At 69.6% G+C, this 110,253-nt stretch carries 112 protein-coding genes; 38 read left to right on the forward strand and 74 right to left on the reverse strand.

Translation table 11 applies throughout. The features are described 5' to 3' along the window. The first annotated feature begins 131 nt into the window (after positions 1-131). A complete protein-coding gene (locus ACWEOI_RS31795; protein ID WP_357096115.1) occupies positions 132-626 on the forward strand; it encodes a carboxymuconolactone decarboxylase family protein in 495 nt (164 codons plus the stop codon). Positions 627-692: 66 nt separating this feature from the next. Beyond that, a complete protein-coding gene (locus ACWEOI_RS31800) occupies positions 693-914 on the forward strand; it encodes a hypothetical protein (protein ID WP_433671887.1) in 222 nt (73 codons plus the stop codon). Positions 915-943: 29 nt separating this feature from the next. Here the strand turns inward: ACWEOI_RS31800 and ACWEOI_RS31805 are convergent, their stop codons facing one another. After that, positions 944-1,141, reverse strand: coding sequence for a DUF397 domain-containing protein (locus ACWEOI_RS31805; RefSeq protein ID WP_357096120.1), 198 nt, complete (start codon positions 1,139-1,141; stop codon positions 944-946). Further along, a complete protein-coding gene (locus ACWEOI_RS31810) occupies positions 1,138-2,019 on the reverse strand; it encodes a Scr1 family TA system antitoxin-like transcriptional regulator (RefSeq protein WP_433671886.1) in 882 nt (293 codons plus the stop codon). Before ACWEOI_RS31810 ends, ACWEOI_RS31805 begins: the two co-directional genes overlap by 4 nt. 370 nt (positions 2,020-2,389) lie before the next feature. Between ACWEOI_RS31810 and ACWEOI_RS31815 the strand changes: the two genes are divergently transcribed. After that, positions 2,390-2,578, forward strand: a complete 189-nt coding sequence (locus tag ACWEOI_RS31815) for a hypothetical protein (RefSeq protein WP_433671885.1) — start codon at positions 2,390-2,392, stop codon at positions 2,576-2,578. Here ACWEOI_RS31815 and ACWEOI_RS31820 read toward each other — a convergent pair. The 3 genes from ACWEOI_RS31820 to ACWEOI_RS31830 form a co-directional block, all read right to left on the reverse strand. Continuing rightward, positions 2,575-4,521, reverse strand: coding sequence for a protein kinase domain-containing protein (locus ACWEOI_RS31820; RefSeq protein ID WP_452361994.1), 1,947 nt, complete (start codon positions 4,519-4,521; stop codon positions 2,575-2,577). The genes ACWEOI_RS31815 and ACWEOI_RS31820 overlap by 4 nt on opposite strands. 68 nt (positions 4,522-4,589) lie before the next feature. After that, positions 4,590-5,249, reverse strand: coding sequence for a response regulator transcription factor (locus ACWEOI_RS31825; protein WP_357096127.1), 660 nt, complete (start codon positions 5,247-5,249; stop codon positions 4,590-4,592). 96 nt (positions 5,250-5,345) lie between these two features. Beyond that, positions 5,346-6,542, reverse strand: coding sequence for a sensor histidine kinase (locus ACWEOI_RS31830; RefSeq protein WP_452361995.1), 1,197 nt, complete (start codon positions 6,540-6,542; stop codon positions 5,346-5,348). Between the two features lie 166 nt (positions 6,543-6,708). On the opposite strand from ACWEOI_RS31830, the gene ACWEOI_RS31835 reads away from it, so the two are divergent. Together ACWEOI_RS31835 and ACWEOI_RS31840 are read left to right on the forward strand one after the other, a co-directional pair. After that, a complete protein-coding gene (locus ACWEOI_RS31835; protein WP_452361996.1) occupies positions 6,709-7,494 on the forward strand; it encodes a hypothetical protein in 786 nt (261 codons plus the stop codon). 203 nt (positions 7,495-7,697) lie between these two features. Beyond that, on the forward strand, positions 7,698-8,990 hold the full coding sequence (locus tag ACWEOI_RS31840) for an alpha/beta-hydrolase family protein (RefSeq protein WP_452361997.1): 1,293 nt from the start codon (positions 7,698-7,700) through the stop codon (positions 8,988-8,990). On the opposite strand, the gene ACWEOI_RS31845 is transcribed toward ACWEOI_RS31840, so the two are convergent. The 3 genes from ACWEOI_RS31845 to gatC form a co-directional block, all read right to left on the reverse strand. After that, positions 8,951-10,942 (reverse strand): ADP-ribosylglycohydrolase family protein, encoded by a 1,992-nt coding sequence (locus ACWEOI_RS31845; protein WP_452361998.1) that lies wholly within the window; start codon positions 10,940-10,942, stop codon positions 8,951-8,953. The two genes, ACWEOI_RS31840 and ACWEOI_RS31845, sit on opposite strands and share 40 nt — an antisense overlap. A gap of 230 nt (positions 10,943-11,172) precedes the next feature. Continuing rightward, entirely contained in the window at positions 11,173-12,642 is a 1,470-nt protein-coding gene (gene gatA / locus ACWEOI_RS31850) for an Asp-tRNA(Asn)/Glu-tRNA(Gln) amidotransferase subunit GatA (protein ID WP_433671879.1), read from the reverse strand. Continuing rightward, complete coding sequence (gatC, locus tag ACWEOI_RS31855) at positions 12,639-12,938, reverse strand: Asp-tRNA(Asn)/Glu-tRNA(Gln) amidotransferase subunit GatC (protein WP_357096144.1); 300 nt, start codon at positions 12,936-12,938, stop codon at positions 12,639-12,641. Before gatC ends, gatA begins: the two co-directional genes overlap by 4 nt. 245 nt (positions 12,939-13,183) lie before the next feature. Between gatC and ACWEOI_RS31860 the strand changes: the two genes are divergently transcribed. The 3 genes from ACWEOI_RS31860 to ACWEOI_RS31870 all read left to right on the forward strand — a co-directional run bounded on the left by ACWEOI_RS31860 (position 13,184) and on the right by ACWEOI_RS31870 (position 15,031). Next, positions 13,184-13,834, forward strand: a complete 651-nt coding sequence (locus ACWEOI_RS31860) for an ACT domain-containing protein (RefSeq protein WP_357096145.1) — start codon at positions 13,184-13,186, stop codon at positions 13,832-13,834. Positions 13,835-14,045: 211 nt separating this feature from the next. After that, a complete protein-coding gene (locus ACWEOI_RS31865; protein WP_452361999.1) occupies positions 14,046-14,465 on the forward strand; it encodes a hypothetical protein in 420 nt (139 codons plus the stop codon). Positions 14,466-14,491: 26 nt separating this feature from the next. Continuing rightward, complete coding sequence (locus ACWEOI_RS31870) at positions 14,492-15,031, forward strand: hypothetical protein (RefSeq protein WP_452362000.1); 540 nt, start codon at positions 14,492-14,494, stop codon at positions 15,029-15,031. Positions 15,032-15,059: 28 nt separating this feature from the next. Here ACWEOI_RS31870 and ACWEOI_RS31875 read toward each other — a convergent pair whose 3' ends face one another. Together ACWEOI_RS31875 and ligA are read right to left on the reverse strand one after the other, a co-directional pair. After that, complete coding sequence (locus ACWEOI_RS31875; protein ID WP_433673277.1) at positions 15,060-15,575, reverse strand: GNAT family N-acetyltransferase; 516 nt, start codon at positions 15,573-15,575, stop codon at positions 15,060-15,062. Between the two features lie 116 nt (positions 15,576-15,691). Further along, on the reverse strand, positions 15,692-17,749 hold the full coding sequence (gene ligA / locus ACWEOI_RS31880) for an NAD-dependent DNA ligase LigA (protein WP_452362045.1): 2,058 nt from the start codon (positions 17,747-17,749) through the stop codon (positions 15,692-15,694). Positions 17,750-18,017: 268 nt separating this feature from the next. On the opposite strand from ligA, the gene ACWEOI_RS31885 reads away from it, so the two are divergent. Both ACWEOI_RS31885 and ACWEOI_RS31890 read left to right on the forward strand, forming a co-directional pair. Beyond that, a complete protein-coding gene (locus tag ACWEOI_RS31885) occupies positions 18,018-19,259 on the forward strand; it encodes an AAA family ATPase (protein WP_379101584.1) in 1,242 nt (413 codons plus the stop codon). A gap of 43 nt (positions 19,260-19,302) precedes the next feature. Beyond that, positions 19,303-19,695, forward strand: coding sequence for a hypothetical protein (locus tag ACWEOI_RS31890; protein ID WP_433671876.1), 393 nt, complete (start codon positions 19,303-19,305; stop codon positions 19,693-19,695). A gap of 21 nt (positions 19,696-19,716) precedes the next feature. Here ACWEOI_RS31890 and ACWEOI_RS31895 read toward each other — a convergent pair whose 3' ends face one another. Further along, complete coding sequence (locus tag ACWEOI_RS31895; RefSeq protein ID WP_452362001.1) at positions 19,717-20,565, reverse strand: SAM-dependent methyltransferase; 849 nt, start codon at positions 20,563-20,565, stop codon at positions 19,717-19,719. Between the two features lie 109 nt (positions 20,566-20,674). On the opposite strand from ACWEOI_RS31895, the gene ACWEOI_RS31900 reads away from it, so the two are divergent. Next, positions 20,675-21,229, forward strand: coding sequence for a TetR family transcriptional regulator (locus tag ACWEOI_RS31900; RefSeq protein WP_433671874.1), 555 nt, complete (start codon positions 20,675-20,677; stop codon positions 21,227-21,229). A gap of 3 nt (positions 21,230-21,232) precedes the next feature. Here the strand turns inward: ACWEOI_RS31900 and ACWEOI_RS31905 are convergent, their stop codons facing one another. From ACWEOI_RS31905 to ACWEOI_RS31945, 9 genes are all read right to left on the reverse strand, one after another. Continuing rightward, a complete protein-coding gene (locus tag ACWEOI_RS31905) occupies positions 21,233-22,276 on the reverse strand; it encodes a methionine synthase (protein WP_433671873.1) in 1,044 nt (347 codons plus the stop codon). After that, on the reverse strand, positions 22,263-22,742 hold the full coding sequence (locus ACWEOI_RS31910; RefSeq protein ID WP_379278152.1) for a hypothetical protein: 480 nt from the start codon (positions 22,740-22,742) through the stop codon (positions 22,263-22,265). The genes ACWEOI_RS31905 and ACWEOI_RS31910 overlap by 14 nt, the downstream gene beginning before the upstream one ends. Then, positions 22,739-23,860: a tRNA 2-thiouridine(34) synthase MnmA gene (gene mnmA, locus ACWEOI_RS31915; protein ID WP_452362002.1), complete on the reverse strand. Its 1,122-nt coding sequence runs from the start codon at positions 23,858-23,860 to the stop codon at positions 22,739-22,741. The genes ACWEOI_RS31910 and mnmA overlap by 4 nt, the downstream gene beginning before the upstream one ends. Next, positions 23,861-25,081: an aminotransferase class V-fold PLP-dependent enzyme gene (locus ACWEOI_RS31920; protein WP_433671870.1), complete on the reverse strand. Its 1,221-nt coding sequence runs from the start codon at positions 25,079-25,081 to the stop codon at positions 23,861-23,863. A gap of 60 nt (positions 25,082-25,141) precedes the next feature. Then, positions 25,142-25,426: a hypothetical protein gene (locus ACWEOI_RS31925; protein WP_452362003.1), complete on the reverse strand. Its 285-nt coding sequence runs from the start codon at positions 25,424-25,426 to the stop codon at positions 25,142-25,144. A gap of 79 nt (positions 25,427-25,505) precedes the next feature. Then, on the reverse strand, positions 25,506-27,194 hold the full coding sequence (locus ACWEOI_RS31930) for a methyltransferase (protein WP_452362004.1): 1,689 nt from the start codon (positions 27,192-27,194) through the stop codon (positions 25,506-25,508). Positions 27,195-27,267: 73 nt separating this feature from the next. Then, entirely contained in the window at positions 27,268-28,458 is a 1,191-nt protein-coding gene (locus ACWEOI_RS31935; protein WP_452362005.1) for an FAD-dependent monooxygenase, read from the reverse strand. A gap of 233 nt (positions 28,459-28,691) precedes the next feature. Next, complete coding sequence (locus ACWEOI_RS31940) at positions 28,692-30,650, reverse strand: DUF5615 family PIN-like protein (RefSeq protein ID WP_452362006.1); 1,959 nt, start codon at positions 30,648-30,650, stop codon at positions 28,692-28,694. Between the two features lie 122 nt (positions 30,651-30,772). Then, on the reverse strand, positions 30,773-31,288 hold the full coding sequence (locus ACWEOI_RS31945) for a DUF6907 domain-containing protein (RefSeq protein WP_433671864.1): 516 nt from the start codon (positions 31,286-31,288) through the stop codon (positions 30,773-30,775). A 360-nt stretch (positions 31,289-31,648) separates the two neighbouring features. On the opposite strand from ACWEOI_RS31945, the gene ACWEOI_RS31950 reads away from it, so the two are divergent. Together ACWEOI_RS31950 and ACWEOI_RS31955 are read left to right on the forward strand one after the other, a co-directional pair. Then, positions 31,649-32,776, forward strand: coding sequence for a phosphotransferase family protein (locus tag ACWEOI_RS31950; protein ID WP_452362007.1), 1,128 nt, complete (start codon positions 31,649-31,651; stop codon positions 32,774-32,776). Between the two features lie 87 nt (positions 32,777-32,863). Continuing rightward, a complete protein-coding gene (locus ACWEOI_RS31955; protein WP_433671862.1) occupies positions 32,864-33,904 on the forward strand; it encodes an NAD(P)-dependent alcohol dehydrogenase in 1,041 nt (346 codons plus the stop codon). A gap of 12 nt (positions 33,905-33,916) precedes the next feature. Here ACWEOI_RS31955 and ACWEOI_RS31960 read toward each other — a convergent pair whose 3' ends face one another. From ACWEOI_RS31960 to ACWEOI_RS32010, 11 genes are all read right to left on the reverse strand, one after another. Then, on the reverse strand, positions 33,917-34,540 hold the full coding sequence (locus ACWEOI_RS31960; protein WP_452362008.1) for a VOC family protein: 624 nt from the start codon (positions 34,538-34,540) through the stop codon (positions 33,917-33,919). A gap of 87 nt (positions 34,541-34,627) precedes the next feature. Continuing rightward, positions 34,628-35,242 carry a class F sortase gene (locus ACWEOI_RS31965; RefSeq protein ID WP_452362009.1) on the reverse strand — a complete coding sequence of 205 codons (615 nt, stop codon included), beginning with the start codon at positions 35,240-35,242 and terminating at the stop codon, positions 34,628-34,630. A gap of 20 nt (positions 35,243-35,262) precedes the next feature. After that, entirely contained in the window at positions 35,263-36,237 is a 975-nt protein-coding gene (locus tag ACWEOI_RS31970; protein ID WP_433671859.1) for a hypothetical protein, read from the reverse strand. 200 nt (positions 36,238-36,437) lie between these two features. Next, complete coding sequence (locus tag ACWEOI_RS31975; protein WP_452362010.1) at positions 36,438-37,376, reverse strand: lysophospholipid acyltransferase family protein; 939 nt, start codon at positions 37,374-37,376, stop codon at positions 36,438-36,440. A gap of 9 nt (positions 37,377-37,385) precedes the next feature. Beyond that, positions 37,386-38,234: a GNAT family N-acetyltransferase gene (locus ACWEOI_RS31980; protein ID WP_452362011.1), complete on the reverse strand. Its 849-nt coding sequence runs from the start codon at positions 38,232-38,234 to the stop codon at positions 37,386-37,388. Positions 38,235-38,521: 287 nt separating this feature from the next. Next, positions 38,522-39,628 (reverse strand): S-adenosylmethionine:tRNA ribosyltransferase-isomerase, encoded by a 1,107-nt coding sequence (locus tag ACWEOI_RS31985; protein ID WP_452362012.1) that lies wholly within the window; start codon positions 39,626-39,628, stop codon positions 38,522-38,524. Further along, positions 39,625-40,314 (reverse strand): SDR family NAD(P)-dependent oxidoreductase, encoded by a 690-nt coding sequence (locus tag ACWEOI_RS31990; protein WP_452362013.1) that lies wholly within the window; start codon positions 40,312-40,314, stop codon positions 39,625-39,627. The genes ACWEOI_RS31985 and ACWEOI_RS31990 overlap by 4 nt, the downstream gene beginning before the upstream one ends. 129 nt (positions 40,315-40,443) lie before the next feature. After that, positions 40,444-41,205, reverse strand: a complete 762-nt coding sequence (locus ACWEOI_RS31995) for an ABC transporter permease (RefSeq protein ID WP_379101552.1) — start codon at positions 41,203-41,205, stop codon at positions 40,444-40,446. Continuing rightward, positions 41,202-42,224 (reverse strand): ABC transporter ATP-binding protein, encoded by a 1,023-nt coding sequence (locus tag ACWEOI_RS32000; RefSeq protein ID WP_452362014.1) that lies wholly within the window; start codon positions 42,222-42,224, stop codon positions 41,202-41,204. The genes ACWEOI_RS31995 and ACWEOI_RS32000 overlap by 4 nt, the downstream gene beginning before the upstream one ends. A gap of 77 nt (positions 42,225-42,301) precedes the next feature. Continuing rightward, positions 42,302-42,919, reverse strand: a complete 618-nt coding sequence (locus ACWEOI_RS32005; RefSeq protein ID WP_433671853.1) for a helix-turn-helix transcriptional regulator — start codon at positions 42,917-42,919, stop codon at positions 42,302-42,304. 78 nt (positions 42,920-42,997) lie between these two features. Further along, positions 42,998-44,293, reverse strand: coding sequence for an FAD-dependent oxidoreductase (locus ACWEOI_RS32010; RefSeq protein ID WP_433671852.1), 1,296 nt, complete (start codon positions 44,291-44,293; stop codon positions 42,998-43,000). Between the two features lie 112 nt (positions 44,294-44,405). Between ACWEOI_RS32010 and ACWEOI_RS32015 the strand changes: the two genes are divergently transcribed. Further along, a complete protein-coding gene (locus tag ACWEOI_RS32015) occupies positions 44,406-45,266 on the forward strand; it encodes a LysR family transcriptional regulator (protein WP_433671851.1) in 861 nt (286 codons plus the stop codon). Positions 45,267-45,355: 89 nt separating this feature from the next. Here ACWEOI_RS32015 and ACWEOI_RS32020 read toward each other — a convergent pair whose 3' ends face one another. From ACWEOI_RS32020 to ACWEOI_RS32045, 6 genes are all read right to left on the reverse strand, one after another. Further along, entirely contained in the window at positions 45,356-46,297 is a 942-nt protein-coding gene (locus ACWEOI_RS32020; RefSeq protein WP_452362015.1) for an aminoglycoside phosphotransferase family protein, read from the reverse strand. A 175-nt stretch (positions 46,298-46,472) separates the two neighbouring features. After that, on the reverse strand, positions 46,473-46,724 hold the full coding sequence (locus ACWEOI_RS32025; protein WP_379474723.1) for a hypothetical protein: 252 nt from the start codon (positions 46,722-46,724) through the stop codon (positions 46,473-46,475). A 151-nt stretch (positions 46,725-46,875) separates the two neighbouring features. After that, positions 46,876-47,337 carry a hypothetical protein gene (locus ACWEOI_RS32030; RefSeq protein WP_452362016.1) on the reverse strand — a complete coding sequence of 154 codons (462 nt, stop codon included), beginning with the start codon at positions 47,335-47,337 and terminating at the stop codon, positions 46,876-46,878. A 9-nt stretch (positions 47,338-47,346) separates the two neighbouring features. Then, entirely contained in the window at positions 47,347-47,589 is a 243-nt protein-coding gene (locus ACWEOI_RS32035; RefSeq protein WP_433671847.1) for a hypothetical protein, read from the reverse strand. Between the two features lie 226 nt (positions 47,590-47,815). Further along, entirely contained in the window at positions 47,816-48,775 is a 960-nt protein-coding gene (locus ACWEOI_RS32040) for an FAD-binding protein (protein ID WP_433671846.1), read from the reverse strand. Between the two features lie 38 nt (positions 48,776-48,813). Beyond that, entirely contained in the window at positions 48,814-49,599 is a 786-nt protein-coding gene (locus ACWEOI_RS32045; protein WP_357096241.1) for an electron transfer flavoprotein subunit beta/FixA family protein, read from the reverse strand. A 190-nt stretch (positions 49,600-49,789) separates the two neighbouring features. Between ACWEOI_RS32045 and ACWEOI_RS32050 the strand changes: the two genes are divergently transcribed. The 3 genes from ACWEOI_RS32050 to ACWEOI_RS32060 are packed head-to-tail and all read left to right on the forward strand — an operon-like array spanning position 49,790 to position 53,381. Next, on the forward strand, positions 49,790-50,572 hold the full coding sequence (locus ACWEOI_RS32050) for a methyltransferase domain-containing protein (RefSeq protein WP_433671845.1): 783 nt from the start codon (positions 49,790-49,792) through the stop codon (positions 50,570-50,572). After that, positions 50,569-52,122, forward strand: a complete 1,554-nt coding sequence (locus tag ACWEOI_RS32055) for a glycoside hydrolase family 57 protein (RefSeq protein WP_357279412.1) — start codon at positions 50,569-50,571, stop codon at positions 52,120-52,122. The genes ACWEOI_RS32050 and ACWEOI_RS32055 overlap by 4 nt, the downstream gene beginning before the upstream one ends. Beyond that, on the forward strand, positions 52,119-53,381 hold the full coding sequence (locus ACWEOI_RS32060; RefSeq protein WP_433671843.1) for a glycosyltransferase: 1,263 nt from the start codon (positions 52,119-52,121) through the stop codon (positions 53,379-53,381). Before ACWEOI_RS32055 ends, ACWEOI_RS32060 begins: the two co-directional genes overlap by 4 nt. A gap of 85 nt (positions 53,382-53,466) precedes the next feature. Here ACWEOI_RS32060 and ACWEOI_RS32065 read toward each other — a convergent pair whose 3' ends face one another. The 3 genes from ACWEOI_RS32065 to ACWEOI_RS32075 are packed head-to-tail and all read right to left on the reverse strand — an operon-like array spanning position 53,467 to position 55,251. Next, positions 53,467-53,901 carry a cupin gene (locus ACWEOI_RS32065; protein ID WP_433671842.1) on the reverse strand — a complete coding sequence of 145 codons (435 nt, stop codon included), beginning with the start codon at positions 53,899-53,901 and terminating at the stop codon, positions 53,467-53,469. Positions 53,902-53,940: 39 nt separating this feature from the next. Beyond that, a complete protein-coding gene (locus tag ACWEOI_RS32070) occupies positions 53,941-54,474 on the reverse strand; it encodes a DUF1697 domain-containing protein (protein ID WP_452362017.1) in 534 nt (177 codons plus the stop codon). 30 nt (positions 54,475-54,504) lie between these two features. After that, positions 54,505-55,251 (reverse strand): acyltransferase, encoded by a 747-nt coding sequence (locus tag ACWEOI_RS32075; protein WP_433671840.1) that lies wholly within the window; start codon positions 55,249-55,251, stop codon positions 54,505-54,507. Between the two features lie 162 nt (positions 55,252-55,413). On the opposite strand from ACWEOI_RS32075, the gene ACWEOI_RS32080 reads away from it, so the two are divergent. After that, positions 55,414-56,754 carry an outer membrane protein assembly factor BamB family protein gene (locus tag ACWEOI_RS32080; RefSeq protein ID WP_452362018.1) on the forward strand — a complete coding sequence of 447 codons (1,341 nt, stop codon included), beginning with the start codon at positions 55,414-55,416 and terminating at the stop codon, positions 56,752-56,754. On the opposite strand, the gene ACWEOI_RS32085 is transcribed toward ACWEOI_RS32080, so the two are convergent. After that, positions 56,735-57,226 (reverse strand): MarR family winged helix-turn-helix transcriptional regulator, encoded by a 492-nt coding sequence (locus tag ACWEOI_RS32085; protein ID WP_452362019.1) that lies wholly within the window; start codon positions 57,224-57,226, stop codon positions 56,735-56,737. The two genes, ACWEOI_RS32080 and ACWEOI_RS32085, sit on opposite strands and share 20 nt — an antisense overlap. A gap of 38 nt (positions 57,227-57,264) precedes the next feature. Here ACWEOI_RS32085 and ACWEOI_RS32090 point away from each other — a divergent pair, with 38 nt between their 5' ends. Further along, the gene (locus ACWEOI_RS32090) at positions 57,265-57,744 is read left to right on the forward strand and encodes a MarR family winged helix-turn-helix transcriptional regulator (protein WP_452362020.1); all 480 of its coding nucleotides are present in this window, start codon (positions 57,265-57,267) and stop codon (positions 57,742-57,744) included. A gap of 3 nt (positions 57,745-57,747) precedes the next feature. Here ACWEOI_RS32090 and ACWEOI_RS32095 read toward each other — a convergent pair whose 3' ends face one another. Further along, positions 57,748-58,182 carry a MarR family winged helix-turn-helix transcriptional regulator gene (locus tag ACWEOI_RS32095; RefSeq protein WP_357279973.1) on the reverse strand — a complete coding sequence of 145 codons (435 nt, stop codon included), beginning with the start codon at positions 58,180-58,182 and terminating at the stop codon, positions 57,748-57,750. A 119-nt stretch (positions 58,183-58,301) separates the two neighbouring features. Here ACWEOI_RS32095 and ACWEOI_RS32100 point away from each other — a divergent pair, with 119 nt between their 5' ends. Next, positions 58,302-58,700 (forward strand): TIGR03618 family F420-dependent PPOX class oxidoreductase, encoded by a 399-nt coding sequence (locus tag ACWEOI_RS32100; protein ID WP_433671836.1) that lies wholly within the window; start codon positions 58,302-58,304, stop codon positions 58,698-58,700. Between the two features lie 3 nt (positions 58,701-58,703). Here ACWEOI_RS32100 and ACWEOI_RS32105 read toward each other — a convergent pair whose 3' ends face one another. The 3 genes from ACWEOI_RS32105 to ACWEOI_RS32115 are packed head-to-tail and all read right to left on the reverse strand — an operon-like array spanning position 58,704 to position 61,676. Continuing rightward, positions 58,704-59,864, reverse strand: coding sequence for a THUMP-like domain-containing protein (locus ACWEOI_RS32105; protein WP_452362021.1), 1,161 nt, complete (start codon positions 59,862-59,864; stop codon positions 58,704-58,706). 19 nt (positions 59,865-59,883) lie between these two features. Next, positions 59,884-60,861, reverse strand: a complete 978-nt coding sequence (locus ACWEOI_RS32110) for a class I SAM-dependent methyltransferase (protein WP_357096273.1) — start codon at positions 60,859-60,861, stop codon at positions 59,884-59,886. 35 nt (positions 60,862-60,896) lie between these two features. After that, entirely contained in the window at positions 60,897-61,676 is a 780-nt protein-coding gene (locus ACWEOI_RS32115) for an enoyl-CoA hydratase-related protein (RefSeq protein WP_452362022.1), read from the reverse strand. A gap of 75 nt (positions 61,677-61,751) precedes the next feature. Here ACWEOI_RS32115 and ACWEOI_RS32120 point away from each other — a divergent pair, with 75 nt between their 5' ends. Further along, the gene (locus tag ACWEOI_RS32120) at positions 61,752-62,030 is read left to right on the forward strand and encodes a hypothetical protein (RefSeq protein ID WP_452362023.1); all 279 of its coding nucleotides are present in this window, start codon (positions 61,752-61,754) and stop codon (positions 62,028-62,030) included. 9 nt (positions 62,031-62,039) lie between these two features. On the opposite strand, the gene ACWEOI_RS32125 is transcribed toward ACWEOI_RS32120, so the two are convergent. The 9 genes from ACWEOI_RS32125 to ctaD all read right to left on the reverse strand — a co-directional run bounded on the left by ACWEOI_RS32125 (position 62,040) and on the right by ctaD (position 70,346). Next, positions 62,040-62,813, reverse strand: coding sequence for an NUDIX hydrolase (locus ACWEOI_RS32125; RefSeq protein ID WP_452362046.1), 774 nt, complete (start codon positions 62,811-62,813; stop codon positions 62,040-62,042). A gap of 116 nt (positions 62,814-62,929) precedes the next feature. Beyond that, entirely contained in the window at positions 62,930-63,427 is a 498-nt protein-coding gene (locus ACWEOI_RS32130) for a MoaF-related domain-containing protein (RefSeq protein WP_452362024.1), read from the reverse strand. A 93-nt stretch (positions 63,428-63,520) separates the two neighbouring features. Then, positions 63,521-64,354, reverse strand: coding sequence for an ABC transporter ATP-binding protein (locus ACWEOI_RS32135; RefSeq protein WP_357096283.1), 834 nt, complete (start codon positions 64,352-64,354; stop codon positions 63,521-63,523). Positions 64,355-64,379: 25 nt separating this feature from the next. Next, a complete protein-coding gene (locus ACWEOI_RS32140; protein WP_379276983.1) occupies positions 64,380-64,601 on the reverse strand; it encodes a hypothetical protein in 222 nt (73 codons plus the stop codon). Between the two features lie 147 nt (positions 64,602-64,748). Continuing rightward, the gene (locus tag ACWEOI_RS32145) at positions 64,749-65,492 is read right to left on the reverse strand and encodes an aminoacyl-tRNA hydrolase (protein WP_452362025.1); all 744 of its coding nucleotides are present in this window, start codon (positions 65,490-65,492) and stop codon (positions 64,749-64,751) included. 21 nt (positions 65,493-65,513) lie between these two features. Next, a complete protein-coding gene (locus ACWEOI_RS32150) occupies positions 65,514-65,987 on the reverse strand; it encodes a protease inhibitor I42 family protein (protein ID WP_452362026.1) in 474 nt (157 codons plus the stop codon). A 99-nt stretch (positions 65,988-66,086) separates the two neighbouring features. Further along, positions 66,087-67,316, reverse strand: coding sequence for a phosphoserine phosphatase SerB (gene serB, locus ACWEOI_RS32155; RefSeq protein WP_357096294.1), 1,230 nt, complete (start codon positions 67,314-67,316; stop codon positions 66,087-66,089). Between the two features lie 139 nt (positions 67,317-67,455). Beyond that, a complete protein-coding gene (locus ACWEOI_RS32160; protein ID WP_452362027.1) occupies positions 67,456-68,499 on the reverse strand; it encodes an NAD(P)H-dependent flavin oxidoreductase in 1,044 nt (347 codons plus the stop codon). A 110-nt stretch (positions 68,500-68,609) separates the two neighbouring features. Further along, positions 68,610-70,346 (reverse strand): aa3-type cytochrome oxidase subunit I, encoded by a 1,737-nt coding sequence (ctaD, locus tag ACWEOI_RS32165; RefSeq protein WP_357096299.1) that lies wholly within the window; start codon positions 70,344-70,346, stop codon positions 68,610-68,612. A 281-nt stretch (positions 70,347-70,627) separates the two neighbouring features. Here ctaD and ACWEOI_RS32170 point away from each other — a divergent pair, with 281 nt between their 5' ends. Continuing rightward, positions 70,628-71,671: an ABC transporter substrate-binding protein gene (locus ACWEOI_RS32170; RefSeq protein WP_452362028.1), complete on the forward strand. Its 1,044-nt coding sequence runs from the start codon at positions 70,628-70,630 to the stop codon at positions 71,669-71,671. Positions 71,672-71,928: 257 nt separating this feature from the next. Here ACWEOI_RS32170 and nrdF read toward each other — a convergent pair whose 3' ends face one another. Next, entirely contained in the window at positions 71,929-72,891 is a 963-nt protein-coding gene (gene nrdF, locus ACWEOI_RS32175) for a class 1b ribonucleoside-diphosphate reductase subunit beta (protein WP_379101492.1), read from the reverse strand. 244 nt (positions 72,892-73,135) lie between these two features. Continuing rightward, positions 73,136-74,524 carry a magnesium transporter gene (gene mgtE, locus ACWEOI_RS32180; RefSeq protein WP_433671828.1) on the reverse strand — a complete coding sequence of 463 codons (1,389 nt, stop codon included), beginning with the start codon at positions 74,522-74,524 and terminating at the stop codon, positions 73,136-73,138. A 356-nt stretch (positions 74,525-74,880) separates the two neighbouring features. Between mgtE and ACWEOI_RS32185 the strand changes: the two genes are divergently transcribed. The 3 genes from ACWEOI_RS32185 to ACWEOI_RS32195 all read left to right on the forward strand — a co-directional run bounded on the left by ACWEOI_RS32185 (position 74,881) and on the right by ACWEOI_RS32195 (position 78,454). Beyond that, positions 74,881-75,549 carry a winged helix-turn-helix domain-containing protein gene (locus tag ACWEOI_RS32185; RefSeq protein ID WP_433671827.1) on the forward strand — a complete coding sequence of 223 codons (669 nt, stop codon included), beginning with the start codon at positions 74,881-74,883 and terminating at the stop codon, positions 75,547-75,549. After that, positions 75,546-76,850 carry a sensor histidine kinase gene (locus tag ACWEOI_RS32190; RefSeq protein ID WP_452362029.1) on the forward strand — a complete coding sequence of 435 codons (1,305 nt, stop codon included), beginning with the start codon at positions 75,546-75,548 and terminating at the stop codon, positions 76,848-76,850. Before ACWEOI_RS32185 ends, ACWEOI_RS32190 begins: the two co-directional genes overlap by 4 nt. A 329-nt stretch (positions 76,851-77,179) precedes the next feature. After that, positions 77,180-78,454, forward strand: a complete 1,275-nt coding sequence (locus ACWEOI_RS32195) for a helix-turn-helix domain-containing protein (RefSeq protein ID WP_433671825.1) — start codon at positions 77,180-77,182, stop codon at positions 78,452-78,454. Between the two features lie 3 nt (positions 78,455-78,457). Here the strand turns inward: ACWEOI_RS32195 and ACWEOI_RS32200 are convergent, their stop codons facing one another. Next, positions 78,458-79,654: a lipase family protein gene (locus tag ACWEOI_RS32200; RefSeq protein WP_452362030.1), complete on the reverse strand. Its 1,197-nt coding sequence runs from the start codon at positions 79,652-79,654 to the stop codon at positions 78,458-78,460. 293 nt (positions 79,655-79,947) lie between these two features. On the opposite strand from ACWEOI_RS32200, the gene ACWEOI_RS32205 reads away from it, so the two are divergent. After that, positions 79,948-80,148 (forward strand): hypothetical protein, encoded by a 201-nt coding sequence (locus ACWEOI_RS32205; protein WP_357096321.1) that lies wholly within the window; start codon positions 79,948-79,950, stop codon positions 80,146-80,148. Between the two features lie 34 nt (positions 80,149-80,182). Here the strand turns inward: ACWEOI_RS32205 and ACWEOI_RS32210 are convergent, their stop codons facing one another. The 6 genes from ACWEOI_RS32210 to ACWEOI_RS32235 all read right to left on the reverse strand — a co-directional run bounded on the left by ACWEOI_RS32210 (position 80,183) and on the right by ACWEOI_RS32235 (position 86,483). After that, a complete protein-coding gene (locus ACWEOI_RS32210) occupies positions 80,183-81,193 on the reverse strand; it encodes an alpha/beta hydrolase (protein ID WP_452362031.1) in 1,011 nt (336 codons plus the stop codon). Between the two features lie 382 nt (positions 81,194-81,575). Next, positions 81,576-83,657: a class 1b ribonucleoside-diphosphate reductase subunit alpha gene (gene nrdE, locus ACWEOI_RS32215; RefSeq protein ID WP_433673274.1), complete on the reverse strand. Its 2,082-nt coding sequence runs from the start codon at positions 83,655-83,657 to the stop codon at positions 81,576-81,578. A 59-nt stretch (positions 83,658-83,716) separates the two neighbouring features. Further along, positions 83,717-84,187 (reverse strand): class Ib ribonucleoside-diphosphate reductase assembly flavoprotein NrdI, encoded by a 471-nt coding sequence (gene nrdI / locus ACWEOI_RS32220; protein ID WP_357096327.1) that lies wholly within the window; start codon positions 84,185-84,187, stop codon positions 83,717-83,719. Between the two features lie 22 nt (positions 84,188-84,209). Further along, the gene (locus ACWEOI_RS32225; RefSeq protein WP_357096330.1) at positions 84,210-84,449 is read right to left on the reverse strand and encodes a redoxin NrdH; all 240 of its coding nucleotides are present in this window, start codon (positions 84,447-84,449) and stop codon (positions 84,210-84,212) included. 450 nt (positions 84,450-84,899) lie between these two features. Next, positions 84,900-85,820, reverse strand: coding sequence for a G1 family glutamic endopeptidase (locus tag ACWEOI_RS32230; RefSeq protein WP_433671822.1), 921 nt, complete (start codon positions 85,818-85,820; stop codon positions 84,900-84,902). A gap of 96 nt (positions 85,821-85,916) precedes the next feature. Beyond that, positions 85,917-86,483 (reverse strand): NAD(P)H-dependent oxidoreductase, encoded by a 567-nt coding sequence (locus ACWEOI_RS32235; protein WP_452362032.1) that lies wholly within the window; start codon positions 86,481-86,483, stop codon positions 85,917-85,919. A 207-nt stretch (positions 86,484-86,690) separates the two neighbouring features. Here ACWEOI_RS32235 and ACWEOI_RS32240 point away from each other — a divergent pair, with 207 nt between their 5' ends. The 4 genes from ACWEOI_RS32240 (at position 86,691) to ACWEOI_RS32255 (ending at position 88,834) form a co-directional block, all read left to right on the forward strand. Continuing rightward, positions 86,691-87,269, forward strand: coding sequence for a TetR family transcriptional regulator (locus ACWEOI_RS32240; RefSeq protein WP_433673273.1), 579 nt, complete (start codon positions 86,691-86,693; stop codon positions 87,267-87,269). Between the two features lie 31 nt (positions 87,270-87,300). Continuing rightward, positions 87,301-88,137: an ammonia-dependent NAD(+) synthetase gene (gene nadE, locus ACWEOI_RS32245; RefSeq protein ID WP_433671820.1), complete on the forward strand. Its 837-nt coding sequence runs from the start codon at positions 87,301-87,303 to the stop codon at positions 88,135-88,137. Between the two features lie 68 nt (positions 88,138-88,205). Next, positions 88,206-88,424: a type II toxin-antitoxin system VapB family antitoxin gene (locus ACWEOI_RS32250; protein ID WP_433671819.1), complete on the forward strand. Its 219-nt coding sequence runs from the start codon at positions 88,206-88,208 to the stop codon at positions 88,422-88,424. Further along, positions 88,415-88,834, forward strand: coding sequence for a PIN domain-containing protein (locus tag ACWEOI_RS32255; protein WP_452362033.1), 420 nt, complete (start codon positions 88,415-88,417; stop codon positions 88,832-88,834). Before ACWEOI_RS32250 ends, ACWEOI_RS32255 begins: the two co-directional genes overlap by 10 nt. Positions 88,835-88,855: 21 nt before the next feature. Here the strand turns inward: ACWEOI_RS32255 and ACWEOI_RS32260 are convergent, their stop codons facing one another. The 3 genes from ACWEOI_RS32260 to moaA form a co-directional block, all read right to left on the reverse strand. After that, on the reverse strand, positions 88,856-89,278 hold the full coding sequence (locus ACWEOI_RS32260) for a DUF1003 domain-containing protein (protein WP_452362034.1): 423 nt from the start codon (positions 89,276-89,278) through the stop codon (positions 88,856-88,858). Positions 89,279-89,376: 98 nt separating this feature from the next. Further along, on the reverse strand, positions 89,377-89,619 hold the full coding sequence (locus ACWEOI_RS32265; protein ID WP_357096347.1) for a MoaD/ThiS family protein: 243 nt from the start codon (positions 89,617-89,619) through the stop codon (positions 89,377-89,379). Continuing rightward, entirely contained in the window at positions 89,612-90,670 is a 1,059-nt protein-coding gene (gene moaA, locus ACWEOI_RS32270) for a GTP 3',8-cyclase MoaA (RefSeq protein ID WP_452362035.1), read from the reverse strand. Before moaA ends, ACWEOI_RS32265 begins: the two co-directional genes overlap by 8 nt. A gap of 107 nt (positions 90,671-90,777) precedes the next feature. Here moaA and ACWEOI_RS32275 point away from each other — a divergent pair, with 107 nt between their 5' ends. From ACWEOI_RS32275 to ACWEOI_RS32285, 3 genes are read left to right on the forward strand one after another with little or no spacing between them, the layout of a single operon-like run. Next, positions 90,778-91,983: a molybdopterin-binding protein gene (locus tag ACWEOI_RS32275; RefSeq protein ID WP_433671815.1), complete on the forward strand. Its 1,206-nt coding sequence runs from the start codon at positions 90,778-90,780 to the stop codon at positions 91,981-91,983. Positions 91,984-92,016: 33 nt separating this feature from the next. Beyond that, positions 92,017-93,045 carry a bifunctional molybdenum cofactor biosynthesis protein MoaC/MoaB gene (moaCB, locus tag ACWEOI_RS32280; protein WP_452362036.1) on the forward strand — a complete coding sequence of 343 codons (1,029 nt, stop codon included), beginning with the start codon at positions 92,017-92,019 and terminating at the stop codon, positions 93,043-93,045. Then, complete coding sequence (locus ACWEOI_RS32285) at positions 93,038-93,457, forward strand: molybdenum cofactor biosynthesis protein MoaE (RefSeq protein ID WP_379101454.1); 420 nt, start codon at positions 93,038-93,040, stop codon at positions 93,455-93,457. The genes moaCB and ACWEOI_RS32285 overlap by 8 nt, the downstream gene beginning before the upstream one ends. Here the strand turns inward: ACWEOI_RS32285 and ACWEOI_RS32290 are convergent. Beyond that, a complete protein-coding gene (locus ACWEOI_RS32290) occupies positions 93,454-94,830 on the reverse strand; it encodes a solute carrier family 23 protein (protein WP_433671813.1) in 1,377 nt (458 codons plus the stop codon). The genes ACWEOI_RS32285 and ACWEOI_RS32290 overlap by 4 nt on opposite strands. Positions 94,831-95,017: 187 nt before the next feature. Here ACWEOI_RS32290 and pucL point away from each other — a divergent pair, with 187 nt between their 5' ends. Beyond that, positions 95,018-95,938 (forward strand): factor-independent urate hydroxylase, encoded by a 921-nt coding sequence (gene pucL, locus ACWEOI_RS32295; protein WP_452362037.1) that lies wholly within the window; start codon positions 95,018-95,020, stop codon positions 95,936-95,938. On the opposite strand, the gene ACWEOI_RS32300 is transcribed toward pucL, so the two are convergent. Further along, positions 95,920-97,428, reverse strand: coding sequence for a PucR family transcriptional regulator (locus tag ACWEOI_RS32300; protein ID WP_452362038.1), 1,509 nt, complete (start codon positions 97,426-97,428; stop codon positions 95,920-95,922). The genes pucL and ACWEOI_RS32300 overlap by 19 nt on opposite strands. Before the next feature lie 98 nt (positions 97,429-97,526). On the opposite strand from ACWEOI_RS32300, the gene ACWEOI_RS32305 reads away from it, so the two are divergent. The 3 genes from ACWEOI_RS32305 (at position 97,527) to ACWEOI_RS32315 (ending at position 103,141) form a co-directional block, all read left to right on the forward strand. Beyond that, positions 97,527-98,630 carry a CobW family GTP-binding protein gene (locus ACWEOI_RS32305; RefSeq protein ID WP_452362039.1) on the forward strand — a complete coding sequence of 368 codons (1,104 nt, stop codon included), beginning with the start codon at positions 97,527-97,529 and terminating at the stop codon, positions 98,628-98,630. Between the two features lie 604 nt (positions 98,631-99,234). Continuing rightward, positions 99,235-99,798 carry a putative glycolipid-binding domain-containing protein gene (locus tag ACWEOI_RS32310; RefSeq protein WP_433671809.1) on the forward strand — a complete coding sequence of 188 codons (564 nt, stop codon included), beginning with the start codon at positions 99,235-99,237 and terminating at the stop codon, positions 99,796-99,798. A gap of 82 nt (positions 99,799-99,880) precedes the next feature. Then, a complete protein-coding gene (locus ACWEOI_RS32315; protein WP_452362040.1) occupies positions 99,881-103,141 on the forward strand; it encodes a carboxyl transferase domain-containing protein in 3,261 nt (1,086 codons plus the stop codon). A gap of 10 nt (positions 103,142-103,151) precedes the next feature. Here ACWEOI_RS32315 and ACWEOI_RS32320 read toward each other — a convergent pair whose 3' ends face one another. The 6 genes from ACWEOI_RS32320 to ACWEOI_RS32345 form a co-directional block, all read right to left on the reverse strand. Next, on the reverse strand, positions 103,152-104,726 hold the full coding sequence (locus ACWEOI_RS32320; RefSeq protein WP_452362041.1) for a flavin-containing monooxygenase: 1,575 nt from the start codon (positions 104,724-104,726) through the stop codon (positions 103,152-103,154). Between the two features lie 153 nt (positions 104,727-104,879). Next, positions 104,880-105,875 (reverse strand): sulfate/molybdate ABC transporter ATP-binding protein, encoded by a 996-nt coding sequence (locus tag ACWEOI_RS32325; protein ID WP_452362042.1) that lies wholly within the window; start codon positions 105,873-105,875, stop codon positions 104,880-104,882. Further along, a complete protein-coding gene (cysW, locus tag ACWEOI_RS32330; protein WP_357096380.1) occupies positions 105,872-106,681 on the reverse strand; it encodes a sulfate ABC transporter permease subunit CysW in 810 nt (269 codons plus the stop codon). The genes ACWEOI_RS32325 and cysW overlap by 4 nt, the downstream gene beginning before the upstream one ends. Beyond that, a complete protein-coding gene (cysT, locus tag ACWEOI_RS32335; protein ID WP_433671805.1) occupies positions 106,682-107,581 on the reverse strand; it encodes a sulfate ABC transporter permease subunit CysT in 900 nt (299 codons plus the stop codon). It lies immediately after the preceding gene. 35 nt (positions 107,582-107,616) lie between these two features. Next, a complete protein-coding gene (locus tag ACWEOI_RS32340) occupies positions 107,617-108,654 on the reverse strand; it encodes a sulfate ABC transporter substrate-binding protein (protein WP_452362043.1) in 1,038 nt (345 codons plus the stop codon). A gap of 193 nt (positions 108,655-108,847) precedes the next feature. After that, the gene (locus tag ACWEOI_RS32345; protein WP_357096386.1) at positions 108,848-108,937 is read right to left on the reverse strand and encodes an Ms4533A family Cys-rich leader peptide; all 90 of its coding nucleotides are present in this window, start codon (positions 108,935-108,937) and stop codon (positions 108,848-108,850) included. Positions 108,938-109,064: 127 nt separating this feature from the next. Here ACWEOI_RS32345 and ACWEOI_RS32350 point away from each other — a divergent pair, with 127 nt between their 5' ends. Continuing rightward, positions 109,065-110,114, forward strand: a complete 1,050-nt coding sequence (locus tag ACWEOI_RS32350) for a M48 family metallopeptidase (protein ID WP_452362044.1) — start codon at positions 109,065-109,067, stop codon at positions 110,112-110,114. Positions 110,115-110,253: the final 139 nt, after the last annotated feature.

Raw genomic sequence — 110,253 nt, forward strand, 5'->3', positions numbered from 1 at the left:
GGCGCGGATGGTGTTCGCCAAACGAAGTGCCAAGGGATCGACCATGACTCGATTCTAACGGGTATTGATTTCCGAAGCCATGATGTTCTAACGTGTGAAAGTACGATCTTCCGTTAGAAAGTTGGGACGTCATGATCACTCCGATCGAGCAAGCACCCCTGTTGGACGAGGTCCGCAAGCGCATGGGCCGGGTGCCGAACATGACCAAGGTGATGGCGAACGCGCCCGTGGTACTGGAGGGTTATCTCGGGCTGGCCGGCGCACTGAAGAAGGGCACGCTGCCCGCTCCGACCTCGGAGCGCATCGCGCTCACCGTCGGCGCGGCCAACGACTGCGGCTACTGCGTCGCCGCGCACACCTTCACCGGCAAGCGGGTCGCCAAGCTCAGCACCGAGGAGATCGAGGCCGCCAAGCAGGGCACCTCGGCGGACGCGAAGGAGGCCGCGGCCGTGGCCTTCGCCCGCGAGCTGACCGAGAGCCGCGGCAAGGCCGATCCGGCCGAGGCGCTGGCCGCGGGCTGGACCCAGGAGCAGGTGCTCGAAATCGTCGCCCTGGTCGCCCTGCAGACCCTGACCAACTACGTCAACAAGGTCGGCGAGACCGAAAACGACTGGCCCGCCGCGTAATTTGTCCCATTCATGGCGTGATCGGCCCCCTCGGGGGCCGCACGCGAATACCTAAGGTCGACACTCATGAACGGCGTCAAGTCCCCCAGCCTGATCGACGCGCAGGTGCTGCGCTCCCTGCTGCACAACGGCATCGTGGTCCGCGCGGTCGCGCTGGCCGTGGCCACCATCGTGCTGCTCGCCATCCACCACCCCACCTGGGTTCCCTACGCGGTCAGCGGTTACGCCATCTGGAACGCCGCCGCGGTCACCCTCAACTCCGCCCGCGCCGCCGCGCGCACCGCCTGAACGCGACCGAAAGCGGCTCGCGCGCAACCTCAGTGGTCGAATCGCCCCGCGGCCACGGCGGTGGTGAAACGATCCCAATCCGCCGGCGGGAACACCAGCGCCGGACCACCGGGATTCTTGCTGTCCCGCACCCCGACACCGCCGGCCAGGAACGCGATCTCCACGCATTCCTTGGCCCCGGTGCTGCGGGCGCTCTTGAACCACCGGACGCCGGGTTCGACGGTCACGTCGCGTACTCCTTCGCCGCCCTCCGCAGGAGGTCTCTGCTCGTCGTCTCGTCCAACGCGGCGCGCTGAATCGCTTGGTAGGCCTCGCGGTAGCGATCGACCGCGGCCTGCTTCTCCAGATAGAGGTCGCCGAGAAAGTTCTCCAGGTAGACGACCGTGGGTTCGACGGGCCGGTTACCCGCGTCATGGCCGAAATCCAGGATCACGAACGGGCCCACGGTGTGGCCGATCGGCACCCCCGCCGAGAAGGGTAGTACACGAACAGCGATCGTCGGCAGAGTCGACATGTCGGCCAGCCGCCGCAGCTGCCCCGCCATTACGCGCGGACCGCCGACAACGCGATGTAGTGCGGTTTCGTGGACCACCACATCGAAGTGCGCGGGACTTCGCTTGCGCGTCAAGAGGCTTTGACGACGGGTCTTCAACTGCACCCGGCGGTCGAGTTGGTCACTTGCAGCATCCGGCCAGTAATCATTGATCAGGACCCGTGCGTACTCGGCGGTCTGCAGCAGGCCGGGAATGATCTCCGGCTGGTAGGAGATGAGGCCGCGGGCCGAAGCCTCCAGGCCCACATACACATTGAAACCCTCGGGTATCAGATCGTCGTACTCGTGCCACCACGACTTGACGCTGGTCTGTTGCGCGAGGCCGGTCAGGGCCGAACAGAATTCGTCGTCGAAGTCGTAGATCCGGCACAATTCGCGGACATCGAGAACCCGGATCTTCTCGGCATTTCCGGTTTCCAGACGCTGCAGTTTGGACTCGCTCCACTCCATCAGGGCGGCGGCCTCGGCAATCGTCATATTGCACTGCATCCGGCCTTCCCGCAGGTACCTGCCCAGCTGCCGGCGCGGCAAAGTCGAACCATGATCGGACATCGAATCCTCCCCCACGAAGGCTGTTTTCGGTCACTGCGAATGATGCTCCCACGCGATATGAATGCTGACCTGGAGCTTTCGGAAAGTTTCCCACCGCGGGCGGGCAGTGATTGTCGGTTCGCCGAAACGGTGCTGGACTGGAGTCGCGCCCGGTGAGAACCGGAGCCCTGATATCTCTGGACCCACTCGTCCCCGAGCCGGGCGCACCCAATCCCCCCGTGCCGACCTCCGAGATCGGGTGTGACAAGGACCCGATTGCGGCGTGGCGCGCAAGGAATCTCGGTAGGCTTGTGTGGGCCCGGCGCACCAGCGCCGCACGCCGAGCGCCAGCGCCGGACCGCGAACTGTCCAGCCCCCTGCGCTGCCCCCGGTGGACACCATGATGTATCTGTTCGACTGCACAATGGACCCCGGCGACCTGGGCCTGCCCCAGGCCCATCAAGCCATGCAGATCCACAAGTTCTGCACCGTGGACAACTGCCTGGTCCGCCGCCGAGCCCGCCAAATCCTCGTCGACAAAGGGCAAATGGTCCTCGGCGACCGCGCCCACTATCCCTAGCCCGACACCACCACGACGGCCACGGCCACCAGCAGCACCAGCGCCAATACCGCGAGCCCCAGCACCACCAGCGCGGTGGCCTGCGAAGCTCCGGCCCGCTGCCCGGCCGCCGGAACCGCCGGCGGCCGCACCGGCCCGACCCCGAACGGCGGCGGACCGAATCCCTGACGCCCCGGCATCCCCACCGGTCCGGCCGCCACCCGCTCGACAGCACCACTCGAAACCGGCTCGGCCACAACGAACTCCGCCGCGGGCGCGGCCTGCACCGCGCCTGCGGTGGCCTGATTCGCACCCGCGGGCACGAACGCGCCCGAATCCGGGTGCCGCGACATCCCGCCCTTCTCATCCTCGCCGCGGACCACCGTCTCCGGCGCAGGCTCGGCCGCGCCGTCACCGGCCGACTCATCGGGCCGGGTCGCCGCGTCGCCGCCGGTCGATCCGGATTCCTCCCCGACGGCGGTCGGCGAATCCTCCACCACCGCCACAAGATCCGTCGAATCGGACGATTCCGACGCCGACTCCGCCTCCCGCACCACCAGTTCCGGCCCCTCCTCCGGAGAGACCGCCGAAACCACCGGCTGCGGAACGACATCGGTCGGCCGCTGCCACACCTCATCCCCGGAAGGCTGTGGCCGGTACCTCGGCCCCGACCCGACCTGATCGGCGGGTTCCGGCGCCTGCGGGTAGGGGCGAACGGTCGGGCCTGAGCCGACGCGGTCTGCGTCCTGCGATACCGGGGGGACCGGTGCGGCCGGTTGGGCGGGCGCGGGATACGCGGAGGGCCCGGCCGGGGATGGCGGCGGTACCGGATAGGCCGGTCCCACCGGGGGTGGGAGGACGGGCTGGCCGGATTGGGGTTGCGGGGCCGGGTAATTGGGAGCGGCGGCCGGTTGCGGGGAGTTCGGTGCGACCGGCTGAGGCGCCGGGAAGTTGGGTGCGGCCGGCGGGGGCTGGGCGGCGGACGGCGGCACCGGGTAGGGCTGCTGGTTCGCCGGGACCGCCGGGGGCGGGTAGGCGGCGGGCGGGGCCTGGAACGGCGGGGCGGGGTAGGGCTGGGCGTAGTTCGGTTGGGGGGCGGGTGGGTTGGGGTACCCGGGGTGCTGGGCCGGGGGGCCGGAGAGGGCCCGGCGGGCGGCCTTGGCGAAGTCGGTGCAGGTGGGGAAGCGGTCGGCGGGGCGTTTGGCCATGGCCTTGGTGAGGACGGCGTCCATGGCCGGGGAGAGGCCGGGGCGGCGGAGGCTGACCGGGGGCGGGAGGAGCTGGAGGTGGCCGCGGATCAGTTCACCGGGGTGGGGGGAATCGAAGGGGCCCACACCGATCAGGAGCCAGTAGAGGGCGCAGGCCAGGGAGTACTGGTCGGTGGTCGGGTCGAGGTGGGCGCCGGTCATCTGTTCGGGCGAGGCGTAGGCCAGGGTGGCGGTGAACATCCCGGCCTGGGTGAGGTGGGTGGAGTCCTCGCGCAGGCGGGCGATGCCGAAGTCGGTGAGGAAGACGCGTTCGCCGTGGCCGGCGACGGCACGGGCCAGAATGATGTTGGCGGGCTTCACATCCCGGTGCAGGACGCCCATGCCGTGCGCGTAGTCCAGGGCGTCGGCGACGCCCTCGATCACCTGCACCGCGCGCTCCGGGGGCAGCGTGGCCACGTTCACGCCCGCCGCGTCCACCCCGTCCACGTACTGCATGGAGATCCACAGCATCTCGTTCTCGGTGCCGCGGTCGTACACCTCCACGATATTGGGGTGGTCCAGCCGCGCGACCAGATCCGCCTCGCGCTCGAATCGGGCGCGGATCTCGGTGTCCGCGTACAGTTCCCGGTTCAGCAGCTTCAGTGCCGTCAGCTTGCCCAGGCGCGGATGCCGGGCCAGATACACCGAGCCCATCCCGCCCTGACCGAGCAGTCGTTCGATGGTGAACCCGGCGAACACGTCACCGCCATTCAGCACTGTCCACGACCCCCTTCCGGTGACGTACAAATCCGTGAGCCTACCCGCCGAAACGCTGTCGGGGCAGGTCAGCCGGGGGTCACCAGTCCGGATTCGTAGGCCAGCACCACCGCCTGCGCCCGATCGCGCAGGTTCAGTTTGGTGAACACCTTCGACACGTGGGTCTTCACGGTTTGTTCCGCCACGAACAGGCTTTCGGCGATCTCGGCATTGGACATGCCGCGCGCCACCAGTTCCAGCACCTCCCGCTCGCGCGGGGTGAGCACCGACAGTTGCGGGGCGGGCGCGCGCCGGGTGCGGCGGCTGGTGACGTCGGCGATGAGCCGGCGCGTCACCGTCGGCGCGAGCAGCGCGTCCCCGGCGGCCACCACCCGCACGGCGCGCACCAGTTCCTCGGCGGGCGCGTCCTTGAGCAGGAAGCCGCTGGCGCCGATGCCGAGGGCCTCGTACACGTAGTCGTCGATGTCGAAGGTGGTGAGCATGAGCACCCGCACCGGCGGGTCGAATCCGGCGTCGAGAATCACCTTGGCCGCGTCGAGCCCGTTCATCTCGGGCATGCGCACGTCCATGAGCACCACGTCCGGCCGCAGCCGTTTCGCTTCGGCCACAGCGGCTTTCCCGTCCGGGGCGTCACCGATCACGCTGATGTCGGGCTGCGCGGCCAGCAATGCCCCGAACCCCTGCCGCACCATCGCCTGGTCGTCGGCGATCAACACGGTTATCGCCACTGTCCCACCTCACGCACGCAACCGAGTTTGCCATGCCGGGGGCGGAACGGCCGTCACGAAGACAACTTCGCACCCCCGGCCGGGTAGGGACCGGGATTACAGCGTGACCGGGGTGAGGGCGGTCAAGGGCAGCCGGGCGTGGACGTCGAAGCCGCCGTCGGGCCGGGGTCCGGCGGTGAGCACGCCGCCGACCGCCGCCGCGCGGGTCTGCATACCCGCGATACCGGAGCCCGCGGCGGAGGAGTGGTCGCCGGTGCGGACCGCGATCGGGCGATCATTGCCGACGCTCAGGGTGAGTTCGCGGGTGCAGGCGATGTGCACCCGCACCGCCGCGCCCGGCGCGTGCCGCGAGGCATTGGCCAGCGACTCCTGCACGATCCGGTACAGCGCCAGCCCGGTGGTCTCCGGTACCGCGCCGAGCTCGCCGTCGACGGTCCAGGTGAGCGGCACCCCGGCCCGCTGCGCGCCCTCCAGCAGGCCCGGCAGGTCCGCGGCGGAGGGCTGCGGCGCGTGCTCGGGCAGCTGCCCGTCGCTGCGCAGCACGCCCAGCATGCCGCGAATCTCGTTGAGCGCGGCCCGCGCACCCGTCCCGATGGATTCGAATTCGGCGCGGGCCTCGGCCGAGAGCCCGTCGATCCGGTAGGGCGCGGTCTGCGCCTGCACCACCACCATCGACATGTGGTGGGCCACCACGTCGTGCAGGTCGCGGGCGATGCGGGCCTTCTCCTCCAGGATCGCGCGCCGGGCCCGCTCCAGCTCGGTCTCCTCCTCCGACTTCAGCAGCGCCCGCCGCGACAGCACCACCCACCGGATGAGCAGGCCGAACACCACCAGGCCGGTGATGGCCAGCGGCCAGCCGAAACCGGACTCGGCGAAACTGTCGCCGGTCTGGGCCATGGCGGTGGCGAACAGCAGCGAGGTCGACAGCCACACCACACCCACGATCCGGATGGGCGCGCGCACCGCCACCGCGAACACCAGGGCGAACAGCGCCAGAATGTGCACCACCTGGAACGGGATGGTGTTTCCCGGCTGATGCGGCACGGCCAGCGTGATCAGCAGCGCCGACCCGGCCGAAACCGCCCATCCCAGTGGCGGATTCACCCGCACCAGCAGGATCGGGAACGCCGCGAACCCGGCGATGAACGGCGCGGCGGCCGCGGGCACCTTGTGGGTCACATGCAGTGTCGGCCACGCCACCGCGATGAAGATGAGCGCGAGCAGCACCGTGAACCCGTCGAACCACCGCCGCGCCCGTGCCACCCGGGCCTGCCCTGACAACTTTCCACCCATGGCATCGACGGTAGAGACTCCGCCCGCCCCGCACCTCATACCCCTGAGTGATCTCCCACCCCCTACCCCGGTACGACATCGGCACGGGTGTCCCCCGCACCGCCCACGACGCAACCGCCCCACAGGCTGACGCCCCGGTCGGAGGCCGATTCCTAGCGTCGATCCCATGAGAGCGTTCCCGACTTCCCGCAGGAATTCGCCCCGTTCCACCTCGTCTGTCATCCCGTCGCACGACGCCGCCGGACTCCACCGGTACGGCGCGCTCGCGGCCGCGGCCGCCGTGGTGTGCACGGTCGGCGTCGCGTTCGCCCCGGCGGCCGGAGCGGCGGCCGGCCTGCCGCGCCAGCCCGAGAGCTCGTCGGCCCGGGCGGGCCTGCTGGAGTCGATCGCCGCCCGGCCGAATCCCGCCGCGATCCCCGACGACTTCGCGACCGCAGCCGGGTACCGCCCCGTCGTCGAGGCGGGCATGCTCCTCAACCCGGAGGGTGACTGCTCCTCCCCCATCCCCCTGCCCGCCGAATTCGACCTGGCCTGCAAATCCCACGACCTCGGCTACGACCTGCTGCGCTACGCCGCCGCCCACGGCCAGCCGCTGGGCCCCTGGGCCCGCCAATCCGTGGACGCCGCACTGGAACAGCGCATGCACACCGCGTGCGCGGCCCGCGAGGATGCGATGTCGCGCACACAGTGCCAGGTCATGGCCACGATCGCCGCGACGGCCGTGGACCTGAACTCCATCCGCCAGGACTACGGCAGCCCCGTCTACGAGCCGTTCTTCGAGCACACCGGCGCGGGCCCCACACCCGCCGCCCTCGTCGTGGCCGGCGTCGGGATCGCCGGACTGGCCTCCGCGGCAACCGTTCTGGTGCGCCGCGCCCGCTCCCGCCGGGACACAGCGGCTCGGGAGCGCGACTTCGCGATCGCCGGTACCGCCTCGGCGGTGGCGCTGTGATCCCGGCCGGGCACGCCGCTCGTCGCGTGCGCCTCGAGCGGGTGCGTACGGATGCGACCGTCGCGCTGCGGAAGTCGAGCAATCAAACCGAACCCACGCCGGGCGAAGCTCCGACGGGGAGAAGTGGTGCTGCCGTGCCGCGGCCTCGTGGGGCCTCGGGGTGGACATGGTTTCACGCGCCACGGGTCGGGACGAGCGCGGCGGTGGCGGGCGGGACGCTGGCGTCGCTGGCGCCGGGGCTGCTGCCGCGCACCCCGTCGGCGCAGGCGATCGTGACCGCGCTGCTGGTGCTGATCGGGCTGGCGGTGGCGGGGATCGTCCGGATGGTGTTGCGCTGGACTCGGTTCGGGGTGGAGCGGCTGACGCGGTGGCGGGTTCCGGTGGCGGTCGCGGGGACGGGGCTGGTCGGGGGTGCGATGGGGTATGCCGAGCATTGGCAGAACTCGCTGCGGAATGCCATGGGGGTCGGGGGTATCGGACCGGGGTACTGGGTGCAGTGGCTGGCGTGGACGGTGCCGATCGTGGCGCTGGTGGTGGGTCTGGCACACGGGGTGCGGTGGGTGGTGCGGCGATTGGGGCGGGCGCGGAGTATCGCGGCGGCGGCGGCGCTGGGCGTGGCGGCGCAGCTGCTGGTGGTGCCGAGCGTGGTGGAGTGGCGGCGGGCGGCGTACGCGGCGGCGGATTCGTTCGTGGATCCGGAGCTGGTGCAACCGGATTCACCGACCCGGTCGGGGAGTCCGGTGTCGATGGCGAGCTGGCCGTCGCTGGGAGCGCAGGGGCGGCGGTTCGTGGCGGGGACGCCGGCGCGGGCGGTGCGGGTGTACGTCGGGTTGAACTCGGCGACGGGGCTGGAGGCGCGGGTGGCGCTGGCGGTGCGGGAGCTGGAGCGGACGGGTGGATTCGAACGGCGGAATCTGGTGGTGACCGTGCCGACCGGGTCGGGGTGGATCGACAGCGATGCCGCCAAGGGACTGGACGCGCGGTTCGGCGGGGATGTGGCGCTGGTCGGATTGCAGTACTCGGACGCGCCCAGCTGGGTCACCTTCGTCTTCGGGCGCGATGCCGCCGAGGAGTCGGCGCGGGCCCTGTTCCGGGCTGTCGAACAACGGATTTCGACGCTGCCGGATCCGCCGAAGCTCTACATCTACGGGCAGAGCCTGGGCGCGCTCGGCGGCAGCGCGGTGTTCACCGATGACGCCGATCTGGACCGCCGTACCTGCGGCGCGCTCTGGGCGGGCCCGCCGGGCGGGCAGGTGCGGCACGGGCGGGCGGCGGTGCTGGCCAATGCCTCCGATCCGGTGGTGCACTGGTCACCGTCCCTGCTGTGGCGCGCACCGGATCTCACCGGCACCCGGCCGGATGCTCCTGTCCCGCCGTGGTTTCCGGTGGTGAGCTTCCTGCAGACCTCCGCCGACCTGCTGGGCGCGCTGGACGCCCCGGCCGGTCACGGACACCGCTACGGCGTGGACCAGGGCACGGTGCTGCCGGGCTGCTGAGTCGGTTCGCGGACTTCGCGGGTGAAGTCCGCGACCAGCCGGTCGATGGCGGCGGCCGCGTCGAGCCGAGCCCGCCAGACCTCCGGAATGGCGTCCGCGCCGAGGCGGGCCCCGAGCAGCGCGCCGCAGATGGACCCGGTGGAGTCGCTGTCCCCGGAGTGGTTGACCGCCAGCAGCACGCCGTTGCGGAAGATCTCCTCCGGTGTGCCGCCGACGTTCTCGGCGCACACCGCCGCGCACACCGCCAGCGCGAGGGCCTCGGACCCGATGACGCCGCTGCCCAGTCGTTCCAGCAGTCCGGGCGCGGGCATGGGCCGTCCCCGGAAGGCGACGGTGTCGGCCAGCCGCACGGCCGCGTCGAGCGCCTCGGAGGTCTCCTCGTGGTTCCGGTTCCGGACCAGCTGCGCGCGAGCCTGTTCCACGGCGGTCCGCACGTCCAGTCCCCGGCCCAGCCCGTACACGGTGGCCGCGAAGGTGCCCGCGGGCAGCCAGCCGCTCGGGTTGCCGTGGGTGAGGGCCGCCGCGTCACAGGCCAATTCGAAGGCGTGCTCGAGCGACGGCGTGAATCCGCAGGGCGCGGAACGCACCACGGCCGCGCAGCCCTTGGAGTCGTTGATCGGATGGTCGCGGGTGCCCAGCGGGGTGCCCGGCCGCTGCCGGGCGGCCGCGCGCAGCATGGCCGAGATGGTGGTCTGGGTGGGACCCCGGTAGGTCATCAGCTCCGGGTACATGGTCAGCCCGCTCTGCAACGGCACCGGCTGTTCGGGCACGGCGGCCTGACCCTGCCCGCGCAGCCACACCAGCAGGTTCTCCTGGATCATGCCGACGGCCGCCGCGTTGCCGCGAGCCCGCACGCGCGCGCTGCGGATCAGCGCCTCCATGGTGAACAGCGTCAGCTGGGTCTCGTCGGAGATGCGGCCCTTGTAGCCGCCGCCCTCCCCGGTGACGCCCTGATTCCCGTAGCGCAGCTGGATGTTCCGCAGCAGCATGGTCTCGATCGGCGCGCCCAGCGCGTCCCCGATGGCGCCGCCGAACAGGCAGCCGCGGACGGTGTCCTCGCGGGGCAGCCGGTCGGCGGCCAACGCGCGGGGCCGCCGCACCAGGGACACCGGTTCGGCCACCGTATCCCATGCGGCTCGCGCGAATTCGTAGCAGGTCTCGTAGCGGTCGCGCGGGTCCTTGGACAGCGCGCGTCGCAGTACCGCGTCCAGTTCGGCGGGGACCTCACGCCGGAACTGGCCGGCGGACGGCGGCGGGGACTGCAGATGGCCGAGCATGACGGTCGCGATGTTCGGCGCGTCGAAGGGCCCGCGCCCGGTGAGCAGCCGGAACAGGGTGCAGGCCAAGGAGTACTGGTCCGAGCGCGGCCCCATGGGCGCGGAGGTCAGCTGCTCCGGGGAGGCGTAGGCGAGGGTGGCGTTGAGCATGCCGGTGCGGGTCAGGTGCGCGGTGTCGTCGAGCACCCGGGCGATGCCGAAGTCGCTGAGCAGGACTCGTTCGGCGAAGCCGGTGCCGATGCCGCCGGAGCGCGACAGCAGCAGGTTGGCGGGCTTCACGTCGCGGTGCAGGACGCCGCGCGCGTGCGCGTAATCCAGTGCGGCCGCGGTCTGCACGATGATCTCGACCGCCCGGTCCGGGGGCAGATCGAAGGGGTCGATGGACGCGCCGTCGACGCCGTCCACGTACTGCATGGCGATCCACAGCTGCTCGCCCTCGTCACCACGGTCGAAGACGGTGATGATGTTGGGGTGGTCGAGCTGGGAGATCACATCGGCCTCGCGCTCGAAGCGCTGCCGGGTCTCGTTGTCGCCGAACATCTCCCGGTGCAGCAGTTTGAGCGCGATCAGCCGCGGGAGCCGAGGGTGGCGGGCCGCGTAGACCGAACCCATTCCGCCACGGCCCACTTCGCGCTCGATCACGTAGCCCGCGAAGACTTCGCCGCGTCGCAACATCCCCTGACAAACCCTTCACACACGCCGAAACGCTGCCAGCCTACCGGTCGGGACCGACGCGTCGCAGGCAATGCCGGATCGGCCGGATACCGACTGCCCGGAATCGGACAAGCCGGACAATGGCGCGCATCCCCCGCTGACCTGCGGCGCACCGGTCCGGTCCGCGGACAGCGAACGGCCCCCGCCGGTGGATACCGACGGGGGCCGAATTCGCTTGCGGGATCGACCGATCAGGCGATCGGGCCGCGGGCCGCCTCGTAGGCCGCGCCGACCCGGTACAGGCGGTCGTCGGCCAGGGCCGGGGCCATGATCTGCAGGCCGACCGGCAGACCGTCGTCCGCGCTGAGCCCGGACGGCACCGACATGGCGCAGTGCCCGGCCAGGTTGGTCGGCAGCGTGCACAGGTCCGAGAGGTACATGGCCAGCGGGTCGTTGACCTTCTCGCCCAGCTTCCACGGGGTGAACGGACTGGTCGGCGAGACCAGCACGTCGACGGTCTCGTAGGCCTTGTCGAAGTCCCGCGCGATCAGGTTGCGGACCTTGTTGGCCTGGCCGTAGTAGGCCTCGTAGTAGCCCGAGGACAGCGCGTAGGTGCCGATCATGATGCGGCGCTTGACCTCCGGGCCCAGGCCGGCCTCACGGGTCATGGACATGACCTGCTCGGCCGAGTGGGTGCCGTCGTCGCCGACGCGCAGGCCGTACCGCATGGCGTCGAAGCGCGCCAGGTTCGACGACACCTCCGACGGCAGGATCAGGTAGTAGGCGGGCAGCGCGTACTCGAAGTGCGGGCACGACACCTCGATCACCTCGGCGCCCAGCTCCTTCAGCTGCGCGACCGCGGCGTCGAAGGAGGCGAGGACGCCCGGCTGGTAGCTGTCGGAGTGAAGCTCGCGCACCACACCGACTTTCAGGCCCGACAGATCGCCCTTGGCGCCCTCGCGGGCGGCGGCGACCACCGGCGGCACCGGCACATTGCGGGAGGTGGAGTCACGCGGGTCGTACCCGGCGATGACCTCGTGCAGCAGCGCGGTGTCCAGCACGGTGCGACCGCACGGGCCGCCCTGGTCCAGCGAGGACGCGCAGGCGACCAGGCCGAAGCGGGACACGGTGCCGTAGGTCGGCTTGGTGCCGACGGTCGCGGTGACCGCGGCGGGCTGGCGGATCGAGCCGCCGGTGTCGGTGCCGATCGCCAGCGGGGCCTGGTAAGAGGCCAGCGCGGCGGCCGAGCCGCCACCCGAACCACCCGGAATCCGTTCGGTGTCCCAGGGATTGCGGGTCGGGCCGTAGGCCGAGTTCTCGGTCGACGAACCCATGGCGAACTCGTCCATGTTCGTCTTGCCGAGGATCGGGATGCCCGCCTCGCGCAGCTTGGTGGTCAGCGTCGCGTCGTAGGGCGACACCCAGCCCTCGAGCATCTTCGACCCGCAGGTGGTCGGCATGTCGACGGTGGTGAAAACGTCCTTGAGCGCCAAGGGAACACCGGCCAGCGGCGAGGCCACGGTCCCGGCGGCGACCTGACGGTCCACCTCGGCGGCGGTGACCAGAGCCTGCTCGCCCGCGACGTGCAGGAAGGCGTTGATCTCCCCGTCGACCTCGGCGATGCGGCGGATGTGGGCCTCGGTGACCTCGACCGAGGACACCTCGCGGGTGTGGATCTTGTCCGCGAGTTCCGCCGCGGACAGCTTGGTCAGGTCCGTCATTCGCCCTCTCCCAGAATCTGCGGAACCATGAACCGCTGCTCCTCGACGGCCGGGGCCATGGCGAGCGCCTCGTCCGGAGTCAGGCACGGGCGCGGCACATCCGGGCGCGTCACGTTGGTCTCCGGATTCGGGGATGCGGTGGCGGGCACATCGGCGGCGGCGACCTGCGAGATCTGTGCGACGTGGGTCAGGATGGAATCCAGCTGACCGGCGTACAGATCGAGTTCGTCGTCCGTCAAAGCGAGCCGGGACAGCCGGGCGAGGTGGGCTACCTCGTCCCTGGAGATGGCGGGCACCGCGGGACCCCTTTCGGCATGGTTCGAGCTAGGTGATTGGCCATCCGACAGCCTAGTGGGTTCACCTTCGGCCACCGGTCGCAGGTACGCGCCGGACCTGGCACCATCAATGTGTGACCCACGGGTAGGTGGCCCGCGTCACAGCAGATGCTTCGATTCGATAACGGGCTCTCGAGGGTGTAAGTATTGCGGGACTCGGGTACCCGTCGGAAAGTTTCGGTCGCACAGTAAAGAAAGGAAGGCACGTGTCATACCTGCTTCGCGTGCAACTTCCGGATCGCCCGGGGAGTCTCGGATCACTGGCGCTGGCGCTGGGTTCCGTTGGCGCGGACATCCTCTCGCTGGATGTCGTCGAGCGCGGCGACGGCTTCGCGATCGACGACATCGTCGTCGAGGTGCCGACGGGCGCATTGCCCGACACCCTCATCACCGCCGCCGAATCACTGCACGATGTGCAAGTGGATTCGCTGCGGCCGTACTCGGGGATCCTCGACACCCACCGCGAACTCGAGCTCATCGACCAGGTCGCCAACGCACGCGACGACCGGTTGCAGGTGCTCGTCGACGGTGCGCCCCGGGTGCTGCGGGTCGGCTGGTCGACCGTGATCGACATGGGCCCGCAGGGCGCCTACCGGGTGGTGGGTTCCCAGAGCGCGCCGTCCACACAGGCCGCCTCCGCGCCGTGGATGCCCTTGGAGAAGCCGTCGGTGCTCGACGGCGACGCCGACTGGGTGCCGGACCTATGGAAGGACATGGACACCAAGCTGGCGGCGGCGCCACTCGGCAACACCGGCAAGGTGCTGCTGCTGGGCCGCCCGGGCGGACCGGACTTCCGGCCCTCGGAGGTGGCTCGCCTGGGCTACCTGGCCGGCATCGTCGCGACCGTGCTGGGCTGAGTCACACCCGCTTTCACCTCGCGTTTCACGCCCCTACCGGAGATCCGGTGGGGGCGTTTCGCATTGCAGGGCCGCCGCGCGCCTGCCGTTTCCTACGTAGGAACTCAGTAGATTCCCAGGTTTTATCTACTATTCACCTACGTAGGTCATCTACGTTCTTACTTAGTAGATAAGGAACGGCCGAGACGCCGCGCAGAGAGGCAATGACGCCATGCAGCACGCCCATCGACCACGACCCCACCTCCGCATCATCGGCCTGATCCTGGCCCCACTGGCCGGCGCCGCCGTGCTCGCCGCGGGACAGGCATCCGCCGAACCGTCCACACACGGCGGCACATCACCCGGAGCCTCCGACCCGTCGCGGACGTCCGGGGACCGCGGCAACCGGTCCGGCATCATCACGCACGGCAATGACCCCACCGGCATCCACGCCCGGGATCCGCTCGGCTTCAACCACACCGACACCGATCCGGTTCTCCAGAATCAGCACCCGCGGAAACCCGGCACGGTCCGCCCGCCGCACCAACCGCCGAACCGGGTCGGCGGCGGCGACCCGGCCACCTGGACGCCCAAGTGGGACCGGGACGGTTCCGGCTACACCGTCTGCCCCGCGCTCGCCAGCCACTGCTGACCACGTACCGAGACCAGGGAGCGACCATGACCACTGCAATCACCACGCGGCGCGGCTCGCGACGCTTCGGGCGGGCCGCCGCCGCGCCCATCGCCATCGCCGCCCTGGCCGTCGCCGGGCTGCCGCTGGCCGCGACCGCCGAGGCGGAGACCGGCGAGCGCCGGGCCCGCGCCGGGTGTCTGTGGGCGGGAACGACTTACCCGCAGGACAGCACCGTCATCGCGGGCGGCACCAGCTTCCGGTGCGGCACCGACGCCGGGGCGCCGTACTGGTTCGCCGGGGCGGATACCGATCGGCCCGCCACGGTGCGGACACCGGGCGCGACCGGCAGCCCGGTCGGTCAATTCAGTCCGGGCGCACGGCAACCCGGCACCAGCTACACCGACTACTGCGTCGGCAATCAGCTGATCCCGGGCACCGACGACGTGTACCAGGTGGTCCGGGTCTCCGGGGACGTGCTGCTCTGGAAGGCCGCCGAACCCATCGCCGGATGGACTTTCGACGGCACCCGCCCGGCCCCGACCTGGCGCACGGCGTCGCTCTGTATCGACGGCGTGCTGACCTAGATTCCGGACCGGTCCAGACCCTGCGGGGTCACTCCCCCGCCGCGACCTCGAACCGCATGACGGTCAGCGGCAGCCCCGAATCGGTGTGCCAATCGCGTTCCGGCACATGCGCGAAACCGAACCGGTCGTACATGCGGCGAGCGTCCTGCATGGTCGGCATGGTGGTGAGAACCACCGCGCCGAAGCCCTCGGCGCGGGCGGTCTCGATCACCCGCACCAGCAGGGCGCGGCCGATGCCGAGGCCCCGGGCGCGCTTGGACACCGCGAGCATCCGGAACTCCAGCTCCCCGGGCCGGGCGATATCGGCGAACGGCGTGCCCGGCCGGGCCATGGTCAGGGAGCCGAGCAGCTCCCCGCCGCGCACGGCCACCAGGATCTCCGCCGACGCCGCGCGGGTGGCGGTGTCGGCGAGCTCCGCGACATACAGGCTCCGGGGATTCACATGTCCCTCGCCCACATACACCTCGACGGTCAACTCGCCGACCGCGGCGAAATCTCCGACCTCGGCATCCCGAATCACCACGGCGTCACCGTCCGCGCCCATCACCACAACTCCGTCCTCGATCGATCCCACACCGTCATCCCGCCGCCCCGGCTTCCAGGGCTCGGCCTCGAACACCCACCAGCGCGGGCACGCCCCGCACCGGTGCACGGCGCTCGCTACGACACCGCTTCGGGGCCGCCCGCGAGGAGTTTGACGAAGCCTTCCTCGTCGAGGATCGGGACGCCGAGTTCCTCCGCCTTGTCGGCCTTGGAGCCGGGCGAGTCACCGATGACCACGAAAGCGGTCTTCTTGGAGACGGATCCGGCGGCCTTGCCGCCACGGATCAGGATCGCTTCCTTCGCGCCGTCGCGGGTGAAGGTCTGCAGCGAGCCCGTCACCACGATGGACAGGCCCTCGAGGTTGCGTTCGATGGACTCGTCGCGCTCGTCCTCCATGCGGACGCCGGCGGCGGCCCACTTGTCGACGATGTCGAGATGCCATGGCACGGTGAACCATTCGGTGACCGCGGCGGCGATGGTCGGGCCGACACCGTCGGTGGCGGCCAGTTCCTCGGCCGAGGCCTCGCGGATGCGGTCCATGCTGCCGAAGGCGGTGGCCAGGGCGCGGGCCGCGGTGGGACCCGCGTGCCGGATGGACAGGCCGACCAGGACGCGCCACAGCGGGCGATCCTTGGCGGACTCCAGATTCTCCAGCAGGCGTTTGCCGTTCTGCGACAGCGTGCCCGCCTTGTTGGTGAACAGCGTGGTGGTGAGCAGCGTCGCCTCGTCGAGGGCGAACAGATCACCCTCGTCGGCGATCGCGCCCGACTTCAGCAGGTCGATCGCGGCCTCGTAGCCCAGCGCCTCGATATCGAACGCGCCGCGCCCGGCCACGTGGAACACCCGCTCCCGCAGCTGCGCCGGGCAGTACTGCTGATTGGGGCAGCGGATATCGGCGTCGCCCTCCTTGGCGGGGGCGAGCTCGGTGCCGCACTCGGGGCAGTGCGTGGGCATCACGAAGGCGCGCTCGGAGCCATCGCGCGCGTCCACCACCGGACCGAGTACCTCGGGAATCACGTCACCCGCCTTGCGGATGGTGACGGTGTCGCCGATGAGCACGCCCTTGCGCTGTACCTCGGAGGCGTTGTGCAGCGTCGCCATCGCGACCGTGGAGCCCGCCACCGTCACCGGCTGCATGACCGCGAACGGCGTAACCCGGCCCGTGCGACCGACATTCACCTGAATGTCGAGCAGCTTGGTGGTGGCCTCCTCCGGCGGATACTTGTAGGCGATGGCCCAGCGCGGCGCGCGCGAGGTGGCGCCCAGGCGGCGCTGCAGGCTGAACTCGTCGACCTTGACGACCTGGCCATCGATCTCGTGCTCGATGTCGTGGCGGTGCTCGCCCCAATAGTTGACGCGGTCGACCACCGCGTCCGCGCCCCGCACCCGCACGGTGTGCGCGGACACCGGCAGACCCCAGGCGGCGAGCGCACGATACGCCTCGTGCTGCGACTCCGGCGCGAAACCCTCCAGGCGGCCGAAGCCGTGGCAGATCATGCGCAGCCGCCGCCGGGCCGTCACCGCCGGATCCTTCTGGCGCAGCGAGCCCGCCGCGGTATTGCGCGGATTCGCGTACGGCGGTTTGCCTTCCGCCACGATGGCGGCGTTGAGCGCCTCGAAGTCGGCCAGCGTCATGAACGCCTCACCGCGCACCTCGAGGAGCTTCGGCACCGGGAACTCGTCGCTGTGCACCAGCTCGTGCGGGATGTCCTCGATGGTGCGGGCATTGAGGGTGACGTCCTCACCGGTGCGGCCGTCGCCGCGGGTGGCGCCGCGCACCAGCTTGCCGTCCTCGTACACCAGGTTCAGCGCGACGCCGTCGATCTTCACCTCGCACACGTAGTGCAGGTCGGTGCCGGCGTCGGCCTCCACCTTGGCGATCCACTGCCGCATCTCGTCCTCGTTGAACACATTGTCCAGCGAGTACATCCGCTCCAGGTGATCGACCGGCGCGAACGCTGTCGTGAAGCCGCCCCCGACCAGCTGGGTCGGCGAGTCGGGAGTCCGCAGATCCGGATGCGACTCCTCGAGCGCCACCAGCCGGTTGAACAACTCGTCGAACTCACCGTCGGTGATGATCGGCGCGTCCCGTACGTAGTAGCGGAACTGGTGGTCGCGGACCTCCTCCGCCAACCGCTGCCACTCGACCCGCTCGCCCCCGCTCGCCGCGGTGATCTCCTTGCCCGATTCGCTGCCCGATTCGCTCACAGGAGGCACTCTATCCCGCCCCACCGACAGGTTCGATCAAACATTCCCGCACGTCGAGGCGCATTCGCGCGGGACCGGAGCGGCTCGTCGCCGGGCCGCCGCGAGCGCGTCACGGCCCTCGCGCGCGACCGTTGGCGCTGTCGCGCAGCGTCATTCGCGGCCCGCCCGCAATCCGACCGCCACGTCCGAATAAGGTGAGTCGCATTTCCGACCCGCGACCGGCAGGATGTCCAGGGTGTTGCGTAGTTTTCAGGTGACGAACCATCGGTCCCTCGCCGAACCGCAGGAGCTGCGGCTGACCCGGGGTAGCGGACCGGTCGCCACGCCGGTCACCGCCGTGTACGGCGCGGCCGCCACCGGCAAGACCGGCCTCATCGACGCGCTCGACCGCATGCGCGACGCCGTGCTGAACTCGGTCACCGGGTGGGACCCGTACTCCGGGCCCGACCGCACCCCGCATCTCGGATTCTCGGATCGCCCTTCGGAATTCGTGGCCAACTTCGTCGCCGAGGGCTGCCCGTACACCTACGGATTCCGGCTCGACAACGCCGATGTGGCGGCGGAATGGCTGCACTCGCACCCGCACAATCGCAAGCGGGTGGTCTTCGAACGCGCCGGGGACGACATCCGGATCGGGCCCATGTTCGAGGCCGCCCGGTACGGCCTGGGAGCGGTGGTGCCGCTGGTGCGGCCGAACGCGCTGCTGCTCAGCCTGTCCGGGCAGTTGTACGCCGAACCGCTGGTGCCCGCCTACCGCTGGTTCCAGTCGCTGCTGGAAGTGCAGTGCGGGCAACCGGATCCGCAGGAGATCGCGCACCGCGTCGGCTCGCACATCTCCCGCTCCACCGATCACGCGGTGCGGCTGCTGACCCTGCTGCGCGGCGCGGACCTGGGCATCACCGATCTGCTGCTGCCCTCGGACGATCCCATGTACGCCGACTACCTGCGTGACCTGGACACCGACATCTCGTCCACCACAAAGGAAATCGAGAACTGCACGGTGTCGGCCAACTACGCCGAGGAGATGTTCCTCGAGCACGGCATCACCGTCACCCTGCTGCAGCGCGAACTGGCCAACCTCTACGCCGCCCGCGACGCCCTCTACTCCCGCATGGTGGCCCGCCGCGGTGTCGGCCTGGGCCTCACCCACGAGGGCATCGAGACCGCCTTCGACATCGCCGACGAGTCCAGCGCCACCCTGGCCATGCTGCGCCTGCTCCCGCCCATGCTGGACGCCCTCGACACCGGCGGCGTGCTGGCGGTCGACGATATCGACGCCGCCCTCACCCCCGAGACCGCCGACAGCCTCATCCAGCTGTTCCAGAACCCCGAAACCAATACCCAGGGCGCGCAATTGGTGTTCACCACCGCCAACCGCACCCTCATCGACCGCGGCAACGGCCGCTCCCAGTCCAAGCGCACCACGGTCTGGCAGCTCCGCCGCCACCACGGCGTCTCCGAACTCACCGCCCACTAGCCGCTGCCCTGGGCCGGACGCGACGCCGCCTAGCATGGACTCCATGCTCATCCAGCTCGCGTTCGTCCTGCTGATCGGCGGCGCCCTGGCCGCGACCGTGATGTACTACCGCCGCGCCAACGGTGGCGGCGGTAGTGGCCTGCCCGGCTTCGGCGCCCCCGCCGAACTGGAATCCGGCACCCTGCACGTCACCGGCGTGAGCCCCCGCCCCGCCGAGCCGGGCGAGCAGTACGTCACCATCAGCGGCAGCATCTCCGGTCCGACCGTCGTGGCGCACGAGGTCTACGGCCGTTTCGCCTGGGACGTCGATCAGTGGCCGTCCATCGGCGACCGGATCCCCGTCGCCTACCCCACCGGCAAGCCCGACAAATGGCAGCTCGGCCACCCGGGCGCCCGTCCTTACTTCGGTTCGAAGCGGCCGAAGGATCAGGGCTGATCCTCCGGCCACGGGTCATGGTCAGCGGCGGACGGCCGCGATAGTGCCGATCCGGGGGTCGAGGGGACCGACCGGGCGGTCGAGGTGGGCCGTCAGGTCGTTCCAGCTGTGGAACTCGGTGGACCAGCCGAGGGAGTCGAGCCAGGACTGGACGTCGATGTCCTGGGACGTGGTGATGGGGGCCGGGTCGGGGGCGTGGTCACCGGCGACCAGGCGGCGGAGGTCGCGGTACTGCGGAGCGTCGGGGTCGACGACGTAGCGGGCCGCGCCGAAGCGACTGCCGGGGGCGGAGAGTTCGGTGAGGGTGCGGACCACGCGCTGGTTCCAGTCCTGGTTCAGGTAGCCGAGAGAGCCCTCGTCCACCCAGTAGGTGGGGACGCTCGGGGTGAAACCGGCTGCCAGCAAGGGGGTTCGCCAGTCGTCGCGGAGGTCGGAGACGACCACGTGGCGGTGGCAGCCGGGGGTGGCGGGGAGGGTCGCGAGGACGCGTTCCTTGAAGGCGAAGAGTTCCGGGAGATCGATCTCGAACACGTGGGTGTCCGGCGGTAGAGGCACCCGGTAGGCGCGCGTGTCCAAACCCGCTCCCAGGAGGACGATTTGGGCGCAGCCCGCGGTGATCGCCGCACGGAATCGCTCGTCGACCAGGTGCACGCCGACGGTGCGGCCCTCGTAGAACTGGTCGGCCACGGCCTCCACGCGGGCCCAGCGGTCCGGGTCGAAGCCACGGCGGGCAGCGGCCACGAAGGCCGCGGCCTGCGGGTCGTCGTAGAGGCGGTCGGCGCGTTCGGACTCTCGCGCCCGGATGACGGCCACCCCGATCGCCGTCATGGCCACGCCGTCGACCGGCACTTTCGCTGCTGATTCGGTCATGTCACTGCTCCCCGAGAGTGAATTAACTTGCCGCCCGGCTAGGTATCTGGCGGTGAGGAAGACGCTAGGCTTTTTCCTTGCCGGGCGTCAAGCAAAATGAAGGGATTCGATGGACGGGCGTCGTAGTGACACGCGGGAGCGGATTCGGGCCGTCGCCATGGAGCTGTTCTCGGAGCGGGGGTACGAGAAGACCTCGTTGCGGGAGATCGCCGAACGCCTGGGAGTCACGAAAGCCGCGCTGTACTACCACTTCCGGACCAAGGAAGACATCGTCGCCAGTCTGTCGGAGGATCTGCGGGGCGGCGTCGACGAGATCGTGACGTGGGCCGAGAGCGCGCCCGAGGGGCGGGAGCGCGCGCGGGAGATCGTGATCCGGTACGGGGCGCTGCTGCACAGTCTCGGCAAGGACATGATCCGGTTCTGGCACGAGAACCAGCCCGCGTTCCGGGACCTCGGGTTCGGGACGAGCCTGCGCTACCAGTTCCGGGTGCTGGCGGACCTGATGAGCGCGCCGAGCCGGGACCCGCTGACCGTGTTCCACGCCCGGCAGGCGCTGCTGGCCATCAGCTGGAGTCTGTCCATGATGGGAGACCTGGAGCTGTCCGACGAGGAGAGCAATGCGGCGGCGGTGGCCATCGCGCTCGACATCGTCGAGCGGATGTAGCGGCTATTCGAAGGTGAGGCCGTCGGGCTCGTCGGCGTAGGCGCGGGCGGTCTCCGCGGCCAGGCTCACCGCGCGGCGGGCCCAGGACAGGGAGGCGCCGGCCAGGCCACAGGCCGGGGAGACCAGGATCTGGTCGGCGAGCAGGCGGCGGGGGAAACCGAGACGGTCGATCAGGCGGACACCGGGTTCGGCGATGTCACGCCAGGTGACCGGCTTGGCCGGTTCGGTGGTGGGGACCAGGCCGAGGACCAGATGCTTTCCGGCGTCCAGCAATTCGCCGATGCGGTCCAGGTCCCGGGTGCCGATGGCGGCCAGGTCGAACCCGATCGCGCTCGCGGCGGACTTGCGCAGGAAACCGAGCGCGGGGCGGTCGGCGCAGGAGTGGATCAGGACCGGGACCGACTGCCGCGCGGCCACGGTGTCGAGCACGTGCAGGGCCTCGGGTTCGGGCATGGCGCGCACCGTGTTCAGAACGCTCACGCCCTTCAGCGTCCCGCTCAGGACGGCCGTCAGGTGGGGTTCGTCGATCTGGAGGATCACCTGCGTGCCGAGTCGCTTGGAGACCTCGGCGACGTGGTTGGCGATGCCCTCGGCCAGGGACTCCGAAAGGTCGCGCAGCGCACCGGAATCGGTGAGGATGCGATGCCCGCCGGGCAGTTCGACCTCCGCGGCGACCGACAGCGGGCCCGCCACCTGCACCTTCACCGGGTGACCGGATCCGGCCGAACCGCCGGTCTCCCAGGCCTCTTCGAGCGCGTCCAGGTCGGTGCGCAACAGGTCGTTGGCGCGCCGCGAGACCGCGCCGGGCCGCGCACCCAGCCGGTATCCGCGGGTGGTGCCGTCGAACTGCATGTCCACCAGCAGCCCGGAGACCCGTCCGATCATGTCCGCGCCCATACCGCGGGCGGGCAGTTCGACCAGGTGCGGCAGCTGACCCAGCTCCCCCACCACGGTCGCCGCCGCCTCGCGCGGGTCGGCGCCCGGCCACGAGCCGACGCCGGTCGCGATGCCGCCGGGCAGCGCGAAGGCGTTGTCACTCACCGGCATCGCCGCGATCGGTCTTTCCGCTCGAGTTCGTGTACCAGTCCCAGCAGGTCGTGTTGACGAACCAGTCCCAGGTCTTGCCCGCGGTGCCCTCGGCGGGCGCGCCGGTGGGGATACGGCCGCGTTCGGCGTAGGGGGCGACCCGGACGGTCACGGCGCGCTTGCGTCCGGAATGGTCGGGGTTGCGGTCCGACGAGGGTCCGGTCGCGGCGTCATGCGGGCCCTCGGGGCCGGGTTGCGCTTCGCCGGGCTGGAATTCGCCGGTGTCGGCGCGGGCGGGCTGCCCCACCGGGTCGGCCGAGGCCCGAGTGGCGCCCTTGCCGAGCCGGACCTTGCCGGGGCCGCGCTTGGGCCGCAGACCAGCCGGTTGCGCCAGACCGGTGCGCCACACGATCCGGCCACCGAGAACGGGCCGGATCTGTGGCGCCACATATGACTTCGCGCCGCTGCGCGAGGGACGGTCGCTCACCGGGCGCTATCCGAGACCAGTTCGCTTGCGTACGAGTGCGGTTCGCGTTCGGTGCCGGAGATGGTGCCGCTGCCCAGCACCTCGTCACCGTCGGTGTCGGGGCGGTAGAGGACCACGGCCTGGCCGCGGGCCACCCCGGTCAGCGGCTCTCGCAGCCGCACCACCAGGCCGCCGTCGACGGCCTCGGCGACCGCGGGGGCGGTGCCGCCGTGGGCACGCACCTGGGCGACGCATTCGATGGGGCCGGAAGGGGTTTCACCCGAGGTCCAGATGGCGCGGTCGGCGAGCACCGTCCACACCTCCAGGTCCTTGGCCGAGCCCACGTGCACGTCGCCGGTGTCGGGGTCGATGCCGGTGACGTAGCGCGGCTTGCCGTCGGCGGCCGGGCCGGGCAGGCCCAGACCCTTGCGCTGGCCGATGGTGAATCCGTGCACGCCCTCGTGGTCGGCGAGCTTGGTGCCGTCGGCGTCGAGCACCGCGCCGGGGCGGATGCCGATCTTCGCGCCCAGGAAGGCCTGGGTGTCGCCGGAGGGGATGAAGCAGATGTCGTGGCTGTCGGGCTTGTTCGCGACGGCCAGCCCGCGCTCGGCGGCCTCGGCGCGGATCTGCGGCTTCGGGGTGTCGCCGACCGGGAACATGGCGCGCGACAGCTGATCTGCGGTCAGCACGGCCAGCACGTACGACTGATCCTTGTCCGCGTCCACGGCCCGGCGCAGCACGCCGTCCTCGAGGCGGGCGTAGTGCCCGGTGACGACGGCGTCGAAGCCGAGCGCCGCCGCGCGGTCGGCCAGCGCCGAGAACTTGATCTTCTCGTTGCAGCGCAGGCACGGGTTGGGGGTCTCGCCGGCGGCGTACGCGGCGACGAAGTCGTCGATCACGTCCTCCTTGAACCGGTCCGCGAAATCCCAGACGTAGAACGGGATCCCGAGCACGTCGGCGGCCCGCCGGGCGTCACCGGCGTCCTCCTTCGAGCAGCAGCCGCGCGATCCGGTGCGTAGCGTGCCCGGGCTCGCCGACAGCGCCAGGTGCACGCCGACCACCTCGTGTCCGGCGTCCACGGCGCGGGCGGCCGCCACGGCGGAATCCACGCCACCACTCATCGCGGCAAGTACTCGCATCTAGAAGCCTCCCTTCGCTCCGGCCAGTCCGGCCGCCTTCGCCCGCTCCACGACCTGCGGCAGCGCGGCCAGCAGGGCATCGATATCGGCGTCGGTCGAATCGTGTCCCAATGAGAATCGCAGAGATCCCCGCGCGCGGCCCGGTTCCACGCCCATGGCCAGCAGCACATGGGAGGGTCCGGCGACTCCGGCATTGCACGCGGATCCGGTCGAGCATTCGATCCCGGCGGCGTCGAGCAGCATCAGCAGCGAGTCGCCCTCGCAGCCCGGGAACGTGAAGTGGGCGTTGCCCGGCAGCCGTCGCTCACCGGTGCCGCCATTGAGCACCGCGTCCGGCACGACGGCGCGCACACCATCGATGAGCCGGTCCCGCAGCCGCTCCAAGTCCACCGCGCGCAGCTCCAGGCCCGCCACGGTCTCGCGGAGGGCGGCCGCCAGGCTCACCGCCGCGGGGACGTCCGAGGTGCCCGAGCGCAGATCCCGCTCGTGCCCGCCGCCGTGCAGCAGCGGCACCGCGGGCACCTGCCGGCCCAGCAGCAGCACCCCGACCCCGTGCGGCCCGCCGACCTTGTGCCCGGCGAAACTGGCCGCCGCCAGCCCGCTGCCCGCGAAATCGATGGGCAGCTGGGCGGCCGCCTGCACCGCGTCGCTGTGCATCGGCACGTCGAACTCCTGTGCCACCGCGGCCAATTCCCGGATCGGCTGGATCGTCCCGACCTCGTTGTTGGCCCACATGACACTGACCAGCGCCGTATCCTCGGCGTGCTCGGCCAGCGCGGCCCGCAGTGTGCGCGGCGACACGACGCCCTCGGCGTCGCACTCCAGCCACGTGATCCGCGCGCCCTCATGCTGTTCGAGCCATTCCACGGTGTCCAGCACCGCGTGATGCTCGACCGCGCTCACCAGGATCCGGTTCCGCTTCGGGTCGGCGTCCCGCCGCGCCCAGTAGATCCCCTTGACGGCGAGATTGTCGCTCTCGGTCCCGCCCGAGGTGAAGATCACCTCCGAGGGCCGCGCCCCCAGCCCCGCCGCGATCGACTCCCGAGCCTCCTCGAGCAGCCGCCGCGCGGCGCGTCCCGACCCGTGCAGCGACGAGGCGTTCCCCGTCACACCCAGGGCAGCACACATGGCCTCGACCGCGACCGGGAACATCGGGGTAGTCGCCGCGTGATCGAGGTAGACCGTCTGGGCACCGACCGGACCCGGGAAAGCCGACTTCATGACCGTCCAAGGATAGCCGCCGCCGTCGCGTCGCTATTCCCGCCATACCCGCGGGCCGGTTCACCAGTCGAACAGGTCCTCGACGATCTCCTCGCCGACGGCGAAGCCCGCGCCCAGGGCCAGGCCCTCACCGACCGACTCCAGGAGGCCGCCGCCCGCTCGGGACCCGGGCGCGGGCTGCTGCCGTAGTTCGAGGATGGCGGTCCGCACCTCGGTCAGCCAGTCCCGCGCGTTGCGGTCGACCCGCGCGGCGGGTTCCATCCGATTCGCCAGCGTTTCCAGCCGCGCGATCGCCGAGTTGTTCATGGTGTCCTCCTTCGTGGTGGTGTGCCGTCGCTGCGGCACACACACGACGATGGCCGCGGCCGCTGACAGCCCGCCGATCGCGCGCTGACAGCGGATACCGCCGGAACGATCGAGACCGTCAGCGGCCGGGCGGGCGGCTCAGCTCGATCATCGAGAAGTCCAAGGGCAGCGAGCAGACCCGATCCACCGCGAGGCCGGCGGTGGCGGCGAGGTCGCGGTAGTGGGTGAGGGTACGTTCGCGGCCGCCGACATTGCAGAGCATGTGGACGTCCCAGGCGGGGGCGAGGGACGGGGCGTCGTCGTCGGGGAGGAGGCGTTCGATGACGAAGAGGCGGGCGTGGGCGGGCATGGCGGCGGCGCAGCGGGCGAGGATGGTGCGGCAGCGGTCGTCGTCCCAGTCGTGCAGGACCCGGGAGAGCAGGTAGACGTCGGCGCCCGCGGGGACCTGGGCGGTGAAATCGCCTTCCAGCAAACGACATCGGGACAGGCAGCCCGCCTGCTCCAGGGCGGTGCGGGCGGTGACCAGCGCGGTGGCGCGTTCCAGCAGGACGCCGTGAGCGGCGGGGGCCTCGCGCAGCAGGGCGGCCAGCAGGGTGCCGTTGCCGCCCGCGATATCGACGATGGTCTCGGTGCCGGTGAGCTGGATCAGGTCGGCGACGTGGCCGAAGATCGCGGCGCCGGCGGCCATGGCGGTGTCGAAGAGCTCCGCGCCGGCCGGGGTTCGGGAGAAGTAGTCGAAGTGATGACTGCCGAAGTGGTGGTCGAAGCCGGCGGCGCCGGTGCGGACCGCGTGGTCGAGGTGGGCGAAGGACTCGTAGAACGCTCCCCCGTACAGGCGGGCGAGCGGTTGCAGGGAGCGGGCGGCCGTACTGGACAGCAGCGCGCCGGAGTCGGTGAGTTCGTAGCCCTCGCCGCAGACCCGGACGATGTCGAGTTCGCAGAGATAGCGCAGCAGCCGGGACAGACTGTCGACATCGGTGGCGGTCAATTCGGCCAGGGCGGTGACCGAGGCGCCGGGAGTGGCGGCCAGCCGGTCGGCCACGCCCAGGGTGGCGGTGACCGCGAGCGCCTGAGTAGCCCACGCCCCGGTCAGCAGCCGCAGCAGGCGGGTGGGCGCGTCGTGGGAGACGCCCAGGTGCGCGGCCAGCACCGACGAATGTTGCCCGGCCACATGGAGTTCCAGCCGCCGGAAGGGGCGGTCGGCGGCGGCGGTGCGGAAGTAGAGGACGGTGGCGTGCTCGTGGCTGTTGTAGCCGCCGCCGTCGGCGTGCATGCGGTTCTTGTGCAGCAGCAGGGCGCGCAGCCCGGCGAGTTCGACGCTGTCGGCCTTCTCGACCTCGAGCGCAAGATGCGATTCGTAGCCCGCGGCCCGTTCCGCGGCCACGATCGTGGCGCGCGCCTCGTCGGCCGTTCCGGCCAGCGCGAAGATCTCCAGTAACCGGGGATCGTCGTCGGGGCTGGGCACGGCGGTTCGAAGGATCCGCACGTCCAGCTCTCCGGCGGGCAGGCCGTAGCGGTCGGCGAGCCGGGATCTGACCACCATGCTCGGGGTGGGCGGGCCCGCGGTGAGACCGCGCCCGGCCAGCGCGGCGGTGAGCGCCTTCAGATCCGGTGGGAACACCAGTACGGCGGTGTGAGCGAAGCGGGTACGGGCCATGATGGCGGCCCGATCGGCAGCGGCCAGGCCGGGCAGCATGGCGCTCAGCACCGCCCCGGTGTCGTGGGCCGCGGCGTATCGTGCCGCGGCGTCCAACTGGTCGAGATCGAACGAATCGAGCTCGGCGTGCGCTACCAGCGCGGGATTCACGCGTCCTCCTGAGGGGATGGCGAACAGAGGTATTCAGTTGTGGGACATAAGGAATGGGAGAGGTGACGGAATGTCAGAGGCCGACATAGTTGTCGGCGAAGAAGTCCTGGTGCGCCCGCGATACCGAGAGATCACGCAGGCGGGACCGGCGCAGCACACGCTGGTAATCGGCGTGCGGATCCGCGGCGGCGGGCGGATGGAGCAGATCGATCATCCAGTGCGAAAACTCTTGGGCCCGTTCGATCACCGGGCCGTAGTCGGCCGAATAACGCGAGACCCCGGCGGCATCGCCGTCGCGTAAGGCGCCGGTCAGCGCCCGCGCGAGCAGTTCCGCGCCCAGGATCGCCAGATTCGCGCCCTTGGCGGCCGAGGGGCTGATGGCCGTGGCGGCGTCGCCGACGAGCAGTAATCGGCCGTGCTGGAGGCGATCTCGGATCTCCGACCGCAACCGGACCAGACCGCGTTCCACGACCGGGCCCCGGCGCAGCGGGCCGTGGACGCTCGCGTGCAGGCGATTCTCCAGCGCCACCCAGACGCGCGCGTCGTCCCAGGCTTCGGGGGTGTCGGCCGGATCGCATTGCAGGTAGTAGCGGGTGATGTCGGGGGTGCGCGGCATCTGGCCCGCGAAACCGTCGGGGTGCACGCCGTAGAGGACGTTCGGCGAGCTCGGCGGCGCTTGGACCAGCAATGCCAGCCAGGTGATCCCGTGATCGCGGACCGCGGTGCGGGCCGGAACCGCGGGCGCGGCCACCCCGTGGCCGCCGTCGCACCCGGCGACATAGTGGCCGGTGATGCGCCGCACGCGTCCCTCGGCGTCACGAACCCGCACCCAGGGGCGCTCGGTATCGAGGTCGCCGACGGCCTCGGCGGTCGTCTCGAAATGCATTGCGCCACCGGCCCGCAGAAATTCTGCGACCAGGTCCGACACCAGCGACTGCTGCGGGTACACCGTATGCGGACGGCCGGAACCCCGCTTCCCGTAACACAATTCGAAGCCGATCTCGGGCCCGCGGAATTCGCACACATCATGCTCGCGACCGTGCCGATCCAGACCGGACGCCAGCCCGTGCGCGCGCAGCACCGCCACCGTGTCCGGCGCCAAAAAGCCTGCCCGGGAACGGTTCTCGACCCAGTGCCGACTCCGCCGCTCGAGGACCGTGCACGCGATGCCCGCCGCGAGCAGCAGATTCGCCAGGACCAGGCCCGCGGGTCCCGCGCCCAAAACGACTACCTCGGTGTCGATGTCGCCATTCTCGCGACCCATCGACTCCACGTTGTTCACGAAACCGTCCTAACCGAAAGGAAAGTGGTGACGCAGACGAATGCCGGGCCGATGTTACTGGGCTTGACGAGTCGAATACGGGATTGCTTCGCATCACGCGTCGCGGGCGCGCCGCACATTCTTCACAAAAAGGACAAGTCGCACAAAAGAAATGGCGCCGGCGCCAATGCGAACGCATCGGCACCAGCGCCACAGGAGAACTGGTGAATTCGGCCCTAGCCGCGCGACGACGGCAGACGCCACGCCCGGATCCGCTGCTCCGACAGCACCGCCAGGGCGCCACCGGACAGCAGCTGATTCAGTCGCGGCAGCGCCTGCTTCAGCACCGTCACCTGATCGTCGACCGTGGCGTCCGCCGAGTGCAGCAGCACCACGCTCGGCACCGACGCGCCCGCGACGAGCTCGGGAATGTACTTCCGCTCGGCGGTCACCAGGGCACGGCCGCTCGACTTCGCCCGCTCCAGCGCCCGCCGATTGTCGCCACCGAACAGGCCGACATCGTGCGCGTGCGCCACGTCGTAGCCCGCGGCCTCCAGCCGTTCGGCCAGCCGGGGGCTCAGGTTCTCGTCGACCAGCAGCTTGGTGCCGACCACCACCGGCGAAAGACCCTGCAACGCTTCGCCGTAGGTGATGTCGAGGACGGCGCCGTCACCCAGACCGCGGAGCATGGAGTCCATCTCGGGATCGGCGACCAGTGGCGTGCTACTCGTCATCCGCGCACGCCTGCCGAGCGCGGAAACACCGGCGGCTCCCGCCGCCGCTCCCGCGCCGGCCAGACCCGCCTTCCTGCCGAGATCGCCGGCGCGCACGGCGGCGTCACCGGCCCGGTACGCGGTGCCCTGCACATCGAGCCCGCCACCTCGCGGCTCGACGCCGCCACCCGTCATGCGCACCCCGCCGCTCCGCACATCCGCGGCGGCGCCCTTCGCCTCCATCACCGGTCGGGTCGCGCCGACTGTCGCACCCGAGCGGCCCGATCCGTTGCCGCCCCGGAACTTCCGCCACGCCCACACCAGCAGCGCGAGCAGTCCGATGATCGCGGCCGCGATGGCCGGCAACGCGATCAGCCACCACCAGCCCAGGTTGTTCTTGAACTTGGTGAACCAGCCCTCGGCCTGGTCGGTGCTCGGCGCCGACATCCCCGGGAGACCGAACGAGCCGTCGGCCATCTTCACGCCGCCACTGGGGAACACGATCGACCCGTCGGCCATCTTCACGGTGCCGTCGGGCAGCCGCACCGCGCCTTCGGGCAGCTCGAGCGCACCGTCCGGCATGCGGATCAGACCGTTCGCGTACCGCAGCGAACCGTCGGGCAGCCGAACCGCGCCTTCCGGCAAGGTGATCGAGCCGTCGGGAAGCTTGATGGAGCCGTCGGGCAGCACCATGTTCCCATTCGGCAGCTGGAAGCTACCGTCTGGCAAACGGATCGATCCGTCCGGGAGCCGCACCGTGCCATCGGGCAGGTTCACCGAGCCCTCCGGCAGGTTCACCGTTCCGCCGGGGAGCTGACCGGCCACGCCCGGAACCGACAAACCGGCCAGCCCGGCGGCCAAACCGCCTGGTACCGTGCCGAATCCGCGCTGCGGGTTCCAGGAGATCTCCGCGGCGCCGTTGTCGCCGGTGAACTTCTGGGTGACGGTGCCGTCGGCGTCGACGGTCGCGGCGGCGGCCGGGAAGCCGAGTTCGGCGGCCGGTCCGCCCAGAGTGCGGTAGGCCGCGAGCATCGGACCGCGGACCACCCACGACTGCCGGGGCGTCCAATAGATCGCCGCGCCGTCGGGCGCGGAGAAGTCGTTGAACCGTCCGGTGTCGCCGGGCGTCATCGATTCGTCGCTGGTGGGGAAACCGAGATCGCTGCCGGGCCCGCCGAGCCGCTGATAGCCGGTCAGGATGTCGCCGTGGAGGACATGCGCGCCGGTGGGCTGCGAGTAGTAGATCGCGCCGCCCGCGTAGTCGCGGACCGCGCCGCCCGCCACCTCGTGGACTTCACCGGACGGGTTGCCGAGCAAGGATCCGGCGCCGCCGAACTGCTGGTACTTCTGGGCGATCTCCTCGGCCCCGGACCCCTGGGCCTGTGCCGGAGTCACCAGCAGGGCGACGCCGAGGCCCGCGGAGCAGCCGAGGAGCGCAGCCCTGCGCAACCGGACCGAACTGGACAAACCTATGTTTCGCACACCGATCCCCTTTGCCGTGAGAAGGAACGATCAGGCCCATGCACGAACGCAAGCGACCACAGCTCGCAAATCATCAGCTATCGTAGGCGAATACCCGGCTACACCGTCGACAAGCCGGGCCGTCAACCCAGCAGGTCGGCGGCTTCCATCAGATGGGCGGCGATCCGGCGCGCGGCGGCCGGGGCGAATTCCACGATCTCGTCGTGACCGACGGTGAATTCGATGATGAGCCTGCGGTCGTGGCCGCAGTTGAAGGCGCACAGCTGGATCTCGACCGAGCGCAGCTCCCCCGACACCTCCACCACCCGCTTCGGGCCGTAGTGCACCCAGCCCTCGGGATCGTCGTGGCAGCGGCACCAGGCCGGACAGCGCGCCGGGGAGTCGACGGTCCGATCACACAGCGCCGCTCCGGCACACAGCGCCCGCGCGATATCGGAGGCCTGCTCATCGGTCATCTCGACACACAGATGCGGGGCGAACACCAGGTCCACCCGCCGGTGCCGCAGCTCCTCACCGGTCGCCCGCAGCTGCACGAAACCCGCTGATGCCGAGGTTGATACGTCATCGACATCGAGCATCAGCCCGAAATGCGTTCCCCCGCTGTCGACTCCAGGCAGATCGGCCTCGTCGTGCACCATACACCAACTGGGACAAGCCAATCCTGTTGTCACTGCGCCCCGCCCCCTTCCGTCGGCCTCATGACCGGCGCGCATTCATGACGGTAGACAACTCGCGCGGAAACCGCGTAGCAAATGCGAACCTCACCACAAAACGCATCCCGCGCCCGGCGCACCACATTCGGCAATCTGATACGTGTTACATCAAGTGACGATTTCCGGGCATCTCGGGGAAATAGTGCAAAAACCCTGAATATCAACTTGAGTCCCACCTACCGGAGCATGTTCCGTGGCAGTTTCGCCATGAAATTAGAACGCGTTACAGTCGCCCGAGAGCATGGCTCGGCTCACCCGCTCTTCGCCCCAGGAGGAACTCCGCAGATGTCCGCCCCCGCGCCCGACCAGAGTTGGAAACTCACGGTTTCCGACCGCGACAACGATGAGCTGACGGTGCAGCTGGAACAGTGGCTGGCCACCCGCGTCGACGCCGACGCCACGCCGCGGGTCACCGGCCTGGTCAAGCCCAAGGGCGGCGGGATGTCGAGCGCCACACTTTTTTTCGACGCCGAGTGGAGCGTCGGCGGGGAATCCCGCGGCGGGCGGTTCGTGGCGCGGCTCGCCCCCGAGGCGGATTCGTTCCCGCTGTTCGAAACCTACGATCTGGAAACGCAGTTCGCCGTCATGTCCGGTGTGGCCGACGCGATCGACGCGCCGCTGCCCGGACTGCACTGGCTGGAAACCGATTCCGCCGTGCTCGGCTCGCCGTTCTTCGTCATGGGCCGCGTCGCCGGGCGGGTCTGCGAGGACAACCCGCCCTACGTCTTCACCGGCTGGCTCTTCGACGCCACGCCCGAGGAGCGGGCGGCGATCACCCGCCACACCGTCGAGGTGATCGCGCAGGTCCACGCCATCGACGAACCCGCCCGGCGCTTCCCCATGCTCGCCGGTGACGGCTCCGCGCTGCGCTGCCACTTCCAGGCCCAGCGCGACTGGTACGACTGGGCGCTCGCCCGCGACGGTTTCGGAATCCCCGTGCTGGAGCGCGCTTTCGACTGGCTCGAGCGCAACTGGCCGACCGAATCCGGCACGGACGTGCTCACCTGGGGCGACGCCCGGCCCGGCAACATCATGTTCGACGGCGGCGACCCGACCGCGGTGCTGGACTGGGAGATGGCCGCCATCGGCCCGCGCGAACTCGACGTGGCGTGGCCGATCTTCATGCACCGGTTCTTCCAGGACATGGCCGTCCGCTTCGACCAGCCCGGGCTGCCGGACTTCCTGCGCCGCAGCGACGTCGAGCGGCTCTACGCCGAGCGCACCGGCCACGCGCCGCAGGACATGGACTGGTATCTCCTCTACGCCGCGCTGCGCCACGGCATCGTCATGGCCCGCATCTGGCGGCGCATGATCCACTTCGGCGAGACCACCGAACCCGAGGACCGCGACGACTTCGTCATGCACCGCCCGCTGCTGGAAGCCCTGCTCGACGGCACCTACGCCTGGGACTGAGCCGGGCCCGGGAGGGCGGCCGGTAGTCTCGGAACCGCCGCCCTGTGACGGTGCACGATCCAGTCGCTCGACCGAGAGGTAGGCGCTATGAAGGCACTGCAATATGTCACCGTGGGGCAGGAACCCGAGGTTCGCGAAATCCCCACGCCGGAACCCGGTCCCGGGCAGGTCTTGCTGAAGGTGACCGCCGCGGGCGTGTGCCACTCGGACGATTTCGTGATGTCGATGCCCGCCGAGGCGTTCCGATTCCCGCTGCCGCTCACCCTCGGACACGAGGGCGCGGGCACGGTCGCCGCGCTCGGGGCCGGGGTGAGCGGGCTCGAGGTGGGCGCCGGCGCCGTGGTGTACGGGCCGTGGGGCTGCGGGACCTGCTGGTTCTGCGCGCAGGGCCTGGAGAACTACTGCTCGCGAGCCGCGGACCTGGGCATCTTCCCGCCCGGCCTGGGCGCGCCGGGGGCCATCGCCGAGTACATGATCGTGGATTCGGCGCGGCATCTGGTGCCGATCGGCGACCTCGATCCGGTGGCGACGGTGCCGCTCACCGATGCCGGGCTCACGCCGTATCACGCGATCAAACGGTCGCTGGGGAAGCTGCGGGCGGGCTCGTGGGCCGTCGTGATCGGCAGCGGCGGGCTCGGGCACGTCGCGATCCAGCTGCTGCGGCACCTGTCCCCCGCCCGCGTCATCGCCCTGGACGTCACCGAGGAGAAGCTCGAGTTCGCGAAATCCGTTGGCGCGCATGAGGCGGTGCTGTCGGACGACCGGGCCGCGGAGCAGGTCCGCAAGATCATCGGCGGGCGCGGCGCGAGCCTGGTGCTGGACTTCGTCGGATATCAGCCGACCGTGGACATCGCCATGGCGGTCGCGGGCGTGGACTCCGACGTCACCCTGATCGGGCTGGGCGACGGAAAGTCCGCGGCGCGAGTCGGATTCGGGATCAGCCCCTACGAGGCGGCCGTGAGCGCACCGTACTGGGGCTCCCGCAGCGAGCTGATCGAACTGGTCGATCTCGCACACGAGGGCGTGCTCGAGATCGCGGTCGAGCGATTCGGCCTCGACGAAGCGCCCGAGGCCTATCGGCGACTCGCGGCGGGCACGCTGCGGGGCCGCGCCGTCATCGTGCCCTGACCGCCCCGCGGATTACCGATCGGCGGGCTGGGTGACCGGTGTCCAGGCGAAACCGTCGGGGTCGGTGAAGGTTTCGGAGCCGCCGATGCCGAGCCGGTGGGAGCCGGTGCCGTCGGCGGGCACGCCCGCGTCCTTGGCGAGGGCGCGGCGCTTGTAGAGGGCCAGCTTGATCGGGCCCGAGCCGGTGTCGAATTCGACGTACATGGGGCCGAAGCTCTTGGCCACGGGCAGGCCGTGATCGACGTAGAAGCGCTTACTGGCACCGATATTCGCGACGCCGAGCAGCAGCACCAGGGACTCGAAACGCTTGGTCGCGGGCCCCGAGTTCTTCTTGGCGGATGTCGCGACCTTCCAGATCGCGCCGTCGGGGGCCTGGACCACGCCGCCGTAGCCCCACATCGACTTGGCCGCGGGCTTCAGCACCGTCGCGCCCGCGGCGACGGCGGCGTCGAGGTAGGCGTCGGCGTCCGCGGGCTGGGCGACGGTCAGAGACAGGGTGTAGCCGCGGAAGCCCGTGCTGGGCTCCTGGGCGGCGCGGAACCGCAGCTCGGTGTCCAGGCCGAAGGCGGTGGCGTAGAAGTCGGCGGCCGCCTCGGGATCGGCGACATCGAGAGTGATGAATTCGATGGAGGTCATGTCCACGACGCTACGGTCGCGGGCCTGACCAGTGCTTCTCGATTCCTGATCAGTCCGCGACCGCGCGGTGGGCTCCCGCACTCCCGGCTAGGTCACCGAGTCCAGCGAGGAGAAGACGACCACGTTCGACAGGTAGCTCTTGGCGTTCTTGTCGAAGTCGCCGCCGCAGGTGACGACCTGCAGGGTCGCGCCGCCACGAGGGCCGAACACGGTCTGGTCGGGGAACTCCGACTTCAGGTACATCCGCACATCGGTGACCTTGAAGTGCGCGATCTTGCCGTCGGCGCGGGTCACGTCGATCATGTCGTCCTTCTTGACCTTCTTCAGGGCGAAGAACACGCCCGGGCCCTTGTAGGAGTCGACGTGGCCGAGGATGACCGACGAGCCTTGCTCGCCCGGGGCCGGACCCTGCTGGTACCAGGCGGCCTGCTGATAGTCGGCGGGCACCTGGACCGAGCCATCGGCATTGAGCCCCACCGAGATCAGCGATCCGGCGGCATTGATCGAGGGAATCGCGAACGACACCGGGGTGGATCGGGTGATCGACCCGGCCGTCTTCACCGCGACCGTGGTCGGCACCCGCGAGGTCGACGGTGCGTCCGAACCGCCGGAGGAACCGCATCCCGAGACCAGGGCCGCGGTGACCGCCAGCACCGCGGCCACGGCGGCCAGCGGTCTGCGACGGACCGGCTTCGTGCTCATCATGTTTCGGCGTTCGATCATCATCGGGCGCCCGCCATGCCGCCGGCGCCGGTCTCCGGCGCGCCCTTCGGGATCTTGTAGCCGCCCACCGGGATCGCGTCGGTCGCCGGGATGCCGCCGGGGATGCCGGTGCTCGCGCCGACCGGAATCGTCATGCCGTTCACCACATCCGCGCCCGCGGCCGCGCCGCCGGAGACGGTCAGGTCGACGCCGCCCAGGCCACCGCCCTGCGCCTCACCACCGATATTGGTGTTACCGCCGACCTGCACGCCACCGTTGGCATTACCGCCGGTCTGCACACCGCCACCGATCTGCACGCCACCGTTGGCATTACCGCCGGTCTGCACGCCCCCGCCGATCTGCACGCCACCGTTGGCATTGCCGCCGGTCTGCACACCGCCACCGATGTCCAGGCCGCCATTGGCATTGCCACCGGTCTGCACACCGCCACCGATGTCGAGGCCGCCATTGGCATTACCGCCGGTCTGCACACCGCCACCGATGTCGAGGCCGCCATTGGCATTACCGCCCGTCTGGACGCCACCGCCGACATCCACACCGCCGCCCGCGTTTCCGCCGGCCTGCGTATTGCCGCCGACCTGCACGCCGCCATTGGCATTGCCACCGGCCTGCGTGTTACCGCCGACCTGCACGCCGCCATTGGCATTGCCACCGACCTGGGTATTGCCGCCGACCTGCACGCCGCCATTGGCATTCCCGCCGGCCTGCGTGTTACCGCCCGCCTGGACGCCACCGTTGGCATTGCCACCGGCCTGGGTGTTACCGCCGGCCTGGACGCCGCCATTGGCGTTTCCGCCCACGTGGGCGCCGGTGTTCACGTCGACGCCGAGCCCGCCCGGGCCGACATTGACATCGACGCCGAGGCCGAGGCCCGGGGCGGGCGCGGTGGTCGTGGGGTCAGCGGTGGCTGACGGCGCGCAGAGAGCTACGGCCGCGGCGATGACCACGGCAGCCGGGAATGTCCTTGCCGACATTGATGTATTCGCTTCCAGACGTCGTTATTCGATTGCCTTGCCGTCGAATCACGCGGGCCGGGCGTTACCGACTGGTCGGCCTGGAAGCTGAGAACTAGCGACAATTAGGGGGTCCCGAGACCGGGCGACTGCGCAACCCCCTAACGGACATTCAGCGCAAACCGGTGAAATCCCCTAATACCCTGTGAAATTGATCCGAATCACACCCGGTCGACCGCGGCCTGCCGCGTCGCCCCGGTACCGATTGCTGCGAGGTGCTCCGAGCCGTGGATCACATCGGTGAAGGCACGGGCGACGGTGTCACCCTCCAGCTCCTGCTCACAGCGCCGCGCCAGCTCGTGCCGGTCGGTGTCCGGGAGCAGCTGCGGGCGCAGGGTGATCTCGGCGACCACGCCCTTGGACCGCAGCACCCGCCGGAACGAGTCCGCCAGCGAGTCCACGCCGACGAAGCCGGGGACCGTGGACAGTTCGCCCGCGGCGTTCACATACCGCAGCCGCAGCGGCTGCACCGGCACACCGGAATCGACGGCCGCCTGGAACAGCGCGGGCCGCAACGTGCCGTGCGCACGACCGCACCAGGTGGTGCCCTCGGGGAAGAAGCAGACGCGGTCCCCGGCCGAGAGCCGGGCCGCCATGGTCTCGATCACCGACGGCAGCTGGCGCAGCTGTTCCCGATCGATCGGGATGACCCGCACCTTCTTGGCCACGTCGCCGAGCGCGGGCCACTCCACGAGGTCGGCGCGGGCCACGAAGCCCATGGGCTCCACCGCGGTCAGCGCGAGGATGTCGGTCCAGCCGATGTGGCGGGCCGCCACCAGGACACCGCCGTCACGCCGGTCCTCCGCGGCACGCTCGTCGGTGATCCGGACTCGAATTCCGCAGCAGGCCAACAGGGCTCGCGCATAGCGGCGCTGCAGACCGGTGCGGCGGCGACGCGGCGTGGCGACATGCGCGATCGGGAAGGTCAGCAGCACCCCCGCGATGCCGAGCACGCGGGCGGCGACCCGCAGCGTGCCCGCCTCAGCGGGAGAGTCGACACACGAAGCGCCGCACGGGCTGTGGGGCATCCAGGAGTGGGCGGTGGGCTCGGCCGGCGGGCACGAGAGCGCACCGGCCTCCGGGGAGAGCAGAGCGGGCATCATGGGATATCACCGGGCATCCAGGCTGTTGGCCGCGCCCTGCAGGCGCTCCAGGTAGCGGGTGTTGATGGTCTCGAGGCCGAGCAGCGCGACGAAGTCGGCCACCGCGAACTCCGGGTCGTGGGCCGGCTCGCCGCAGATCTCCGCGCCCAGGCGTAGGTAGCCGCTCAGCAGCGGCGGCAGCTTCGGACGGGCCGGGGCCGCCAGCTCGTCCAGGCCGCGGCCGTCCACCACGACCGGGTTGTACGGGCGCACATGGCGTTCCGCGTCCAGCGCGTGCTTGCGCAGCAGCAGATCGCGCACCCCGCGCACGTTCACGCCGGGCTCGTCCTCGGGCGTCATCCGCATGGGGACCGAGACGCAGCCCATCACCCAGTCGTAGCCGGTGAGCTGGATGTAGTGCAGGATGCCCGCCCACATCAGGGTCAGCACCGAGCCGTTGCGGTGGTCGGGGACCACACAGGCGCGGCCCATCTCGACGATCCGGTGACCGACGGGATCCATTGCGGCCAAATCGAATTCGGTGGCGGTGTAGTAGCCGCCGGCGGCGGTCACCTTGTCCGGGGGCAGCATGCGGTAGCAGCCGACGAACTGCTCGGTGAGCTCGTCGCGCACCAGCAGGTGGTCGCAGTGGTCGTCGAAACGGTCGGCGTCCAGGCCGGTTCCGTTGTCGGGGATGGTGAACCCCGGCTCATTGGCGAACACCTGGTAGCGCAGGCGCTGCGCGGCCTCACGATGCTCGGCATCGGAGGAGACGACCAGGGAGTACTGGGACCGTCCGGTGGTGCGGGGCGGTTCCGGGGCGGGCTTCGACGCGGCTGCCAGCAGGCTGGAATTCGACGCTGCCATGGTGGTCATAGCCTTGATCAAGCCAGTCCCAGACTGCGTCGGAGCGTCCGCCGGATTACCTGTCGATGCCAGTCCGGTGAACGCGACACAGACCGCACCGGGAGTTCATCGAAGCGCCTCTGAACGTTCCCTACCAGGACAAACGCTCGTATCCCTGATGGGTACCGGCGGGTAGGAAACCCGTTGCCGCGGGCCCGGAACCGGGCGGCGAGCACTCCGTGACGCGGAAGAGGCCAGCCTACGCCACCGTCGGTGAAGCTTGCATCCCGGGGGTCCAGTTCGGGAACGGATGCGGGTCAGTTCCGGAAGAGGAGGGCGGCGTCACCGAATTCGTGCCACAGATAACCGGAATCGAGCGCGGCGCGGTACGCCTCGCGGACGACGTCCCCGCCCGCCACCGCTTCCAGCAGATGCAGATGTGAGGCGCCCGGGGCGTGCCACCCGGTGATCAGCCCGTCCACCACCCGCGCCGGACGGTCGGCGCTCAGCACCAGATCGGTCCACCCGGCCATGGGGATGACCCGGCCGTCGGCGGTGGCGGCGGATTCGAGCGCCCGGGTCACCGTGGTCCCGACCGCCACCACCCGGCCACCCGCTTGCCGAGTGGCCTCGACCAGCCGCGCGGTCATCGCCGGCACCTCGAACCGCTCCGGACTGGGCGGCTCCCCGGTCTCCGGCGAGGACACGCCCGTGTGCAGGGTGATCGGGGCCAGCCCGATACCGCCGGCGATCAAGCGCGTCACCAGCATCTCGCTGAAAGGCCGCCCAGCACTGGGCATTTCGGCGCTACCGGGAACCGTCCCGAAGACGGTCCGGTAGTAGGACGCCGACCAGCGCTCGGCCACATAGGAATAGGTGATCGGCCTGCCGTGCCGGGCGAGCATCGTGCGGACGTCGATATCGATGCCGCCGGGCGCCGCGGCCACCTCGGCGACCCACAGCCGATCCCCGTCCGGCAGCCACGGGGCGCGCATCATGGCGACCTGACCACCCGGAAGCGCAAGGCGCGCACCGGCGTCCACGGCCGCCCCACGCCACGGGACACCCGCCGGGTCGCGCAGCTCCACCACCCAGGCGCCGTCGTCCAGCCAGGTCGAGAAGTGCAGGACCGCCGACGCACCGCCGTACTCGGCGTCCACGGCCGCGGTGATCATGGCGGAGTTGTTGAACACCACCAGATCCCCCGGGCGCAGGAAGGACGGCAACTCCCGGAACCGCGCGTGGGTGAGCGACGGGCCGTCGGACACCAGCAGGCGTACCTCGTCGCGGGCCAGGCCACGCGCCTCCGGCGGGGCGGCAGCGGACAATTCGTCCGGCAGGACGAAATCGACGGCGGCCGACTCGAGGGCCACACCGCCACCGGGCGCCCGCGGCCCGTCCACCGCGTTCACGCTGATCGTCATGGCGCGACTCGCATGTCCGAGGCGAGGTAGCGGCCGCTCGGGGGGCGGGTTTCCAGCAGGTGCAGCAGGGCCGGGACGACGGTTTCCGGTTCGGGGCGGTCGGAGATGTCCTCGCCGGGAAAGGCCGCCTGGTGCATCTCGGTGCGCATGTCGCCGGGGTCGAAGCTGTAGATGCGCAGCGTGGGGTTCTCCGCGGCGAGGACATTGGTGAGCTGGTCCAGCGCCGCCTTGGACGCGCCGTAGCCGCCCCAGCCCTCGTAGCCGCCCACGGCCGCGTCGGAGCTGATATCCACCACGGTGCCGCCCGCGATGCGCAGGGCGGGCATGGTGAGTTGCAGGATCGCCAGGGGCGCGATCACATTCGTGTTCAGGACGGTCGCCAGCTCGTCGAGGGGGTACCGGTCCAGTCTCGGCAGCGGGCTGGGGCCCAGCGTGCTGGCGTTGTTGAGAAGCAGGTCCAGTCGCCGCGATCCGACGGCCCGCGCGATGCGGTCCCGGACCTCGGGGTCGGCGACATCCCCCGCGATGGCGTGCGCACCGGTCGCGGCCCGCACTCGTTCGAGCCGATCCGCGCCGCGCGCGACGATGATCAGCTCCCAGTTCCGCTCGGCGAGCGCGAGCGCGACCGCCCGGCCGAAGCCCGCCGACGCCCCGGTGACCAGGGCCCTTCTCGTGTTCTCAGGCATACCGCCATCGTGAAACCTGAAGCGCTGTTCAGGTCAATGACTTTTCGCCCGCAGCGAAGAACCGGGGACACGGCGCATCGCTCCGACCCGTGCGGGCCGGAGCGATGGGCGATGTCCTCGATCCGTCGGTCAGGCGTTCTCCCGCGCGAAACTGCGCGAGGCGACCAGGATCAGCAGCAGCGACACCGCCACCGTGACCGCGGTTCCCAGGTACACCTCGTGCGCCCCGAAGTCGCCGCGGAACAGCGCCCGCGCCGCGTCCACGGTGTGCGAGAACGGATTCACCTTCGCCAGGTTCTGCAACCAGGTCGGCCCCACCGTCATCGGCAGCAGGATGCCCGACAGCAGCATGACCGGCACCGACACCGAATTCAGCAGCGAGGCCAGGGTGTCCTCCGAACGCGCCCACAGGCCCAGCGCGTACGAGGCCGACGCCAGGCCAGCGCCCATGACCGCGATCAGCGCCAGCGACAGCACCAGCCCCAGCGGGTTCGGCCGCAGCCCGAAGGCCAGCGCGGCCACGCCGACCAGCACCAGCGCCTGCGCCACCAGCACCACCATGTCCTTGAGCACCCGGCCCAGCAGCAGCGCGCCACGCGAGGCAGGGGTGACCCGCTGCCGCTCGACCACGCCCGCGCGCAGCTCGCCCACGATGCCGAAGCCGACGAACAACGCACCGAACAAGCCGATCTGGATGACCAGGGCCGGGGTCAGGATCTTCCACGGGTCCGCGCCCGGGCCCAGCGCGGGCGCGATGCCCTTCACCAGCGGTCCGAACAGCACCAGGTAGATGATCGGCTGCATCAGGCCGATGATCACCCACACCGGATTGCGCAGGTTGGCCCGCAGCTGGGACCAGAAGATCAGCCCCGTGTCGCGCAGGAATGTCATGACCGGTCTCCTTCCCGGAGCGAACGCCCGGTGAGCGTGAGGAATACGTCGTCGAGGCTGGGGCGCTTGACGGTGAGCGAACCCGGCGTGATGCCGCGATCGCCGAGGGCGCGCAGCAGCGGAACCACCGCGGCGTCACCGTGTTCCACGGTCAGGTGCACGAGACTCCTTCCGGCGTGGCCGTTCTCGTGGCCCTCGGTGCGCAGCCGGGAGCGCACGTCGAGCACCTCCTGTGCGATGTCCATGGCCAGATCGGCACTGCCGGACTCGATTTCGAGGCTGATCACGTCACCGGAGATGCGGCGCTTGAGCTCGTCGGGCGTGCCCTCGGCGACGATGGCGCCGTGATCCATCACCAGGATGCGGTCGCACAGCGCGTCCGCCTCCTCCAGGTAGTGGGTGGTCAGCACGACCGTGGTGCCCTCGTCGCGCAGCCGCCGGATGTGGTCCCACAGGTTGGCGCGGCTCTGCGGATCCAGGCCCGTGGTGGGTTCGTCGAGGTAGATGAGGGTGGGCTGATGGACCAGACCCAGGGCGATATCCACCCGCCGGCGCTGACCGCCGGAGAGCTGACCGCACCTGCGCCGCTCCAGGCCGTCGAACTCCAGCGCCTTGGCCAGATCGGCCGTATTGCGCTTGGCCTCGGCCTTGGAGAGACCGAAAAGCCTGGCCTGCAGGATCAATTCGTCCTCGACCAGTTCGGTCTCACCGGTCGATCCGCCCTGCGGCACGTACCCGATCCGGGAGCGCACGGTGCGCGCCGCGGTGCGCAGGTCCGCGCCGACCACGGTGGCCTCGCCCGCGGTGGGGGCGAGCAGGGTCGAGATCATGCGCAGCGTGGTGGTCTTGCCCGCGCCGTTGGGGCCGAGCAGACCGATGATCTCCCCGTAGCGCACGTCGAAGTCGATACCGGAGACCGCTTGCACGTCACCGGTTTTGGTCGCGAAGGTCCGGGCCAGCCCACGGACCCGGATCACCGGGTCGGTGGGTTCACCGCGAACGGGTGCTGTCGTATCCACACCACAACCGTAGAAACGACTTTTCAAATAGTCAAGCTTGACTATTAAAACTTGACTAATGCCTGCGCGGCCGCCGGCTACCGCACCGGCGGCGGCACCGGAGCCCCGCCCATGGTTCCCGACCAGACATCCAGCTCACCGCTCTCGATCCGCCGCAACGTCCGCCGCGACCACTCCAGATCCGCCCGCACATGCGCCGCCGCCAGATTCATCGCATCCGCCACGTGATGCGGCTCCGCCTCCCGCGGATCCCCGCTGCCCGCCAGAATCCGCGCCTCCTCCCGCTCCAGGAACACCAGCCGCGCCTCGAACTGGAGGATCCGGCTGCGCAACGCGGCCATCACGTCCTCCCTCGGCGCGTGCGGAAACAGCGCCACCGTCGCGAAATACGGATGCTTGAACCCCTCCGCCACGAAGAGCGACTCCCGCATCAGCTCCCCGAATTCCTTCTCTCCCTCCGAGGTCAGCCGATACGTCCGCCGCTCCGGGCGCGCACCCTCCTGCCCCACGTCCTCCACCGAGATGTACCCGTCCCGCTCCAGGGTGTTCAACGCGCCGTACACCGAACCGGGCTTCACATTGGCCCAGTCGTCGGCATGCCAGGACAGCAATTCGCGGCGGACGTCGTAGCCGTGCACGGGTTGCAGCAGACGCACCACCGCCAGCACCAGCAATCGGGTTGTAGGAACAGCCATATTCGCAGGTTAACCCTCCCCAAATACGAAACGAGCCGCCCGGTGGATCACCGGGCGGCTCGTTTCGCGATGCAGGGGTCAGGCGGCTACCCGCTCCCGACCGGGAGTCTTTGCCGCCGAACCCTTTTCGACCTCACCGAAGCCGGGACGGCCACTGCCGATGAACGCCACCAGCCACGACAGCACCGCGGCGAAGCGGTTGCGGAAGCCGACCAGGTAGAACAGGTGCACCGCCAGCCAGGTCACCCAGGCCACGAAACCGGTGAACTTCACCTTGTCGTTCAGCTTGGTGACGGCGTTGAAGCGGTTGATCACCGCCATCGAACCCTTGTCCCAGTACCGGAACGGGGTGGCGGCGGCCTTCTTGCCGCGGATGATGTCGGCCACGTGGCGGCCCTCCTGCATGGCGACCGGCGACTGGCCGGGGTAGCCGTTGAGGAAGGTCATGTCACCGATGGCGAAGATGTCGGCGTGACCGCCCACGGTGCAGTCCGGGTTGATGAGAAGACGTCCGGCGCGATCGGTTTCGCAGCCGGTGGCCTCGGCCAGCACCTCGGCGAAGCCGCCCGCCTGCACGCCCGCCGACCAGACCACGGTCTCGGCCGCGATGCCGCGCTCCACGCCGTCCTTGCTCTTGACGGTGACCTTGCCGTCCTCGATATCGGTCACGAAGGTGTCGACCAGCACCTCGACACCGCTCTGCTCCAGCGACTGCTTCGAATACTCCGACAGCCGGCCACCGAACGGCGGCAGCACCACGCCCGCACCCTCGACCAGAGTGACCGTGTCCTCCAGGTGGAAGTACCGCTTCGCGAGTTCCTTCAACTGACCGGCGACCTCGACGCCGGTCGCGCCCGCGCCCACCACCACGAAGCTCAGCAGCCGGCGGCGGGTCTCCGGGTCGGCGGTCTTGGCCTGCTCGAAGACGCGCTCGATCTGCGCGCGCAGGGCGCGGGCGTCATCGATGGTCTTGAGCGAGAACGTCTTGTCCGCGAAATCGTCGCGACCGAAATAGGACTGGCTGGCGCCGGTCGCCGCGATCAGCTTGCCGTAGCGGATCTTGCGCGGGCCCTCCGGCGTCTCATAGGTGAGCACGGCGTTCGGTGCGTCGATGGCGGTGACCTTGCCCAACCGGGTCTCACCGTGCTTGTGCTTACGCAGGATGTTCGCGATCGGCGGCGCGATCTCGTCGGAGGCCAGCACACCCGTCGCTACCTGGTACAGGAGTGGCTGGAAGAGGTGCTCGGGGGTACCCGAGATGAGGACGTAGCCGACTCCCGACTTGTTCAGCTGCTTGGCGGCGGCGAGACCTCCGAAGCCCGATCCGACGATGACGACATCGGCGGTTTCGATATCCGCCTCCACGTTGTACATGACTGCTCCCTTCTCTCATGACTAACCGTGATTCGGAACGCGGATGTTCCAGCTGTCAGGGCGCATAATCAAGATGACTCTTATCTACGTTGATCATGAATTGGAGAATGCGGTGGAGCTGCGCCAACTCGCCTACTTCGTGGCGGTCTGCGAGGAGCTGAGCTTCAGCCGGGCCGCGAGCCGCTGCTTCATCTCGCAGTCGGCTATCAGTCACCAGATCGCGCGGCTGGAACGCGACCTCGGCGTGAACCTCTTCGAACGCTCGACCCGATCGGTCGTTCCGACCGACGCGACCACTCGGCTACTTCCCCTTGCGAAGCAAATGCTGAGCCTCGAATCCGCCATTCGCGCAGCTGTGCGGGCCTCCGGGCCACGCATTCGCCTCGCAGCAAATATGAGCTTCGCAACTAGATCACTGTCCGCCATCGCGGGCGCGCGCGAGGCGCATCCGGGCGCGGAGATCGAATTCGTCATCAAACCGTTCCGGCAGCGGATCCAGGCGGTGGCCGACGGTGACTGTGATCTCGCCCTCATCCGCGGCAGCGTGGACCAGCCCGGACTGAGCGTCGAACAGCTCTGGCTGGAGGATCCGGTCATCGCGACCTCCACCGCGCACCCGCTCGTCACCCGCGGCGGCGACGTCACCCTCGCCGAACTCGGCGCCTATCCCCTGCTGCTCCCCCCGGAGTCCGAGCAGGTCCTGCTCCACAACGTGGTCCGCGCCGCCTTCGCCGACCTCGCCACCGGCCCGGTCTTCGGCCCGCCCATCCCACCCGACCACACCGCCACCATGGAACTCATCAACCGCCCCGACGCCTGGACCATCCTCTACGCCGACAGCCAGACCGAGGGCATCGCCACCCTCCGCCTCACCGGCCACCCCCTCCGCATCCCCGTCTCCGCCGTCACCCGCGCCGAAGGCCGCACCTCCCCCATCGTCACCACCCTGCTGGCCGCTCTGCACAGCTCCTGAACGCCACGAACAGATCGTCGACCGGTCCTCGTCCAGCGGGACGCGAACCGGCGGCGCGCGAACAGTTCCGGCCGGCAGTAGGTTTCGCTTCAGGCCAGCGCCGTCGCCACCGCGAGGTGCAATCGCAGGTCCCGCGGCTCCTCGTCCTGGATCGCCCAGACGATCTCCTCCATCGACCGCATGAACGCCCACGCGTGCGCGCGCTCGACTCGAACCCCGAGGGCCGCGGCCGTGCGTTCGACAACGGCCCGTGCGTGTTCCGGCGTCGGCTCGCTCTGCACTTGGATCATCACCAGGAACCCGGCGTCGAAGGCCGCCTCACCGAGGTACGCCTTCGGATCGATCAGCAGCCACGGCTCCCGCTCCGCCGCAACGATATTGCCCAGATGGGTGTCGCGGTTGACCACCAGCAGCGGACCGTCCGGCACCGCCAGCTCCGCGCCTCGCTCGGCGGCCCGTTCCAGCAGCCGCGCCGGAATTACTTCGGCGACAGCTGCTTCCGGTTCACCGAACATCCCCGCCCACTCCGCCACCATCCCCGCGGCGGTCGGCAATTCCGGGAACCCCGCCGGCACCATTACCGGCTCCCGCCGCAGCCTGCGATACAACTCGCACGCCCGCTCAACCTTCGCGATGTTCTCCGGCCGTCCCTCGAGACTCGGAAACCCGGGCTGATACAGCAGTTCCGTCCCCGGCCGCGCCCACTCGAGCAGCATCGCCCCACTCACCGGATCGAATTCGTAGAGCCGTGCCGCCCCATCCCCGCCATAGCAGTACAGCCCCGTAGGCTCCCCGAAGTTCTCCTCGTCGACCACCGGCACCTTCAGTACGGCGACCGACCCGTCCGCCCGGCGCACCGGCGCGACCCACGAATGCGTCCCACCGTCGAAACTCTCCCCGACGACCTCCAGCCCCCAAGCCCCGCACAGCTTCTCCACCACCCCCGGCAGTGCGGCCAGCCACCGCGGTCCCCGCTCCCCGAAGCTCCCCGCGATGTTCTCCGCCACCCCCGGCGGCAATGAGATCGACATCAGCCCACCCTGCCCGACCCCACACCGAATCGCCACGGGTGTCCGGCCACCGTGGCGATTCCCGCCCCTACAGGATCTCGCCCGCGCCGGGGTTGCAGACAGTCGCTGGCCGCTGGTGCCGGGCGATGAATGTGCGCATGAGAGAAACCTTTCGACTGTGTACGCGGACGAGCCTCTAGCCGGTCCGGGTCGGGTCGTAGCCGCACAGCGTGAACGTGCAACTGAAGTCCACGCTGCCACCGCCAGGTAGCGGGGTCAGAGGTCGCGAGCTGCCGGTGGCGGGCTGCGAGGTTTGCGGGGGCAGGACAACCGGAGCGCTGGTGGTGATCGGGGCGGGCGGGGACAGCGGAAGCGGTTCGGCCGCAGCCGGACCCGCTGCGACGGCCAGTGCCGCGGCGATACCGGCCGTGGCAAGGAATATGCGCATGAAGCACCCTTCGGTGGAGCGCGGCCGGACCTTCCAGCCGCCGCCAGAAAGTTAATCGCTTCCATTTCAAAACAGGACCGGAATCCGCCTGCCCGATCGCCCCCAATTCCTTGGGCACGCCCGTAGCCGATCACCCTCCCGGGCACCGGGTTCAGTCCTCCGGCACCGCTGTTTCATGCACGGTCCGCCATCGGTAGGTGTGGCCGTCGGTGTTCAGAGCGGCCGTCACCGTGCGCTTGCCGGTGATCGCCTCGCCGACACGGTTCTCCGCCACGAAGCGCACGATGACGAGCTGACCGGCACGGGCGACCTCCGCGACGTCGGAGACCTCGATCTCCACGCCCGCCAGCAGGTTTCGGGCCGACCGGATACCCGCCAGGAACGCCTCCCGATCCACCGCCTGGCCGGTCGTCACCACCGAGGTGAACCGCTCGTCCACTTGCGCGGAGATCCGGTCGAACACCTTCGGCGCCGCATCGGACCCCAGCCATTCGGCGAGGTCGTAGTGGAAGGCCGAGACGATGCCGGTCAGGTCGACATCGTCTGCCGCATCGGCCTTCTCAGGGGCGAGCGGCGCAGCTCGCCGACGCCGAGGGTCGAATCGCCCGAGCACCGTGTCATATTACGACGGTATGCCCGGCCTGACGTCGCTCCAGCAGTGGGAGTTGGTCAGGATGCACCAGATTCCGGCGATGCCGGCGGCGCTTTGCGTCGCACTCCCGGTCGAGCCACTGTCGGTGCCCGCGGTGTCGGTCGCCACCGGGGTTCCCGAGACATCGATCAACGGCAGCGGGGCGGCCGCGGCCGGGCCGATTCCGGCGAGCAGTGCGCCTGCGGCGAGGCCGGTGAGGATGAGAGTGCGCATGGGGCAAGGCCTTTCGTGAAGCGGCGGTCCGGGGATTCGGCCGGCCGCGACAACAACATAAAGGGGCATGTTTCAGAATTGGCCGGAATGCGGGGCTCCCCCGAGCCCTCAATTCCTTTGGCCCCCGAACCGAGGCCATGCGGAAAACGGTGTCCCGCAACGAAAAAGAATGTCCCCCGGCCGCGATGGCCGGGGGACATTCACAACGCTCTCACCAGGTGGTGGATCAGCCCTTGTGGGCCTTGACCGCCTCGGTCAGCTGCGGGGCGACGTTGAACAGGTCGCCGACGATGCCGTAGTCCGAGATCTCGAAGATCGGGGCCTCTTCGTCCTTGTTGACGGCCACGATGGTCTTCGAGGTCTGCATGCCGGCGCGGTGCTGGATGGCGCCGGAGATGCCCAGGGCCACGTACAGCTGCGGGGAGACCGTCTTACCGGTCTGACCGACCTGGAACTGGCCCGGGTAGTAGCCGGAGTCGACGGCGGCGCGGGAAGCACCGACGGCGGCACCGAGGGCGTCGGCCAGCGGCTCGACGACCTTGCCGAAGTTGTCGGCGGAACCGACACCACGGCCACCGGACACCACGATCGCGGCCTCGGTGAGCTCGGGGCGGTCGCCGCCCACGTTCGGCTCACGCGAGATGACCTTGGTGACGCCCTCTTCCTGCGCGGGCAGCTCGACGGCGACCTTCTCGCCGGCGGCGGCCTGCGGAGCGGCCTCGACGGCGCCCGGACGGACCGAGATCACCGGCACGTCGCCGGTGGCCTTGGCATCCACGGTGAACGCGCCACCGAAGATGGAGTGCTGCACCGAGCCGTCACCGTTCACGGCGATGACGTCGATCAGCAGACCGGAACCGATGCGGGCGGCCAGGCGACCCGACACCTCCTTGCCGTCGGCGGTGGCGGCGACCAGGATCGCGCCCGGGGCGACGGACTCGGACAGGCCGGCCAGCACGTCGACCTTGGGGGTGACGAGGAAGCCCTCGGCGTCATCGCCCTCGGCGACGTAGATCTTCTCGGCGCCGGCCGCGGCCAGCGCGTCGCCCAGCTTGTCGGCGGTGCCGGGGGCACCGACGACGACGGCGGCCGGGGTGCCCAGCGCGCGGGCGGCGGTGAGGAGTTCGGTGGTGACCTTCTTGGGCGCACCTTCAGCGTGCTCCACGAGCACGAGTACTTCTGCCATTGTTCTTTCTCCTGAAGTTCGTTCGCTCGGGGGCGGTCTTAGATGATCTTCTGACCAACGAGGTAGGTGGCGATCTGGTTGCCGCCCTCGCCCTCGTCGACGATCTTCGCGCCCGCCGTGCGCGCCGGCTTCGGGGTCACACCGGTCACCTGGGTGCCGGCGTTCGCAACGCCCACGGTCTCCGGGTCGACGCCCAGATCGGCCAGGGTGAAGGTCTGAACTTCCTTCTTCTTGGCGGCCATGATGCCCTTGAAGGACGGGAAGCGCGGCTCGTTGATCTTCTCGGTGACCGAGACGATGGCCGGCAGGGTGGCCTCCAGCTTGAAGACGCCCTCGTCGGTCTCGCGCTCGCCGGCGATGCGCTCGCCGTCGACGGTCAGCTTGCGGAGGTGGGTCAGCTGCGGCAGGCCCAGGTACTCGGCGATGATCGCCGGAACGGCGCCCGCGCGACCATCGGTGGCCTCGTTGCCCGCGATGACCAGCTCGATGCCCTCGATCTGGCCCAGCGCGGCGGCCAGGATGTAGGAGGTCTGCACAGCGTCCGAGCCGTGGATGGCCGGGTCGTTGATGTGGATGGCCTTGTCCGCGCCCATGGACAGGGCCTTGCGGATGGCCTCGGTGGCCCGATCGGGGCCGGCGGCCAGCACGGTGACCTCGCCGCCCTGCGCCTCCTTGATCAACAGCGCCTCCTCGACGGCGCGCTCGTTGATCTCATCGAGGATGGCGTCGGCGGCCTCGCGGTCGAGGGTGTAGTCCCCGCTGGTGAGCTTGCGCTCGGACCAGGTGTCGGGAACCTGCTTGATCAGTACGACGATGTTCGGCATGGGTCTTCGTCGACCTCCTGTTCTGGTGGCACTGGGTATGGCGGTCGCACGAGTTTTGCCGTACGTCCACAAGTAGCTCGTTCGGGAGATTACCCTACGTTAAGTTACTCGTGGGTAACTTAGCGTGTGACTTTCTGCATCGGTTGATCCGGTCGCGGGTGTGATATGCGCAACCGCTAACGTCGGAGCAATGAGCGAGGCCGTGAGACCTGTTGAAAACCACACCGATCCCTTGCCGCTGACCGGCGAGCGGACGGTGCCCGGCATCGCCGAGGAGAACTACTGGTTCCGGCGCCACGAGATCGCCTACGTGCGCATGCTCGACCGTTGCGCGGGCAAGGTCGTGCTCGAGGCGGGCAGTGGAGAAGGCTACGGGGCCAATATGATCGCCGGGGTCGCCGCGCGTGTCACCGGCCTCGACTACGACGACAGCGCGGTCGCGCACGTGCGCGCCAAGTACCCGCGCGTGGAAATGGTGCAGGGCAACCTGGCCGACCTGCCGCTCGACGACGCCTCGGTCGACATCGTGGTGAACTTCCAGGTCATCGAACACCTGTGGGACCAGGCGCAATTCCTGCGCGAATGCCTGCGGGTGCTGCGGCCCGGCGGCAAGCTGCTGATCTCCACCCCGAACCGGATCACCTTCTCCCCCGGCCGCGACACCCCGCTCAACCCGTTCCACACGCGTGAGCTCAATGCCGCCGAGATGACCGAACTGCTCGTCGAGGCCGGTTTCACCGTCGAACTGATGGCGGGCATCTTCCACGGGCCCGAACTCGTGGCGCTGGACGAGAAGTGGGGCGGGTCGATCATCGACGCGCAGATCGAGCGGGCGCTGGCGGGCGAGCCGTGGCCCGCCGACCTGGCCGCCGACGTGGCCGCGGTGACAATCGACGACTTCGCGCTGCTCGCCGACTCCGAGCGCGACATCGACGCCAGCCTCGACCTGCTGGCCGTCGCGGTGAAGCCGTGACGGACGCGAATTCGCCGGTGCCGGGCCAGTTCACGCTGGTCCTGCACTCGCACCTGCCGTGGCTGGCCCATCACGGGCGCTGGCCGGTCGGCGAGGAATGGCTCTACCAGTCCTGGGCCGCGTCCTACCTGCCCGTCGCGAAAGTGCTCAGAACCCTTGCCGCCGAAGGTCGTTCGCACCTGATCAGCCTGGGCATCACGCCGGTGCTGGCCGCGCAGCTGGACGACCCGCACTGCCTCGAGGGCATGCACCACTGGCTGGGCAACTGGCGGCTGCGCGCCGACGAGGCCTCCATGGCGGGCAATGTCGCGCTCGGTCGGCACGAACACCGGCTCGCCGCAGCCGCTCTCGACGATTTCGAGACCCGCTGGATGCACGGCGCCTCGCCGGTGTGGCGCGAGCTCATCGACGCCGAGGCCATCGAATTGCTGGGCGGGCCGCTGTCGCATCCGTTCCAGCCGCTGCTGGATCCGCGGCTGCGCGAGTTCGAACTGGTCGAGGGCCTGGCGGACGCGCGGGCGCGCTGGGGGCACACACCGTCGGGCATCTGGGCGCCCGAGTGCGGGTTCACGCCGGGCATGGAGCAGACCTACGACAAGGTCGGCATCTCGCACTTCATGGTGGACGGACCCGCGCTGCGCGGCGACACCACGCTCGGCCGGCCGGTGTGGGATTCGGATGTGGTGGCGTTCGGCCGCGATCTCGCGGTCAGCTACCGCGTCTGGTCGCCGAAATCCGGGTACCCGGGACAGCCCTACTACCGTGATTTCCATCACTATGACCACGCCACCGGATTGAAGCCCGCGCGGGTCACCGGTAAGACCGTGTCGGGTCCCGACAAGGCTCCTTATGATCCCGAGCTCGCCTCGGCGGCCATCGGCAAGGACGTCGCCGACTTCGTGGCGACCGTGCGGGAACGGTTGATCTCGGAGTCGGAGCGCATCGGCCGGCCCGCCCTCGTGGTCGCCGCCTTCGACACCGAATTGTTCGGCCACTGGTGGCACGAGGGCCCGCAGTGGCTCGAGCAGGTGCTGCGCGCACTGCCCGAGGCCGGGGTCACCGTCGGCACCCTCGCGGACGCGCGGGCCCGCGGCTACGTGGGCGAACGCGTCGAATTGGCCGATTCCTCCTGGGGTTCGGGCAAGGACTGGCGGGTGTGGGCCGGGGACCAGGTGTCCGATCTGGTCCAGCTGAACGCCGAGGTCGTGCGGCTCGCGTTGGACACCCTCGACAAGATGCGGGTGGACGCCGGAACGGTCGAGAACACCCGATACGGGTTGCGCGACACGGTTGCCGACCAGCTGCTGCGGGAGGCGATCCTGGCCGTCTCCAGCGACTGGGCGTTCATGGTGTCGAAGGATTCGGCGGCCGGGTACGCGCGTGATCGAGCCCATGAGCACTCGCACGCCGTGCGCGAGATCGCGGCCGCGGTGACGGCCGGGCAACTCGCCAAAGCGGGTCAGTTGGCGGCAGGATGGTACGCGGCCGACGGACTCTTCCCCGCGCTCGATGCGCGCAGGCTCGGCCCCGCTTCAGAAGGACCCGCATGAAGATCTTGATGGTGTCGTGGGAGTACCCACCCGTCGTAGTCGGTGGGCTGGGCCGCCACGTCCATCACCTGGCCGTCGAGCTGGCCGCCGCCGGGCACGAAGTCGTCGTGCTGGCGCGCCGGCCGATGGGCACCGACGCCACCACCCACCCGACGCACTCCTTCATCGAGGAGGGCGTCCTGGTGGTGGCGGTCGCCGAGGATCCGCCGGTGTTCGACTTCGGCGAGGACATGCTGGCCTGGACCCTGGCCATGGGTCACGCCATGGTGCGGGCCGGGATCGCGTTGAACAAGCCGGGCATCGGCGAGGGCTGGACCCCCGACGTGGTGCACGCCCACGACTGGCTGGTCGCGCACCCGGCGATCACGCTGGCCGAGTACTACGACGTGCCGCTGGTGTCGACCATCCATGCCACCGAGGCGGGCCGCCACAGCGGCTGGGTCTCGGGTCGGGTGAACCGGCAGGTGCACTCGGTGGAGTGGTGGCTGGCCCACGAATCCGACGCGCTCATCACCTGTTCGGAGTCCATGAAGGACGAGGTGCACCGGCTCTACGGGGCCGAGAAGGTGCCGATGACGGTGATCCGCAACGGAATCGACGTGGGCGCGTGGACCTTCCGCGAACGCGCCCCCCGTTCCGGACCGCCGCGGCTGCTGTACGTGGGCCGGCTCGAATACGAGAAGGGCATCCAGGACGCCATCGCCGCGCTGCCGCGCATCCGCAAGGCGCATCCGGGCGCCACGCTCACGGTCGCCGGTATCGGCACCCAGTTCGACTGGCTGCGTGAGCGCGCCCGCGCCCACCGCGTCGCGCGCGCGGTGAGTTTCATCGGCAAGCTCGACCACACCGATCTGCTGGGCTGGCTGCACAGCGCCGACGCCATCGTGCTGCCCAGCCGCTACGAGCCCTTCGGCATCGTGGCCCTCGAGGCCGCCGCCGCGGGCACCCCGCTGATCACCTCCACCGCGGGCGGGCTCGGTGACCTGGTCACCGACGGCGTCACCGGCGCCTCGTTCGAACCGGCCGACGTGAACGGCGTTGCGGAAGCGGTCATCTCGGTGCTCGACGACGCGACCGCCGCGCAGGAGCGCGCCTGGGCCGCCCGCGAGCGCCTCACCGCCGACTTCGCCTGGGATGTGGTGGCGCAGGAGACCGCGCTGGTCTACCAGGGCGCCAAGCGCCGGGTCCGCAACCCGGTCGGCCGTCCGGTCATCTCGGAACGTCCACTGCCGGAACGGGATCCGAACCAGCCGTACTGAGCGGTGACGCTCGGGTTTTTCCCTCGGGCACGTCTGCGCCTCGAATTGGAACGAGTTCTAATCCGAGGCTCGGATCCGACCCGGGTCAGTTGAACGAGCAGCCCGGATTCGGCGCGTCCTCCGACAGCGGACTCCCCGCGGGCAGCACATAGAGCACGTCGAGGATCTGCGACTCGGTCCCCAGATTCCGTTCCAGATGGACATTGCCGGTCCCGGCCCGCTCCACGAACGCCGTCCCCGCCCCGCCGACCTGATCGATCGCGCAATCGGGTCCGTAATGGCTCAGCTCGCCCTGACGCAGGACCGCGTACAGCGTCCCGTCGTGATAGTGCCAGCCGGTGGAACCGCCTGGGACGATGGTGATTTCGCGCAGAATGTAGTCGGTGTCCCCGATCGTGGTGCGCGAGATGATCACCCCCGTGACGCCGTCGGACGGTGTCGCGTGCGCGGTCGCCGCGAAGGACCCGACCAACGCGCAGGACGCCAGCGCGGCCAGTACAGCTCGAGAACCGAGAGTCACCCGGCCACGCTATCGCGCGCCACCGGTCGGCGAGAACCCCTAGGCGTCCATCTTTTTCAGGGTCTTCTGGACCGTCAGGAAGGTGCGGGTGGTCATGTCCTTGCCCCAGGCCTTCTCGATCGTGGACATGAAGCCGGTGGTGCTGGGATCGGTGTTGTCGATGACGGTGAGCAGAGCGGCGGCGGGCTCGTCGTAGCGGACGACGCGGACCGCGGAGCCCTCGAAATCGGGGATGGACTTCGGGTGCTCGCGCACGAAGGTGACCGTCAGATAGGTCTCGCGGCCGTGGGTGAGACCGGCGTAGGGATCGGAGTCGACCAGCTTCTGGAGCTGGGCCCGCGTGCGGATCAGCGTCCCGCCGGGGATGCCCAGTTCGGCGGTGAGCGCCTGCTGGATGGTCGATTCCAGGGCGGCCACGTCGGTGTCGTCGGTCCGGAAGACCACGTTGCCACTCGCCAGCAGCGTGCTGACCTTCTCGAGACCCAACCCCTCGAAGACGCCGCGCAGCTTCTCGCCGCGCATATTGGGGTTGGTGGGCATGATCCCGCGCAGGAAGGCGGCGTAGCGGTGCATGGCCGTGAACCTACCTGCGCGGGGTGACAGTCAGGAGGCTGCGACGCCGCTCTTCTTGCGTTCGATGTCGGCGAGCGCCTCGAGATGGGCGGCGCGGGCCTCGGCGGCGGCGTCCCAGGTCTCCTTGCGGTTCTTCACGGCCCGGGCGGGCGCGCCGACGCAGATGGAGTAGTCGGGGTAGTCGCCCTTGACCACGGCGTGCGCGCCCAGCACGCAGCCGCGGCCGACGCGGGTGGAGCGCAGCACGGTGACCTTGGCGGCGATCCAGGTGTCCGGGCCGATGCGGACCGGCGACTTCACGATGCCCTGATCCTTGATGGGCAGGTTGATGTCGTCGGTGACATGGTCGAAGTCGCAGATGTAGCACCAGTCGGCGACCAGGGTCGACTCGCCGATCTCGATGTCGAGGTAGGTGTTGACGACATTGTCCTTGCCGAACACCACCTTGTCGCCGATGCGCAGCGAACCCTCGTGGCAGCGAATGGCGTTGCCGTCGCCGATGTGCACCCAGCGGCCGATCTCCAGCCGGGACAGCTCGGGGGTGGCGTGGACCTCCACGTTCTTGCCCAGGAAGACCATGCCGCGCAGCACGATGTGCGGGTTGGCCATCTTGAACTTGAACAGCCGGTAGTAGCGCACCAGGTACCAGGGCGTGTAGGCGCGATTGGCGAGGGCCCACTTCAGAGACGCGGGCGTGAGGAAACGGGCCTGCTCCGGATCCCGGCGGCGCGAACCCCGCCAACGCGAGCGCAGCGGTGCGCCCCACATGCTCGTCACGAACTACTCCCTGTGTTCACCGGTCGTTTCAACGAGGGTATCCGTCCCCTTCCACGGGCACGAAAGTAGGCTGTGCTCCGGCTGCGGCAACGGCAGGGGCCCGGCTGTGGCAACCCGGCGACAATCCTCAGACTTCCGTACTGGCAGAAGGGACACCAGCAGGTGCGAAACGGCAGGCGGCGGACCGGACGTGATCGACGCTCGAGCACCGGGTCCAAGGTGCTGGCCCTCGCGGGCGCCGGGCTGTTCGCACTGACGGGGTGCGCGTACGGCAGTACCAAGGTCGACGATATCGGCGTCGGTCCCGGCAAGGGCTGGCCGATGGCGTTCGGGGATGCCCGCAACAGCGGGTCCAGCTCGGTCACCGGGTCACGGAATCTGGCGCTGAATTGGTCTCGGCCCGTGGGCGGTCCGGTCGCGCAGCCGGTCACCATCGGCGGCGACGGGCAGCTGTACGTCACCACCCGCGCCACCGGCTGCAACATTGTGTCGTTCCAGATGCCGACGGGCCGTAAGCGTTTCTGTAATCCACTGGGTCCCAGCGCCGTCGACGGCGGCGCGGCGGTGGACGGCAGCGGCAACGTGTACGTCGGCGACGACGGCGCGGTGAAGTCGTTCAACAACCTCGGTCAGCCGCGCTGGCGCACCCCCGCCGCCGGGACGCCGGTGTCGGTGCAGTTCACCGGGGACGGGAAGGTCCTGTCGGTCACCCAGTCCGGACAGGTGGACGTCCTGATCCGGCAGACCGGCGAACGCCAGGTCCCGACCTTCCAGCTGCTCGGCGAACCCGACTTCCTGGCCAACCCGTCGCTGAGCCGGCCGCCGGACGGGCAGGGCCTCGACGACTGCGCCACCGGCGGACCGCAGTGCCCGATCGCGAATGTGTCCGCGGTGGACCAGAAGTCGGGCCGCTTCTACGCGACCGTGTGGAAGCCCGGTGACAGTCAGGCCGCGTTGGTGGCGCTCACCTACAACGGCAGAGAGGTCCGCGTCGACTGGGACGCGAAGCTGCTCGAACAGGGCAGCGCCACCAGTCCCGCGCTCTCGGCCGACGGCTCGACGGTCTACGTCGGCGACAACACCAACCGCCTGATCGCCATCGACGCCGCCACCGGCAAGACGAAATGGACTCGGGACCTGGGCTTCCCGGCGCGGGGCGGCATCTCCGTCGCGGACGGCCTGCTGGTGCCCGCCGGCGACGAGGGCCACCTGATGGCACTGCGCGATCAGGGCGACACGGCCGAGATCGCCTGGGAGCGCAAGGATCTCGAACTGCGCGGCCGCCCGGTCCAGACCGCGGGCGGCACCGGCTACACGGTGGCCCCGATCGGGGACAAACTGACGCTGGTCACCTTCGACACCCGCAATGGCGCGACGGTGCAGTCCAACGATCTTCCGGGCGCGGAGGGCACCACCGTGGCGACCGCCGTGGGCAGCAAGGGCGAGGTCGTGGTGGCCACCCGGATCGGCGAGCTGTTCGTGTTCAAGCCGGAGACGAAGTAGCCCCGTCCGCGCGCAGCGTCAGCGCGTAGGCGTCGACATTGGCCGCGACCCGCCGCAACAGGTCCAGCAAGGTGCCGTAGTCGTCGGCGCTGAGGCCCTCGGTGGCGGCCGCGCGCTGAATCCGGATGCGCTCCCACAGGTTCGCGTGCGCGGCGACGCCTTCCGGGGTCAACGCGTAGGTCCCCGCGTTGTCCCGGGCGACCCAGTCCCGACCCTCCAGCGCGCCGACATACGGTGCGGCCGTGGGGTCGTGGGCGTCGAGGTACGGGGACAGCGCGACATCGAGGCCCGCGGTGTCGAGCGGGCCGTCGGCGAGCGTGTGCAGGGTCTGCCAGTGGCGGCGGAGCAGGCCCTCGGCGGCCAGGAACGCGGCGAAATTACCTTCGAGGGTCTGGTCGATGTGCTTGAGCCAGTAGCCCAGGAACTTCGGTGCGTCGGACATGATCGTCTCCCAATACTTGTAAAAGTACATGTGTATGTATTTTAACAAGCGATTGTAGAATGACAAGGGTGAAGGACAGCGACCCCGCGATCGTCGCCATCGAGCGCGCCATGGTGGCCATTCGCCGCAGCCAGAGCCGGCGCGCACTGAACAGGCTCGCGGCCCGCGCCGGAGGCCCGGCCGTGGATCCGACCCTGTTCGGCGTGCTCGACGCCGTCGAGGCCCGGGAGGGCGAGGTGGTGGTCACCGATATCGCCACCGCCCTGGGCGTGGACCAGCCGCGGGCCAGCCGGCTGGTGGCGCGGGCGGTCGCCGAGGGTCTCGTGGAACGACGGGCCGATCAGGTCGACGCGCGACGCGTCCACCTGTACCTCACCGCCTCCGCGCGCACGACCCTGGACCGCGCCCACGCGAATCGGCAGGCCGCGCTCGATGCCGCGACCGCCGGCTGGCCAGACCGCGACCGCACCGAATTCGCCCGGCTGCTCACCCGATTCGTCGCCGACTTCGAGACGGCCACCGCCGACCGGCCGGACGACGCCCGGTAGCGATCAGTCCGGGCGGACCGATTCGAGGACGGTGGCGGCCCGCTCGAGCAGGTCGATGAGCGCGGCGCGCTCGGCCGCGGTGAACTCCGCCGCGAGCGCCCGTTCGACCGGGACCGCGCGTTTGTCGGCCGCCCGCATGACCTTGCGACCCTCGTCGGTGAGCCGGGTCTCCAGCACATTGCGATGCCACTCGTGCGGCGTGCGCTCGATGAGGCCGCGCTCGCGCAGATTGGTGAGCACCGTGTTCATGGTGGGCGGGGTGACGCCGCAGCGGCGGGCCAGTTCGGCGGCGGAGATGCCCGGGTTCTCACTGAGGACGTAGAGGGCCGCGTACTGCGGGATGGTCACGGCCGCGGGCTTGAGGGCGGCGTTCTTCGCGCCCATGAGCGCCTGCTCGGCGCGCTTGATATAGGTCCCCAGGCGCTCTTCGACCGGCATCGACGTCACCCCGGCATGATAACCCACCCCCTTGTTCGAACCTTGACTATCATTAGAGCTCTAATCTATCTTCGCTCTCGTATTCCAATGTCATCTCTACCGTCTCGAAAGGCATGCGCATGTCCCACAGCGTGATTCCCGAGAAGTACACCGACCTGCTCACCCGGCCCCTGTTCGCGCACCTGGCCACGCTGAATCCCGACGGCACCCCGCAGGTCACCCCGATCTGGCAGATCTGGGACGGGGAGTTCCTGCGCTTCACCACCACGACGACCCGGGCCAAGCACCGCAATACCGCCCGCGACCCGCACGTGGCGGTCAGCATCAACGATCCCGAGGCGCCGTACCGCTACCTGGAGGTCCGGGGCGTCGTCGAACGCGTCGACACCGATACCGAGGGAGAGTTCTTCGATGTCCTCGCGCAGCGCTACGGACTCCCCTACGAGAAGCCCGTGGGCGACCACCCCGATCGTGTCGTGCTGGTGATGCGGCCGACCCACGCGACCTATCAGGGCTGAGCCCTACGGGGTCGCGCAGAGGAAAACCGTTGCGGCGCGGCCGATTCTGGTGACGACGAGGGAGTGCGGCACCGAGCCGCGGGGTTTGATGCGGGCGCGCAGGGCGTCGGGGTCGATATCGACGCCGCGGGTGAGGATTTCGAGAGGGCCGCAGTCGCGGCGGTGGAGTTCGGCGCGCAGGGGCTTCTCGCGGAATTCCATGCGGTCCAGGACGCGGAAGCCACGGACGCCGTCGGGAACCTGGTCGCCGGTGAGATAGGCGATGCGGGGATCCAGTTGCCACAGGCCGTGTTTCGCGGCGTAGTGGCGGACCAGGCCCGCGCGGACGACGGCGCCGTCCGGATCGATGATCCACTCCCCCGGCTCGCGTTCGGGGATGTCGTCGGGGGCGGTGTCGGTGAGGGTCCAGGGATCGGCCGTCGCGGACAGGACCGTCGCGCGGCGGGTGACGCCCGGTTCGGTGAGACCCGGTGACCACAGGCAGGCTTCGCGGACCGCGCCGTCGAGGGAGACCACCTCGACCTCGCCCGACCAGCCCAGGGTGTCGAAATCCAGTCCGGGAGCGCACTTCACGGCGAGGTCGCGACCGGAGTAGGCGGTGAGCAGATCCGGCAGCGGCGGCTGGAGTTTGGCCGGATCGTGGGTGCGGCGGCCATCGGCGCGGCGGGCGGGATCGGCGATCACCACCTCGGCGGTGCTGCACGGAACCAGCGCGTCGGCCTTGGCCAGCAACACATTTCGCGCGCCCGCGTTGTGCGCGGCCATGGCCAGCCGGATGTCGTCGAGGTCGCTGCCGATGACGGCGGGACAGACCGCCGCGAGCGCGGCGAGTTCCGCGCCGATCGAGCAGGTGACGTCGTGCACGGTGCGCCCGGCCAGCCGTTGGGCGCGCTGCGCGGCCACCGCCGACGGGGTCGCCTGCTGGAGGGCGTCGTCGGTGAACAGCCAGTCCCCGGCGCCGGCCAGTTTGACGGTGGCCCGGCGGCGCAGGCGGACGGTTTCGACCAGGGCCGCGGACCGGTCGCCGTGCCCGCGGCGGATGCGCTCCAGATCCTTGAGGAGCGAGGCGGAGGAAAGCGCGAAATCGCCCACCTCGGCCAGGGCCGCCGCGCCGGCGGCACTGGAGAGGTAGGCGATGTCGTCGCGAGTGAAGGCGTAGCCCACGGGGTTTCGCGGAGTCGGCCTACTTGGCGGACGCGCCGGGCTTCACGCCGGTGATCATGGCGTTGTAGAAGAACTGGCGGGGCACCACGTGGCGCAGCACCTTCTCGTCGAGGGCGGAGAACGCCAGCCACGCCTTGTACTGGGCCATGCGGTAGCCGATGGTCAGCTTCTCCTCGGGCACGGCGGCCTCGAAGGTGCGGACCGGCCAGCCCCACAGGGCGGCGGCGAATTCCTCGGTCTTGGCCTGCACCTCGACGGCGCCCGCGCTGCGGGCCATCTTCTCCAGGTCGGAGGGGTCGAAGGTGTGCAGGTCGACGACGGCCTCGAGGGCCGCGGCGCGCGAGGACTCGTCGAGCTCGGACTGCGGGCGACGCCAGCCGCTCAGGAACGGCAGCTTCGTGACCGTGGTGGTGACCTTCCAGGTGACCTGGCCCAGGCGACGCGCGTAGATGTTGCCGATGGTGGTCGGCTCACCGGCGAACACGAAGCGACCGCCCGGCTTCAGCACGCGCAGGCACTCCTTGAGCGCGAGTTCCACATCGGGGATGTGGTGCAGCACGGCGTGGCCGACGACCAGGTCGAAGGTGTCGTCCTCGTAGGGGATGGTCTCGGCGTCGGCGACGCGGCCGTCGACGTCGAGGCCCAGGTTCTGGCCGTTGCGGGTGGCGACCTTGACCATGCCCGGCGACAGGTCCGTGACCGAGCCGCGCTCGGCCACGCCCGCCTGCATCAGGTTCAGCAGGAAGAAGCCGGTGCCGCAGCCGAGTTCGAGGGCCCGCTCGTAGGGCAGCTCGGTACTGGGCGCGACGGCGTCGAAGCGACCCTTGGCGTACTCGATGCAGCGCTCGTCGTACGAGATCGACCACTTGTCGTCGTAGGTCTCGGCTTCCCAGTCGTGATACAGGACCTGGGCGAGCTTGTTGTCGCTATACGCGGCCTGGACCTCGGCCTCGGTGGCGTGCGGGTTCGGCGCGGGGTCTTCAGGACCAACTGTCATGCAGGCAAGCCTAATGAATAGCCCGGTGAGCGGTGTTATCGGGCCACTGAACGACCGGTGAACGGGATCGCATCCGGTCCGTCGACCAAATAAGAACGTGTTCCAAGCTGCTGATCTTCGGTTCCGAACAGGTCAGCCCACTCGCGGCGGGCCCGATCATGACCATGTGTACCGGCCTCGAAGACCCGTTTCGCGGCCGCGATCGCGGCGCCCGGACCACCCACGAACTGCCCCGCCCAGCGCAGTGCGGCGGCGAACACATCGTCGGGCGCGACCACCTCGTCGACCAGGCCCAGCACCGCGGCCTCCTTCGGATCCACGAAGCGTCCGCTGTACACCAGATCCTTGGCGTGCGACGGCCCGATCAGCAGGCTCAGCCGGCGGATGCCCGCCAGCGGGATCAGCCCGGCCTTGATCTGCGGCAGGCCCAGTTTCACGTTGTCGCCGATGATGCGGCGATCGGCCGACAGCGCCAGTTCCAGGCCCGCGCCCAGCGCGTAGCCGCTGATCGCCGCGACCGTCGGCTGCGGCAGCCGGGCCAGGCAGCCCAGCGCCGACTGGAAGTCGGCCACCATGGCCTGCGCCTGCTCCGGGGTGAGGCGGGCCAGCTCGGCCATCTCGTCACCCGCGCTGAACACCCGCGCGTCGCCGTAGACCACCACGGCCGCGATCGACCCGTCGGCCGCGATCTCGTCGGCGGCGGCCGCCACCTCGAGCGCCACCTGCAGATCGATCAGATTCATCGGGGGACGGGCGATGCGGAGCACCGCGACACCCTCTGCCACGCCCCGGTCCACGGTCACGAATTCGGCCACAGCCGATCACCCTACTTCGAGCCCTGGGTATGGTGTCCCTCCGCCCGTGCGGGCGTGCTCGATCGTGGAGTTCTTATGCGTGACATGTGGTGCCCCAGCTGCGACTCGACCCTGCCGGTCGTAGCGAGCCGATGCCCCTTCTGCTCGGCGGAGCGCCCGCCCGAACCGGAACCCGAACAGCCGCCGTCGTATTGGCTGCGCGTGTTCGTGGTGGCACTGATCCAGGTCGGGCTACCGATCGCGGTCGGGGTCGGGATCCAGGCCCACGTGGTGGCCGCGGCGGCGGCGCTCGGGTTCGCGGTGAGCGCCATGCTGTGGAGCCTGGTGTGGGCCGCGGCCACGCCGCAGCACTGAGCTACCGACCTACTCGGGTCGCTGCGAGCCCCGGATGCGGGCGTTCTCCGGCAGTTCCGCGAAGTAGCGGTCCGCGTGCGGGAAGGCCAGCGCCGGGCCCTCGGCATCGGGATCGTAGACCGGCATGATCGGGACGATGGTCCGGTCGGCGGCGAGAATCTCGGCGGTGGAGGCGAATTCGCCGAGCGCCGCGAGCTGGGTCCAGGTCGGCGGCAGCAGCACGTCCAGGCCCTCGTGCCAGCGGCGGATGGCCTCGGCGGGCGTGCACCAGGTGACGACCTCGGCCTCGGAGGTGGCGCCGTCGGCCAGCTGGCCCTCCGGCAGCACGGCCACGAAGAAGCGGGTGTCGTAGCGGCGCGGCTCGATCACCGGGGTGATCCAGTTGTCCCAGGGGCGCAGCAGGTCGGCGCGCAGCACCAGGTTCTCGCGGGTGAGGAATTCGGCGAAGGACAGTTCGCGGCGCTCCAGCTGCCCGCGCGCCTCGGCGTAGACGGCGGTGTCGGTGACCACGGTGTCGGCGGTCGGACCGGCCAGCAGCACGCCGCATTCCTCGAAGGTCTCGCGCACGGCGGCGCAGATCAGCGCCTGGGCACGGCCGGCGTCGATGCCGAATCGCTCGGCCCACCAGGCGGCTTCGGGCCCGGCCCAGTCCAGGGCGACCGACGCGTCGGAGGGGTCGACGCCGCCACCGGGGAAGACGGTCATCCCGGCCGCGAAGGCCATGCCGCCGACGCGGCGCTGCAGGAACACCTCGGGCCCGTGCGCGCCGTCGCGCACCAGCATGACCGTGGACGCGTCCTTGACCGGGCGCGCGGCGGGCTGGGATCCGGGCTGTGCAACTGTCTCGCTCACATTCCGCACCATAACCCTTACCCGAGCGAAATAACATCGGCCCCGATTCACTCGGTCAAATGGACTGATCCGGTGCGGGTTTCGATGACGGGGGGCCCGGCGGGATCCGGATGCCGAGTCCAGGTGCCCTCGACCTTCCCGGTCCGGTAGTCCTGCACCTGGCTGACCACGGCCCCGGAATCGTCGGTCCAGGTAACCAGGAAAATGCCCGCCTCGATGGGCGCGACCGCGACCGGGGTATTTGTCCGGTGTCCGGTGTCGGCGGCGGTGTAGGTGAGGCTGCGGCCGTCCGCGGCGAAGGTGATGGTGCCGCCCGAGCCGACGTCATAGGTGAGCTGCGCGGTCTTCCCGTTCAGGTCCGCGGGCACCGCAGCCTTGCCCAGCGTCTCGGCGGCATGCGACTTCGAAACCTGCTGGGCCGCTGGCGGATCGGCCACGCAGCCGGTGGCGGCGAGCGCGACGGCGAGGACCGCGAGGGCGCCGGTGCCCCGGGACGCGATGGGACCGGTCGCCCGGTCTGCGATGGCACCGATGGTCCGGCCCACGGCCAGCTCCCTCCGTCAGCGGCAGTTGCGGACAGTTTGCCCGGCATCGCCGACGGACGCAATCGCAGCGCGCCGAGGTGTCGTGGGAGGACGTCAGCGGTTGCGATGCCGCCCGAAACGCTGGCTGCGGCGCGCGAAGTAGCGGCCGTCGATGCGGTCCAGCTGGATCGACTGCCGGAACGCCTCGCTCAGGTTCTCCGAGGTCAGCACATCGGTGAGCAGACCCTGCGCGACCACCGCGCCCTCGTTGAGCAGCAGCCCGTGGGTGAAGCCCGGCGGGATCTCCTCCACGTGGTGGGTGACCAGCACCGTGGCGGGCGCGTCCGGGTCCGCGGCCAGGTCGCCGAGACGCTCGACCAGTTCCTCACGGCCGCCCAGATCGAGTCCGGCGGCCGGTTCGTCGAGCAGCAGCAGTTCCGGGTCGGTCATGAGCGCGCGGGCGATGAGCACGCGTTTGCGCTCGCCCTCGGAGAGGGTGCCGTAGGTGCGGTCGGAAAGGTGTTCCGCGCCCAGGCTTTCCAGAATGTCGATGGCCCGGTCGGTATCCATGTCGTCGTAGCGCTCGCGCCAGCGGCCCATGACCGCGTAACCCGCCGAGACGACGAGATCGGCGACCTTCTCGTCGATCGGCACCCGGCTGGCGATGGCGGCGGAGGAAATTCCGATACGCGGGCGTAGTTCGTTGATATCGACCCGGCCCAGGGTTTCGCCGAGCAGATTGGCGATTCCGGAGGTGGGGTGCATTTCGGCGGCGGCCATCCGCAGCAGTGAGGTCTTGCCGGCGCCATTGGGGCCGAGCACGACCCAGCGTTCGTCCAATTCCACCTGCCAGGTGACCGGACCCACCAAGGTATGTCCGGAACGTCGGACGGTGACGTCGCTGAAATCGATGAGCAGATCGGGATCCGGTTGCGGCACGGGGTCCATCTTGGCCCACCGCCCTGGACGATCGTCAACGTGGTGGCTGAATCCGGGGCGTGTCCTCTCCGGAAGTGCGGGGACGATAAGCGATTTCATGGGTGCGCGTATCGAATTCCGATAGATCGCACTCCGGGCCCCGCATTCCCCGGCCCCGCGCATCGGCGCTCGTGGAGCGGAACATCCGTGCCAGGATCAGTGCCACCGGGATCGAGAGCACCGTCCACACGATGAGAACAACCAGCAATGTTGTCATTTCGTGGTTTCCTTTCGAGGAAACTCGTGAATCGATCCTGGACCACCCGGTCGGGGAAGTCGATACGCCCTGCCCATATGGGTCAGCACGCCAACCATTCGGTTTCGCTAGTGCGCCATTCGCGCCGCCGCCTCCATGCCTTCCGACCTACGGCACCGCGATCACGGTCATCGACCCCGGGGCCACCTCCGTGAACCCGGCGTCGCGCACCGCCACCGCGTCGCCCCGGGCCACCCGCTGTCGCAATTCCGCCCAGTGGCCCGGATCGGCCTCCGCGACGGTGCACCGAAACCCGGTGGCGGCCCACGCATACGCTTGCCGCACCGATAAGGCGCCTGCCAGCAACATGCTGGCATGCCCTACCTGTGCCGCTGCCTTCCCCACAGTCATACCCAATTCCGAGTCCACCCATAGCACCGGACATTCCGGATCGATCGCGATGTCCGCCTCCTCGGGCAGCTCGGTTCCGCTGATCTGGAGCCGACGGATCCGCGGATCCACGTCCCCCACCGGACCCGGCACCAGCGCCCGCGCCTGCGCGCCGCCGAAATCGACTGTGACACCGTCGACTTCCTGCGCCGCCAGCCACTGCGCCCCGCGGGCCCGCCGCGCCACCTTCCGGATGCGCGAGCGCTTCCAGGTCAGATAGCGCTCCTCCCACTCCCCGTCCGGCCCGACCCGCTCGTCCAGGCACACCGCGACCGCCGCCGAGGCGGCGGCCGCCAGCAGCGCCGACCGCGCGGGCGGATCGTTCTTCGGAATGTGCAACACCATCTGCATGGCCTGGACCAGAGCCGGGTCGGCGGGATCGCCCCCGCCGCCGTAGCCCCGGGCCAGTTCCGCGTGCCTGGCCTCGAAACCGGCATCGATGGTGGATCCAACGCTCGACACAACCACTCCTACAACGACGTTCTAACGCACCGTCAGGTTCACGGTGAACCGCTTGGCGGGCTCGACGCCCTGTTCCCAGGCCCGCATGTACGCCAGGCTCAGCGTGGTCGAGCCGGGGGCCTCGGCCACGAAATTCAGCACCGACTTGCCGCCGACGCCGACCTTGCCGTCCGGGTTGGCGTCCTGCTCGTACTCGGGTGACCCGTTCTGCTTCACCACGTTCTGATCCAGCGCACCCAGCTGCCAGCCGAATCCGGTGGTCGGATTCGCCTCGAGGGTGACGATCAGGCCCTGCCCCAGGGCCAGGCTCACGTCCTTGCCGTCGGAGTCCGCGCCGATCCGCTCGGCCGCGCGGTCGGCGGATGTCGCCTGCACGGCGGTGGTGCCCGCGACACTCGTCGCCGAGACCGGTTGCGCCTCGTTCGGGTTGGTGGTGCCGCAAGCGGCCAGCGCGAGGCCGGCCATCACCATCACCAGCGGCATACGCACACGCACTCGGACTCCTTCGGTCATCGCCGGGTTTCCGACCACGGTACCGAGAGCGGAGCTCAGGGTGGCGCAAGCGAATTGGACGCGTTGCGGCTACCGCACGGCTTACTGCGGCAGCGGCACCCGGCGGATACCGCCGTCGCGGGCGTCGGCGGCCTCGACCTCGTCGCGGGTGACGCCCAGGATGAACAGCACCGCGTCCAGGAACGGATGCGACAGCGCGGCGTCGGCGACTTCGCGCAGCGCGGGCTTGGCGTTGAACGCGATACCCAGACCCGCGGCATTGAGCATGTCGATGTCGTTGGCGCCGTCGCCGACCGCGACGGTCTGCTCCATGGCCACGCCCGTCTCGGCCGCGAACCGGCGCAGCGCAACGGCTTTCGCGGCCCGGTCCACGATCTCGCCGGTGACCGCGCCGGTCAGCTTGCCGTCACGGATCTCGAGGGTGTTGGCCTGCACGAAGTCCAGTTCCAGTTCGTGCGCGAGCGGCTCGATGACCTGGCGGAAGCCACCGGACACCACGCCGCAGCGGAAGCCCAGGCGGCGCAGGGTGCGAATGGTGGTGCGGGCGCCGGGGGTGAGTTCGATGCGCTCGGCGACCTCGTCGATGACCGAGGCGTCCAGCCCGGCCAGGGTGGCCACGCGCTGGCGCAGCGATTCGGAGAAGTCGATCTCGCCGCGCATGGCGGCCTCGGTGACCGCGCGGACCTCGTCCTCGACACCGGCGTGCGCGGCCAGCATCTCGATGACCTCGCCCTGGATCAGGGTGGAGTCCACGTCGAACACGATGAGCCGCTTGGCCCGTCGCGCCAGACCGGCCTTCTCGACCGCGACGTCCACGCTCTCCTTGGCGGCCACCGCCGACAGCGCGGTGCGCAGCTCGGTCTCGGTGTCCGCGTCGGCGGCGGGCACGGTCACCAGCAGTTCCAGACCGGTGACCGGGTAGTCGGCGATGCCGCGGATGGAGTCGATATTGACGCCCTGCGCGGCCAGCTTGCGCGCGATGGCGCTGAAGGCGCGGGCGGTGACCGGCGAACCCAGCACCACGACCGCGTGGGTGGACAGCTTGGCGCCCGATACGGCGCTGGCCCCGATCTCCACGGCCACGTCCATGCCGATCGACGCCATGGCGTCCTCGAGCTGATCCTGCAGCGACTCGGGATCGGTGGGACACGACACCAGCACGCCCAGGGTGAGGCGGCCCCGGATGACGACCTGCTCCACATCCAGCAGGCTGACCCCGTTGTTGGCCAGCGCGGCGAGTAGCACCGACGTGACGCCCGGCTTGTCGGGTCCGGTGACCGTAACCAGAACCGTCGTGTCAGACGCGCTCAATCGATGACTCCTTGTCCCTGCGACAACGTGGCCCGCCCGACATGCGGCGGCAGCTCATTCTGTCAGGTCGGCCTCGCACCGACCGCGCCGACCGCCGCCCACGGTGGCGGGCATCACGTCGGCGAAGCTCACGTACGGCTCAATGCCCGCCGGGGGCGAGCAGGCGGGCCGCCTCGGAACGCCATTCGCCCAGGATCTCGGCGACCGGGCGCACCGCGGTGACCAGCCCGACGCCCTGCCCGGCATCGACCGGTGCGATGCGCGGATCATCGGCGGCATTCGCGGCGGCCAGCTCGGCCCGGGCCGCGGCGATGCTCGGGGACGGGGCGGGCGCGGACAGCTCGTCGACGCGGTCCTGCCAGCGCTCGGTGAAGTCGTTGCGCAGCACGCGGGCCGGAAACCGCTGCGGCCAGGGCAGTTCCATGCCGACGTCGAACGCCCGCGTGAGGATCGTGTCGGTGCCCCGCGCCGCGAGCAGGGCGCGGCGGCTGTTCGGAGGCAGCAGCGATTCCTCGGCGGCGGCCAGCGCGGTGCCCAGCCACACCCCCGCGGCGCCCGCCGCGAGCATGGCGGCCATCCCGCGCGCCGAACCGATTCCGCCCGCGGCCAGCACCGGGCCGGGCACGGCGTCGAGCACCGCTTCCAGCAACGGCAGCGTCGCGAGCTCGGGCGCACCGTGGCCGCCACCCTCGAGACCGCGCGCGACCAGCACGTCGATCCCGGCGTCGCGGGCGCGCCGGGCGTCCTCGACGGTGTAAACCTGTGTCGCCGTCCGGATTCCGGCCGCGCGGGCGCGGGCGGCCCAGGACAGGTCGGTTCCGAAGCTCACCGACAGCAGGGCGGGTTTCGCGGCGAGGGCGAGGTCGAGAAGTCCCGGTCGCGCGGCCGCCACCCAGTCGACCAGGCCGATTCCGATAGGGCCGGGCGCGGGCGCTGCCTCGCTGCCCATCAGTTCCCGTTCGAGCGTGGGGAGTTCGCCGTCGAGGGCGGCGGCGGCCAGTTCGCGTTCGAGCGCCTCGACCGAGCCCGCGCTGCCCATGCCGATCATGCCCAGTCCCCCGGCGGCCGCGACCGCGACAGCCAGCCGGCCCCCGGCGACTCCGCCCATGGGCGCATTCACGATCGGCGTCCGCAACCCCATCGCGTCCGACCAGTCGGTCCGCGGTCCCGCATTCTCGGTCATCACTCCATGAAAGCGTCCCGCCGCCGACGGGGTCCGGCCACCCCACCCCGCAACGCACCGCGGCACCCGTCCGAAGACGGGTGCCGCGATGGTGTTCGGGTGTCAGGCGACTAGTGCGACGCCTTCTCCAGCTCGTGCACATTGTGGGACTTGGAGCCCCAGCCCACGTGGGCCTCGGCGCGCATGCGCTCGACCATGTGCGGGTAGTGCAGCTCGAACGCGGGACGCTCGGAGCGGATGCGCGGCAGCTCGTAGAAGTTGTGCCGCGGCGGCGGGCAGGAGGTCGCCCACTCCAGCGAGTTGCCGTAGCCCCACGGGTCGTCGACGGTCACGACCTCGCCGTAGCGGTAGGACTTGAAGACGTTCCAGATGAACGGCAGCATCGACGAACCCAGGATGAAGGCACCGATCGTGGAGATGGTGTTCAGGGTGGTGAAGCCATCGCTCGGCAGGTAGTCGGCGTAGCGGCGCGGCATACCCATGTTGCCCAGCCAGTGCTGCACCAGGAACGTGGTGTGGAAGCCGACGAAGGTGGCCCAGAAGTGCCACTTGCCCAGACGCTCGTCCATCATGCGGCCGGTCATCTTCGGGAACCAGAAGTAGATGCCCGCGAAGGTGGCGAACACGATGGTGCCGAAGAGCACGTAGTGGAAGTGCGCCACCACGAAGTAGGTGTCCGACACGTGGAAGTCCAGCGGCGGCGAGGCCAGGATGACGCCCGACAGACCACCGAAGAGGAAGGTCACCAGGAAGCCGACCGACCAGAGCATCGGCGTCTCGAAGGTGAGCTGGCCGCGCCACATGGTGCCGATCCAGTTGAAGAACTTCACACCGGTCGGAACCGCGATGAGGAAGGTCATGAACGAGAAGTACGGCAGCAGCACCGCGCCGGTCGCGTACATGTGGTGCGCCCACACGGCGATGGACAGGGCCGCGATACCCAGGGTCGCGTAGACCAGGGTGGTGTAACCGAAGATCGGCTTCCGCGAGAAGACCGGGTAGATCTCCGAGACGATGCCGAAGAACGGCAGCGCGATGATGTACACCTCGGGGTGGCCGAAGTACCAGAACAGGTGCTGGTAGAGCAGCACGCCGCCATTGGCCGGGTCGTAGATGTGGCCGCCCAGGTGGCGGTCGTACGCCAGGCCGAACAGGGCCGCGGTGAGCAGCGGGAAGGCCAGCAGCACCAGCACCGAGGTGACGGCGATGTTCCAGGTGAAGATCGGCATCCGGAACATGGTCATACCCGGGCAGCGCAGGCAGACCACGGTGGTGAGCATGTTGACGCCACCGAGGATGGTGCCCAGACCGGAGACGGCCAGACCCAGGATCCACAGGTCGGCGCCGACGCCGGGCGAGTGGACGATGTCCGACAGCGGGGTGTACGCGGTCCAGCCGAAGTCCGCCGCGCCGCCGGGGGTGATGAAGCCGGCGGTCGCCATCGAGCCGCCGAACAGGTACAGCCAGTAGCTGAACGCGTTCAGACGCGGGAAGGCGACGTCAGGGGCGCCGATCTGCAGCGGCAGGATGATGTTGGCGAAGCCGAACACGATCGCGGTCGCGTAGAAGAGCAGCATGATCGTGCCGTGCATGGTGAACAGCTGGTTGAACTGTTCCGGCGACAGGAACTGCATGCCCGGACGGGCGAGCTCGGCGCGCATGAGCAGCGCCATGATGCCGCCGACCATGAAGAAGGAGATGGCCGTCACCAGGTACATGACGCCGAGAACCTTCGGGTCCGTCGTGGTGACCATCTTGAAGATGAACGATCCCTTCGGACCCGTCCTTTGAGGATAGGGCCGCTCCGCCTCCACAAGGCTGGCCGGCCGCGGTTCTACGGCAGTCACGAAACCTCCACAGGTATGCCATCGTTCGTACGCTGCTTCCGGCGTCCGGTTCGGCAACATGACGAACGACGTTGGCTTGCGCTGTGACAGATCGTAAACCGTGTCCCATCGGCGCTCGCTCCGGGTCCTACTCTGTGTCGTATTTCGGCTCCGCCGAGGTCGTATCCGTCGGGCTGCCGGTGTCCTGATTGGGAGTCGGGGGGCACGGCTGTAGGCTGCCCCGCATGCCGGTGCGCGAGTCTGCTTCCACCCGAAACACGTTCGCCTCCACCTTTTCCCCTATGCGGCATTTGCGCAGTGTGGGATTGGTCTCGGCGGCGACGCTGCTGACCGTCGGCCTGGCCGCGGGGTGCGCCAAGACCGATGACAACTCCGCCTCGATTGTGCGCACCACCACGAATATCGCCGGTGCGGGCGTGGTCGGGATCGAGCGCGACACCACCAAGGCGTGCGCGCTGCCGACGGCCCCCGACTCGGCCGGAGGCACCAAGTCCGTCGCGCACGCCGCGGGTACCGCGGAGGTGCCCGCCGACGCCAAGCGCATCGTGGTGCTGTCGACTCCCGCCCTGGACGCCGCCTGCGCGCTGGGCCTGTGGGAGCGGGTGGTCGGCGCGGCCACCGTCGCCGGGCCGACGCCGCAGCCGTCGTATCTGGGCTCCGGGATATCCGCCATCCCGGCGGTGGGCACGGTCGACAGCCCGGATCCGGCGAAGATCGCGGAGCTGAAGCCGGACCTGATCATCGGCCCCGCCGCCGACCGCGGCCGCTACGACGCCCTGAAAGCCATCGCCCCGACCGTCCTGGTCGGTGACGATCACGGCTGGCAGGCCACCTTCACCGGTTTCGCGGAGGGCCTCAACCGCAAGGCCGCCGGCGCCAAGGCCCTCGACGACTACCGCGCCGCGGCCCGGGACACCGGCGTCGCCGCCAACTCCGCGCTCAGCCAGGCGTCGGTGATCCGCTTCGAGCCCAAGACGATTCAGGTGCAGGGCGGCGACACCTTCGCCGCCCAGGTGCTCGGCGACGCGGGCGTGCAGCGCCCCCAGGCGCAGCGCGGCGACTCGTTCGACGTCTCCGGGCCGAGCACCGAGGCCGACCGCGACAAGCTCGAGGGCGACCTGATCTTCCTCATGTTCGACGGCAAGGACGGCCTCGACTACGGCAAGTCGATCATGAAGGGCGACAACTGGAAACAGCTCGGCGCGGTCAGCGACCGCCGCGAGTTCGCCGTCGACGACACCATCTGGCACGGCAGCGGCATCACCGCCGCCCGCGCCCTGCTCGAGGACCTCCGCAACAACCTCAACGGCTACGTCGCCGACTGATCCACGGCACGCCGCACGGGCCGATTCGATCCGGTGCTCGGCCCGATGACGTGGGGAAGTCGCCACCCGGCCGAGCACTGACCGCGAAGTTCACCAGCCCGATCGTGAACATTTCGTGATGACCGGTATTCCCCACGGACACGCCCAGCAAACGCGGTAATTTCAGCGGCCGCGCACCCGGCCTTCGACAGCCGACGGCCCCGAGCGGATTCGCTCGGGGCCGTTGGCTTTTCAGGCGGATGGGGCGACGCGGGGCGTCAGAATTCCCAGTCCTCGTCCTCGGTGTTGACGGCCTTGCCGATGACGTAGCTGGAGCCCGAGCCGGAGAAGAAGTCGTGGTTCTCGTCGGCGTTCGGGGACAGGGCCGAGAGGATGGCGGGGTTGACCTCGCACTCGTCCTTGGGGAACAAGCCCTCGTAGCCGAGGTTCATCAGCGCCTTGTTGGCGTTGTAGCGCAGGAACTTCTTGACGTCCTCGGTGAGGCCGACCTCGTCGTAGAGGTCCTGGGTGTACTCGACCTCGTTCTCGTAGAGCTCGAAGAGCAGCTCGAAGGTGTAGGCCTTGAGCTCCTCGCGCTCGGCCTCGGAGACCAGCTCCAGGCCCTTCTGGTACTTGTAGCCGATGTAGTAGCCGTGCACGGCCTCGTCGCGGATGATCAGGCGGATCATGTCGGCGGTGTTGGTCAGCTTGGCCCGCGAGGACCAGTGCATGGGCAGGTAGAAGCCGGAGTAGAACAGGAAGGACTCCAGCAGGGTGGAGGCCACCTTGCGCTTGAGCGGGTCGTCTCCGTTGTAGTACTCGAGCACGATCTCGGCCTTGCGCTGCAGGTTCCGGTTCTCCTCGGACCAGCGGAAGGCCTCGTCGATCTCACGCGTGGAGCACAGCGTGGAGAAGATCGAGCTGTAGCTCTTGGCGTGCACCGACTCCATGAACGCGATGTTGGTGAGCACCGCCTCCTCGTGCGGGGTGATCGCGTCGGGGATGAGGCTGACCGCGCCGACCGTGCCCTGGATGGTGTCGAGCAGGGTCAGACCGGTGAACACCCGCATGGTGAGTTGCTTCTCGTTGGCGGTCAGCGTGTTCCACGACGGGATGTCGTTGGACACCGGGACCTTTTCCGGCAACCAGAAGTTGCCGGTGAGTCGATCCCAGACCTCCGAGTCCTTCTCGTCCTGCACGCGGTTCCAGTTGATCGCACTAACTCGATCGATGAGCTTCACGCCCCGCTCACACACCCTTCTCAGCTTCCGGACCCTGCGAATTCCCTTGCCATGAACACTACTACTGGTAGGTGACATCCCCGCGCAGCACAATAGGTTGTGTCTTCACGTGTCTATCGCGTTGTCCTGCGAGAATCCGAAACGGAGATGGGCAAGCACGTCACCAACGGCAGAAAATTACAGCGGTGCAATCCGTCACAGCGCACCGGGGTAGACCCTCGTGGACCCACCCCGGGTTTGCCGATCAGATGCCGAGTACCACCTTCGCGGTGGTGAAGTAGATGACCAGACCGGTGGCGTCGACCAGCGTGGTCACCATGGGCGCGGAGATGACGGCCGGGTCGATGCGCAGTTTCTTGGCCAGCAGCGGCATGGTGCCGCCGATGGTCGCCGCCCACCCGCAGATGATCACCAGCGCGATGCCGACCACCACCGCGATCTTCAGCCCCACGAACAGCGTGCCGATCACCATGCCGATGGCGGCCAGCATGCAGCCCAGCAGCAGCCCGACCCGGCATTCGCGCCAGATCACCGCGAGCAGGTCCGAGACCCGCACCTCGCCGACCGCGAGCGCGCGCACGCAGGTGGTGGCCGCCTGCGCGCCCGCGTTGCCGCCCGATCCGATGAGTAGGGGGATGAACAGCGCCAGGTGCGCGGCCTGTTCGAGGGTGGGCTCGAAGAAGTTGGTGACGGTGACCGTGAGGGTCGCCGCGACCAGCAGCAGCATCAGCCACAGCGCCCGGTAGCGGGCCAGCTGGAACACGCCCGCGGCCATGTAGTGGCCCGACCACGGGGAGGTGCCGGCCTGCCGCGCCATGTCCTCGGAGTCGGCGGCCTCGATGACCTCGACGGCGTCGTCGATGGTGAGCAGCCCGACCAGTCGGTCCTCGCTGTCGACCACCGGCAGGTTGATCAGGTTGGCGCCCTGCATGAGCCGGGCCGCCTTCTCCGCGGAGCCGGTGGCGCGCGCCGAGACCGGTTCGGACGCAATGAGTTCGGCGATCATGGTGTCGGGCGAGCCGAGCACCAGGTCGCGCAGTTCGACCACGCCGATCAGCCGGCGGCCCGCATCCACCACGGGCAGCGTGTACACCGTCTCGGCGGTCGCCCCCTTGGCGCGCACCATGTGCAGCGCCTCGCCCACGGGTAGATTCCGCGGCAGCGCAACGACTTCCGGGGTCATGTAGAACCCGACGGAGCCCTCCGGGTAGCCGAGCAGCCCCGCGGTCATGCGCCGTTCGTGCGGACTGAGCCCGGCCAGCACCCGCTTGGCCACCTTGGCGGGAACCTCGCGCAGCATGCGGGCGCGGTCGTCGGGATCCATGCCCTCGACCAGGTCGCGGAAGCTCTGATCGCGCAGCCCGGCCAGGATCTGCTGCTGATCCACGGGTTCGAGCTCCTCGAACACGGCCAGCGCGCGGTCCTTGTCGAGCAGCCGGAAGGACATGACCGCGGTGACGGCGTCCATGCGGGCCAGCTCGTCCGCGATGACGTGCGGCGGATGGTTGTCGAGCCATTCCACGGCGGGCGTCAGGTGGTGGCAGTCGACGATGTCGCGCAGCGAATCCCGTTCGGGGACAGGGATGTCGGCGGCGACCGTGGGGACGGCAGGGGGCAGTTCGGTCTGCGTCATGGCGAAACCTCGGCCGGGTGGCGGTTGAGGGTGGTCGGGGGTACCGGATCACACCGCGGGCACCGCACCCACCCCGTCGCCAGAAAGCTGTCCTATCGACGGAATCCGAGAGCGATGCCACGCGGCCTTCGACTGGGAGGTTCACCGCGCACGGACCTCACCCCCTTCTCGAACGCCGACACAGACAGAAACAACCATGTACAGGATACAGAGGGTTGCCTAACGCGGCTCGCCATGTCCGGTTTCTCCGCTCCGGACCCCCGGACCGACGCCGGATTGTTTTTCGATCATTTTTCGACGATCCGATCGTCCGGGCCATTGGGGCGGGGGTCCGGAATGCCCTAATCTCTGCCCCTGTGCGAGTTTTGGTGCTGGAGGACGATCATCAGCTGTGTCGTGAGTTGACCGATGGGTTGCGTACCGCCGGGTTCGCGGTGGACCTCGCGCAGAGCCTCGCCGACGCGGACTTCAAGATCGCCGTCAATCGCTACGACTGCCTGGTGGTGGACCGCGGCCTGCCCGACGGCGACGGTCTGGACCTGGTCGCGGGGGCACGCACCGCCGGGCACACGGTGCCCGCGCTCATACTCACCGGCCGCGACGGCCTCGACGACCGGCTGGCCGGATTCGAGCACGGAGCCGACGACTACCTGACCAAGCCGTTCGCGCTGCCGGAACTGGTGATGCGGGTACGAGCGCTGTGCCGCCGCCGCGACCAGCCCACCGCCGCGCGAATCACGTTGGCGGACATCGACATCGACATCATGCGCCGCCGGGTGACCCGCGGCGGCGTCCTGCTGATGCTCAGCCCGAAGGAGTTCGCGGTCCTCGAGCTCATGGCGACCCGCCGCGGCAGCGTGGTGACCCGCACCGACCTCATCGAATGCTGCTGGGACGAGATGGCCGAGCCCGCCTCCAACGTGGTGGACGCGGTGGTCGCCAAGTTGCGCCGCAAACTCGGGGAGCCGAGCGTGATCGAGACCGTGCGCGGCACCGGCTTCCTGATCGCCGGTGGAGCGGCGTGAGCGCACACCGCTCGCCGGCCGTGGCCCGGCTCCAGCGCGCCCGGTGGTTCATGACCGCCTTGGCCGCGGTGATCACCGCGGCGGCGGTCCTGATCTTCGGCTTCGTGGCCGCCACGATCGACGCACACGCGCGCGAGACCCGCGCCGATGATCAGGTCGAGCGGGTGGCGGGCGGGCTGGCGCGCGCCATCCAGCAGGACGACAAGTCGGCCCTGGACTTGTCGACGGTCATGGACGACGAACTGGCCACGGGATCCACCGCGGTCGCCGTGCTGATGCGCAAACCGGGTGAGCCGTGGAAGCAGGCGCACACCTACCAACGCTCGCTGCTGCCCGATGACTCCGAGATCGCCACGCTCGCAACGCAGGTCGAGGATCACTCCGAGACAGTCATCTATGCTGGAAAACGGTTCACCGCCACCGATATCACCGGCCGCACCGTGACCCTGGCGGGCAGTCCGGTGTTCTGGGACGGCTGGGACGCCACCGTCGTCATCCTGGCCGGGGCCGAGACCATGGCCGATGCCGGGAAGCATCGAACCCTGGTGTGGGAGTTGGCGATCAGCGGCGCGCTGCTGGTATTGCTGTCCGCCGCCGTCACGTATCTGCTGGCGGGTCGCAGCCAGGCCCAGGCGCTGCGCCTGCTGAGCGAGCACGAGCAGTTCCTCAGCGACGCCGCGCACGAATTGCGTACGCCGCTCACCACATTGAAGCTGCTCACCGGGTCGCGGCCGGCGCCCGAGCAGGTGCCACAGACCCTCGCCGAGGCGCAGCGGTTGGCGGACCGGATGGCGCGGCTGGTGACCGGGCTGCTGGCCCGCGCACGCATGCAGGCGGGCATCGCCGAACCCGAGCGCACGCTGCTGCGGCTGGATCAGCTGGCCGAGATGGTGGCCGAGGAGGCCGGCGACGAGCGCATCGCGGTGACCGCGCATCCGACCGTGGTGCTGGGTGATCCGCAGCTGCTGAGCCTGGCCATCCGGAACATGCTGGAGAACGGGCTCACGCACGGCGCGGTGAACCGGTCCGCGCCGGTCGAGGTGCACGTGGCCGAGGGACGGGTCAGCGTGCGCGATCACGGTCCCGGCGTCGATCCGGTCATGTCTGCCAGTCCCTTCGATCGCGGCACGGCCGGGCGCACCGGTCGCAACGGCATCGGGCTGGCGCTGGTGGCGTGGGTGGCGCAGGCGCACGGCGGCAACGCCTCCATCGAGCCCGCGGCCGGCGGCGGGGCGATCGCGACGCTGTGGCTGCCGCCGGCCGACATCACCGTGGGCGGTCCGGTCGGCGCGCGCCACTAGGCGAGCGGCCCGCGCGCGGACCGAGCCGGGGCATGGCCGGTGTCCAGGCGGGCAGACAGGAATGTCACGGCCGGAACCGGATTCGGCACAGCGCCGCGGTGTCACTCTCGAGCCGCCGCGTTCCCGCTCCGACCACGGTGAAGCTTCCCCTCGGCGGCGCCGGGCCGTCATGCGGAATCCGCCTGGCACATGTGAGAAGTCACAGCGCCGCCCGGCGCGCATTACTGTGCATCACAGGGAGGGATCGATCCGGCCGTTCGGACATACGGCCTGCGTTAGCGTTTCAGGTCCCGCACGGGGCGCAACCCGGGGGTGGAAGGGAGTCACGGATGGCCGTGGGAATTCCGGCCCGGACCGGACTCACCGTGTCGGGCACGCCGATCTCGTCGCCGCTCAAGGATGTTCGCGGGGTGGCCCAGCACATGGTGGGGCACTTCGTGGAGACGGTCGCGCCGTGCGGCACCCTGCCCGGCGACGCCATTCACGGCGACGTCACCGTCATCACCCGCACCTGCCTGGAGCTGGCGGTCGGCATGCTCGACGGGCGAGACATCCCGGAGAAGACCAAGCGCCTCGAGGAGGCGGCCGCGCAGTGGGCGCGCGAGGGCATCCCGATCGACACCATCCACCACGCCATCCACGAGGGCTTCAAGATCGGCTCGGAGCTGGTGATGGCCAGCGCCCTGTCCCGGCACCTGCGCCGCGAGGACGAGGACGGCGAGGTCACCCTGGTCATCGCGGCCGCCGACATGGACAACATCGTCGGCGGGGCGAAGCTGGTGGTGGAACTGCTCGACCGGATGACCTCCGCCGTGGCCATGGCCTACGTGCGCGAACTGCGCTCGGTGGTGAGCGAACACCACACCGCCGTGCACACCCTCACCTCCGCGCTGCTGGGCGGGCACAGCACCTCCACCATGGCGCGCGAGTGCGGCATCGAGATCGCCGAGACGTATCACGTGCTGGCGCTGGCCATTCCGGAACATCCGGAGGAGGACTCCCCCACCGTGGACGGCGCGGTGGTGGCGCGCCGCAAACTGCGGCGGGTGCAGGCCGAACTGGCCACCCGCTACACCGACAAGGTGCTGTCGCTGCTCAGCGTGGACGGCGGCACCCTGCTGGTGCCGGCCACCGCGGTCGCCGACGATCAGCTCGACGAGTTGGTCGAGCAGCTGTCGCGGGCCGCGCGGGTGCCGATCACCGCCACGCTGGTTCCGGCCGCGCCGCAACAGATTCCGGACGCCGCCGACCAGGCCCACGAACTCCTCGACATCGTGCACCGACTGCGCCTGGTGCGCGGCCTGTTCCGCTTCGACGAGCTGGCCCTGGAGTATCAGCTGACCCGGCCCGGTCCCGGCCGCGACCACCTCGGGTCGCTGCTGGATCCGCTGGACGCGCACACCGAACTGCTCGAGACGCTGCAATCCCACATCAGCAACAACCTGAACCGGCAGCGCACCGCCCGCATGCTGCACGTGCACACCAATACCGTGGACTACCGGCTGAAACGGATCGGACAGCTGACCGGATTCGATCCGACCCAGCCGTCCGGTCTCTGGTATCTGCGTTCGGCGCTGGTGGCGCGCACCTATCAGGCGGGCTGACGCTCAGCAGTTGGTCGGCGCGGGCTCGCCGCGCAGGCGCGCGTCCAGCCAGCCGTACGCGGCCGGGACGCCGAGCACCGCCGCGGTGAGATGGTCGGGCACCGGCTCCTGCTCGGTCCACACCTTCGCGCCCGCCGCGCAGTAGCGGTGGATGGTGTTCACCACCGCGTCCACCGGCACCAGGCCGTCGATCGGCGAATGCCATTCGAAGACAGGCATGTTCGGCACGCCCGAGTACAGCTCCAGGCTGTTCTCCGCCACCACCGACCGGGCCTGCGGGTCGTCGGTCATGACGGTGGTCTTGGCGATGTCCAGCGCGCCCTGCCCCGCGCCCGCCGCGAGAATGTCGTTGGTGCAGCTGTTGAGCAGCTTGTCGCGGATGGCGAGGCCGCGGTCGTTGAGCTGATCGCTGATCGGGAACCGGTCCGGGTACTCGCGTTCCAGGCCCAGTCCGGCCGCGAGCGCCAGCCCGAACGCCGGATGCCGGTTCATGCCGAGGGTTTCCAGCATGGAGACCAGGTTCATCGGCACCCCGCCCATGGCCGCGCCCGCGATGCGCAGGTCGGGCGCGTAGGACGCGGCCAGCGCCGCCGCCCACGCGGTCGCCATGCCGCCGCCGGAGTAGCCGGCCATGGCGAGGGGGCTGTGCTCGACCCGCAGGTCCGGGACCCGCTGGATGGCGCGCAGGCCGTCGAGGGTGATCTGGCCGCCGAGTTTGGCCGCGCCGTAGGCGAATCGGGGGCCGAGGTGGTCGGGCAGGGCCACGGTCCAGCCGCGCTTCAGCACCGTGTTCCAGGCGGGGGCCTCGCGGATCATCAGATTGGGGTCGGTGGTGTAGAGCACCCGCGAGACCGCGCACTGCGCGCCCAGGCCGTTGATGATCTGCTGCAGCGACAGCACCGGCGCGTCGGGTTTGCGGTCACGCGGGGACAGCACGGTGGTGGTGGCCGCGATGGGGTGGCCGGTGGAGTCGGTGGAGCGGAACTTGATCAGGGTGATGTCGGTGTCGGGGAAGCTGGGCAGCGCGGGCATGGCGCGGGTGGCCAGCACCTCGCCGGGCTGACGGCCCGCCAGATCGGACGGGGTGGCGTAGAAGGGGTCCGGATCCGGGGTGGGCAGAAGTGGCTGGGCGGCGGCCGATCCCGTGGCGACGGTGACGAGCAGCGCGGCGACCGCCGCGATCGGGACACGAATCCTCATGCGGGGCAGCGTAGGAACGGCGGTCGCGCCCGGCCAGAGGCGCGCACGAACCTTCCGAATAGTCACAATCGGGGCGGGCGCGGTTTGTGAACGCGTGACGAAGTTTTGAGCCGAAGATGTTTCTGTTCCACCGCGTAACAACAACTCCCGCACACCACTTGTGACATGTCCAAGCAGAAACCGGAACACGTTCCTGCGCACGGCAATCCGATTACGTTCGGTACCAGAGACGCGCGAGCCGACGAAGGGGTCGGCTCGCGTTTCTCCCCCGCACGATCTCGAGGAGCAGCACTATGGACGCGCTCACCCACCGGGTCACCGTCTACCTCGGCGGACCCGCCGACGGGGCCGAACTCACCATGGAATACGCGGCCACCTGGCAGGAGGCCTCGGACTTCACCGTGGCCGCCGTCCACGTCGGCCTGGCCGTGACCGTGGACAGCCGAATCCGGCCCGGACTGCGGCGACTACCCCGATACGGGTTCCGGCACTGAGATACCGTGCGGCCCAGGCGCCCGGGTGGTCCCGCTACCGCCCGGACGCCGGCGCGAAGGCCGCCGCCAGGGCGTCCCAGGCCGGGCCCAACTGGGCCGAGAAATCCTCCCAGGCGTGAATGCCGGTCGGCTCGTAGTGCACGGTGGCGGGAATCCCCAAGTCGCTCAACCGTTTCGAGAAATGCTCGGTGCACACCCGGGCCCCGGCCTCGAGCGCCACGCCGCCGGCGGCCGTGCCGAGCGCGGCCAGCCGATCCGGCGACTTCAGCACTTCGTTCAGATCCGGCGCACCCGGCAGACCGGAAGCCGCCGACAGATAGATCACCGTGCCGCGCAAGGCTTCCGCGCCCACCGTGCTGTCGTGGGTCAGCCAATCGAAGGTGCCCGGCAGGCCCCACAGATTCAGGATATTGCCGCCACGTGAGGCGACCGTGGCCGCGGTGACCGCGCTGCCCGGCCCGTCGACGGTGGAGTAGCAGCCGCTCAATCCCGCGACGGCCTTGAAGAATCCGGGATGCCGGTGCGCGAGCATCATCGCGCCCTGCGCGCCCATGGACACCCCCGCGATGGCGCGACGGCCGTCCGAGCGCAGATAGGGTTCGATGACGCCGGGCAGCTCGGCGGTCAGGAAGGTCTCCCAGCGATTCCAGCCGAGCGCGGCGTCGGGATGCTGCCAGTCGGTGTACATGCTGCCGGTCGCACCGGCGGGAAAGACCACATCGACCGGTTTGTCGGCGAAGAAGTCCGCGGCATGCCCCTTGGTCAGCCAGTCGGACACGCCCTCGGCGTCGACGCCGTCGAGCAGATACAGCGTGGGCCGGGGCCCGGCCCCGGCACCGTGCAGCACATCGAGGGCGACGGTGCGGCCCATGGCGGCCGAGGCCACCTCGACACGCTCCCAGCGCGGCCCCACCTGCTCCACCCGCGTCACCGCGGCCCGCGAGGCGATCCGCCCGGGCGGGCCCGCCTGGGCGCTCACCCCGAACGACGAGCTCGCGATCACCGCCAGCGCCAGCGCGACCCCGGCGGCGGCCCGCCGCCTCACGACTCCGCCCCGGATCGGGGTCTTCGAATCAGGCAGTGCGACAAGCCAACTCCTCATGCGGTGCGCGGGATTCCGGTTACGTCCGAAGAACCCACCGGGCGGGTGCGAGGTTGATACACCCGATGGGTCTCCGTTTCGATCGACTCACCTCCAAAACGCTTGTCCAGATGCGTTTCCCGATTCCGGCATCACCCGCGCAATTCGATGGAAACCGATGCCCGAACCATGGCGAGCCTAACCAGGCGTCGACCTCGGCCGACAGCGTGAAAGCCACCTTCTGGAGAGTTCACAATCGGGCCCGACGCAAACGTGGGATCGGCCACAGCAACGACAAAGGGCGCTCCCGGCGGGAAGCCGGAAACGCCCTTCTCCGATGCGAACGTCAGAGCATGCAGCTCACGCAACCCTCGACCTCGGTGCCCTCGAGCGCCATCTGCCGGATGCGGATGTAGTACAGCGTCTTGATGCCCTTGCGCCAGGCGTAGATCTGGGCCTTGTTGACGTCGCGGGTGGTGGCGCTGTCCTTGAAGAACAGCGTCAGCGACAGGCCCTGGTCGACGTGCTGCGTGGCCGCGGCGTAGGTGTCGACGATCTTCTCGTAGCCGATGTCGTAGGCGTCCTCGAAGTACTCGAGGTTGTCGTTGGTCAGGTAGGGGGCCGGGTAGTAGACGCGGCCGATCTTGCCTTCCTTGCGGATCTCGATCTTCGACGCCACCGGGTGGATGGAGCTGGTGGAGTGGTTGATGTAGGAGATCGACCCGGTCGGGGGCACGGCCTGGAGGTTCTGGTTGTAGATGCCGTGCTTCATGACCAGGGCCTTCAGCTCGCGCCAATCGTCCTGGGTGGGAATGTGCACCTCGGCGTCGGCGAAGATCTGGCGCACGCGCTCGGTGGCCGGCTCCCACACCTGCTCGGTGTACTTGTCGAAGAACTCACCCGAGGCGTACTTCGACTCGGGGAAGCCGCCGAAGTACGTACCCCGCTCCTGCGCGATCAGATTCGACGCGCGAATCGCGTGGTAGGCGATCGTGTAGAAGTAGATGTTGGTGAAGTCCACGCCCTCTTCGGAGCCGTAGTGGACGTGCTCGCGCGCCAGGTAGCCGTGCAGGTTCATCTGACCCAGGCCGATGGCGTGGGACTCGTTGTTGCCCTGCTCGATCGAGGGCACCGAGTTGATGTGGGTCTGGTTCGACACCGCGGTCAGCGCGCGGATCGCGGTCTCGACCGACTTCGCCAGATCCGGCGAATCCATGGTCTTCGCGATGTTCAGCGAGCCCAGGTTGCACGAGATGTCCTTGCCCACCTTGGAGTAGGACAGGTCGTCGTTGAACTCCGACGGGGTGGAGACCTGCAGGATCTCCGAGCACAGGTTGGAGTGGGTGATCTTGCCCGCGATCGGGTTGGCCCGGTTCACGGTGTCCTCGTACATGATGTACGGGTAGCCCGACTCGAACTGCAGCTCGGCGATGGTCTGGAAGAACTCGCGAGCCTTGATCTTGGACTTGCGGATCCGCTTGTCGTCGACCATCTCGTAGTACTTCTCGGTGACATTGATGTCGGCGAACGGCACGCCGTAGATGCGCTCCACGTCGTACGGCGAGAACAGGTACATGTCCTCGTTCTTCTTCGCCAGCTCGAAGGTGATGTCCGGAATCACCACACCCAGCGAGAGCGTCTTGATGCGGATCTTCTCGTCCGCGTTCTCGCGCTTGGTGTCGAGGAAGCGGTAGATGTCGGGGTGGTGCGCCTGCAGGTACACCGCGCCCGCGCCCTGCCGCGCGCCGAGCTGGTTGGCGTAGGAGAAGGAGTCCTCCAGCAGCTTCATGATCGGGATGACGCCCGAGGACTGGTTCTCGATCTTCTTGATCGGCGCGCCGGTCTCACGAATATTGCTGAGCAGCAGCGCCACACCGCCGCCGCGCTTGGACAGCTGCAGGGCGGAGTTGATGGAGCGCCCGATGGACTCCATGTTGTCCTCGATGCGCAGCAGGAAGCAGGACACCGGCTCGCCGCGCTGCTTCTTGCCCGAGTTGAGGAAGGTCGGGGTGGCCGGCTGGAAGCGGCCGTCCATGATCTCCTCGACCAGCTCGCCCGCCAGGGTCTCGTCACCGGCGGCCAGGGTCAGGGCGACCATGCACACGCGGTCCTCGAAACGCTCCAGGTAGCGCTTGCCGTCGAAGGTCTTCAGCGTGTACGAGGTGTAGTACTTGAACGCGCCCAGGAAGGTCGGGAACCGGAACTTCTTGGCGTAGGCCTGCTGGAACAGGCTCTTGATGAAGGCGCGCGAGTACTGGTCGAGCACCTCGGTCTCGTAGTAGTTCTCCTTGACGAGGTAGTCGAGCTTCTCGTCGAGGTTGTGGAAGAACACCGTGTTCTGGTTGACGTGCTGCAGGAAGTACTGGTGCGCGGCTTCCCGGTCCTTGTCGAACTGGATCTCGCCGTTGGGTCCGTACAGGTTGAGCATGGCGTTGAGGGCGTGGTAGTCCAGCCCCTCGGTCGCGGAGTCGCCGCTGACGGGGCGCTCTACGCGGGCAGTCTTTCCGACCGGTGCGGTTGTCGTTGCCAAAAGATTCCCAATCCCTCGCGGACGCGCTCGACGTCCTCAGCAGTTCCCATGAGTTCGAAGCGATACAGGTACGGAACCCCTGCCTTACGTGAGATCACTTCTCCCGCATAGCAGTACGTATCGCCGAAGTTGGTGTTGCCGCTCGCGATCACGCCGCGCAGCAGGGCGCGATTGTGTGGATCGTTGAGGAACTTGGCCACCTGGCGGGGCACGAATTCCTTGTCGGATCGCTGCCCACCCAAAACGTGCCGACCTCCCCCGTAGGTGGGGACGATCAGCACGAAAGGTCGGTCGACGCGAAGCGAGTCGGCGGTGTGAAGCGGAATGCGGACGGCGGGCAGGCCCAGCCGTTCGACGAAGCGGTGAGTGTTCTCCGAAGCGCTCGAGAAGTAGACGAGATTCGGTGTCTCACTCGACATATCGGTCATCTCCTGACCGTTGACGGAAGCGTCAGGCGACGGCGACGACGTCGGCCAACGCCTTGATGCGGTCCGGACGGAAGCCGGACCAGTGGTCATCCCCGGCGACCACGACGGGGGCCTGCAGGTAACCCAGGGCCATCACGTAGTCGCGCGCCTCCGGGCTCTCGGAGATATCGACGACGCTGTAGTCGACACCAGCCTTGTCGAGGGCGCGATAGGTCGCGTTGCACTGGACACAAGCGGGCTTGGTGTAAACGGTGATGGTCATAGGTATCCCCTTCTCCTCAGCCTTGATCTGTCTGCAGTGCACACCTGAAACAAGATCCACGTAGTAAATGCGCAAACCCCTGGAAGCGGAGCCGAAGCTCCTGGTCACCGGCCCGTGATCGAGGTCTCGTCCTTGTGGCCTTCCAGCTCCCAAGACACTACACCTAGTGGCCGACAAACTCATACAACACGACATGTTGCGACTCACAAAGGTGAAATTCCGGACGGGTAAGTACCTGGACAGCCGATTCGCAACTCGACACGACTGAGTCACACATCACAATTTCGGCATTCAGTTCATTTCCAGCAAACACACCATCACCGCTGATCAACACCCATCTCACGAGTCACAGGAGACTCGAGCGACCACCCGGTTCGCATTCCTTCCGAGTCGAGCGACCGATTCCGGATCGCCCGCTCGCCCCGGCGTGTCGCGGCATCGCCCCCGGTCCTAGCGGATGGTGAACGACGCGCCCTCGATCGGACCGGGCGCCAGCAACCGATTGGTGGCCGGGATGCCGTAGGTCTCCGCGGCGTAATCGGACAATGGGCGCCCATCGATGGTGACCTCGGTGAAGGTGATCGGCGCGAACCCGGGCAGCGCGGCGTCGAGGTGACCCTCCACCACGATCTCGGCGGTGCGGGCCGGGACGGCCGAGGGGGCGACGGTGGTGCGGGTCCAGCGCGCGGTGCGGTTCTCCAGCGTCATCACATAGCGGCCGCCGTCCCAGCTGACCGTGGAATGCATGGTGTCGCCGGGATTGATCGTCACGTCGTCATAGGTCACCGGCGCGTCCGGATACCTCTCCCACCACCCGTCGACCTGTTTCTCCGGGCGGCAGAATCCACCGAAGATGCCCAGCGAGCAGAGGCCGTCCGCGGCCGCGCCCAGGACATTGGAGACCTTGCCCCCGGCGTTCATCACCGTCCCCGCCAGATGCGGATCGACGTAGGCCAGGCCCGCGGCGACCGATTCGACCTGCAGCCCGGGCAGCGCCGCGTACACGGCCGCGTCACTGGCACACAGGGATTCGACGCCGGTCTGCATGAGCGGCAGCGCGACCTGACCGTCCAGGCCGGTGGCGCCATTGAGCCCCACCCAGGGCACGACGCGCTGCAGGACGCCGGGATTGCGGCATTCGATCTCGGGCTGGACCCAGGTGGCGCTGATCTCCCGGAAATCGCCCTTCACCACGTACCCGGCCCAGTTGCCGAGGAAGAGACGGGCATTCGAGAGATCGGAGACATCCGAGGTGTACGACTCGGCCGTCGCGTCGGCCGCATTGCCGACCGCCATCGAGGCGGCGGACGCGGCCAGGGTGACCGCCATGAAACAACGGCCCCACACAGAGTTGCCCGTTGATAACTTCATGGACAGACGGTAGCCCGAAATGTCCGAGAAAAGCGGCAGGCCACGACTCGAAAGCCGTGGCCTTGCGCTGAATTCAGCGAGTGATCGCGAGGAGTATCAGGCGTTTGCCCGAGCCTTGACATCTTCCGCCAGCAAACGCACGGTGGCGGCCAGCTGGGTGAGCGCCTCGGCATCGTCGGCCGGGTGGGTCTCGACGAAGCGCGAACCGATGGTGCCGAAGTTCAGCGACGCCTCCTTCACGACCTCCGCGCCCGCGACGCCCAGCGCCTTCACCGCGTCGTCGTGCGACCACTTGGCGGCGTTCGCGCTGATCGAGGCGGAGACCACGGCGACCGGACGGCTCTTGAGCGCGCCCGCGCCGTAGGGCCGCGACGCCCAGTCGATGGCGTTCTTCAGCACGGCCGGCAGGGTGCCGTTGTATTCGGGGGTGACCAGCAGCAGCGCGTCCGAGGCGCCGACGGCGTCACGCAGCGCCTGCGCGGCGGCCGGGACACCGCCCTCGACGTCGAGGTCCTCGTTGTAGAAAGGAATGTCGCCGAGGCCTTCGTAGATGGCGATCTCGACGCCCTCGGGAGCGGTCTGCACGGCGGCCTCGGCCAGACGGCGGTTGATCGACGCGGCGCGAAGGCTTCCGACCAGGACGAGGATGCGGGTCTGCGACATGATGATCACTCCAAGGGTTACTGATGCAGCGGTGGATCTTTCGATAGACTGTAACCGGACCCCAGTCCGCTTACATTCCCGGGTAGGAGCAGACAGCCTGTGACACGCGACACATCGCCGGATGACGTCGTTCCGGCACTGCCGAACATCGCCCTCCCGATCGAACCCGTCGGCACCCAGCCCCCGCCACATTCGGTCCCCCTTCTCATGCCCGGCAGCAGCCACGAACGCAGCGACGCCGCCCGCAACCGGCAACTGCTGCTCGACGCCGCCGAGACGCTGGTGCGCGAACAGGGCGCGGACGCGGTCACCATGGACGCGGTCGCCAAACTGGCCGGCGTCGGCAAGGGCACCGTGTTCCGGCGTTTCGGCAATCGGGCCGGGCTGATGCTGGCCCTGCTCGACCAGTCCGATCAGAAACTGCAGTGGGCCTACATGTTCGGGCCGCCGCCGCTGGGACCGGGCGCGCCCGCCGTCGAACGGCTCATCGCCTACGGTCGGGCCCGGCTGGCCACCGTCGAGGTGGAGGGCGATGTGCGCAAGAACGCCGCCATCGGCGGGCAGTACGCCGGACCGCCCTACAACATCGCGAAAACCCATGTCTCCCTGCTGCTCCGGGAGGCCGGGGCGCCCGGAAACATCGGACTCACCGCCGACACGCTGTTGGCCAGTCTGGACGCGGGGCTGGTGCTGCACCAGGTCCGGCAGCTGCGCTACACACCCGACCAGGTGGGCGACCACTGGGAGACCCTGGTCCGGCAGGTGACCGCGCCCGCCGACCGGTAGCGGCGGCGGGCCCGTTCAGTAGAGTGTGCCCATGGGGAACCTGCGCGCACAGATCATCGCCGAATTGGGCGTCCTGCCGTCGATCGAACCGAAAACCGAAGTGCGGCGACGCATCGACTTCCTCAAGGAGTACCTGGGTTCCACGCCCGCGACCGGCTTCGTGCTCGGCATCAGCGGCGGCCAGGACTCCACCCTCGCCGGACGGCTGTGCCAGCTCGCCGTCGAGGAGTTGCGCGCCGAGGGCCGCGAGGCCACCTTCGTGGCGGCGCGCCTGCCCTACGGCATCCAGGCCGACGAGCACGACGCGCAGATCGCCCTGTCCTTCATCCAGCCGGACCGCTCGGTCGCGGTGAACGTCAAGCCCAGCGCCGACGCCGCCGCCGGTGAGGCCGCGACCGGCATCGTGGAACTGCACGAGGAGCCCCGCCTGCGGGACTTCGTGCGCGGCAACATCAAAGCCCGCGAGCGCATGCTGCTCCAGTACGCCATCGCCGGCCAGCTCAACCTGCTGGTCGTCGGCACCGACCACGCCGCCGAGGCGGTCACCGGCTTCTTCACCAAGTTCGGCGACGGCGGTGTCGACATCACCCCGCTGACCGGTCTCACCAAGCGCCAGGGCGCGGCCCTGCTCCAGGAACTCGGCGCCCCGCCCAGCGTCTGGCAGAAGGTCCCCACCGCCGACCTCGAGGACGACCGCCCGGCCCTGCCGGACGAGGAAGCGCTGGGCCTGAAGTACTCCCAGATCGACGACTACCTCGAGGGCAAGGACGTCGGCCCCGAGGTCTCGGAGAAGCTGGAGCGGATCTTCCTCAACACTCGCCACAAGCGCGCGGTCCCGGTGACCCCGCTCGATACTTGGTGGCGCTGAACCGAGGCATATAAACCACCGCATCCGTATGCTTGAGGATATCCCGTTCAGGCATACAGGAGGCGGCCATGTCACGCACGATGATCGACATCGACGATGAGGCCCTGGCGGAAGTCAGTGGCCTCCTAGGCACCACCACCAAGAAGGACACGGTGAATGCCGCCCTACGTCAGGTCATCGCCTGCCACCGCCGTTCGGCCGCGCTGGAACGGATGCAGGCCCGATCGAGGTCCGGCGCCTACGACGATGTGATCGACCCGGGCCGAAGGGACGAGGCGTGGCGATAGTTCGGTATCTGATCGACACAAGCGCTCTGGCCCGGATGGGGCATCCAGATGTCTCGGCCGTATGGGCCAGCACGCTACAAGCCGGACTGGTCCATATCTGCGCGGCCACGGAGACCGAATTCCTATACTCCGCAAGGTCATTGAGCGACTTCGAACAGGACCGCGACGACCTCGCCGCCATTTATCCCTGGCAGCCGATGCCCGATCGAGTCTGGACCCGGTTACGCGAGGTGCAGTACGAGCTGGCCAAGCGGGGCTGCCTGCGAAGCGCCGGTATCGCCGACCTCCTGGTGGCGGCCACCGCCGAACTTGCCGAGCTGACCGTCCTGCACTACGACGCGGATTTCGACACGATCGCCAAGATCACCGGCCAGCCGACACGGTGGATCCTCCCCGCCGGGTCGGTCTGAGAGGTCGATCGACCGCCTCCGTCAGCCCTTCTTCTGATCCGGCTCCTCGACCAGACGCCGGTGCAGCTCGGACGTCATGGCGTGAATGGCCCGGGTGAGCTCGGTATTGGTCTTGAGCTCGAGCTCCTGTTCCTGAAAGTCGTGATCGGCCTTGGCCTGCTGGAAATCGGCCTGCCGGTTCTGGCCGATCATGACGAAGGTCGACAGGAAGATCGCTTCCAGCGAGACCACCAGCGTCAGGGTCGGCCACGGACTCTTCTCGACCAGCAGCATCCACACCGCGAAGCCGATGGCATGGATGTAGACGAAGGTCATCGAGCCCGCGAACTTGGTGATCCAGTCCGCCACCCGCAGCTGCAGGCTGGCGGCCCGCGCCTCCTGGACCTGCGCGAACGCGGGATGCGGCTGGATCGGCGGCGGGGTCGGTTGCGGCGGTTGCGTCATTCGGCTCGGTCTCCTGGCGACGACGTGCGGGGACCGGCGAATGTTAGCGCCCGGCAGCGCAATTCGCTGCGATGCGCGGCCGGGTTCGACGCGGGGGTCTAGCCGCCGGCGAACGGGGGCAGGACGTCCACGCGGGGGGTGAGTGGGGTGGATGCGTCGCGGGTGAGTTCGTCGCCGATGAGGTAGGCGCAGACCTTGAGCATGGGGTCGAGTTTCGGGCCGTAGGTGGCCGAGAGGGTGGTTCGGAGGTCGGCGATGGTCGCGCCGGGCGGGAGGGACAGGGTTTCCTTGTCCTTGCCGACGGCGTCGGCGATCGCGGCGAAATAGCGGACCTCAACCACCGATGGCTCCCATCGTTCGGGTGGGCGGGACGAAGCCGGCGACGTCGATGCCGTGGCCGGCGGACTTGTTCCACATGGCGCCGCGCCAGAGGGCGGCGATGTCGGGGTCGGTGGCGCCGGAGCGGAGGGCGGCGCGGATGTCGTACTCCTGGTCGCTGAACAGGCAGGAGCGGATGCGGCCGTCGGCGGTGAGGCGGGTGCGGTCGCAGTCGCCGCAGAACTTGCGGGTCACCGAGGCGATGATGCCGACCGTGGCGGGGCCGCCGTCCACCAGCCAGCGCTCGGCGGGGGCGGAAGGGTCCTCGCGGTCGGTCTCGGCCAGCGTGAAGCGCTTGCCGAGGACATCCAGGAGTTCGGCGGCGGTGATCATATTGGCGCGCGCCCACTCGTGGTCGGCGTCGAGCGGCATCTCCTCGATGAAGCGCAGTTCCGCGCCGACGTCCAGGCACCACTGGAGCAGATCGGCCGCACCGTCGAGGGTTTCGCGCATGAGGACCGCGTTCACCTTGAGCGGGGTGAGCCCGGCGGCGATGGCGGCGCGGATCCCGGCCTGCACCGAGGCGAGGCGATCGCGGCGGGTCAGGCGGTGGAAGCCGTCGCGGTCCACGGTGTCGAGGGAGATATTGATGCGCTTCAGGCCCGCGTCGGCCAGGGCCTGGGCGCGATGCTCGAGTCCGACGCCATTGCTGGTCATGGCCAGCGGCGTATCCGGCAGTGCCGCATGGCATCCCGCGATGATCTGCTCGAGGTCGCGGCGCATGAGCGGTTCGCCGCCGGTGAAGCGCACCTCGTGCACGCCGAGTTCACGGACCGCGAGGGTCACCAAGCGCACGATCTCCCCGGTGGAGAGCAGTTCGTCGGCCGGGATCGCGGGCAGGCCCTCCTCGGGCATGCAGTAGGTGCAGCGCAACGAGCACTTCTCGGTGATGGACACGCGCAGGTCCCGCGCCACCCGCCCGAAACGGTCGAGCAGGAGCGGGGTGTCCGGGCGGCCGTCGATATCGGGCCGCCCGGTTCGCACAGCGGGCATGCCCATCGCGACCACGGTCATTGCACCATTATTGCCGGGCCCGCAAGTCTTCGTAGATTCCTACGAGCCGGACCCGGTGATCAGCCGGTCACGACCTGGAGGATTCACCCGCGTATAGGCTCAGCGGCATGAGTTCCCGGCACGCGACCGCCCCGGCCCGACCCGTCGACGACCATCGTCGGCGCATCGAGGACGCCCTGCGGCCCCTGGCCGGTCGGAGCACGGAAACCGTCCCGATGGCCGCGGCGCTGGACCGCCGCCTGGCCGTCGACGTGTACGCGCCCCTGGACCTGCCGGTGTTCCGCAATTCCGCCATGGACGGCTACGCGGTCGCCGCCGAATCGGTGGCGATCGTCCCCGCGACCCTGCCGCTGGCGGGCGTGGTCGCCGCCGGCAACACCGAAAAGCTCACACTGGCCCCGGGCACCGCGGTGAAGGTGATGACCGGCGCGCCCGTGCCGCCCGGCGCGGACTGCGTGGTGCCGGTGGAGCACACCGAATCCGACGGCGTCACCGTGACGATCCGAACCAGCCGCGCCCCCGGCGATTTCGTGCGCGAGCCCGGCACCGACGTGCGCGCCGGACAACTGCTGGCCGCGGCGGGCACCCTGCTGCGGCCCCGGCACATCGCGGCGCTGGCCGCGGTCGGGCTGGGCGAGCTGGAGGTGACGCGGCGGGTGCGGGCAGCCGTCCTCACCACCGGCGACGAACTGCGGCCCGCCGGGTCGGCCCTGCTGCCGGGCCAGATCTTCAACTCCAACGGCATCGCGCTGGCCGCGGCCCTGTCCGACAACGGCGTCGAGGTGGTGTCGGTCGCGCACTCCACCGACGAGCACGCCGAGTTCCGGCGGCGGCTGGCCGAGGCGGTGGCCCAGGCCGATGTGGTGTTCACCTCCGGCGGCGTCTCCATGGGCGACTTCGAGGTCGTCAAGGAGGTGCTGGCGGCCCAGGGCGGCGAATTCGGCCCGGTGGCACTGCAACCCGGCGGCCCGCAGGGATTGAGCACGGTCGACGGCGTCCCGGTGCTGAGCTTCCCGGGCAACCCGGTGAGCACCATGGTGTCGTTCGAGGTGTTCGCCCGCCCGATCCTGCGCGAACTCGCGGGCCTGCCCGCGCTGCCGATCACCGAACTGCCGCTGCTGGACGCGGTCCGCTCCCCCGCCGGGAAACGGCAGTTCCTGCGCGGCAAGCTGACCGAGAACGGGGTGACGCTGGTGTCGGGGCAGGGTTCGCATCTGATCGCGGCCATGGCGCACGCCGACGTGCTGATCGACGTCCCGGCCGCCGTCACCGAGCTGCCCGCGGGCGCGATCGTCGAGGTCCGGCCGCTGTGAACACCCTGTCTGCGCTGTGCCAAGGTGGTGCCCATGAGTGAGTTGTCGCATGTCGACCGTGAAGGTCGCGCCCGCATGGTCGACGTGAGCGCGAAGGCCGACACCGCGCGCATCGCGGTCGCGGCGGGCGAACTGCACACCACCGCCGAGGTGATCAAACTGGTCCGGGCCGACGACATGCCCAAGGCCGACGTGCTCAGCACCGCCCGCATCGCCGGGATCAACGGGGCCAAGAAGACCTCGGAACTGATCCCGCTGTGCCATCAGCTGGCGCTGTCGTCGGTGAACGTGAGCTTCGGGTTCACCGACACCATCATCACCATCGAGGCCACCGCGAAGACCAAGGGGCCCACCGGGGTCGAGATGGAAGCGCTGACCGCGGTCGCGGTCGCGGGGCTCACGCTGCACGACATGGTGAAGGCGGTGGACCCGGCGGCCACCCTCAACGGCGTGCGGCTGGTCACCAAAGAGGGTGGCAAACACGGACATTGGGTGCGGCCCGAGGCCGAGCAGCACGCCGGGCACCATCACGAGAAGCACACGGCGCACGAGAAGGCCGCCGCCGCAACGGCTCCGCTCGCGGGTGCGGGCCGCTCGGCCGCCGTCGTGGTCGCCTCGACCGGCGTCGCCGCCGGCACCCGCACCGACACCACCGGCCCCGTCCTCACCGAATGGCTTGCCGCGCAGGGTTTCTCGGTGCGCGGACCGCTGGTCTTCGCGGACTCCGACATCACGTACGGCCTCGAGGACGCCCTGTCCCGGGAACCGGACCTGATCGTCACGACCGGCGGCACGGGGGCTTCCCCCACCGACGCCACCCCGGAAGCCACCCTCTCCCTGCTGGATCGGGAGCTGCCGGGCGTCGCCGAGGCCATCCGCCAGGCCGGGACCGCGAAGTTCCCGCTCGCGGCGCTGAGCCGGGGCGTGGCCGGACTGGCCGGGCGCACCGTGATCGTCAATCTGCCCGGTTCGCCGGGCGGGGTGAAGGACGGCATCGCCGTGCTGACACCGCTGCTCGAACATCTGCTGGCCCAGGTGGCCGGAGGAGGCAACCATGAGTGAGCTGCTGGCCCGGATCAGCGATCAGGACCTGGATCCGGCCGAGGTCGAGAAGGCCGTGGACGGGCCGCATCACGGGGCGGTCGTCGTGTTCACCGGCAAGGTGCGCGATCACGATGGCGGGCAATCGGTTTCGGCGCTGGAGTACTCGGCGCACCCGCAGGCCGAGCAGTTCCTGCGCAAGGTGTGCGAGGAGGTGGCCGCGTCCTCCGGGCTGCCGGTCGCCGCGGTGCACCGGGTCGGGGACCTGACCATCGGGGATCTGGCCATCGCCGTCGCCGTCGCGGCCCCCCACCGCGCCGAAGCCTTCACCACCTGCGCCGAACTGGTCGACCGCATCAAGCACGAGGTCCCGATCTGGAAGCGTCAGATGTTCGCCGACGGGCTCTCCGAATGGGTCAACGCCTGCGGTTAGGCGACTCTCGGGCTCTCCGGGGCTTCCCCTGACACCCCTTCCACCAGCGCACCTCGCACGGCGGTCCGAGCCAGATCGCCCAGCCGCGTGTGGTTGAACAGCAGGTTCAGGGTGAAGGCGGTCGCGGCGGCCAGGCTGATGCCGCTGTTGAGCAGGATCTGGGCCGAGGACGGGAATTTCTCGAACATGCCCTTGGTCAGCACCGGCACCAAGCCGACGCCGATCGAGACGGCGACGATGGTCAGATTCACGCGGTCGGTGAGGTCGGCGCGGCGCAGCGTGTCCACGCCGATCACCGCGATGGTGGCGAACAGCACCAGGCCGACGCCGCCGACCACCGGCTGCGGGACGGTCGCGACCAGGGCGCCGAAGCGCGGCACCAGGCCCAGGACGATCAGGATCGCGCCGCTGACCGCCGTCACGTAGCGGCTGTACACGCGGGTGGTGGCGACCGCGCCGACATTCTGGTTGAAGACGGTGTCCACGAACGAGTTCAGGACCCCGGCCAGCACCGCGGACAGGCCGTCGCCGACCAGGCCGCGCGCCACATCGGCTCGGGTCAAGGGTTTTCCGGTGATCTCGCCGAGGGCGAGCATGCTCGCGGTGGACTCGGCGAACACGACCGCCAGCACGATGGTCATGGCCACCACCGCGGTCACCGGGAACTGCGGCGCCCCGAAGTGGAAGGGCTGCGGCGCACCCAGCCAAGCCGCACGGGACACGCCCTCCAGCTCGACCAGCCCCATCGGGATCGCGATCACGATGCCGACGATGAGGGCGATCAGCACGCCCAGCTGCGACCACACGCCCCGCCCGAGCACGGTGCACACCAGCGCGACCACCAGAACCGCTGCCGCCAAGGCGATCCGGGACGGCGCGGCGAAGCTCGCGGCCTTCGGGTCGCTGCCGACGATCAGGCCGCCCGCCACCCCGATCAGCGAGATGCCGACCACGGTCAGCACCGTGCCGCTCACCAGCGGCGGGAAGAATCGCACGATCGACGCGAACGGCCAGGCCAGGGCGATGCCGAGGAGGCCGCCCAGCAGCATGGACCCGTACAGCGCCTGCAGCCCGTAGTCCTTGGCGATCAGGATCATCGGGCTCATGGCCACGAAGGTGGCGCCCGTGACGATGGGCAGCCGCGCGCCCGCCAGCTTGCCCGGTCCGAGGCTCTGCACCACGGTGATGATGCCCGCGACCAGCAGGTCGGCGCTGATCAGCAGCGCGACGGTGGAGTGGTCGAGCTTGGCTGCCGCGCCGAAAACCAAAGGCACCGTGACGCATCCGGTGTACATGATCAGCACGTGCTGCAAGCCGAACACCAGCAGGCGATGCCAGGGCAGCCGCGTGTCCACGGGATGCGGTGATGTCATGGGTGGCCCTGCCTTCCGTCGGGGTGGGTTGCTGGTCAGGCTAGGCAGATCGCCCGGTGCGGGCCTTTGTCCGATGAGCCAAACGTGGCGGTCACGATGTGCGGTGATTTGTCCGTGGAACCAGCGTGTGCGGCGGCCGTCGTCGGTCACAGTGGGGCACAGTGATCAGTGACCACGGGAGGCGACCATGAGCGAAGCCGACGGCCGGATCGTGCTCGGCCCGCACCAGTACGGGAAGGCCGAGAACCGGGTGGTGCGGATCTACCGCGACACGCCACGCCACGAGATCCGGGACCTGAACGTGTCCTCGTGTCTGCGCGGCGCGTTCGACGAGGCGCACACCGTGGGTGATCAGGGCGCGGTGCTGCCGACGGACTCGCAGAAGCAGACCATCTACACCTACGCCAAGAGTCACGGCGACGGCGGCATCGAGGACTACGGGCTGGCGCTGGCCCGTCATTTCACCGGCGAGATCGAGCCGGTCACCTCGGCCCGGATCGAGATCGAAGAGTATGCGTGGCAACGGGTTCCGGTCGGCGGCAGCGGCCACGACCACACCTGGACGCGGGTCGGCCCCGAGGTGCGCACCGCCGCGATCACCGTGCGCGGCCGCGGCACGGACCGGCGCGAATGGGTGATCGGCGGCGTCAAGGACCTGGTGATCCTCAAATCCACGGGCTCGGAGTTCGCGGGGTTCCTGACCGACCCGTTCACCGTCCTGGAACCCGCCTCCGACCGCATCCTCGCCACCAGCCTCGACGCCCGCTGGCGCTTCGCCACCCCGCCCGCCGACTGGGACGCCGCCTACCACGGCATCCGGGCCGCGCTGATCGAAACCTTCGCCACCCTGCACTCGAAGGCCTTGCAGCAGACCCTGTACGAGATGGGCCGCGCCGCCCTGGCGGCCTACCCGTGCCTGGCCGAGATCCGCTTCTCCGCGCCCAACAAGCACCACTTCGCCTACGACACCGGCCGTTTCGGCGTCCCCAACAACGGCGAGGTGTTCCACGCCGACGACCGCCCCTACGGCCTGATCCAGGCCAGTGTCCTGCGCGAGGGCGCACCGGACCCCGGAATCGCCTGGGACCCCTACACCGGCGCGGTCTGACCCGACAACGTCCGCACCGCCAGGTATAGATCGAGCCGATCCTCGATCCGCCCGAGATCCCGCCCGGTCAACTCCTCGATCCGCCCGATCCGATAGCGAACGGTATTGAGGTGCACATGCATTCGCTCCGCGGCCTGCCGCCACGACCCGTCGCAGCCGAGGAACACCTCGAGGGTCCCCACCAGCCCCGCCCCGTGCACCCGGTCGTACTCCAGCACCGGCCCCAACACACGTTCCGCGAACCGCCGCTGTAATCCACCGGGCACGGCGGTGAACAGCCCGACGGCCGAATCGATATCGGCGACACGGACACTGACCGGCCCGGCATCCTCCCGCGCCGCCGTGGACGCGGCCGCCGCCGCGCTGATCGTCCCCGCCAGCGGTTCCTCCGGCTGCCGCGCGCTCACCCCGACCGCGAGCCGGATCCCGCCGAGCGCCGGTGCGATTCGACCGAGTCGGCGATTCACCACGCCCGCCGTCGCGGCCTGGGTCCCCGCGGTCACGCCGACCAGCCTGCCCTCCCCGTCGATCGTGGTGACGATATCCGGCAGGGCATCGTGCAGGGCGGTGCGAACGGCCCCCAGCGCGGCGGCACCGTCGGGCAGACCCGGACCACCGTGCGGGGTGCCGGTGGTGAGGTGGACCTCGCAGACGATCGCCGCTTCCGTGAGTCCGGGCCGGTCGGGGAACGGGGCCGGGAAGCGGTCGGCCAGTTCCCAGTTCAGGTGCCGGCGGTCGGCGCGGCGCTGGCGGTAGAGCTCGGCCACCGCTGCGAGGTCCGCGCCGTAGGGGTCGAGTTCGGGGGCCGAGGGGCGGATCGCCAGGTACCAGGCGGTGATTCGATCGCCGGCGCCGACCTGGAGGACGCGCAGGGCTCCGGCGGTGACGGCGGGGAGGCGCGGGGCGGTCAGGGCGGTGGCGAGGATGCGGTCGATCTCGGGGTCGGTCAGGGGCTCGGTGCCCGCGATGACGGTGCCGGTGGCGGTCAGGAGCCAGGCGGAGACCTGTTGTTCGGCGGCGAAATCGGCGAGCAGGGTGTCGATCTCGGCTCCGGCGGCGACGGCGGTGAGCAGGCGGCGCTGGCGGTCGGCGCGGGATTGGACTCGGCGCCAGCGCACTTCGGCGGCCTGTTCGGCGAGGTATTCGATGATGCGGCTGAACGGCACGCTCTGCGGGGCCGACAGCAGCGGCAGGCCGTGGTCTCGGCAGGCCGCCACCACGTCGTCGGGGACGTGCCCGTGCAGGGCCTGCCCGGCCACCACGCCCGCCGCGCCGGATCCGGCGAGCAGGCCGACGTAGCGGTCGGAGTCGGCGGCCTGCTGCCGCCACACCAGGCCGGTGCAGACCAACGCGCCCGGGGTGACGAAGGGCCGGGGGTCGGGCATGTCGGTGGCGCAGACTCGAGCGACCGTCCGGTCCAGGTCCCCCGCGTCCCCGTGGAGCAGCCGCATACGCAGTTGCGGCGCATCGAGGATGTCGCGTACTCGCACAGCGCACCTCCCGTGGTCGGTCCGAATTGTCCGTCACGGTAGAAGCCGGTTGTTGCCACCCCGTTTCCGAGGAATCACACCTCGGTAGGGTGGTCGCCGTGAGTCGGCGCATACCAGTCCTGATCGTGGCCGGGTTCCTCGGTGCCGGCAAGACGACGCTGCTCAACCGGCTGTTGCGGACCCGCAACGCGCGGATCGGGGTAGTGGTCAACGACTTCGGCGCGGTGAACATCGACGCCATGCTGGTGGCCGGGCAGGTCGACGCCATGGTGTCGCTGGGCAACGGGTGCGTGTGCTGCGCGGTCGACGTCAGCGAACTGGACGAGCTGTTCGACCGGCTGGCGCATCCCAAGCAGAAGATCGACGTCATCGTGGTGGAGGCCAGCGGGCTGGCCGAACCGCGCAACCTGATCCGCATGGTCGTGAACAGCGACAATCCGCGGATCCGCTACGGCGGGCTGGTCGAGGTCGTCGACGCCGAGCACTTCCCCGCCAGCCGCGATCAGCATCCCGAACTCACCACGCACCTGCGGATGGCGGATCTGGTGGTGCTGAACAAGTCCGATCGGGTCGAGGCGGCCGCGCTGGAGCGGCTGCGCGCCGAGATCACCGAGGTGGTCGGGCAGGTGCCGGTGTATCCGACCAGCCACGGGCGCATCGACCCCGGCCTGCTGTTCGACCTGCCCACCCACGTGCCCCGCGCCTCGCGTATCGGCGAACAGCTCAGCTTCGACGAACTACTGCACGGCGACGACACGCCCGGCGCGGACGATCCGGGTCACGGCGACCACTGCCACGACGGCTGCTCGCACGACCACCGGCATCTGCACGACGGCTACGACAGCGTCTCCTTCACCTCCGACACCGACCTCAACCCACGCGAACTCATTGCGCTGCTGGAGGATCCGCCGTCAGGCCTGTTCCGCGCCAAAGGCGTGCTCGCGTTCGCCGTCCCCGACGATCCGCGAAAGTTCGTGCTGCACATGGTCGGCCGTCACATCACCCTCGAGCCCACCGCCTGGGCCCGCCACGAGCCCCGGGTCAGCAATCTGGTCCTGATCGGCGCCGGCCTCGACGCCGACGCCGTCACCGACCGGCTGCGCGGCGCCGTCCACGCCGCCGCCGATCCCCTCGACGACCACGCCCTGCTCCCGGTCTGGCGCTACGTCGCCGATGACCAGGCGCTTGTCGGCGAGGGCTGATTCGGCCTCGAGTTCGGCGCGCAGCTCGGCCACCTCGGCGGCCAGCTCGTCGCGCATCGACTCGCGTTCGGCCAGCGCCGCCCGCATGGTCTCGACACTGTCGTTCATGGCCGCGAGCCGCTGATCGGCGCCCTTGAGCAGCCACTGCACCACGTCCCGCCGCCCGACCGCGGCGCTCGCGGCGCGCACCCAGTCGACCGCGAACTCCACCCACTCCTGCGGCCTGGGCGCGTCCTTGGGATCGTCCCACCCCTTGCGCTGGGCCGCCTTGGTGGACAGCACCAGCTCCGCCTTCTTACCGCGTCCCGGCGAGTTCATCTCCGCCAGGGACAGCTTGCCCGCGCTGGTCACCACCGCGGTGAACCGGTACTTGCCCGCGAGGTGCATGCGCAGTTCGGCGGTGCCGCGGCCGTCGGAGTCCATGGCCCCCAGCCACGGCCCGTCCGCCGCCTCGATGATGGCCGCCAGAATCTCCAACTGCCCGACACCGCGGCGCAACCGCGCGGCGGCGGTCCGCAACGCGCCCGGCGTGGCCGTCATCTGATCCCAATGCATGCCCCGAACATATCCCCACCGCGGGACGCCGCCGTGATTGACTGGCCGAGTGAACGAGTTCCCGGCAGTGGCCTCGTGGCGGCATCGCGGTGCGCGGACCGGATTCGAGGTCGCGTTCTTCGCCGAGGACGAACGCGGGCTGCTGATCCGCGGCACCACCACCGCCACCGAGGACGGCGCGTCCTGGATCATCGATTACGTTGTGCTGCTGGACGCCTCGTGGGTGACCCGGTCGGCCCGGATCACCGGGCGCGGCGCGCACGGCGTCCGGGTGGTGGAACTGGAGGCCGACGGGTTCGGCCGGTGGACCGTCGACGGCACGCCCGCACCGCACCTGAACGGCTGCCTGGATCTGGACCTGGAGTCCTCGGCCATGACCAATGCCTTTCCGGTGCACCGGCTGCGACCGCTCGGCGATCACCCGGTCTCCGTGCCCGCGGCGTACGTCCGGGCCGCGGACCTGTCGGTGGCGCGCCTGGAGCAGACCTACTGCCGCGTCGGCGCGCGGCACGTCGCCTACACCGCACCCGACCTGGACTTCGCCTGCCGGTTGACCTACGACGCGGACGGCCTGATCTCGGACTATCCGGGTATCGGGGCGCGGGTTGAGTAACCGGGCTCGGTAACTTCGCGCAGAAACAAGCGAGGAGGCTCGTTTTCGCCGCGGAGACGCGACGGTGCCCTAGCCTGGCGGCGTGCGAGTTGTGGTGGCGAATCGTGGTGAGGTCGCGGTCCGAGTGGTGCGGACGGCGCGGGAACTCGGATACCCGACGGAGGTGCTGCACACCGCCGAGGACGGCGCGAGTCTCGCGGTGCGACTCGCCGACCGGGCGCTGGTGCTGCCGGGCACCGGCGCGGCCGGATACCTGGACATCGACTCGGTGGTGCGCGCGGCCGCGGCCTGCGGGCCCGGCGCGCTGGTCCACCCCGGATACGGGTTCCTCAGCGAGAGCGCCGAATTCGCTGCCGCCTGCGCCGCGGCCGGCCTCACCTTCGTCGGCCCCTCCCCCGAGGTGCTGCGAATCTTCGGGGACAAGGTCGCGGCCCGCGCGGCCGCCGAAGGCGCCGGACTGACCGTGCTCCCCGCCACCCGGGCGGGAGCCGAGTCCGCCGAGATCGCGGCCCTGCTGGCCGGCCACCCCGACGGCATCATGGTGAAGGCCGCGGCGGGCGGCGGTGGACGCGGCATGCGCCCCGTCACCGACCCGTCCCGCCTGGCCGAGACCATCGACCGCTGCCGGGCGGAGGCGCGCGCCGGATTCGGCGACGACCGGGTGTACGCCGAGGCGCTCGTCACCCGCGCCCGCCACATCGAGGTGCAGGTGGTCGCGGACGGGATCGCGGCCACCACACTGGGCGACCGTGATTGCAGCGTCCAGCGGCACCGCCAGAAGCTGATCGAGATCGCACCGGCCCCGGATCTGCCCGGGGCGCTGCGCGATCGGCTGCACCGGGACGCGATCCGCATCGCCGAGGCGGTGGGGTGCCGTGGCGTCATCACCGTCGAATTCCTGGTCGAGCCCGGCGCGAGCGAGGGCGACGCGAAAGTGTGGTTCCTCGAGGTGAATCCGCGCCTCCAGGTCGAGCACACCGTGACCGAGGCCGTCACCGGCGTGGATCTGGTCGCCCTGCAACTGGATCTGGCGCAGGGCCGGACCCTGGCCGAACTCGAGCTGCCCAAGAACGAGCCCCGCGGCTACGCCGTACAGGCGCGCGTCAACGCCGAACTGCTCGCGGCGGACGGATCGGTGCTGCCCAGCACCGGCGTGATCAGCCGCTTCGACGCCCCGACCGGCCTCGGCGTCCGTGTGGACACCGCCGCCCAGGTCGGAATGCGCCACAGCGTGCACTTCGACTCACTTCTCGCGAAGATCATCGCCCACGCCCCGACCCACCCGGCCGCCCTGCGCCGCTGCGCGGACGCGCTCGCGGAGACCGCGATCGGCGGCGTCGACACCAACCTCCACCTGCTGCGCGCCGTGCTCGCCGAGCTGCACGACCTGAGCACACCGATCGACGCGGACAGCGGCGTGGGTGTCACCACGGAGTGGTTCGAGCGGCGACTCGACGACTTGCGCTCGCGCGCCGAGACTTTCGAGGATGCGATCACCGCTGGATCGGTGGACGCCGCCGAGAACGGCGCGGCGCACGGCTCGGCTGATCGCGCTGCCGCCGCCGGGTTCGAGCCGGCCGACGGTGAGCAGGCGTTGCGGTCGCCGATGGGTGCGACCGTGGTGTCGCTGGCCGAGCCGGGCGCGGTCCTGGCCGCCGGGGCCGAGGTCGCGGTGCTGGAGGCCATGAAGATGCAGCACGTGTTGCGGGCGACCGAGCCGCTGCGGGTGTTGCGGCACGCTGTCGCGGCCGGCGAGGTGGTGGATCCGCATGCGGTGCTGGTGACGTGGGTGGCGGCGGATCACGACGGTCCGGCCGCGGAATCGACCGTGGTGGATCTGGATTCGATCCGGGCCGACCTGGCCGAGGTGCTGGATCGCCACCAGACCACCTTGGATGCCCGGCGGGAGACCGCCGTCGCGAAGCGGCATCGGCTGGGGCGGCGCACGGCGCGGGAGAACATCACCGATCTGGTCGACGCGGACAGCTTCGTCGAGTACGGGGCGCTGGCGGTGGCCGCGCAGCGCAGTCGGCGCGGGCTCGAGGATCTGATCGCCAATACCCCCGCCGACGGCTTGATCGCGGGCGTCGCCACGATCAATGCCGACCGGTTCGGCCACGATCGCGCCCGCGCCCTGGTCATGTCCTACGACTACACCGTGCTCGCGGGCACCCAGGGCATGCGCAATCACGTCAAGACCGACCGCATGCTGGAACTGGCTCGGGAGCAACGGCTTCCGGTGGTGTTCTTCACCGAGGGCGGCGGCGGGCGGCCCGGCGACACCGACCACGGCGGCATCTCGGGGCTGGACGTCACCACGTTCCGGGCCATGGGCGCGCTGTCGGGGCAGGTGCCGCTGATCGGCATCGTGTCGGGGCGCTGCTTCGCGGGCAATGCCGCGCTGCTGGGCATGTGCGATGTCGTGATCGCCACGCCCGACGCCAATATCGGCATGGGCGGCCCGGCCATGATCGAGGGCGGCGGGCTGGGCGTGTACGCGCCCGAGGACATCGGGCCGGTGGAGGTGCAGCGGCGCAATGGCGTGGTGCACGTGGTGGCCGCCGACGAGGCCGAGGCGGTGGATGTCGCCCGCCGCTACCTCTCGTATTTCCAGGGCGCGCAGGCCGAGTGGGAGGCCCCGGACCCACGGCCGGCCCGGCACGTGGTGCCGGAGAACCGGCTGCGCGCCTTCGATATTCGCGCCGCCATCGCCTCGGTGGTGGACGTCGGCTCGGTGCTGGAACTGCGCCGGGACTGGGGCGTGGGCATCGTGACCGCCCTGGTCCGGGTGGAGGGCCGCCCGTTCGGGCTCATCGCCAATGACTGCCACCACCTGGGCGGGGCCATCGACGCCCCGGCCGCCGACAAGCTCTCGGCGTTCCTGCGACTGTGCGGCGCGCACGGCCTGCCCATCGTCTCGCTGTGCGACACACCGGGTTTCATGGTCGGCCCCGAGGCGGAGGAGCACGCCACCGTCACCAAGTTCAGCCGCCTGTTCATCGACGCCGCCGCATTGGACGTCCCGTTCGGCACCGTGATCCTGCGCAAGGGTTACGGGCTGGGCGCGCAGGCCATGGCGGCGGGCTCGTTCCGTGCGCCGCGCTTCGTGATCGCCTGGCCCACCGGCGAGATCGGCGGGATGGGCCTGGAGGGCGCGGTCCGGCTGGGCTTCGCCAAGGAACTGGCCGCCATCGAGGACCCGGACCAGCGGCAGGCCGCGTTCGACGCCCTGGTCAACGCCGCCTACGACGCGGGCAAGGCCCTCACCGCCGCAACGGTTCTCGAACTCGACGATGTCATCGACCCCGCCGACACCCGGCGGTGGCTGCGGACATTGCGCTGAGCACCCGCGCTTACGCGGCTCCCCCGCGCCAGCGCCGCAGGCAGGCGTACCCGACCGAGAGCGCGGCGACGCCACCGAGCGACTGGCCCGCGCTGACATAGCGCGGACGGCGGAGCCGGAACCTGGTGCGCCGCGCCTCGCGCGCCCGCAGGCGTTCCTCGGTGAGGTCGGCGTAGCGGCCCGGCAGGAAGGTGTCGAAGTACTCGGACACGAAATTGTCGGTGCGCCGCACGGGCAGTCGCATATCGCCCATCAGATCGTCGATGTGGTGGGAGAGGTAGGGCCCGACGTAATAGCCTTCCGACCGCGCGGGCATGACCTCGGCCAGCCAAGCGCCGACCCGGTCGATCTCACGGTGCATCTCGGCGGCGGGCGGCAGCTCCAGCTCGCCGAGGAAGTGCTGGGACAGCCAGTGCGCGGAGACCTCCGCGGTGAGCTGGCAGGCGGTGGAGGACCCGTACCCGATGAACCCGAGGCGCGGATGCTCCGGCGGCAGGATGTGCCGGTACAGCAGGAATCGACCGTCGGAGAGGACGTCGGTGCGTAGCTCGCGGTCCAGGAACGGCAGCGACTGCCGCCAGCCGGTGGCGAACACCACCAGGTCCGCGGTCAGCCGTTCCCCGGTGTCGAGGGTGAGTTCGGTTTCGCCGGCGCAGCGCGCGATGTGGCCGCGCCGCAATCGGATCCGGCCCCGCCGGGCCTCCCGGTAGAACTCCTCGCTGACGCCGCCGTGTTCGATGCCGCCGGGCAGCGGCGGCTCGGGCACCATGATCCGCGGCATCCGCAGCGCGAGTCGCATCAGGAGTTTCAGGTACCGCCAGACCAGCTCGGTCAGCGGTCTGCCCGGGCCGTGCAGCAGCCCCTCCACCCGGTTGAGCCGGTGGTAGCGGAAGAACGACTCGGAGAATCGATTGAGGTACAGCTGATCCGACGGCTGTCCGCCGATGAACCGCGGCAGCATCGGATAGGGCTTGCGGAACACCAGGGTGCAGTCGCGGGCTCGTTCGGCGGCCCAGGCGGCGCAGTCGAGCGCGGATTTGCCCGCGCCCACGACCACCACGCGGCGGCCCGCGAACGCGGTGGGTTCCAGAGCCTGACTGGAGTGGGCGATCACACCGCGAAAGAGGTTGCTGTCCTGAATATCTGGAATGTTCGGTTCGGAGAAGGTTCCGGCGCACACCACCACGAAATCGAACGCCAGCGTCTCGACCCCGTCGGGCCCGACCACCTCGACCTCGAATCCCTTGCCCGCCTCGGATACCCGGATGACTTCCGTGCCCAGGCGTAGGTATCGGTACAGGCCGAAGCGTTCCACGTACGAGGCCAGGTAGTCGCGCACCTGCCCGGCGGTGGGGAATACATCGGCCGATTCCGGGTAGGGATGGTCGGAGTACGCGTAGGTGGCCCGGGAGTTGTTGGTGCGCAACCCCGGATAGGTGCGCGACTCGATCCACACCCCGCCCGCGGCGGTCTCCTTGTCGAAGACGACGACCTCGAAGCCGTCGTCGCGCAACACCTTCGCCGTCACCAAGCCCGCGATACCGGCCCCGATGACCCCGACCCGTACGTCACCCGCACTCGTCACGTCCGCGTATCCCCTCTGGAACGAACAGGCACAGCCGCGCCACAGGCTACGGCAGCCTGCGGCGCGGCGGACCCTCGTCAGAGCGACTCGCCATGTTCTTGACGAGTTGGGCGTGTCGCGACTTCTCGCCGAAATCGCTTATACCGGATGAACTTACGAGACCGGGAGCTCCGGGATCCGGGTGGCCCGGGCGTACACGGTCTCGCCCTCGGCCAGGTGCAGCGCCTCCGCGTCACCACGGGTGACCTGCGCGGTGAACAGATCACCGGTGGCCGCGTTGCGCAGCTCCACACGCACCTCGAAGCCCAGCCGGACCACGCGCTCCACCGTCGCGCGGGTGACGCCGGAGGAATCCGCGGTGCCCTCGTGCGCGGCCAGCGCCATGCTCGGGTCCCGGCCGACGCGAATGTCGTGCGGCCGCACCATATGCCCGTTCAACTTGGCCACCGCGCCCAGGAACGACATGACGAACTCGTTGGCGGGCCGGTCGTACACGTCCTCGGGGCTGCCGACCTGCTCAATGCGGCCCTTGTTCATGACCGCGATCCGGTCGGCCACGTCCAGGGCCTCCTCCTGGTCATGGGTGACCAGGACGGTGGTGACGTGCACCTCCTCGTGCAGCCGGCGCAGCCAGGTGCGCAGGTCCGCACGGACTTTCGCGTCGAGCGCGCCGAACGGCTCGTCCAGCAGCAGCACCTGCGGGTCCACCGCGAGCGCGCGGGCCAGGGCCATGCGCTGACGCTGACCACCGGACAGCTGCGCCGGATACCGGTGCTGGAAGCCGTCCAGACCGACGATCTCGAGCAGCTCGTCGACCTTCTTCTTGATCTCGCCCTTGGGCCGCTTGCGGATCTTGAGCCCGAAGGCCACATTGTCACGCACGGTCATGTGCTTGAACGCCGCGTAATGCTGGAACACGAAGCCGATGTCGCGCTTCTGCGGCTGCACATTGGTGACGTCCCGCCCGGCGATGGTGACGATGCCCTGGTCGAGGGTCTCCAGTCCCGCGATCGAGCGCAACAGCGTGGACTTGCCCGAACCGGACGGGCCCAGCAGCGCGGTCAGCTCGCCCGAGGGGATGTCGAGGCTGACGTCGTCGAGAGCGGCGAACGTGCCGTAGCGCTTGTTCGCGTTGGTCACGGTGATCATTTGGCAGTGCCCCGCTTGCGTTCTAGGAGGGTCATGAGCAGAAGGACAACGAGGGCGATGCCCATGAGCAGGGTCGCCGCGCAGTACGCGCCGAAGGTGTTGTGATCGTTCACGTAGCGCCCGTTCACCAGCAGGGTGAGGGTCTGTGACTTTCCGGGCAGGCCGGTGGACACCATGATCACCGCGCCGAACTCGCCGAGCGCGCGGGCCACGGTGAGCACGATGCCGTAGGTCAGGCCCCAGCGGATCGCCGGAAGGGTGATGCGCCAGAACGTCTGCCAGCCCGACGCGCCCAGGGTGGCGGCCGCCTGCTCCTGATCATCGCCGATCTCGTGCAGCACCGGCTCCACCTCGCGCACCACGAACGGCAGCGTCACGAAGATGGTGGCGATGACCATGCCCGGCAGATTGAAGATGATCTTCAGACCGTGGCTGTCCAGCCCGCCGAACCAGCCGTGGGCGCCCCACAGCAGGATCAGCGAGACACCCACCACCACCGGCGACGTCGCCATCGGCAGATCCACCACGCCCTGCAGCAGATTGCGGCCGGGGAATCGGCCACGCACCAGGGCGAGCGCCACGATCACACCGAAGATCACATTCACCGGCACCGTGATCGCCACGATCTGCATGGTGAGGTTGAACGCCGAGACCGCCGCGGGCGTGGAGATCGAGTCGAAGAACGCGCCGATGCCGCGCTCGAAGGTGCGCATCAGGATGATGCCCAGCGGCACCAGCAGCAGCACGAAGATGTACGCCAGCGCCACCGTGCGCAACGAGATCCGCGTCCAGAAACCGAGTTTCATCTACGACTCCTGTTCCCGGCGCGCCAGGCGCTCGGAGGTGACCCGCAGCGCGAACAGCGTGGCCAGCGAGATCGCCAGCAGCACCACCGAGACCGCGGCGGCGTTCACCGGCCGGTCCACCTCGATCTGCTGCTGGATGTACTGCGAGGCCATCTGGGTCTTCTTCGGAATGCCGCCGCCGATCAGCACCACCGAGCCGTACTCGCCGATCGCGCGGGCGAAGGCCAGGCCCGAACCGCTCACGATGGCCGGGGCCAGCGTCGGCAGGATGATGGTGCGGAAGGTGGTCCAGTTGTCCGCGCCCAGCGACGCGGCCGCCTGCTCCACGTCCTTGTCCGCCTCGATCAGCACCGGCTGCACCGCGCGCACCACGAACGGCAGCGTCACGAAGGCCAGCGCCACCACCAGACCGGGCTGGGTGGCATTGAGGTGGATGTCGAACGGCGACTGCGGGCCGTACAGGGCCAGCAGCACGATGCTGGCCACGATGGTGGGCAGTGCGAACGGCAGGTCGATGAGGGCGTTCACGAACCCCTTGCCCGGGAATTCGTCGCGCACCAGCACCCAGGCGATCAGGGTGCCCATCACCACGTTGATCAACGTGACGATGACGGACACCAGGACCGTCACCTTCAGCGCGTCCAGGGCCGCGGGCGCGGTCACCGCGTCCCAGAAACCGGACCAGCCGTTCTCCAGGGACTTGGCGGTCAGCGCCGCCAGCGGCAGCAGCACGATGATGCTGAGCCACAGCACCGAGGTGCCGATGCCGAGCGGGCCCACCGACCCGGTCACCCGGAACCAGGACCGGATCCGGCCCCTACCCGCCGTCGGGCGGGGTTTGTCGTCTACCGAAACGCCGGGACCGCTCTCGGTCCCGGCGTTCGAGCTGCTGTCACTCACAGTGTCGAGTATCGCTTGTGTCGCAGGTCACCCGGCTACTTGGTGGCCTTGTCGTAGATCTGGGCCACCGAGCCGCTGTTCGGAGTGAACAGCTCCTTGTCCACGGTCTTCCAGCCGCCGAGGTCGTCGATGGTGTACAGCTTCTGCGGGGTCGGGAAGGTCTTGGCGTTGTCCGAACGCACCTGCGGGTCGACCGGACGGAAGCCCGCCTCGGCGAAGGCCTGCTGCGCGTCCTTGGTGTAGAGGAAGTCGCGGAAGGCGATGGCGTTCTTCAGGTTCTTGGAGTTCTTCAGCACCGCGACCGGGTTGTCGATCCGGAAGGTGGTGTCGGGCACGACGTGCTCGATCGGGTCACCCTTGGTCTCGGAGAAGATGGCCTCGTTCTCGTAGCTGAGCAGCACGTCGCCGGTGCCCTGCAGGAAGGTGTCGGTGGCCTCGCGACCCGACTTGGGCTGCACGTGCACGTGGCCCAGCAGCTGGGTCAGGTAGTCCAGACCGGCCTGGGCGTTCTTGCCGCCCTCGCTCTTGGCGGCGTAGGGGGCCAGCAGGTTCCACTTGGCCGCGCCCGAGCTGAACGGGTTGGGGGTCACCACCTCGATGCCCGGCTTGAGCAGGTCGTCCCAGTTCTTGATGCCCTTGGGGTTGCCCTTGCGGACCGCGATCACCACGACCGAACCGAACGGGACGCCCTTGTTGGCGTCGGCGTTCCAGCCCGCGTCCACCTGGCCGGAATCCACCAGGCGGGTGATGTCGGGCTCGACCGAGAAGCTCACCACGTCGGCCTCGGCGCCGTCCTTCACCTTGCGGGACTGGTCGCCCGAGGGACCGTAGGAGGCCTGGAACTGGGTGCCCTTGCCGGCGTCGGTCTTGTTGTAGACCGGGATCACCTTGTCGTAGGCGGCCTTCGCGACCGAGTACGCGAACAGGTTGATGTTGCCGCCGCCGCCGGCCGCCGCACCCTCGTCCTTGGTGTCGGCCGCGCCGCCGCTGCAGGCGGTGAGCACGGTGGCCGCGACCGCGGTGAGCGCGACGGCGAAGGTAGATCGGCGAGAGAGACGAATATTGCGGGACATCGGCGTGGACCTTTCGGGCTACCCGCCGGAGGGACCTCGACCGGCGGGAATGAACGTTTGCCGTAGACCCGTCACGGGGAAGGAATACGCGACGGTGGCGCTCCGGCCCTAAGGCCGCCGGGGGGACGAACACGAACTGCGAAAAATGCGCGCGCCAAGTCTACTCAGACGTGCAGCAGTGCCCGATCGGCGATCAGCGACAGTGAATGTCAGCGACCGCGAGGCAACCCACAGCGATCAACGCCAATTCATGGCGGACCTGGGGAACAACGCTCGACAGCACGGGGCGACTTTAGCAGAGGTGCACGTCAGGCCGCTAATCTCCGGCGGTTTGAAATCGTCTCGAGCACAACCCTGGTCGAGCACGGCAGACTGTATCGAGACTGCGACTTTCCAACGGGGGACATTCCATGACGACAGCGCCCGCACGTATCCGCCGGGACTTCCCGGGCATCTCCACTCGCGCCTGGGAGCATCCGGCCGACCGCACCGCGCTGGTCGGCCTCCGGCAGCTGAGTGGCTTCGACACGCTGCTGCGCACCCTCTCGGGTCTGCTGCAGGAGCGGCAGCACCGGCTCATGTACCTGGCGACCGCGGTGCGGGTCGACGAGCGGCAGTTCAAGAACCTCCACCAGCTGCGCGCGGACGCGGTCAAGATCCTCGACGCGCAGCGCACCCCGGAGATGTTCGTGCTGCAGCAGCCCGAGGTCAATGCCTTCACCATCGGCATGGACCGGCCGTTCATCGTGGTGACCACCGGCCTGCTGGATCTGCTCGACCACGAGGAGCTGCGATTCGTGGTCGGCCATGAGCTCGGGCACGCGCTGTCCGGGCACGCGGTCTACCGGACCATGCTCATGCACCTCATGCGGATCGCCGACGGCATCGGCTGGATGCCGGTGGGCGGCTGGGCGGTTCGGGCCATCGTGGCCGCGCTGATGGAGTGGAGCCGCAAGTCCGAGCTGTCCGGCGACCGAGCCGGGCTGCTGGTCGGGCAGGACGTGGAGGCGTCGGTGCGGGTGCACATGAAGCTCGCGGGCGGCTCCCGGGTGGACGAGATGAGCCACGCGGCGTTCCTCACCCAGGCCGACGACTACGACCGCGCGGGCGACCTGCGCGACGGCGTGCTCAAACTGCTGAACCTGGAACTGGCCAGCCACCCGTTCTCGGTGCTGCGGGCCGCGGAGCTGCGGCGCTCGATCGCCAGCGGTGAGTACAACCGGGTGCTGGACGGGCAGTACCCGCGCCGGGAGCAGGACAAGGACGCGCGGATCAGCGAGGAGATCAAGCACGCGGCGCGGTCGTACAAGGAGAGCTTCGACCAGTCGGAGGACCCGCTGATCCGCACCGTGCGCAATCTGGGCCGCGATGTCGGGGCCACGGTCAGCACGGTGGGACAGGAAGTCGGCGAGACGCTGTCGAAGCTCGGCAAGCGGCTCCGCGGCGACAGCGACGAATGAGATGAGAAAGGGGTCCGGGGCCCTCGGCCCCGGGCCCCAGCTCTCGCGCGGGGGTGGCCGCGGGGGCGACAAGGCGCCCGCGCCCACCCGCGGGGGGGAGGGGGGGGGGAGGATACACACCGCGGTGGCGGGGTGGGCA

Source organism: Nocardia sp. NPDC004340 (genome assembly GCF_053602575.1).

Bases quoted from the DNA above. Each gene is read 5' to 3' on its own strand.
- ACWEOI_RS31795 (WP_357096115.1), top strand. From the start codon at position 132: ATGATCACTCCGATCGAGCAAGCACCCCTGTTGGACGAGGTCCGCAAG.
- ACWEOI_RS31800 (WP_433671887.1), top strand. From the start codon at position 693: ATGAACGGCGTCAAGTCCCCCAGCCTGATCGACGCGCAGGTGCTGCGC.
- ACWEOI_RS31810 (WP_433671886.1), bottom strand. From the start codon at position 2,019: ATGTCCGATCATGGTTCGACTTTGCCGCGCCGGCAGCTGGGCAGGTAC.
- ACWEOI_RS31830 (WP_452361995.1), bottom strand. From the start codon at position 6,542: ATGGGTGGAAAGTTGTCAGGGCAGGCCCGGGTGGCACGGGCGCGGCGG.
- ACWEOI_RS31835 (WP_452361996.1), top strand. From the start codon at position 6,709: ATGAGAGCGTTCCCGACTTCCCGCAGGAATTCGCCCCGTTCCACCTCG.
- ACWEOI_RS31845 (WP_452361998.1), bottom strand. From the start codon at position 10,942: ATGTTGCGACGCGGCGAAGTCTTCGCGGGCTACGTGATCGAGCGCGAA.
- gatA (WP_433671879.1), bottom strand. From the start codon at position 12,642: ATGACGGACCTGACCAAGCTGTCCGCGGCGGAACTCGCGGACAAGATC.
- ACWEOI_RS31865 (WP_452361999.1), top strand. From the start codon at position 14,046: ATGCAGCACGCCCATCGACCACGACCCCACCTCCGCATCATCGGCCTG.
- ACWEOI_RS31870 (WP_452362000.1), top strand. From the start codon at position 14,492: ATGACCACTGCAATCACCACGCGGCGCGGCTCGCGACGCTTCGGGCGG.
- ACWEOI_RS31875 (WP_433673277.1), bottom strand. From the start codon at position 15,575: ATGGGCGCGGACGGTGACGCCGTGGTGATTCGGGATGCCGAGGTCGGA.
- ACWEOI_RS31890 (WP_433671876.1), top strand. From the start codon at position 19,303: ATGCTCATCCAGCTCGCGTTCGTCCTGCTGATCGGCGGCGCCCTGGCC.
- ACWEOI_RS31895 (WP_452362001.1), bottom strand. From the start codon at position 20,565: ATGACCGAATCAGCAGCGAAAGTGCCGGTCGACGGCGTGGCCATGACG.
- ACWEOI_RS31900 (WP_433671874.1), top strand. From the start codon at position 20,675: ATGGACGGGCGTCGTAGTGACACGCGGGAGCGGATTCGGGCCGTCGCC.
- ACWEOI_RS31905 (WP_433671873.1), bottom strand. From the start codon at position 22,276: ATGCCGGTGAGTGACAACGCCTTCGCGCTGCCCGGCGGCATCGCGACC.
- mnmA (WP_452362002.1), bottom strand. From the start codon at position 23,860: ATGCGAGTACTTGCCGCGATGAGTGGTGGCGTGGATTCCGCCGTGGCG.
- ACWEOI_RS31920 (WP_433671870.1), bottom strand. From the start codon at position 25,081: ATGAAGTCGGCTTTCCCGGGTCCGGTCGGTGCCCAGACGGTCTACCTC.
- ACWEOI_RS31935 (WP_452362005.1), bottom strand. From the start codon at position 28,458: ATGGGTCGCGAGAATGGCGACATCGACACCGAGGTAGTCGTTTTGGGC.
- ACWEOI_RS31945 (WP_433671864.1), bottom strand. From the start codon at position 31,288: ATGGTGCACGACGAGGCCGATCTGCCTGGAGTCGACAGCGGGGGAACG.
- ACWEOI_RS31950 (WP_452362007.1), top strand. From the start codon at position 31,649: ATGTCCGCCCCCGCGCCCGACCAGAGTTGGAAACTCACGGTTTCCGAC.
- ACWEOI_RS31955 (WP_433671862.1), top strand. From the start codon at position 32,864: ATGAAGGCACTGCAATATGTCACCGTGGGGCAGGAACCCGAGGTTCGC.
- ACWEOI_RS31960 (WP_452362008.1), bottom strand. From the start codon at position 34,540: ATGACCTCCATCGAATTCATCACTCTCGATGTCGCCGATCCCGAGGCG.
- ACWEOI_RS31965 (WP_452362009.1), bottom strand. From the start codon at position 35,242: ATGAGCACGAAGCCGGTCCGTCGCAGACCGCTGGCCGCCGTGGCCGCG.
- ACWEOI_RS31970 (WP_433671859.1), bottom strand. From the start codon at position 36,237: ATGTCGGCAAGGACATTCCCGGCTGCCGTGGTCATCGCCGCGGCCGTA.
- ACWEOI_RS31975 (WP_452362010.1), bottom strand. From the start codon at position 37,376: ATGCCCGCTCTGCTCTCCCCGGAGGCCGGTGCGCTCTCGTGCCCGCCG.
- ACWEOI_RS31980 (WP_452362011.1), bottom strand. From the start codon at position 38,234: ATGACCACCATGGCAGCGTCGAATTCCAGCCTGCTGGCAGCCGCGTCG.
- ACWEOI_RS31985 (WP_452362012.1), bottom strand. From the start codon at position 39,628: ATGACGATCAGCGTGAACGCGGTGGACGGGCCGCGGGCGCCCGGTGGC.
- ACWEOI_RS31990 (WP_452362013.1), bottom strand. From the start codon at position 40,314: ATGCCTGAGAACACGAGAAGGGCCCTGGTCACCGGGGCGTCGGCGGGC.
- ACWEOI_RS31995 (WP_379101552.1), bottom strand. From the start codon at position 41,205: ATGACATTCCTGCGCGACACGGGGCTGATCTTCTGGTCCCAGCTGCGG.
- ACWEOI_RS32005 (WP_433671853.1), bottom strand. From the start codon at position 42,919: ATGGCTGTTCCTACAACCCGATTGCTGGTGCTGGCGGTGGTGCGTCTG.
- ACWEOI_RS32010 (WP_433671852.1), bottom strand. From the start codon at position 44,293: ATGTACAACGTGGAGGCGGATATCGAAACCGCCGATGTCGTCATCGTC.
- ACWEOI_RS32020 (WP_452362015.1), bottom strand. From the start codon at position 46,297: ATGTCGATCTCATTGCCGCCGGGGGTGGCGGAGAACATCGCGGGGAGC.
- ACWEOI_RS32025 (WP_379474723.1), bottom strand. From the start codon at position 46,724: ATGCGCATATTCCTTGCCACGGCCGGTATCGCCGCGGCACTGGCCGTC.
- ACWEOI_RS32035 (WP_433671847.1), bottom strand. From the start codon at position 47,589: ATGCGCACTCTCATCCTCACCGGCCTCGCCGCAGGCGCACTGCTCGCC.
- ACWEOI_RS32040 (WP_433671846.1), bottom strand. From the start codon at position 48,775: ATGGCAGAAGTACTCGTGCTCGTGGAGCACGCTGAAGGTGCGCCCAAG.
- ACWEOI_RS32045 (WP_357096241.1), bottom strand. From the start codon at position 49,599: ATGCCGAACATCGTCGTACTGATCAAGCAGGTTCCCGACACCTGGTCC.
- ACWEOI_RS32050 (WP_433671845.1), top strand. From the start codon at position 49,790: ATGAGCGAGGCCGTGAGACCTGTTGAAAACCACACCGATCCCTTGCCG.
- ACWEOI_RS32060 (WP_433671843.1), top strand. From the start codon at position 52,119: ATGAAGATCTTGATGGTGTCGTGGGAGTACCCACCCGTCGTAGTCGGT.
- ACWEOI_RS32070 (WP_452362017.1), bottom strand. From the start codon at position 54,474: ATGCACCGCTACGCCGCCTTCCTGCGCGGGATCATGCCCACCAACCCC.
- ACWEOI_RS32085 (WP_452362019.1), bottom strand. From the start codon at position 57,226: ATGTACTTTTACAAGTATTGGGAGACGATCATGTCCGACGCACCGAAG.
- ACWEOI_RS32095 (WP_357279973.1), bottom strand. From the start codon at position 58,182: ATGCCGGTCGAAGAGCGCCTGGGGACCTATATCAAGCGCGCCGAGCAG.
- ACWEOI_RS32100 (WP_433671836.1), top strand. From the start codon at position 58,302: ATGTCCCACAGCGTGATTCCCGAGAAGTACACCGACCTGCTCACCCGG.
- ACWEOI_RS32110 (WP_357096273.1), bottom strand. From the start codon at position 60,861: ATGACAGTTGGTCCTGAAGACCCCGCGCCGAACCCGCACGCCACCGAG.
- ACWEOI_RS32120 (WP_452362023.1), top strand. From the start codon at position 61,752: ATGCGTGACATGTGGTGCCCCAGCTGCGACTCGACCCTGCCGGTCGTA.
- ACWEOI_RS32125 (WP_452362046.1), bottom strand. From the start codon at position 62,813: ATGCTGGTGCGCGACGGCGCGCACGGGCCCGAGGTGTTCCTGCAGCGC.
- ACWEOI_RS32135 (WP_357096283.1), bottom strand. From the start codon at position 64,354: ATGGACCCCGTGCCGCAACCGGATCCCGATCTGCTCATCGATTTCAGC.
- ACWEOI_RS32140 (WP_379276983.1), bottom strand. From the start codon at position 64,601: ATGACAACATTGCTGGTTGTTCTCATCGTGTGGACGGTGCTCTCGATC.
- ACWEOI_RS32160 (WP_452362027.1), bottom strand. From the start codon at position 68,499: ATGACCGAGAATGCGGGACCGCGGACCGACTGGTCGGACGCGATGGGG.
- ACWEOI_RS32170 (WP_452362028.1), top strand. From the start codon at position 70,628: ATGCGGCATTTGCGCAGTGTGGGATTGGTCTCGGCGGCGACGCTGCTG.
- mgtE (WP_433671828.1), bottom strand. From the start codon at position 74,524: ATGACGCAGACCGAACTGCCCCCTGCCGTCCCCACGGTCGCCGCCGAC.
- ACWEOI_RS32195 (WP_433671825.1), top strand. From the start codon at position 77,180: ATGGCCGTGGGAATTCCGGCCCGGACCGGACTCACCGTGTCGGGCACG.
- ACWEOI_RS32200 (WP_452362030.1), bottom strand. From the start codon at position 79,654: ATGAGGATTCGTGTCCCGATCGCGGCGGTCGCCGCGCTGCTCGTCACC.
- ACWEOI_RS32205 (WP_357096321.1), top strand. From the start codon at position 79,948: ATGGACGCGCTCACCCACCGGGTCACCGTCTACCTCGGCGGACCCGCC.
- nrdE (WP_433673274.1), bottom strand. From the start codon at position 83,657: ATGCTCAACCTGTACGGACCCAACGGCGAGATCCAGTTCGACAAGGAC.
- nrdI (WP_357096327.1), bottom strand. From the start codon at position 84,187: ATGACCGATATGTCGAGTGAGACACCGAATCTCGTCTACTTCTCGAGC.
- ACWEOI_RS32225 (WP_357096330.1), bottom strand. From the start codon at position 84,449: ATGACCATCACCGTTTACACCAAGCCCGCTTGTGTCCAGTGCAACGCG.
- ACWEOI_RS32230 (WP_433671822.1), bottom strand. From the start codon at position 85,820: ATGAAGTTATCAACGGGCAACTCTGTGTGGGGCCGTTGTTTCATGGCG.
- ACWEOI_RS32235 (WP_452362032.1), bottom strand. From the start codon at position 86,483: ATGTCGCAGACCCGCATCCTCGTCCTGGTCGGAAGCCTTCGCGCCGCG.
- ACWEOI_RS32240 (WP_433673273.1), top strand. From the start codon at position 86,691: ATGCCCGGCAGCAGCCACGAACGCAGCGACGCCGCCCGCAACCGGCAA.
- nadE (WP_433671820.1), top strand. From the start codon at position 87,301: ATGGGGAACCTGCGCGCACAGATCATCGCCGAATTGGGCGTCCTGCCG.
- ACWEOI_RS32250 (WP_433671819.1), top strand. From the start codon at position 88,206: ATGTCACGCACGATGATCGACATCGACGATGAGGCCCTGGCGGAAGTC.
- ACWEOI_RS32260 (WP_452362034.1), bottom strand. From the start codon at position 89,278: ATGACGCAACCGCCGCAACCGACCCCGCCGCCGATCCAGCCGCATCCC.
- moaA (WP_452362035.1), bottom strand. From the start codon at position 90,670: ATGACCGTGGTCGCGATGGGCATGCCCGCTGTGCGAACCGGGCGGCCC.
- ACWEOI_RS32275 (WP_433671815.1), top strand. From the start codon at position 90,778: ATGAGTTCCCGGCACGCGACCGCCCCGGCCCGACCCGTCGACGACCAT.
- moaCB (WP_452362036.1), top strand. From the start codon at position 92,017: ATGAGTGAGTTGTCGCATGTCGACCGTGAAGGTCGCGCCCGCATGGTC.
- ACWEOI_RS32285 (WP_379101454.1), top strand. From the start codon at position 93,038: ATGAGTGAGCTGCTGGCCCGGATCAGCGATCAGGACCTGGATCCGGCC.
- ACWEOI_RS32290 (WP_433671813.1), bottom strand. From the start codon at position 94,830: ATGACATCACCGCATCCCGTGGACACGCGGCTGCCCTGGCATCGCCTG.
- pucL (WP_452362037.1), top strand. From the start codon at position 95,018: ATGAGCGAAGCCGACGGCCGGATCGTGCTCGGCCCGCACCAGTACGGG.
- ACWEOI_RS32325 (WP_452362042.1), bottom strand. From the start codon at position 105,875: ATGATCACCGTGACCAACGCGAACAAGCGCTACGGCACGTTCGCCGCT.
- cysW (WP_357096380.1), bottom strand. From the start codon at position 106,681: ATGAAACTCGGTTTCTGGACGCGGATCTCGTTGCGCACGGTGGCGCTG.
- ACWEOI_RS32340 (WP_452362043.1), bottom strand. From the start codon at position 108,654: ATGTCCCGCAATATTCGTCTCTCTCGCCGATCTACCTTCGCCGTCGCG.
- ACWEOI_RS32350 (WP_452362044.1), top strand. From the start codon at position 109,065: ATGACGACAGCGCCCGCACGTATCCGCCGGGACTTCCCGGGCATCTCC.